The 112,027-nt window shown below is 72.1% G+C and carries 101 protein-coding genes, 3 tRNA genes and 2 pseudogenes (2 of these 106 only partly in view); 58 read left to right on the forward strand and 48 right to left on the reverse strand.

The genetic code is table 11. From position 1 onward, the window contains the following. Positions 1-770, forward strand: the 3' portion of a protein-coding gene (locus ACZ7OY_RS07690) for a saccharopine dehydrogenase family protein (protein ID WP_471910546.1). Its footprint begins 409 nt before the window's first position; 770 of the gene's 1,179 nt are visible here — the last part of the coding sequence; its start codon lies off the left edge, out of view; the stop codon is at positions 768-770. A gap of 13 nt (positions 771-783) precedes the next feature. Here ACZ7OY_RS07690 and mmpA read toward each other — a convergent pair whose 3' ends face one another. Then, a complete protein-coding gene (gene mmpA / locus ACZ7OY_RS07695) occupies positions 784-930 on the reverse strand; it encodes a morphogenic membrane protein MmpA (RefSeq protein ID WP_385525513.1) in 147 nt (48 codons plus the stop codon). A gap of 302 nt (positions 931-1,232) precedes the next feature. On the opposite strand from mmpA, the gene ACZ7OY_RS07700 reads away from it, so the two are divergent. Then, on the forward strand, positions 1,233-1,421 hold the full coding sequence (locus ACZ7OY_RS07700) for a hypothetical protein (protein ID WP_351613153.1): 189 nt from the start codon (positions 1,233-1,235) through the stop codon (positions 1,419-1,421). Here ACZ7OY_RS07700 and ACZ7OY_RS07705 read toward each other — a convergent pair. After that, positions 1,370-2,092: an endonuclease V gene (locus tag ACZ7OY_RS07705; protein WP_471910547.1), complete on the reverse strand. Its 723-nt coding sequence runs from the start codon at positions 2,090-2,092 to the stop codon at positions 1,370-1,372. The two genes, ACZ7OY_RS07700 and ACZ7OY_RS07705, sit on opposite strands and share 52 nt — an antisense overlap. A 62-nt stretch (positions 2,093-2,154) precedes the next feature. On the opposite strand from ACZ7OY_RS07705, the gene ACZ7OY_RS07710 reads away from it, so the two are divergent. Further along, positions 2,155-2,451 (forward strand): YciI family protein, encoded by a 297-nt coding sequence (locus ACZ7OY_RS07710; protein WP_471910548.1) that lies wholly within the window; start codon positions 2,155-2,157, stop codon positions 2,449-2,451. Between the two features lie 12 nt (positions 2,452-2,463). On the opposite strand, the gene ACZ7OY_RS07715 is transcribed toward ACZ7OY_RS07710, so the two are convergent. Continuing rightward, on the reverse strand, positions 2,464-3,603 hold the full coding sequence (locus ACZ7OY_RS07715; protein ID WP_471910549.1) for a WD40/YVTN/BNR-like repeat-containing protein: 1,140 nt from the start codon (positions 3,601-3,603) through the stop codon (positions 2,464-2,466). 350 nt (positions 3,604-3,953) lie between these two features. On the opposite strand from ACZ7OY_RS07715, the gene ssgD reads away from it, so the two are divergent. Further along, positions 3,954-4,370, forward strand: a complete 417-nt coding sequence (ssgD, locus tag ACZ7OY_RS07720) for a spore wall synthesis regulator SsgD (protein WP_351613161.1) — start codon at positions 3,954-3,956, stop codon at positions 4,368-4,370. Here the strand turns inward: ssgD and ACZ7OY_RS07725 are convergent. Then, on the reverse strand, positions 4,367-5,209 hold the full coding sequence (locus tag ACZ7OY_RS07725; RefSeq protein WP_471910550.1) for an isocitrate lyase/PEP mutase family protein: 843 nt from the start codon (positions 5,207-5,209) through the stop codon (positions 4,367-4,369). The genes ssgD and ACZ7OY_RS07725 overlap by 4 nt on opposite strands. 385 nt (positions 5,210-5,594) lie before the next feature. Between ACZ7OY_RS07725 and ACZ7OY_RS07730 the strand changes: the two genes are divergently transcribed. From ACZ7OY_RS07730 to ACZ7OY_RS07745, 4 genes are all read left to right on the forward strand, one after another. Beyond that, positions 5,595-7,208, forward strand: a complete 1,614-nt coding sequence (locus ACZ7OY_RS07730; protein WP_471910551.1) for an ABC-F family ATP-binding cassette domain-containing protein — start codon at positions 5,595-5,597, stop codon at positions 7,206-7,208. Between the two features lie 157 nt (positions 7,209-7,365). Then, positions 7,366-8,142, forward strand: a complete 777-nt coding sequence (ddaH, locus tag ACZ7OY_RS07735; protein ID WP_471910552.1) for a dimethylargininase — start codon at positions 7,366-7,368, stop codon at positions 8,140-8,142. A 192-nt stretch (positions 8,143-8,334) separates the two neighbouring features. After that, on the forward strand, positions 8,335-9,309 hold the full coding sequence (locus ACZ7OY_RS07740; protein WP_471910553.1) for an acyl-ACP desaturase: 975 nt from the start codon (positions 8,335-8,337) through the stop codon (positions 9,307-9,309). 63 nt (positions 9,310-9,372) lie between these two features. Next, a complete protein-coding gene (locus ACZ7OY_RS07745; protein WP_471910554.1) occupies positions 9,373-10,209 on the forward strand; it encodes a hypothetical protein in 837 nt (278 codons plus the stop codon). Between the two features lie 20 nt (positions 10,210-10,229). On the opposite strand, the gene ACZ7OY_RS07750 is transcribed toward ACZ7OY_RS07745, so the two are convergent. Then, a tRNA-Trp gene (locus ACZ7OY_RS07750) sits at positions 10,230-10,305 on the reverse strand. A gap of 148 nt (positions 10,306-10,453) precedes the next feature. On the opposite strand from ACZ7OY_RS07750, the gene ACZ7OY_RS07755 reads away from it, so the two are divergent. Both ACZ7OY_RS07755 and ACZ7OY_RS07760 read left to right on the forward strand, forming a co-directional pair. Then, positions 10,454-11,878 (forward strand): DUF2201 family putative metallopeptidase, encoded by a 1,425-nt coding sequence (locus ACZ7OY_RS07755; RefSeq protein WP_471910555.1) that lies wholly within the window; start codon positions 10,454-10,456, stop codon positions 11,876-11,878. Positions 11,879-11,906: 28 nt separating this feature from the next. Continuing rightward, positions 11,907-13,772 (forward strand): AAA family ATPase, encoded by a 1,866-nt coding sequence (locus ACZ7OY_RS07760; RefSeq protein WP_471910556.1) that lies wholly within the window; start codon positions 11,907-11,909, stop codon positions 13,770-13,772. Here ACZ7OY_RS07760 and ACZ7OY_RS07765 read toward each other — a convergent pair. The 4 genes from ACZ7OY_RS07765 to ACZ7OY_RS07780 all read right to left on the reverse strand — a co-directional run bounded on the left by ACZ7OY_RS07765 (position 13,751) and on the right by ACZ7OY_RS07780 (position 15,633). Beyond that, the gene (locus ACZ7OY_RS07765; protein ID WP_471910557.1) at positions 13,751-15,157 is read right to left on the reverse strand and encodes an SDR family oxidoreductase; all 1,407 of its coding nucleotides are present in this window, start codon (positions 15,155-15,157) and stop codon (positions 13,751-13,753) included. The genes ACZ7OY_RS07760 and ACZ7OY_RS07765 overlap by 22 nt on opposite strands. A gap of 31 nt (positions 15,158-15,188) precedes the next feature. Further along, positions 15,189-15,260: transfer RNA gene (locus tag ACZ7OY_RS07770), tRNA-Asp, on the reverse strand. Positions 15,261-15,269: 9 nt separating this feature from the next. Continuing rightward, a tRNA-Cys gene (locus tag ACZ7OY_RS07775) sits at positions 15,270-15,340 on the reverse strand. A gap of 47 nt (positions 15,341-15,387) precedes the next feature. Further along, positions 15,388-15,633, reverse strand: coding sequence for a WhiB family transcriptional regulator (locus ACZ7OY_RS07780; RefSeq protein ID WP_351611849.1), 246 nt, complete (start codon positions 15,631-15,633; stop codon positions 15,388-15,390). 280 nt (positions 15,634-15,913) lie between these two features. Between ACZ7OY_RS07780 and ACZ7OY_RS07785 the strand changes: the two genes are divergently transcribed. Next, complete coding sequence (locus tag ACZ7OY_RS07785; RefSeq protein ID WP_471910558.1) at positions 15,914-16,705, forward strand: VOC family protein; 792 nt, start codon at positions 15,914-15,916, stop codon at positions 16,703-16,705. A 38-nt stretch (positions 16,706-16,743) separates the two neighbouring features. Here the strand turns inward: ACZ7OY_RS07785 and ACZ7OY_RS07790 are convergent, their stop codons facing one another. Then, positions 16,744-17,781, reverse strand: a complete 1,038-nt coding sequence (locus ACZ7OY_RS07790) for a LacI family DNA-binding transcriptional regulator (RefSeq protein ID WP_471910559.1) — start codon at positions 17,779-17,781, stop codon at positions 16,744-16,746. A 90-nt stretch (positions 17,782-17,871) separates the two neighbouring features. Continuing rightward, on the reverse strand, positions 17,872-18,897 hold the full coding sequence (gene ligD / locus ACZ7OY_RS07795; RefSeq protein ID WP_471910560.1) for a non-homologous end-joining DNA ligase: 1,026 nt from the start codon (positions 18,895-18,897) through the stop codon (positions 17,872-17,874). Positions 18,898-18,970: 73 nt separating this feature from the next. On the opposite strand from ligD, the gene ACZ7OY_RS07800 reads away from it, so the two are divergent. After that, entirely contained in the window at positions 18,971-20,041 is a 1,071-nt protein-coding gene (locus ACZ7OY_RS07800) for an ATP-dependent DNA ligase (RefSeq protein ID WP_471910561.1), read from the forward strand. A gap of 42 nt (positions 20,042-20,083) precedes the next feature. On the opposite strand, the gene ACZ7OY_RS07805 is transcribed toward ACZ7OY_RS07800, so the two are convergent. Continuing rightward, entirely contained in the window at positions 20,084-21,274 is a 1,191-nt protein-coding gene (locus ACZ7OY_RS07805; RefSeq protein ID WP_471910562.1) for a zinc-dependent alcohol dehydrogenase, read from the reverse strand. Positions 21,275-21,512: 238 nt separating this feature from the next. Between ACZ7OY_RS07805 and ACZ7OY_RS07810 the strand changes: the two genes are divergently transcribed. Further along, positions 21,513-22,529 (forward strand): DUF3048 domain-containing protein, encoded by a 1,017-nt coding sequence (locus tag ACZ7OY_RS07810; protein ID WP_471910563.1) that lies wholly within the window; start codon positions 21,513-21,515, stop codon positions 22,527-22,529. Here the strand turns inward: ACZ7OY_RS07810 and ACZ7OY_RS07815 are convergent, their stop codons facing one another. Beyond that, on the reverse strand, positions 22,530-22,994 hold the full coding sequence (locus ACZ7OY_RS07815; RefSeq protein ID WP_471910564.1) for a MarR family winged helix-turn-helix transcriptional regulator: 465 nt from the start codon (positions 22,992-22,994) through the stop codon (positions 22,530-22,532). It abuts the gene before it with no gap. A 228-nt stretch (positions 22,995-23,222) separates the two neighbouring features. On the opposite strand from ACZ7OY_RS07815, the gene pcaH reads away from it, so the two are divergent. From pcaH to pcaDC, 4 genes are read left to right on the forward strand one after another with little or no spacing between them, the layout of a single operon-like run. Next, positions 23,223-23,996 carry a protocatechuate 3,4-dioxygenase subunit beta gene (gene pcaH, locus ACZ7OY_RS07820; RefSeq protein ID WP_471910565.1) on the forward strand — a complete coding sequence of 258 codons (774 nt, stop codon included), beginning with the start codon at positions 23,223-23,225 and terminating at the stop codon, positions 23,994-23,996. A 6-nt stretch (positions 23,997-24,002) separates the two neighbouring features. After that, positions 24,003-24,608, forward strand: coding sequence for a protocatechuate 3,4-dioxygenase subunit alpha (pcaG, locus tag ACZ7OY_RS07825; RefSeq protein ID WP_471910566.1), 606 nt, complete (start codon positions 24,003-24,005; stop codon positions 24,606-24,608). Further along, a complete protein-coding gene (pcaB, locus tag ACZ7OY_RS07830) occupies positions 24,605-25,936 on the forward strand; it encodes a 3-carboxy-cis,cis-muconate cycloisomerase (protein ID WP_471910567.1) in 1,332 nt (443 codons plus the stop codon). Before pcaG ends, pcaB begins: the two co-directional genes overlap by 4 nt. After that, positions 25,933-27,060, forward strand: a complete 1,128-nt coding sequence (gene pcaDC, locus ACZ7OY_RS07835) for a bifunctional 3-oxoadipate enol-lactonase/4-carboxymuconolactone decarboxylase PcaDC (protein ID WP_471910568.1) — start codon at positions 25,933-25,935, stop codon at positions 27,058-27,060. The genes pcaB and pcaDC overlap by 4 nt, the downstream gene beginning before the upstream one ends. 95 nt (positions 27,061-27,155) lie before the next feature. On the opposite strand, the gene ACZ7OY_RS07840 is transcribed toward pcaDC, so the two are convergent. Beyond that, the gene (locus ACZ7OY_RS07840; protein WP_471910569.1) at positions 27,156-29,837 is read right to left on the reverse strand and encodes an ATP-binding protein; all 2,682 of its coding nucleotides are present in this window, start codon (positions 29,835-29,837) and stop codon (positions 27,156-27,158) included. 623 nt (positions 29,838-30,460) lie between these two features. On the opposite strand from ACZ7OY_RS07840, the gene ACZ7OY_RS07845 reads away from it, so the two are divergent. Continuing rightward, positions 30,461-31,531 (forward strand): DUF2510 domain-containing protein, encoded by a 1,071-nt coding sequence (locus ACZ7OY_RS07845; RefSeq protein ID WP_471910570.1) that lies wholly within the window; start codon positions 30,461-30,463, stop codon positions 31,529-31,531. 147 nt (positions 31,532-31,678) lie between these two features. Here the strand turns inward: ACZ7OY_RS07845 and ACZ7OY_RS07850 are convergent, their stop codons facing one another. Beyond that, positions 31,679-32,293, reverse strand: a complete 615-nt coding sequence (locus tag ACZ7OY_RS07850) for a TetR-like C-terminal domain-containing protein (RefSeq protein ID WP_471910571.1) — start codon at positions 32,291-32,293, stop codon at positions 31,679-31,681. A gap of 220 nt (positions 32,294-32,513) precedes the next feature. On the opposite strand from ACZ7OY_RS07850, the gene ACZ7OY_RS07855 reads away from it, so the two are divergent. Together ACZ7OY_RS07855 and ACZ7OY_RS07860 are read left to right on the forward strand one after the other, a co-directional pair. After that, a complete protein-coding gene (locus tag ACZ7OY_RS07855; protein WP_471910572.1) occupies positions 32,514-33,362 on the forward strand; it encodes a phosphatase PAP2 family protein in 849 nt (282 codons plus the stop codon). Beyond that, positions 33,359-34,354, forward strand: a complete 996-nt coding sequence (locus ACZ7OY_RS07860; protein ID WP_471910573.1) for a hypothetical protein — start codon at positions 33,359-33,361, stop codon at positions 34,352-34,354. Before ACZ7OY_RS07855 ends, ACZ7OY_RS07860 begins: the two co-directional genes overlap by 4 nt. A 137-nt stretch (positions 34,355-34,491) precedes the next feature. On the opposite strand, the gene ACZ7OY_RS07865 is transcribed toward ACZ7OY_RS07860, so the two are convergent. Together ACZ7OY_RS07865 and ACZ7OY_RS07870 are read right to left on the reverse strand one after the other, a co-directional pair. Further along, complete coding sequence (locus ACZ7OY_RS07865) at positions 34,492-35,316, reverse strand: LURP-one-related family protein (RefSeq protein WP_471910574.1); 825 nt, start codon at positions 35,314-35,316, stop codon at positions 34,492-34,494. A 76-nt stretch (positions 35,317-35,392) separates the two neighbouring features. Beyond that, complete coding sequence (locus ACZ7OY_RS07870; RefSeq protein WP_471910575.1) at positions 35,393-37,447, reverse strand: phosphocholine-specific phospholipase C; 2,055 nt, start codon at positions 37,445-37,447, stop codon at positions 35,393-35,395. 222 nt (positions 37,448-37,669) lie between these two features. Between ACZ7OY_RS07870 and ACZ7OY_RS07875 the strand changes: the two genes are divergently transcribed. The 5 genes from ACZ7OY_RS07875 (at position 37,670) to ACZ7OY_RS07895 (ending at position 43,751) form a co-directional block, all read left to right on the forward strand. Beyond that, entirely contained in the window at positions 37,670-38,536 is an 867-nt protein-coding gene (locus ACZ7OY_RS07875) for an endo alpha-1,4 polygalactosaminidase (protein ID WP_471910576.1), read from the forward strand. Between the two features lie 365 nt (positions 38,537-38,901). Continuing rightward, the gene (locus ACZ7OY_RS07880) at positions 38,902-39,756 is read left to right on the forward strand and encodes a hypothetical protein (protein ID WP_471910577.1); all 855 of its coding nucleotides are present in this window, start codon (positions 38,902-38,904) and stop codon (positions 39,754-39,756) included. A gap of 150 nt (positions 39,757-39,906) precedes the next feature. Continuing rightward, positions 39,907-40,443, forward strand: coding sequence for a hypothetical protein (locus ACZ7OY_RS07885; protein ID WP_471910578.1), 537 nt, complete (start codon positions 39,907-39,909; stop codon positions 40,441-40,443). Continuing rightward, entirely contained in the window at positions 40,440-42,707 is a 2,268-nt protein-coding gene (locus tag ACZ7OY_RS07890) for a hypothetical protein (RefSeq protein ID WP_471910579.1), read from the forward strand. The genes ACZ7OY_RS07885 and ACZ7OY_RS07890 overlap by 4 nt, the downstream gene beginning before the upstream one ends. 555 nt (positions 42,708-43,262) lie before the next feature. Beyond that, complete coding sequence (locus ACZ7OY_RS07895) at positions 43,263-43,751, forward strand: hypothetical protein (RefSeq protein ID WP_471910580.1); 489 nt, start codon at positions 43,263-43,265, stop codon at positions 43,749-43,751. Between the two features lie 556 nt (positions 43,752-44,307). On the opposite strand, the pseudogene ACZ7OY_RS07900 reads toward ACZ7OY_RS07895, so the two are convergent. Further along, positions 44,308-45,234, reverse strand: a pseudogene (locus ACZ7OY_RS07900) (N-acetylmuramoyl-L-alanine amidase); the annotation flags it as partial. A gap of 129 nt (positions 45,235-45,363) precedes the next feature. Between ACZ7OY_RS07900 and ACZ7OY_RS07905 the strand changes: the two are divergent. Genes ACZ7OY_RS07905 through ACZ7OY_RS07915 form a run of 3 tightly spaced genes read left to right on the forward strand, consistent with a single transcriptional unit; the run spans position 45,364 to position 47,560 of the window. Continuing rightward, positions 45,364-46,431: an aromatic ring-hydroxylating dioxygenase subunit alpha gene (locus tag ACZ7OY_RS07905; RefSeq protein WP_471910581.1), complete on the forward strand. Its 1,068-nt coding sequence runs from the start codon at positions 45,364-45,366 to the stop codon at positions 46,429-46,431. Continuing rightward, positions 46,428-46,610, forward strand: a complete 183-nt coding sequence (locus tag ACZ7OY_RS07910) for a hypothetical protein (protein ID WP_471910582.1) — start codon at positions 46,428-46,430, stop codon at positions 46,608-46,610. The genes ACZ7OY_RS07905 and ACZ7OY_RS07910 overlap by 4 nt, the downstream gene beginning before the upstream one ends. Beyond that, positions 46,607-47,560, forward strand: a complete 954-nt coding sequence (locus ACZ7OY_RS07915) for a PDR/VanB family oxidoreductase (protein WP_471910583.1) — start codon at positions 46,607-46,609, stop codon at positions 47,558-47,560. Before ACZ7OY_RS07910 ends, ACZ7OY_RS07915 begins: the two co-directional genes overlap by 4 nt. A 15-nt stretch (positions 47,561-47,575) precedes the next feature. On the opposite strand, the gene ACZ7OY_RS07920 is transcribed toward ACZ7OY_RS07915, so the two are convergent. Further along, the gene (locus ACZ7OY_RS07920; RefSeq protein ID WP_471910584.1) at positions 47,576-48,214 is read right to left on the reverse strand and encodes a DUF1345 domain-containing protein; all 639 of its coding nucleotides are present in this window, start codon (positions 48,212-48,214) and stop codon (positions 47,576-47,578) included. A gap of 258 nt (positions 48,215-48,472) precedes the next feature. Here ACZ7OY_RS07920 and ACZ7OY_RS07925 point away from each other — a divergent pair, with 258 nt between their 5' ends. After that, positions 48,473-49,138 carry a hypothetical protein gene (locus ACZ7OY_RS07925; RefSeq protein ID WP_471910585.1) on the forward strand — a complete coding sequence of 222 codons (666 nt, stop codon included), beginning with the start codon at positions 48,473-48,475 and terminating at the stop codon, positions 49,136-49,138. Between the two features lie 51 nt (positions 49,139-49,189). Here the strand turns inward: ACZ7OY_RS07925 and ACZ7OY_RS07930 are convergent, their stop codons facing one another. Then, the gene (locus ACZ7OY_RS07930; protein ID WP_471910586.1) at positions 49,190-51,502 is read right to left on the reverse strand and encodes an FdhF/YdeP family oxidoreductase; all 2,313 of its coding nucleotides are present in this window, start codon (positions 51,500-51,502) and stop codon (positions 49,190-49,192) included. Between the two features lie 327 nt (positions 51,503-51,829). On the opposite strand from ACZ7OY_RS07930, the gene ACZ7OY_RS07935 reads away from it, so the two are divergent. Beyond that, positions 51,830-52,309 (forward strand): GreA/GreB family elongation factor, encoded by a 480-nt coding sequence (locus ACZ7OY_RS07935; RefSeq protein ID WP_471910587.1) that lies wholly within the window; start codon positions 51,830-51,832, stop codon positions 52,307-52,309. 19 nt (positions 52,310-52,328) lie between these two features. Here ACZ7OY_RS07935 and ACZ7OY_RS07940 read toward each other — a convergent pair whose 3' ends face one another. The 3 genes from ACZ7OY_RS07940 to ACZ7OY_RS07950 form a co-directional block, all read right to left on the reverse strand. Next, positions 52,329-52,610 (reverse strand): hypothetical protein, encoded by a 282-nt coding sequence (locus ACZ7OY_RS07940; protein WP_471910588.1) that lies wholly within the window; start codon positions 52,608-52,610, stop codon positions 52,329-52,331. 264 nt (positions 52,611-52,874) lie between these two features. Then, positions 52,875-53,804, reverse strand: coding sequence for a Dyp-type peroxidase (locus ACZ7OY_RS07945; RefSeq protein WP_471910589.1), 930 nt, complete (start codon positions 53,802-53,804; stop codon positions 52,875-52,877). Between the two features lie 271 nt (positions 53,805-54,075). Then, on the reverse strand, positions 54,076-54,921 hold the full coding sequence (locus ACZ7OY_RS07950; protein WP_471910590.1) for an IclR family transcriptional regulator domain-containing protein: 846 nt from the start codon (positions 54,919-54,921) through the stop codon (positions 54,076-54,078). A gap of 196 nt (positions 54,922-55,117) precedes the next feature. On the opposite strand from ACZ7OY_RS07950, the gene ACZ7OY_RS07955 reads away from it, so the two are divergent. Genes ACZ7OY_RS07955 through ACZ7OY_RS07970 form a run of 4 tightly spaced genes read left to right on the forward strand, consistent with a single transcriptional unit; the run spans position 55,118 to position 58,480 of the window. Next, positions 55,118-56,089: an ABC transporter substrate-binding protein gene (locus ACZ7OY_RS07955; RefSeq protein WP_471910591.1), complete on the forward strand. Its 972-nt coding sequence runs from the start codon at positions 55,118-55,120 to the stop codon at positions 56,087-56,089. Continuing rightward, complete coding sequence (locus ACZ7OY_RS07960) at positions 56,086-56,859, forward strand: ABC transporter permease (RefSeq protein ID WP_471910592.1); 774 nt, start codon at positions 56,086-56,088, stop codon at positions 56,857-56,859. Before ACZ7OY_RS07955 ends, ACZ7OY_RS07960 begins: the two co-directional genes overlap by 4 nt. Beyond that, a complete protein-coding gene (locus ACZ7OY_RS07965) occupies positions 56,856-57,635 on the forward strand; it encodes an ABC transporter permease (protein ID WP_471910593.1) in 780 nt (259 codons plus the stop codon). Before ACZ7OY_RS07960 ends, ACZ7OY_RS07965 begins: the two co-directional genes overlap by 4 nt. Before the next feature lie 20 nt (positions 57,636-57,655). Continuing rightward, a complete protein-coding gene (locus ACZ7OY_RS07970) occupies positions 57,656-58,480 on the forward strand; it encodes an ABC transporter ATP-binding protein (protein ID WP_471910594.1) in 825 nt (274 codons plus the stop codon). Between the two features lie 42 nt (positions 58,481-58,522). Here the strand turns inward: ACZ7OY_RS07970 and ACZ7OY_RS07975 are convergent, their stop codons facing one another. The 6 genes from ACZ7OY_RS07975 to ACZ7OY_RS08000 form a co-directional block, all read right to left on the reverse strand. Beyond that, positions 58,523-60,139, reverse strand: coding sequence for a glycoside hydrolase family 13 protein (locus ACZ7OY_RS07975; RefSeq protein WP_471910595.1), 1,617 nt, complete (start codon positions 60,137-60,139; stop codon positions 58,523-58,525). Positions 60,140-60,169: 30 nt separating this feature from the next. Next, entirely contained in the window at positions 60,170-61,048 is an 879-nt protein-coding gene (locus tag ACZ7OY_RS07980; protein ID WP_471910596.1) for a carbohydrate ABC transporter permease, read from the reverse strand. Beyond that, complete coding sequence (locus ACZ7OY_RS07985; protein ID WP_471910597.1) at positions 61,045-62,007, reverse strand: carbohydrate ABC transporter permease; 963 nt, start codon at positions 62,005-62,007, stop codon at positions 61,045-61,047. The genes ACZ7OY_RS07980 and ACZ7OY_RS07985 overlap by 4 nt, the downstream gene beginning before the upstream one ends. A 6-nt stretch (positions 62,008-62,013) precedes the next feature. Next, positions 62,014-63,357 (reverse strand): ABC transporter substrate-binding protein, encoded by a 1,344-nt coding sequence (locus ACZ7OY_RS07990; protein ID WP_471910598.1) that lies wholly within the window; start codon positions 63,355-63,357, stop codon positions 62,014-62,016. Positions 63,358-63,512: 155 nt separating this feature from the next. Further along, on the reverse strand, positions 63,513-64,508 hold the full coding sequence (locus tag ACZ7OY_RS07995) for a LacI family DNA-binding transcriptional regulator (RefSeq protein ID WP_384730508.1): 996 nt from the start codon (positions 64,506-64,508) through the stop codon (positions 63,513-63,515). A gap of 145 nt (positions 64,509-64,653) precedes the next feature. Continuing rightward, a complete protein-coding gene (locus ACZ7OY_RS08000) occupies positions 64,654-65,316 on the reverse strand; it encodes an MmyB family transcriptional regulator (protein WP_471910599.1) in 663 nt (220 codons plus the stop codon). Positions 65,317-65,556: 240 nt separating this feature from the next. Here ACZ7OY_RS08000 and ACZ7OY_RS08005 point away from each other — a divergent pair, with 240 nt between their 5' ends. Together ACZ7OY_RS08005 and ACZ7OY_RS08010 are read left to right on the forward strand one after the other, a co-directional pair. Then, entirely contained in the window at positions 65,557-66,213 is a 657-nt protein-coding gene (locus ACZ7OY_RS08005; RefSeq protein WP_471910600.1) for a helix-turn-helix domain-containing protein, read from the forward strand. Between the two features lie 32 nt (positions 66,214-66,245). Beyond that, positions 66,246-66,776, forward strand: a complete 531-nt coding sequence (locus ACZ7OY_RS08010) for a toxin-antitoxin system, toxin component (RefSeq protein WP_471911187.1) — start codon at positions 66,246-66,248, stop codon at positions 66,774-66,776. A 143-nt stretch (positions 66,777-66,919) separates the two neighbouring features. On the opposite strand, the gene ACZ7OY_RS08015 is transcribed toward ACZ7OY_RS08010, so the two are convergent. Next, a complete protein-coding gene (locus tag ACZ7OY_RS08015; RefSeq protein WP_351603687.1) occupies positions 66,920-67,957 on the reverse strand; it encodes an alpha/beta fold hydrolase in 1,038 nt (345 codons plus the stop codon). A gap of 404 nt (positions 67,958-68,361) precedes the next feature. On the opposite strand from ACZ7OY_RS08015, the gene ACZ7OY_RS08020 reads away from it, so the two are divergent. Then, positions 68,362-68,604: a hypothetical protein gene (locus tag ACZ7OY_RS08020; protein ID WP_471910601.1), complete on the forward strand. Its 243-nt coding sequence runs from the start codon at positions 68,362-68,364 to the stop codon at positions 68,602-68,604. A gap of 21 nt (positions 68,605-68,625) precedes the next feature. On the opposite strand, the gene ACZ7OY_RS08025 is transcribed toward ACZ7OY_RS08020, so the two are convergent. Both ACZ7OY_RS08025 and ACZ7OY_RS08030 read right to left on the reverse strand, forming a co-directional pair. Beyond that, a complete protein-coding gene (locus tag ACZ7OY_RS08025; protein ID WP_471910602.1) occupies positions 68,626-69,315 on the reverse strand; it encodes a 4'-phosphopantetheinyl transferase family protein in 690 nt (229 codons plus the stop codon). Further along, positions 69,312-70,172, reverse strand: coding sequence for a metallophosphoesterase family protein (locus ACZ7OY_RS08030; RefSeq protein WP_471910603.1), 861 nt, complete (start codon positions 70,170-70,172; stop codon positions 69,312-69,314). Before ACZ7OY_RS08030 ends, ACZ7OY_RS08025 begins: the two co-directional genes overlap by 4 nt. 450 nt (positions 70,173-70,622) lie before the next feature. Between ACZ7OY_RS08030 and ACZ7OY_RS08035 the strand changes: the two genes are divergently transcribed. Together ACZ7OY_RS08035 and ACZ7OY_RS08040 are read left to right on the forward strand one after the other, a co-directional pair. Then, positions 70,623-71,759 (forward strand): ATP-grasp domain-containing protein, encoded by a 1,137-nt coding sequence (locus tag ACZ7OY_RS08035; RefSeq protein WP_471910604.1) that lies wholly within the window; start codon positions 70,623-70,625, stop codon positions 71,757-71,759. Positions 71,760-71,960: 201 nt separating this feature from the next. Continuing rightward, a complete protein-coding gene (locus ACZ7OY_RS08040; RefSeq protein ID WP_471910605.1) occupies positions 71,961-73,652 on the forward strand; it encodes a carbohydrate binding domain-containing protein in 1,692 nt (563 codons plus the stop codon). A gap of 269 nt (positions 73,653-73,921) precedes the next feature. Here the strand turns inward: ACZ7OY_RS08040 and ACZ7OY_RS08045 are convergent, their stop codons facing one another. After that, on the reverse strand, positions 73,922-75,259 hold the full coding sequence (locus ACZ7OY_RS08045; RefSeq protein WP_471910606.1) for a 6-phospho-beta-glucosidase: 1,338 nt from the start codon (positions 75,257-75,259) through the stop codon (positions 73,922-73,924). Positions 75,260-75,462: 203 nt separating this feature from the next. Here ACZ7OY_RS08045 and ACZ7OY_RS08050 point away from each other — a divergent pair, with 203 nt between their 5' ends. The 3 genes from ACZ7OY_RS08050 (at position 75,463) to ACZ7OY_RS08060 (ending at position 79,413) form a co-directional block, all read left to right on the forward strand. Further along, on the forward strand, positions 75,463-76,374 hold the full coding sequence (locus tag ACZ7OY_RS08050; RefSeq protein WP_471910607.1) for a DUF4981 domain-containing protein: 912 nt from the start codon (positions 75,463-75,465) through the stop codon (positions 76,372-76,374). Positions 76,375-76,504: 130 nt separating this feature from the next. Then, complete coding sequence (locus ACZ7OY_RS08055) at positions 76,505-78,190, forward strand: PHP domain-containing protein (RefSeq protein WP_471910608.1); 1,686 nt, start codon at positions 76,505-76,507, stop codon at positions 78,188-78,190. A gap of 368 nt (positions 78,191-78,558) precedes the next feature. Continuing rightward, positions 78,559-79,413: an IclR family transcriptional regulator gene (locus ACZ7OY_RS08060; protein WP_471910609.1), complete on the forward strand. Its 855-nt coding sequence runs from the start codon at positions 78,559-78,561 to the stop codon at positions 79,411-79,413. Here the strand turns inward: ACZ7OY_RS08060 and ACZ7OY_RS08065 are convergent. Continuing rightward, positions 79,397-80,437 carry a DUF8094 domain-containing protein gene (locus ACZ7OY_RS08065; protein ID WP_471910610.1) on the reverse strand — a complete coding sequence of 347 codons (1,041 nt, stop codon included), beginning with the start codon at positions 80,435-80,437 and terminating at the stop codon, positions 79,397-79,399. The genes ACZ7OY_RS08060 and ACZ7OY_RS08065 overlap by 17 nt on opposite strands. A gap of 153 nt (positions 80,438-80,590) precedes the next feature. Here ACZ7OY_RS08065 and ACZ7OY_RS08070 point away from each other — a divergent pair, with 153 nt between their 5' ends. From ACZ7OY_RS08070 to gnd, 9 genes are all read left to right on the forward strand, one after another. After that, complete coding sequence (locus ACZ7OY_RS08070) at positions 80,591-81,835, forward strand: L,D-transpeptidase (protein WP_471910611.1); 1,245 nt, start codon at positions 80,591-80,593, stop codon at positions 81,833-81,835. A gap of 261 nt (positions 81,836-82,096) precedes the next feature. Continuing rightward, on the forward strand, positions 82,097-83,500 hold the full coding sequence (locus tag ACZ7OY_RS08075) for a glycoside hydrolase family 16 protein (protein WP_471910612.1): 1,404 nt from the start codon (positions 82,097-82,099) through the stop codon (positions 83,498-83,500). Between the two features lie 207 nt (positions 83,501-83,707). Then, positions 83,708-83,929: a hypothetical protein gene (locus ACZ7OY_RS08080; protein WP_351621766.1), complete on the forward strand. Its 222-nt coding sequence runs from the start codon at positions 83,708-83,710 to the stop codon at positions 83,927-83,929. Between the two features lie 108 nt (positions 83,930-84,037). Beyond that, positions 84,038-84,280 (forward strand): hypothetical protein, encoded by a 243-nt coding sequence (locus tag ACZ7OY_RS08085; RefSeq protein ID WP_471910613.1) that lies wholly within the window; start codon positions 84,038-84,040, stop codon positions 84,278-84,280. A gap of 333 nt (positions 84,281-84,613) precedes the next feature. Next, positions 84,614-86,239, forward strand: coding sequence for a transaldolase (tal, locus tag ACZ7OY_RS08090; RefSeq protein WP_471910614.1), 1,626 nt, complete (start codon positions 84,614-84,616; stop codon positions 86,237-86,239). Positions 86,240-86,289: 50 nt separating this feature from the next. After that, positions 86,290-87,855, forward strand: a complete 1,566-nt coding sequence (gene zwf / locus ACZ7OY_RS08095; RefSeq protein ID WP_471911188.1) for a glucose-6-phosphate dehydrogenase — start codon at positions 86,290-86,292, stop codon at positions 87,853-87,855. Beyond that, positions 87,852-88,787, forward strand: a complete 936-nt coding sequence (opcA, locus tag ACZ7OY_RS08100) for a glucose-6-phosphate dehydrogenase assembly protein OpcA (RefSeq protein ID WP_471910615.1) — start codon at positions 87,852-87,854, stop codon at positions 88,785-88,787. The genes zwf and opcA overlap by 4 nt, the downstream gene beginning before the upstream one ends. Further along, complete coding sequence (gene pgi, locus ACZ7OY_RS08105) at positions 88,780-90,426, forward strand: glucose-6-phosphate isomerase (protein WP_471910616.1); 1,647 nt, start codon at positions 88,780-88,782, stop codon at positions 90,424-90,426. Before opcA ends, pgi begins: the two co-directional genes overlap by 8 nt. A gap of 6 nt (positions 90,427-90,432) precedes the next feature. After that, entirely contained in the window at positions 90,433-91,311 is an 879-nt protein-coding gene (gene gnd / locus ACZ7OY_RS08110) for a phosphogluconate dehydrogenase (NAD(+)-dependent, decarboxylating) (protein ID WP_471910617.1), read from the forward strand. Between the two features lie 198 nt (positions 91,312-91,509). Here gnd and ACZ7OY_RS08115 read toward each other — a convergent pair whose 3' ends face one another. Next, on the reverse strand, positions 91,510-93,306 hold the full coding sequence (locus ACZ7OY_RS08115) for a bifunctional sugar phosphate isomerase/epimerase/4-hydroxyphenylpyruvate dioxygenase family protein (RefSeq protein WP_471910618.1): 1,797 nt from the start codon (positions 93,304-93,306) through the stop codon (positions 91,510-91,512). 28 nt (positions 93,307-93,334) lie between these two features. After that, a complete protein-coding gene (locus tag ACZ7OY_RS08120; protein ID WP_471910619.1) occupies positions 93,335-94,246 on the reverse strand; it encodes a shikimate dehydrogenase in 912 nt (303 codons plus the stop codon). Between the two features lie 162 nt (positions 94,247-94,408). Between ACZ7OY_RS08120 and ACZ7OY_RS08125 the strand changes: the two genes are divergently transcribed. Both ACZ7OY_RS08125 and ACZ7OY_RS08130 read left to right on the forward strand, forming a co-directional pair. Beyond that, positions 94,409-95,074, forward strand: coding sequence for a TetR/AcrR family transcriptional regulator (locus tag ACZ7OY_RS08125; RefSeq protein ID WP_471910620.1), 666 nt, complete (start codon positions 94,409-94,411; stop codon positions 95,072-95,074). 223 nt (positions 95,075-95,297) lie between these two features. Then, complete coding sequence (locus ACZ7OY_RS08130; RefSeq protein ID WP_471910621.1) at positions 95,298-96,674, forward strand: MFS transporter; 1,377 nt, start codon at positions 95,298-95,300, stop codon at positions 96,672-96,674. An 86-nt stretch (positions 96,675-96,760) separates the two neighbouring features. Here the strand turns inward: ACZ7OY_RS08130 and ACZ7OY_RS08135 are convergent, their stop codons facing one another. The 4 genes from ACZ7OY_RS08135 to ACZ7OY_RS08150 all read right to left on the reverse strand — a co-directional run bounded on the left by ACZ7OY_RS08135 (position 96,761) and on the right by ACZ7OY_RS08150 (position 98,961). Continuing rightward, complete coding sequence (locus ACZ7OY_RS08135; RefSeq protein WP_471910622.1) at positions 96,761-97,198, reverse strand: PPOX class F420-dependent oxidoreductase; 438 nt, start codon at positions 97,196-97,198, stop codon at positions 96,761-96,763. 187 nt (positions 97,199-97,385) lie between these two features. Next, a complete protein-coding gene (locus ACZ7OY_RS08140; RefSeq protein WP_471910623.1) occupies positions 97,386-97,562 on the reverse strand; it encodes a hypothetical protein in 177 nt (58 codons plus the stop codon). Positions 97,563-97,669: 107 nt separating this feature from the next. After that, complete coding sequence (locus tag ACZ7OY_RS08145; protein WP_471910624.1) at positions 97,670-98,341, reverse strand: hypothetical protein; 672 nt, start codon at positions 98,339-98,341, stop codon at positions 97,670-97,672. Then, entirely contained in the window at positions 98,338-98,961 is a 624-nt protein-coding gene (locus ACZ7OY_RS08150) for an RNA polymerase sigma factor (protein ID WP_471910625.1), read from the reverse strand. The genes ACZ7OY_RS08145 and ACZ7OY_RS08150 overlap by 4 nt, the downstream gene beginning before the upstream one ends. Before the next feature lie 529 nt (positions 98,962-99,490). On the opposite strand from ACZ7OY_RS08150, the gene ACZ7OY_RS08155 reads away from it, so the two are divergent. The 3 genes from ACZ7OY_RS08155 (at position 99,491) to ACZ7OY_RS08165 (ending at position 102,945) form a co-directional block, all read left to right on the forward strand. Beyond that, positions 99,491-100,093, forward strand: a complete 603-nt coding sequence (locus ACZ7OY_RS08155) for a TetR/AcrR family transcriptional regulator (RefSeq protein WP_471910626.1) — start codon at positions 99,491-99,493, stop codon at positions 100,091-100,093. 176 nt (positions 100,094-100,269) lie between these two features. Continuing rightward, the gene (locus ACZ7OY_RS08160; RefSeq protein WP_471911189.1) at positions 100,270-101,649 is read left to right on the forward strand and encodes an MFS transporter; all 1,380 of its coding nucleotides are present in this window, start codon (positions 100,270-100,272) and stop codon (positions 101,647-101,649) included. 66 nt (positions 101,650-101,715) lie between these two features. Continuing rightward, positions 101,716-102,945, forward strand: coding sequence for a serine hydrolase domain-containing protein (locus ACZ7OY_RS08165; protein ID WP_471910627.1), 1,230 nt, complete (start codon positions 101,716-101,718; stop codon positions 102,943-102,945). 124 nt (positions 102,946-103,069) lie between these two features. On the opposite strand, the gene ribA is transcribed toward ACZ7OY_RS08165, so the two are convergent. Further along, positions 103,070-103,729, reverse strand: coding sequence for a GTP cyclohydrolase II (gene ribA, locus ACZ7OY_RS08170; RefSeq protein ID WP_152891040.1), 660 nt, complete (start codon positions 103,727-103,729; stop codon positions 103,070-103,072). Positions 103,730-103,767: 38 nt separating this feature from the next. Here ribA and ACZ7OY_RS08175 point away from each other — a divergent pair, with 38 nt between their 5' ends. Further along, entirely contained in the window at positions 103,768-104,589 is an 822-nt protein-coding gene (locus ACZ7OY_RS08175; protein ID WP_471910628.1) for a creatininase family protein, read from the forward strand. Between the two features lie 209 nt (positions 104,590-104,798). Here the strand turns inward: ACZ7OY_RS08175 and ACZ7OY_RS08180 are convergent. The 5 genes and pseudogenes from ACZ7OY_RS08180 to ACZ7OY_RS08200 all read right to left on the reverse strand — a co-directional run. Further along, positions 104,799-105,956: pseudogene (locus ACZ7OY_RS08180) on the reverse strand (lysylphosphatidylglycerol synthase transmembrane domain-containing protein); the annotation flags it as partial. Continuing rightward, complete coding sequence (locus ACZ7OY_RS08185) at positions 105,953-106,900, reverse strand: methyltransferase domain-containing protein (protein ID WP_471911190.1); 948 nt, start codon at positions 106,898-106,900, stop codon at positions 105,953-105,955. The pseudogene ACZ7OY_RS08180 and the gene ACZ7OY_RS08185, both read right to left, overlap by 4 nt. Positions 106,901-107,064: 164 nt before the next feature. Further along, complete coding sequence (locus ACZ7OY_RS08190) at positions 107,065-108,246, reverse strand: glycosyltransferase family 4 protein (protein ID WP_471910629.1); 1,182 nt, start codon at positions 108,244-108,246, stop codon at positions 107,065-107,067. Further along, positions 108,243-108,641: a 6-pyruvoyl trahydropterin synthase family protein gene (locus ACZ7OY_RS08195; protein WP_152891032.1), complete on the reverse strand. Its 399-nt coding sequence runs from the start codon at positions 108,639-108,641 to the stop codon at positions 108,243-108,245. Before ACZ7OY_RS08195 ends, ACZ7OY_RS08190 begins: the two co-directional genes overlap by 4 nt. 114 nt (positions 108,642-108,755) lie before the next feature. Beyond that, positions 108,756-109,736, reverse strand: coding sequence for a zinc-dependent alcohol dehydrogenase (locus ACZ7OY_RS08200; RefSeq protein WP_471910630.1), 981 nt, complete (start codon positions 109,734-109,736; stop codon positions 108,756-108,758). Positions 109,737-109,843: 107 nt separating this feature from the next. On the opposite strand from ACZ7OY_RS08200, the gene ACZ7OY_RS08205 reads away from it, so the two are divergent. Then, on the forward strand, positions 109,844-110,611 hold the full coding sequence (locus ACZ7OY_RS08205; protein WP_471910631.1) for a CDP-alcohol phosphatidyltransferase family protein: 768 nt from the start codon (positions 109,844-109,846) through the stop codon (positions 110,609-110,611). Positions 110,612-110,767: 156 nt separating this feature from the next. Here ACZ7OY_RS08205 and ACZ7OY_RS08210 read toward each other — a convergent pair whose 3' ends face one another. Beyond that, positions 110,768-111,499, reverse strand: a complete 732-nt coding sequence (locus ACZ7OY_RS08210; RefSeq protein ID WP_471910632.1) for a YcnI family copper-binding membrane protein — start codon at positions 111,497-111,499, stop codon at positions 110,768-110,770. 38 nt (positions 111,500-111,537) lie between these two features. Continuing rightward, on the reverse strand, positions 111,538-112,027 hold the 3' portion of the coding sequence (locus ACZ7OY_RS08215) for a hypothetical protein (RefSeq protein ID WP_471910633.1). The gene runs 143 nt beyond the window's last position; 490 of the gene's 633 nt are visible here — the last part of the coding sequence; the start codon falls outside the window, past its right edge; its stop codon occupies positions 111,538-111,540.

A 112,027-nucleotide genomic window follows, 5' to 3' on the forward strand; every position in this document is an offset into this window, starting at 1 on the left:
CCCGGCTCGTGCACGCCTGCGGTTTCGACTCGATCCCGCACGACCTGGGCGCCCTCTTCACGGTCCGCCGGCTCCCCGAGGGCGTGCCGCTGCGGGTCGACGGCTTCGTGACGGCGCACGCCACCTTCTCCGGCGGCACGTTCGCCTCGGCGCTGAACCAGTTCGCGCGCGGACGGCAGATGGCGGCCGCCGCGCGCGACCGCGGACGGCACGAGCCGCGGCTCGTGGGCCGCCGGGCCTCGGCACCGACGGGCGCGCCGCGTTTCGCCGGGGAGGTCGGCGCCTGGGCGCTGCCCCTGCCGACCATAGACCCGCAGATCGTCCGGCGTTCGGCGAAGGCCCTGGAGTGCTACGGCCCCGACTTCCGCTACCGCCACTACGCGGCCGTACGACGGCTGCCCGTGGCGCTGGGCGGGGTCGCCGCCGTGGGGGCACTGGCCGCGGCCGCCCAGGTCCCGCCCGCGCGGCGCTGGCTGTCCGGCCGCCTCAAGCCCGGGGACGGGCCCAGCGAGCGGACCCGGGCGCAGAGCTGGTTCTCGGTGCGCTTCGTCGGCGAGGGCGGCGGCCGACGGGTGTTCACCGAGGTCGCGGGCGGCGACCCCGGGTACGGCGAGACGGCGAAGATGTTCGCGGAGTCGGCGCTCGCCCTGGCCTTCGACGACCTTCCGCCGACGGCCGGACAGGTCACGACGGCGGTGGCGATGGGCGACGCGCTGACGGAGCGGCTGCGCCGGGCGGGGATCACCTTCCGGGTGGCCGCCGTCCGGTGAGGCAGCGGACCGTTCACAGCGGCCAGGACACCACCGTGTAGATCATCCCGGCTATCCAGGCGACCCCTGCCAGCGCGGCGAGGATCAGGGCGGCCGTCACGGCCCGCTCGACGGGCCGGTTCGGGTCGGCGAGGGGCTTCGGGGAACGCTGCGTCGTCATACGGCCCAGCCTGTCCGCCGCCCCGGCCGGATCACATCCGTACAGGTACTCAGAACGGGTACTCAGAACCGGTACCCGGCGGGAGTACTCGGCGCGGGCACCCGGGGACGGGCGCGGTGACGGGGTCCGGACGGCCGGGTGACGGTGCGTCGGCTGTGCGCTCCGCTGCGGGATTTGAGACTTTCCGGGCACACGACGGGCCCCGCCCGCGCCTGTTGCGGGAAAAGTCTCAACGGGCGGTTCAATGAAACGATCGAAGCCTGGCCCGAAGCACGGCAAAGCAACGGAAGGCGAGGTTCGACGTGAAGTTCCTGCTCGAAGTCACGGTGGACGAAGGAAAGCTGGCGCAGGACCCGGCGGGCGAGCTGGGGCGGATCCTGCGGTACTGGGGCGGCAACCTGCACCACTACGCGCTCGAACCGGGCGACGGCTCGGCCGTCTACGACTCCGAGTACCGCGAGGTGGGCGCCTGGCGGGTCGTCGCCTCCTGAAGCGCCCGCCGGCACAGCGCGTCCGCCCGGCGGGTGGTCTCGGGGAGCCGGTAGGCGGGGGTGAGGGCGAGCGTGTGGGCGCAGGCGTTGTCCAGGCCGACCCGGTGGCCGACGGAGACGAACACCGGCTTGACACCGTCCCTGGTGCGCAGGGCCCGTCCCACCTCCTCCGCGCCCGCCCTGAGCGGCGCGGCCGCTCCGCGCCGGACGCCCGGCTCGTCGTACGCGAAGGTGAAGGGGTTCTTCGCGACGCCGATCGTCGGCAGGCCGGTGAGCACGCCGAGGTGGCTGGCGAGACCGAAGCGGCGGGGGTGGGCGAGGCCGTAGCCGTCGCAGACGACCAGGCCGGGCGGGCAGGGCAGCGCCGCGAGGGCGGCGAGGACCGTCGGGATCTCGCGGAACGCGAGCAGACCGGGCACGTACGGGAAGGAGATCCTGCCGACCGCCGTGGCCTCGGCGACCACGGCGAGTCCGGCCGCGTCGAGGACGACGGCCGCCGCCACCACGAGGTCCCGCTCGTCGTCGTAGGCGACGTCGACCCCGGTGACGTGCCCGGACCCGGGCGGCGGTCCCGGTTCGTCCGTCACCACCCGCCCGCGCAGCTCGTCCTGGACGGTACGGGCCTGTTCCTCGGTCGCGGGCCAGCCCGCGGGGATGGGTACGGTCGTCATGGTGCGACGAGCCTACGACCCCACCCCCGCTCCAACCACATTGCCAGGCTAGGCTGTTGATCATGTTCATACTGGAGCTGACCTACACCGCGCCGCTCGAAGCCGTCGACGCCGTGCTGGACGCCCATGTGGCCTGGCTCGACGAGCAGTACGACAAGGGGCTGTTCCTGGCGTCCGGGCGCAAGAACCCCCGCGACGGCGGGGTGATCCTCGCCGTCGCGGCGGACCGGGCCAGGATCGAGGAGGTAGCCGCGAGCGACCCCTTCGCCGTGGCCGATGTGTGCGCGTACCGCATCACCGAGTTCACGGCGACGAAGACGGCACCCGAGCTGGAGCCGTACCGCGAGACGCTCGGCTGAGGCGCGGCCGGGTCAGTACGCCAGCCGGGCCACCCGCCCCTTCTCCCCCGCGGCCCAGCAGCCGAGGCCGGCGGCCGCGCAGTCCACGGTGTCGTACGAGCCCGTGTCGACCGTCCGCCAGGTGCGGCCGCCGTCCGTCGTCAGGTCCGTGCCGGTGGGACCGACCGCGAGGGCGGCCGTACGGCTGTGCGGCAGCCAGGTGACACCGGAACGGTAGGCGGGCGGGGGCACGGCGGCGGGTCCCCAGGCGCGTCCGCCGCCTGAGGTACGGGCCGCCGCGTCCGGGGAGGCCTGGTCGGCACGGTAGTCGCCGCCGACCGCGAGACCGTGGGTACGGTCGCGGAAGGCGAGCGCGAAGACACCGCGGGCCGGGTCCCCGGCCGGGATCGGGGTGTCGGCCGCCGTCCAGGTCAGACCGCGGTCGGCCGAGTGCAGCACACGCGCGCGTGCGCCCCCGCCGGTGGCCAGCCAGACGTCCCGCGGCCCGGACGCGACCAGACACTGGCCGCTCGCGGCGAAGCCCGCCTCGCCGTCCAGGGCGGCCGGCATGCCGGCGCTCGGCAGGACCCGCCAGGTGCGGCCGCCGTCGCCGGTGGACAGGATGCGGAACCGGCCGTCCACCGGGTCGCTCATCGCCAGGCCGTGCCGCCGGTCGAAGAAGGTGAGGCAGTCGTAGAAGGCCTTGGCGTCGGTGTTGCGGAAGGACTCCGTCCAGCTCGCCCCGCCGTCGTCGGTGCGGTACACCCGCGACGCCTCGCCCTCGCCGATGGCCAGCACCACGGCGCGCCGCGCGTCGAACGCCTCGACGTCCCGGAACTGGAGGTCGGCTGCGCCCGGCGGCGAGACGTTCCGCCAGCTCGCCCCGCCGTCCGTGGTGCGCAGGACCGTGCCGCCGGTCCCGGCCACCCAGGCCGTGTCCCGGTCGACGGCCGACAGCCCGCGCAGCCGGACGTCGGGGGCGCCGGTGTCCTTCGGCTCCCAGTGCGGGGCCGGGTGGGGCCACGCACGGGCCGGCGGCCGAGGCTGCGTGTGCGCCTGCGCCGGTACGGCGGCCGACGCGCCCACCGTCGCCGCCGCCGTCACCGCCGCGGCGAGGAGGCGGGCGGACCGGCGCGACCGGCCGGCAGGCGTCGTGCGTCTCGTCTTCCCCAAGTGCACCGAACGTCTCATGGCGGGGGAAGCTAGCCCACCGCCCTGCCCGCGTCCAGAGCGCCTCCGGTCACCTCAAGTGCCTTGCACGCCACGGGAGTAGCTCCCCGATCGCCCCTCCGACAGCTTCCGCGATCACTCCCGGATTCAAGTCGGTGACCGAGGTCACTCGGCAGTCGGGTGCACGGAAGGGCCGTTTCGTACGTCTCTACCAGTACCCGTCCCGTCCGGTCGTCCCGTCCGGTGAGCCCACCGAAAGTCCGTTCCTCGATCAGTCCCGAGATCCTTCCCGGAGTCCTTCCCGGAGTCCGTCCGGCCGTCCCCGCCGTCCAGCCGTCCTAGGGAGCAAGGCGTTGTCCACCGTCATCGAGCAGTCCGTTGAGGCCCGTCTGGTCGCCGCCGCGCCCCGGGTGCCGAGCATCCCCGCCACGCTGCACTACGACCGGCGCGACCCGTTCGCGATCCACATGACCTTCCCGGCGCCCGCCACCCTCGAAGGCGTCGACGTCTGCTGGACGTTCGCCCGCGACCTGCTCACCGCCGGACTCCACGGCCCGGAGGGCCACGGCGACGTACGGATACGGCCGTACGGGTACGGCCGCACCGTCATGGAGTTCCACGCGCCCGAGGGCACCGCCGTCGTGCACGTCCACTCGGCAGAGATCCGCCGCTTCCTGCACGCCACGAGCGAGCTGGTCGAGATCGGCCAGGAGCACCTCCATCTCGACCTCGACCACGACCTGGCCGAGCTGCTGCGGGACGCGGGCTAGGTCCTGTCCGGCACGCCCGCCAGCAGCGCGTTCAGCCCGCCGTAGCCGGGCCCGCCGGCCGGCACGTCGTAGGTCCCCGTGCCCAGCAGCTCCCGCGCGACCCGGCGGACCTCGGCGTACGCGGCCTCGGCCAGTCCGGAACCGGCGCTCACGCGCGCGACGCCGAGCCCGGCCAGTTCGGCGACCGAAAGGGAGCCGGGGCCGATCAGGATGTTGAGCGGACCGTCCACGCCGTCGACGAGGAGCTTGACGGTCTCCGGGTCGACGGCCCCGGGGACGAAGATCCCGTCGGCGCCCGCGGCGCGGAACGCGGCGGCCCGTTCCAGCGTGCGCTCCACTCCCCCGGCGCCCCGCAGGAAGGTGTCGATCCGGGCGTTGACGAACAGCGGCACGTCCTGCGCGTCGGCGGCGGCGCGGGCGGCGGCGATGCGCTCGGCCTGCTCCGCCACCGGCCGCAGCGGCTCGGGCCCGTCGTACAGCGCGTCCTCGATGTTCACGCCCACGGCGCCCGCCGCGAGCACCGCGCGGACGGTCGCGGCGACGCCCTGCGGATCCGGCGCGTAGCCGCCCTCGATGTCCGCGCTCACCGGCACCCGGACCGCGGACACGACGGCCGCCAGGGCCCCGACGGCCCGTTCGCCGTCGAGGCGGCCGCCGTCGGCCGCGCCCAGGGACCAGGCCAGGCCCGCGCTGGTGGTCGCGACGGCCGCGGCGCCCGCGTCCTCGACGACCCGGGCGCTCGCCGCGTCCCAGGCGTTGGGCAGGACGAGCGGGCGTCCGGGAATGTGCAGGGCTCGGAAGGCGAGGGCGCGCTCACGCAAGGTGCTCGGGTTCGTCATGGGGACCACTCAAGCAGCCGGTCCCCCGGCTCGGCTGGCAGGAATCCGACAGCAACGGGTCCAGGGACCGCAGGAGTCACAGGGCGCAGTCGGGCGGCACGGTCACACGGCGCATCGGACCGCGTCCTGGTCCGATCTAATTCGATTGACGCCCCCCGAGGGTCTTCGTACCGTGGGAGGCGTTCCTGTTGCCGTCGATTGGAGAAGGACGTTGCTCGTCTGAGGTCCTGAGACACCGCCGCACACACCCGAGGGTGTGTGTTTGGTGTGCGACCTCGGCGTCCGAGCCGTCCTCCTGAGTTCCGGCACAGGACTTTCCGGCGATTGCCCCGCGGTGTCTCGATACGCGCTTGCCCTGACCACATCAAGCAACCGCGAGGCCTGTATGTCCGCATCCCTCACCTGTACGTCCCTCTCCTTCGCCTGGCCCGACGGCACTTCCGTGTTCGACGGCCTGGACGTCACCTTCGGCCCCGGCAGAACCGGTCTCGTCGGCGTCAACGGCTCGGGGAAGTCGACCCTGTTGAAGCTGATCGCCCAGGAGCTGGTCCCGGTCGACGGAACCGTCCGGGTCGCGGGAGAGGTCGGCTACCTCCCGCAGAACGTCACGCTCGACACCTCCCTCAAGGTCGACGAGGCCCTCGGTATCGCCGCCCGGCGCGCCGCGCTGCACGCCATCGAGAGGGGCGACGCGTCCGAGCGGCAGTTCGAGATCATCGGCGACGACTGGGACGTCGAGGAACGCGCGCTCGCCACCCTCGGCGAACTCGGTCTCGGCCACATCAGCCTGGACCGCACGATCGGCGAGGTGTCGGGCGGCGAGTCCGTGCTGCTGCGGCTGGCCGCGCTCCTGCTGGACCGGCCGGACGTCCTCCTCCTCGACGAGCCCACCAACAACCTCGACCTGTACGCGCGCAAGCGGCTGTACACGGCCGTCTCCGCCTGGCCGGGCGTCCTGGTCGTGGTCAGCCACGACCGCGAACTCCTGGAGCTGGTCGACCAGATCGCGGACCTGCGCTCCGGCGAGATCGTCTGGTACGGCGGCACCTACTCGGCGTACGAGGAGCTGCTGGCCACCGAGCAGGAGGCCGCCGAGCGCATGGTGCGCGTCGCCGAGGCCGACCTGCGCAAGCAGAAGCGCGAGCTGGTGGACGCGCAGGTCAAGCTGGCACGGCGCAAGAGGTACGGCCAGAAGATGTTCGAGCAGAAACGCGAACCGAAGATCGTCATGGGGGCACGCAGACGCGCGGCGCAGGAGTCCGCGGGCAAGCACCGCATCATGCACGAGGAGCGGCTCGCCGAGGCGCGCGACCGGCTCGACGACGCGGTGGACGCGGTACGGGACGACGACGAGATCCGCGTCGACCTGCCGTACACGGCCGTACCGCCGGGCCGGACCGTGCTCACCCTGCGGGACCTGGAACTCGCGTACGGTGCGAGCGTGGCCGGCGGCCTCGACCTGCACGGTCCGGAGCGGGTGGCGCTGGTCGGGCGCAACGGCGCGGGCAAGACGACGCTGCTGCGCACCATCGCCGGAGAGCTGGCGCCGGTCGCGGGCGAGGCGCAGTCGCATGTCCCGCTGCGCTTCCTGCCGCAGCGGCTCGACGTCCTCGACGGCGAGCTGACCGTCGCCGAGAACGTCGCCCGGTTCGCGCCGGGCGCCTCGAACAACCAGATCCGGGCCCGGCTGGCCCGCTTCCTGTTCCGTGGGGCCCGCGCCGACCAGCAGGCGGCGACGCTCTCCGGCGGCGAGCGTTTCCGGGCGGCCCTGGCCGCGCTGATGCTGGCGGAACCCGCGCCGCAGCTGCTGCTGCTCGACGAGCCGACGAACAACCTCGACATGGCGAGCGTGCGGCAGCTGACGTCGGCCCTGGAGTCCTACGAGGGCGCACTGGTCGTGGCCTCCCACGACCTGTCGTTCCTGGAGTCCCTGGGCATCACGCGCTGGCTGCTGCTGGACGGGGAACTGCGGGAGATCACACCGGAGGAGATCGCGTAGCCGCCCTTCCCGGCCTCCGCCGGCCGGGGCGGCCGTGTCTCAGGAGGGCCACAGCCTGGTTCCGAGGGGTTCTGCGGGCGTCCGTCCGCGCTGCATGATGTCCAGCCTGCGCCGCATCATGGACACCGAGTACACACAGTGGATACGGAGACTCCTCGTGCCCAGCAAGAAGGCCCTCGTCCGCCGCCCCGGTCCGCGCCTCGCCGAAGGTCTGGTGACCCACATCGAGCGGGAACAGCCCGACGTCGATCTCGCGGTCGAGCAGTGGGAGGCGTACGTGGCGGCGCTGCGGGCGCACGACTGGCAGACGGTCGAGGTGGAGCCGGCCGACGACTGCCCCGACTCCGTGTTCGTCGAGGACACGGTGGTCGTGTACCGCAACGTCGCCGTGATCACCCGGCCCGGCGCCGAGGCCCGGCGCGAGGAGACCGCCGGGGTCGAGGAGGCCGTGGCCCGGCTGGGCTGTTCGGTGAACTGGATCTGGGAGCCGGGCACGCTGGACGGCGGCGACGTCCTGAAGATCGACGACACGGTCTACGTCGGCCGGGGCGGGCGCACCAACGCGGCCGGGGTGCAGCAGCTGCGCGCCGCCCTGGAGCCGCTGGGCGCGCGGGTCGTGACCGTGCCCGTGAGCAAGGTGCTGCACCTGAAGTCGGCGGTCACCGCGCTGCCCGACGGGACGGTACTCGGGCACATCCCGAACGTGGACCAGCCCTCGCTGTTCCCCCGTTTCCTCCCGGTGCCGGAGGAGTCCGGTTCGCACGTGGTGCTGCTCGGCGGCGGCAGGCTGCTCATGGCCGCGAGCGCGCCGAAGACGGCGGAACTGCTCACGGACCTGGGTCACGAGGTGGTCGTGGTGGACATCAGCGAGTTCGAGAAGCTCGAAGGCTGCGTGACCTGCCTGTCGGTGCGCCTGCGGGACCTCTACGTCTGAGCCCGCACGACGTCTGAGCCCGGTCGCCTGCGGCAGTCCGGATTTCGCGGAAAAAGGCAGGCTGATCAGCGGACTTTACGGAGAACTTAAGCTACGGCAACGTAACCTACGGCTTCGTAGCCTACGATTCCGTAAGTTCCGGCACCGCTCGCCGGACGGTTCCACCGTGCACCGCGTCCCCTGGAGTTACCCGTGACGATCACCTCCCCTCACCTCGGCAGCTCTGCCGCGTGGACAGACGCCAAGCTCCTGTACGCGCTGGAGGAGGTCGTCGAGACGGAGCTGAACCGTCATCTGAAGGTCGCCAAGGACTGGATGCCCCACGAGTACGTGCCGTTCAGCGACGGCCGTAACTTCCCCGGCATCTTCGAGGACGGCGAGGCCTGGGGCAAGGAGCAGTCCAAGGTCACGGAGATCGGCCGGATCGCCCTGGTGGTGAACCTCCTGACCGAGGACAACCTCCCCAGCTACCACCACGAGATCGCCTCCCTGTTCGGCCGGGACGGCGCCTGGGGCACCTGGGTGCACCGCTGGACGGCCGAGGAGGGTCGGCACGGCATCGTGATGCGGGACTACCTGCTCACCTCGCGCGCGGTGGACCCGGACAAGCTCGAGCAGTTCCGCATGGCGCACATGAGCGAGGGCTTCGAGTCCGACAACCGTCACTCGATGCTGCACTCGGTCGCGTACGTCGCCTTCCAGGAGCTGGCGACCCGCATCTCGCACCGCAACACCGGACACCAGTCCGGCGACCCGGTCTGCGACCGCATGCTGGCCCGCATCGCGACCGACGAGAACCTGCACATGGTCTTCTACCGCAACCTGCTGAAGGCGGCCTTCGAACTCGCCCCCGACCTGACCATGCAGGCCGTGCGGGACGTCGTCGTGGACTTCCGGATGCCCGGTCACGGGATGCCCGGCTTCGAGCGGGCGGCCGCGCAGATGGCCATCGGCGAGGTCTACAACCTGCGTATCCACCACGACGACGTCATCCAGCCCGTCCTGCGTCACCTGAAGGTCCTGGAGATCGACGGCCTGGGCCCCGAGGGTCTGCAGGCGCAGGAGGAGCTCGGCCTGTTCATGGGCGGTCTCGACGCGGAGGCCCTGAAGTTCGACGAGAAGCTCGCGGCCCGCAAGGCGCGTATGGCGGCGCGGGCCGCGGGCTGACCGCGCGCGCGGCGGGCCGAATTCCCAGTGCGGCCCGCCGCGGACCTGCGGCATCATGCCGCCATGCATGACGACACCACCTCGCAGCAGGCGGTCGGCTTCCTGCTGGACCTGGTCGACGACAGGACCGGCAAGCGGGTCCGTCGGCGCATCGGCCTGTCCCGCCCCGACCGGTCCCCGACGGCACAGCGCCGGCTGCTGTCCATGTGGACGTGGCCACCGGTGCCCGCGTCCATGCTGCTGTGGGCCCTGGAAGAGGACGACCCCGAGCTGAACACCGTGGTGTGGCGGCACCTGTCGGCGAACGACGGCATCCGCCGGGCCATCGTCCGCGGTGTGCCGTTCGGCCCCGGCCGTAGGCGGCCGGTGCCCGTCCACCCGACGCTGCGCGGACTGGAACCACCGGTGCCGGAGAGTTTCACCCGCCTCGGCCTGGTCGGCGCCCTGCGCGCGGTCACCTCCATGGAAGCGGGACGTGCGGCCGCCTCCATGGTGGTGGAGCGCCCGGACTGGCAGGAGGTCGCCGACGTGGACCGGGAGCGTCCGCTGTCCGGCTACGCACGCTGGGCCCTGTCCGTACGACCGGACTGCCCGCCCGCGCTGCGCGCCGGGTTCGGCACCCATCGCAAGTTCACCCACCGCGTGCGGCAGGCCGGAATCCTCGGCGGCCCGGCCGAGTACGCGACGCAGCACGGCCCCGCCGCCCGCGTCCTGGGGCTGCTGTCCCTGGGGAACACCCTCTTCCCGGCCCGCCTGGGCGTCGCCCAGGACGCGCTGCGCCCGCTGGTGCACGACCATCTGGGCGACCGCGAGGAGGCCTGGGCGGTACTGGCACAGCTGATGCCCACCTTCCACGGCACCGCCCCCGAGCTGGTGGCGACCGCGGGCGCCATCGCCTGAACCGGCGTCGGGGCGAGGGGGGCGGGGCGGCTGGATTCGAACCAGCGTGCTCTGGTTTTGGAGACCGGTGCGCCTGCCTCTGCGCTACGGCCCCGCCCTTGGCAGCCGAGCGTAATGCCTTCGCCCGTTGTCGGTGCGGGCTGGTACCAATGAGTCACGCGGTCACATGCCTTGCGGCACGGGGACACAGGGCCCATGGCAGGTGGCGCGCTGCACGGGGGAACGGGGGGAACGGGGGCACGAGATGGCGTACGGGGAACGGGGGCTTCGGCGTCCCCCGGTCGTGGACCTGGCCGACCGCAGGGCGCTGGAGCGGTACCGTCCGGCGGATCCTGCGGTGGTCCGGGAGGCACGGCGGCTGAAGGAGGCCGCCCTGCTCGACTTCGGCCTGACCGAGTCGGCGGTGGCGTCCTGGCTGTACGCCAAGTGCCACCACCAGATCCCGACGACCGCGGTGGACACCGCGGCCGTGGTCGCCTCCGGCGACGGCACCTGTCTGCTGCTGTTCAACCCGGACTTTTTCGTCCGACTGGGCCTGGACGGCGTGAAGTTCGTGCTGTTCCACGAGGCGCGCCACCTGGTGCACCGGCATCTGTACGCCGAGCCCGAACTGCGCGACGACCCGGTGTTCGAGCTGGCGGCCGAGGTGTCCATCAACCATGTGGCGCTGGTCCGCCTCGGCCGGACGGCGCTGCCCACCCTGGACGGCCGGCCCACCGGAGTCGACCCGCGCGAGGTGTACGAGGCCTATCGCGCGGACCTGACGGCACACGGCCTTGAGCCGGTCACGTACGAGACGTTCATCGCCACGGACCTGCGGGTCCACGGCGAGCTGAAGCGGATGCGGCATCCGCCGGTCCCGCGGGGGCGGCTGTGCGTGCATCTGGCGCAGGGCGGGGTGCCCGCCGACCCGGAGACCGTCGACGCGGTCGTGTCCTCCGTGCTGCTCAACTCCCTGCTGGCGGCCCGGCGCGGGCACGCGGGCGCGGAGCGTGAACTGCTCGACCTGATGCACCGCACCGAGGACGGCCCGGCGCGGACCGCGCGGATCTGGGGAAGGCTCGGCGCGGGCGTACTGCGCGGCGAGACCGCACGCACGCGGACCGTCCACTGGTGGCAGCGCTGGCTCGTCGACGTCCTCGGCTCCAGGCTGCGCGACGGCGAGCGGCTGGTGTACCCGAAGAAGCGCGGCGCCCTGCTCGCCGCCCTCGGTCAGGATCCGATGCTCGCGCGGCGCGGCCCGGTGCGCGAGAAGGTCCTCGTCATCGCCTACGACACCTCGGGTTCGATGCCGCAGCACGTGGTGACCTGGCTGACCGGACTCGTCGGCCGGATCGACGGGGTCGAGGCGCACTGGCTGTCCTTCGACGCCGTGGTGATGCCCTTCGCCCCGGGAGAGCGGGTGTACGGCGGGGGCGGCACGAGCTTCCAGGCCGTCGCGGACTACGTGGAGGGGCGGACGGCGGTCGACGGACGGCGTCTTGAGGTCCGTCCGGACGCCGTGGTCGTCCTCACCGACGGACACGCCCCCGCGATCACGCCCGCGGAGCCGGAGAAATGGATCTGGCTGATCACCGAGGGCGGCAGCGAGTGGCCCGAGACGCACACACCGGCGATGGCCTGCCATCGCGTACCCACGGAGACACCGCCGCTCCGGGGACCCGGATGACCGGCACACGAACCCACGGGGACAGGAAATGAGCACGCTTGCAGGGCAGTTCGCCGCCGCCGACCACGGCCGCGGCCCCGCCGAGGTCTCCCGCCTCGAAGGATTCATCGACGCGATGATCGAGCTGGGGCAGACCGGCCAGATCTTCGGCGAGCACGGCATCGGCAAGACGGCGACGTTCTTCTCGCATGTCGCCCGCGCCCACCCGGACGCCACGCTGGTGTACGTCCCGGCGGCGAATCTGACACCGGACGACCTGCTGGTCAACGCGCCGGTACGGGACCCGCACACGGGCGAACTGGTGCTGCGCCAGCTGGTGATGAACCAGCTGAAGCCCGGTCGGCCGTTCGTGCTGCTCGTCGACGACTCCCTCCAGGCGGGCGACACGATCCAGGCGCAGCTGATGCAGATCGCCTGCGACTGGACCCTCGGCGAGCACGATCTGCGTGCCCTCGGCTGCATCGGCGTCTTCCTCACCGACAACGAGTCGCTGGCCGAGACCTCGGCCCGGCGCAGCGACCTGGCGCTCCTCGACCGCATGGTCACCCTGCGGATCACGGCGAACGACACCTCCTGGCGACGCCATCTCGCCGCCAAGTACCGTCCGTGGGACCTGCGTCCGGTCTTCTCCCTGTGGGCGTCGCTCCCTCCGGCGCTGCGCGAGCTGTTCTCACCGCGCACGCTCGACCACGTTCTGGCCAACGCCCGCGAGGGTTTCCCGCTGCGCTGGGGCCTGCCCCTGGTCGACGGCGACCGGCTGCGGCTGGCCGAGCCCGGCCCGGACGGCAGACCGGGCCCGAACCGCACGGCCGAGATCCTCGACCAGGTCGCGGCGGCGTTGAACGTGCCCAACCCGTCGCGGATCGCCGACCCGGTACGGCAGGTCGTGCGGGCCGCGCTGCGCAACCGCTGGACGGTGCTGCTCCAGGGGCCGCCGGGGTGCGGCAAGACGGAGCTGGTGCGGGAGACGGTGCGCGCGGGGCTCGGGCGGGAGGCACTGTACTTCTCGCTGCCCGTGACCAACGTCGAGGACCTGTGCGCGCCGGTCCCGGCGGCGGACGGCACCCTGGACAATCTGCTGGCCGCCAAGTTCACCGGCCCGGAGCCCAAGGTGATCGTGTGGGACGAGTACAACCGGCCCAAGGACAAGGCCGCGTTCGCCAAGCTGATGGAGATCACCCAGGAGTGGTCGCTGGCCGGGCGCCGCATCGAGCAGCTGCGGGCGCAGATAGCCGTGCAGAACCCGCCGTACCACCTCGGCCGCAAGCTGCTGGTGTCGCGGAACAACATCGCCCAGGCGTCCCGGTTCACCGCGTCCCTGGAGGTGGAGCCGGACGACATACCGGCCAACGAATGGCTGCTCGCCCGCTACGGCGCGGACGCGGAGACGGTCCTGGAGTGGTGGAAGCACGACATCGACGACGACGGCCGGGCCTGGATCACCAAGCGCACCATGGAGCGACTGATCAAGCTGCACCGCCGCGGACTGCCGCTGGAGATGGCCACGGTCTATCTCGGGGACGGCGAGTACGCGCCCGTACCGCTCACCGCGCTGATCGACCGGTTCCGGGGCCGTCCGGTCACCGGTCTGCGGGAGCTCGCCCGCGACATCGACGCCTGGGAGGCGAGGCTGCGGCGCGCGGCCGAGCACTCGGACGAGGGCGGCGACGACAGCGACATCGTCCATCAGCTGCTGGCCAACGCGGAGTTGTCACAGTTGAAGAAACACCGTGCCGCGGTGTCCCGGCTCGTCCCGCTGCTGCCGGCGAAGCTGCGCGCGACCTATCTGGTGGGCGCGTCGCCGCAGCAACAGCGTTTCTGGACCGAGGTGTTCACGACGATGCGGCGCCCCGGCCGGAGCCCGGGAGGTGGTCACCAGGACGCTTCCCGGTAGTCCTTGAGGAACACCCCGGACATCGGTTCCCCGGACTCGCCCCGCACGATCGGGTCGTAGACGCGGGCCGCGCCGTCCACGATGTCCAGCGGGGTGCGGAACCCGGCTCGGGCCATCCGTGCCTTCTTCGGCGCCGGGTTCTCGTCGGTGATCCATCCGGTGTCGACGGCGCACATGTGCACGCCCTGCTCTGCGAGTTCGGCGGCGCTGGTGCGGGTGAGCATGTTCAGGGCCGCCTTGGCCATGTTGGTGTGCGGATGGCCGGCGGTCTTGTTGCGCACGGCGAACCGGCCCTCGACCGCGGTGACGTTGACGACGTAGCGACGCGGGTGCGGGGAGGCGAGCAGCAGCGGCAGCAGCCGGTCGCACAGCAGGGCCGGGGCGAGGGCGTTGACCAGTTGGGTCTCCAGCACCTCGGCGGGGTCGAGGGCGCCGAGCCGCGCCGACCAGGAGTTCTCCGGGGACGGATCGGGGAGCAGCCCTGCCTCGTCGGCCTCCCGCAGGGCGGCGGGCACAGCGGCCGCCGAGCCCTCCAGCATCCGCATCGGGCGGAAGCCCGGCGCCTGGCGGGCGCCCTCGGGCAGGGCCTCGTACTCGCCGGCGGCGAGCAGCCCGTACGACTCGGGCGGTCGGCGCACGGTCTGTGCCGCGTTGTTGACGAGGATGTCCAGCGGCTCACCCGTTCGGCGCAGGTCCTCGCAGAGTCCCAGCACCTGCCGTGGGTCGCGCAGGTCGACGGCGAGCACGGTCAGCCGGTCGAGCCACTCGGCGCTGCCGGGCGCGGCCCTGAAACGGCGCACGGTGTCGTGCGGGAAGCGGGAGGTGACGAGCACGTCGGCGCCGTCGCGCAGCATCATCAGGGCCAGCTGGAACCCGATCTTGACCCGGCCGCCGGTGAGCAGCACGCGACGGCCGCCGAGGTCGGTGCTCAGGCCGCGGCGGGCCGTGTTGTCCTCGGCGCACCGCGGGCAGAGCCGGTGGTAGAAGGAGTCGACCTGTCGATAGGGCTCCTTGCAGACATAGCAGGTACGCGGTCTGCGGAAGCTGCCGCCGGTACCGGGTACGACCAGGGGCGCGTCCTCGCGCCGGTGCGCCGCGCCGGTCGCGGTGGCCGCCATCGCCGCCGCGTCGGCGGCCGAGACCTCGGTGCTGCGCGACTTGCGGCGCCGCAGCCGTCCGTCGCGGGCGAAGGACGCGGCGACCTGCTCCGCCCGAAGCCTGCGGGCGTCGTCGACGGGCAGCGCCCGCAGCTTGCCCACGGTCCGGTGGAAGGCCGCCAGTTCCGCCTCGGTGAGGGTTTCGGTAAGGGTTTCGACGGCGGCTACGGGGTCCGCCTCGGTGTCCGGCCCCGTCGCCGTCTCTGGCCCGGTGATCCGCTCGTCCATCCGTCCCGCCCGCCCCGTGTCCGCCGTACCGTGGTCCCGGCCGGATTCGAACCGGCGTATCCGCCCTGACAAGGCGGCGAGTCTGCCTCTGCTCTACGGGACCGTGCACGCGCCCGGACGACCGGATTCGAACCGGCGTATCCGCCTGTGCAGGGCGTGCGACTACCTCTGCGCTACGTCCGGACGCGCCATGATCGTAACCGGCCGCGGAACGGTGGGGCATGGGGTTTTCAGTCGGCCGTGCGCCGGAGCTGGAGCCGTTCCTTCTCGGACAGGCCGCCCCAGACCCCGAAGCGCTCGTCGTTGGCGAGGGCGTAGTCGAGGCAGGCGGAGCGCATCTCGCACATGCCGCAGATGCGTTTTGCCTCACGCACCGAGCTGCCCGGCTCGGGAAAGAAGAAGTCCGCCCCGGTCTGCGCGCACAGAGCCCCGGCCTGCCAGGCGAGGTCGGGCGTGGCGATGGTGTCGATCTGCATGGACAGGATCGTGCCGGGCGCCGAAAAACGTTCGATCAACGCCGGATCAACGCGGCGGTCCGACGGCTCCGGCCGCCCGATGATCCCTCTGCGCCCCGCCGTGGCGCACGGCGGCGCGCGGAGGCGGGAGGAACAATCGGAGCATGCGCCGTCACGGAAGGTGATCTCCGTGTCCGTCGTCGTCGTGCCCCGCTCCGCCGGGTCGCTGCGGCAGCGGGTGTCAGTGGGCGGTGCAAGACTCGGCAGTGCAGGCACCGGGACCCCTTCAAGGAGGGCGCAGATGCTCACCACCCGTTTCGTCGACGGCTCCCCGAACTGGATCGACCTCGGCACGTCCGACATCGAGGGCGCCACCGCCTTCTACGCCGCCTTGTTCGGCTGGCAGTTCGTCTCGGCGGGCCCCGAATCCGGTGGCTACGGCTTCTTCCAGCTCGGCGGGAGGACCGCGGCCGGCGGTATGCAGACCACCGCGGAACAGGGCCCGCCGTCCTGGAACGTGTACTTCCAGAGCTCGGACGTCGAGGCCACGGCGAAGACGGCGGAGCAGGCCCACGGCCGTGTGCTGCTCCCGCCGATGGACGTCATGGGCCAGGGCCACATGGCGATCCTCGCGGACCCGGCCGGAGTGTCCTTCGGTCTCTGGCAGCCGGGGCGCATCAAGGGTGTCGACGTGGCCGAGGAACCCGGTTCGCTGTGCTGGGTCGAGCTCTACACGCAGGACATCGCGGCGGGTGCCGCGTTCTATCACAAGGTGCTCGGCCACGAGACCTCCGCCGTGCCGTTCCCCGGCGGCACCTACACCTGTCTGAACCCCGCCGACGGCGGGGAGGACGCCATGTTCGGCGGCGTGGTCCCGCTGGCCGACGACCCGACGGAGGCCGGCACCGGCCCGTACTGGCTGCCGTACTTCGAGGTGGCCGACACGGACGCGGCCGTCGCCAAGGCGCAGGAGCTGGGCGGCACGGTCCGGATGCCCGCCACGGACGTGCCGGACGTGGGCCGGATCGCCAAGCTGGCCGACCCGGCCGGAGCCCGCTTCGCGGTGATCCGGAGCGCGCAGCAGCAGTCGTGAACCAACCCGCGACGCCGGACTGATCAAAACGACAGGCCCTAGGCGGAGGCGCGGCGCACCAGGGTCGTCGGCAGGACCACGGCGGCCGGTGTGTCCGCGCCGGCCGGGCCGGCGGTGCTGCGGTCCAGGCGGCGCAGCAGGAGACGGGCCATCAGACGGCCCATCTCCTCTATGTCCTGGCGGATCGTGGTCAACGGCGGATCGGTCTGCTCGGCGACGGGCAGCATGTCGTCGAAACCGATCACGGCGACGTCCTCGGGCACCCGCCGCCCGCGTTCGCGCAGGACGCGCAGGGCGCCCGCGGCGGTGAGGTCGTTGGCTGCGAACACGCCGTCCAGGTCGGGGCAGCGGTCGAGGAGTTCACGCATCGCGCGTTCACCGCCGGCCGGGGTGAAGTCGCTCTCGACGACCATCCTCGGGTCGGCGTCCGGCATGACGTCCCGGAAGCCGTCGAGCCGGTCCACCGCGGACGTCTGGTCGAGGGCGCCCGCGATGTGCGCGATCCGGGTGCGGCCGAGGCCGACGAGGTGGCGCACGGCCTCCCGGGCGCCACCGCGGTTGTCGCTGTCGACGTAGACCGGACCGGGTGTGCCGTCGCTCCAGCCGGGGCGGCCGCCGAACACGGTCGGCACTCCGGCGCCCTGGATCAGTCCGGGCAGCGCGTCGTCGAGGTGCAGCGAGAACACCAGGGCCCCGTCGACATGGCCGCCGGCGAGGTAGCGGCCGACGCGGGCGTGGTCGTCGCGGCCCTCGGTGAGCAGCAGGACCAGCTGGCTGTCGTGGATCGTCAGCTCCTTGCTGATGCCGCGCAGTTGCAGGGCGAAGAAGGGGTCCGCGAAGACACGGGTCTCCGGCTCGGCGATGACGACGGCGATCGCGTCGTGCCGTTTCGTCACCAGGCTGCGGGCGGCCTGGTTGGGCACGTACCCGAGTTCGTCCACCGCCCGCCTGACCCGCTCGACAAGGGGTTCGCGCACCCCGTCGCCGCCGTTGACCACCCGCGAGACGGTGGCCCGGGAGACGCCGGCCCGTGCGGCCACCGCCTCCAGCGTGGGACGGGCGGTTGTCTCGGTCATGTCGGGACTCCTCACCGTCGATTGCGGATCAGGATAGCCCCGGCCCCGGAGATCGGTGAGAGCGCTCTCGCTACACCCCCGGCCGAGTGGTCACGCCTGGCCCGGCTCCTCGTGCCGGGCTCGGCTCGGCTGCACCCGTTTGGGTTCGCCCGGCATCTTCGGGTATTCCGGCGGATACGGCAGGTCGGCCAGGCCGTGGTCGCGTTCGTCCTTCGCCGCCAGGTCGAGGAGCGCTTCCAGCGAGTACGCGTGATCGTCCATGTCGGCGTGCACGTCACCGAGTTCGGCGAAACGGGCGGGCATCGTCACGAGGTCGAAGTCCCGGGGGTGCGCCTCGCCGACCTCCTCCCAGCGCAGGGGGGCGGAGACGGGGGCGTCCGGACGGGGCCGTACGGAGTAGGCGGAGGCGATCGTGCGGTCCCGGGCCGTCTGATTGTAGTCCAAAAAGATACGTTCGCCCCTTTCCTCCTTCCACCATTTCACCGTCACCCGGTCGGGCATCCGGCGCTCCATCTCCCGTCCGACGGCGATCGCGGCCCGCCGGACCTGGGTGAAGGTCCAGCGGGGTTCGATGGGCACGAAGACGTGCAGTCCCCGGCCGCCGGAGGTCTTGGGCCAGCCGCGCAGACCGCCGTACTCGTCGAGGACGGCCCGCAGTTCGTGGGCGGCGTGGACGGCGTCGTCGTAGTCGGTGCCGGGCTGCGGATCGAGGTCGATACGGAGTTCGTCGGGGTGGTCGACGTCGTCCCGGCGCACCGGCCAGGGGTGGAAGGTGAGCGTGCCGTACTGGGCGGCCCACAGGACGGCGGCCTCCTCGGTGGGGCACATCTCGTCCGCGCTGCGGCCGCTGGGAAAGGTGATGTGGGCCCTCGGGATCCAGTCGGGCATGTTCTTCGGGGCCCGTTTCTGGAAGAAGGACTCGCCGCTCACCCCGTCGGGGTAACGCTCCAGGGTGGTGGGGCGGTTGCGCAGGGCGCGCAGGATGCCGGGCGCGACGGCCCGGTAGTACTGGGCGAGGTCCAGCTTGGTGTAGCCGCGCTCGGGAAAGAAGATCTTGTCGGGGCTGGACAGCCGTACGGTCCGGCCGCCCGCTTCCAGTTCCACCGCGTCACCCATGCGGCCACGGTAGGCCGACCGCAGCCCGCCCGCACACCGGGCGTCAGGGGACGGGTTCGCGCAGAATCGGGGCATGGATCTGCCTGTCATGCCGCCAGTGAAGCCGATGCTCGCCAAATCGGTGGCCAGGATCCCGCCGGACATGCAGTACGAGGCGAAATGGGACGGCTTCCGGGCGATCGTGTTCCGCGACGGCGCCGAGGTCGAACTGGGCAGCCGCACCGGCAAGTCACTGACCAGGTACTTCCCCGAGCTGGTCGCGGCGCTGACGGAGCGGCTGCCCGAGCGGTGCGTGGTCGACGGGGAGATCGTGATCGCCCGGGAGGGACGGCTCGACTTCGACGCGCTCAGTGAGCGCATCCATCCGGCCGCCTCCCGGGTGCGCACGCTCGCCGAGCGGACCCCCGCCTCCTTCGTCGCGTTCGACCTGCTGGCGCTCGCCGACGAGTCGCTGGTCGAGCTGCCGCTGACCGACCGGCGGGCCCTGCTGACCAGGGCACTGGCCGGGGTGACGGCGCCGGTGCACCTGGCGCCCGCGACCACGGACGTCGCCGTGGCCCAGCGGTGGTTCGAGCAGTACGAGGGGGCCGGCCTGGACGGTGTGATCGCCAAGCCGCTGACCCTGCGCTACCTCCAGGACGAGCGGGCCATGTTCAAGATCAAGCACGAGCGGACGGCGGACGTGGTCGTCGCCGGCTACCGGTTCCACAAGAGCGGTCCCGTCGTGGGCTCGCTGCTGCTGGGCCTGTACGACGACCGGGGCACCCTCCAGCACGTCGGCGTGTGCGCGGCCTTCGCGATGAAGCGGCGCGCCGAGCTGGTGGAGGAGCTGGAACCGCTGCGGCTCACGGACGTCGAGGGGCATCCGTGGGCCGCCTGGTCGGACGAGAGCGCCCATGAGACGGCCCGGCTGCCCGGCGCGCCCAGCCGCTGGTCGGGGAAGAAGGACCTGTCCTGGGTGCCGCTGCGGCCGGAGCGGGTGGCCGAGGTGGCGTACGACCACATGGAGAACGGGGCGCGTTTCCGGCACACGGCCCGCTTCCGCCGCTGGCGCCCGGACCGCGCACCGGAGAGCTGCACGTACGCGCAACTGGAGGAACCGGTGCGCTACGACCTCGCGGAGATCCTCGGGTCACCGGCCTGAGCCGGACCGGGGGCGCGTTCCGGCACGCCCCCGGGGTGATCTTCACGGGCGCAGGAGGATCTTGACGGCGCCGTCCTCCTTGCGCTGGAACATCTCGTACGCCTCGGGTGCCTCGCTCAGCGGCAGCCGGTGGGTGGCGAAGTCGTCGACGCCCAGCGGGTCCTCGTCCGTCAGGTACGGCATGATCTCGTCGCTCCACCGGCGGACGTTGGCCTGGCCCATCCTGATCTGGACCTGCTTGTCGAACAGGGTGAGCATCGGCATCGGGTCGGCCGTGCCGCCGTACACGCCCACGATCGAGATGGTGCCGCCTCGGCGCACGAGCTCGATGGCCGTGTGCAGGGCGGCGAGCCGGTCCACGGCGAAGTGCTCGGCGAGCGGGCCGCCGATTCTGATGGGCAGCATCGTCGTGGCCTGTTGGGCCAGCCGGGCGACCGCGCTGCCGTGGGCCTCCGTGCCGACGGCGTCGATGACGGCGTCGGGGCCCCGGCCGGCGGTCCGGTCGCGGATCGCGGTGAGCAGTTCCTTCTCGCTGTCGAACTCCCTGAGGTCGAAGGTCTCCACGCCCCGCTCGCGTGCCCGCATCAGCCGCCGCGTGACCAGGTCCACGCCGAACACCCGTCCGGCGCCGCGCACCTGGGCCACCCGGCAGGCCATCTCACCGACGGGCCCGAGGCCGAGCACCGCGATGTCGGCGCCCGGCTTGAGTCCCGCGTAGGAGACCGCCTGCCAGGCGGTGGGCAGGACGTCGGACAGATAGACGAAGCGGTCGTCGGGCGGCCCCTCCGGGATCTTGATCGGTCCGAACTGCGCCTGCGGCACCCTCAGGTACTCGGCCTGGGCGCCCGGCACCGCGCCGTAGAGGCGGGTGTAGCCGAACAGGGCCGCACCCATGCCCTCGCCGGTGACCTGGGTGGTCTCGCACTGGGTCGGCAGTCCCTCCAGACACATCCAGCAGTTGCCGCAGGCGATCTGGAACGGCACCACCACCCGGTCGCCGGCCATCAGGTCCGGCACCCCCGCGCCGACCTCCTCGACGATGCCGATGGGCTCGTGGCCGAGGATGTCGCCCGGGGTCATGAACGGCGTGAGCACCTCGTAGAGATGCAGGTCGGAGCCGCACAGACCGCTGGAGGTGATGCGGATGACGGCGTCCGTCGGTTCCTGGATCGTCGGGTCGGGCACATCCTCCACGCGTATGTCGCGTCTGCCCTGCCAAGTCACTGCCCTCATCGTGCCGCGCTCCCTCCGTCGCCGGGGTGTGTCCGCCACAGCGGTGACCTCCCGGGTACCCGTGGGCCCACGGCCGAACCGTGACCGCGCCCGCGTGCGCCGTCGGGCCCCGGCCGGACCGAGACCGGACCGGCGTGCGTCGTGCGGATCGATCGGCGCGGTCGACGCGCGCAACCCGTGCCGAGCGGGTAGAGGCATCAGAAAGCCGATAAGCACACAAGCGTGGACACAGAACGGGGTGGCGACATTGGGCAGGGGACGAAGAACACGCACGCGGGGCGCCGCGACGACCGCGGCGCTGCTGGTCACCGCGGTGGTGGCCGCGTGGACGGCGGGCTGCAGCTCGCACCACCCGGGCGGCGACGAGCGGGGCCGTCCCCGGCCCTCGGCGCACAGCACGGCCGCCACGCCCGCTCCCTCCAGCCCGCCGACCCGGACGAGCAGCGGGTCGGTGCTCGCCGTGAAGATCGACAACGTGCCCGCGGCCCGGCCGCAGAAGGGGCTGGACTCCGCGGACGTCGTGTACGTCGAACAGGTCGAGGGCGGGCTGAGCCGGCTGATGGCCGTGTACGCCACCAGGCTGCCGGACGTGATCGGCCCGGTGCGCAGCGCCCGCGAGTCCGATCTGGAGCTGCTGGGCCAGTTCGACCGGCCGACGCTCGCCTTCTCCGGCGCACAGGGGAAGCTGCTGCCGCTGATCGACGACGCGCCGCTGCGCCCGGAGCCGCCCGGCCGGGTGTCCGACGCCTACTTCCGGGGCAGCGACCACCTCGCACCCCACAACCTCTATCTCCGGCCGTCCAGGCTGATGCCCTCGGCGCCGGGCCCCGCGGCGCTGACCACCGGCTTCCGCTACGGCGCCGCACCCGAGGGCGGGCAGCCGCGCACCACGCGCACCGTCCGCTACCCCGCCGCCCGCGTCACCTTCACCTGGTCCGCGGACCGGCACCGTTGGCTGGTCACCCAGGACGGGACCCCGACGGTGACCGCCGCGGGCCGGCGGCTGGCGCCCGCGACGGTCGTCGTGCAGTACGTGAAGATCCGCAGGTCCGGCTACCACGACGTGCTCGGCAACTACACGCCGTACACCGAGACGGTGGGGTCGGGGAAGGCGGAGGTGCTGCGCGACGGGCGCAGCTACGACGTCCGCTGGGAACGGGCGACGGCCGCCGCGGGCACGACGTTCACGGCCCAGGACGGCTCACCGGTGAACTTCGCGCGGGGCCAGGTGTGGGTGGTGCTGGCCAAGGCGTGATCAATCCCGGCCGGCCAGGGGCTCCGCCGGGTTGCGCAGCTCCTCGGCCGCGTCCGAGACCCGGCGGATCAGCTCGAAGAACTGTGTCTGCTCCGCGGCGGAGAGCGGGGCGAGGAAGACCTGGTTCATCCGGGCCGTGCGCACGGCCAGCCTGCGGTGGGTGCGCAGGCCGTCGTCCGTGAGGCGCAGCAGGAAGCGGCGGCCGTCCTGCGGGTCGCGGACCTTGTCCAGCAACCCGCGCCGGCCGAGCCGGCTGATCACCTCGGCGATGGTGGACCGGTCCAGCCCCACCCGCTCCCCCACGGTGCGCTGGTCGAGGCCCGGCTCGGCGACCAGCGTGTTGAGCACGGCGAACTGCGGAGAGGTGATCTCCTCGGAGACCATCGTGTTCCACAGCAGGTGGTGGGCCTGCTGAAGCCGCCGGGCCAGGTGCCCGGGGTGGGTGGTGAGGTCCACCGCGGCCATATGCGCTCCCGTGGTCGTAGTCAGCGGTCGGAATGCAGCGGGATTCATCGGTGCACTGAACAATACGTGACCGCAGCGGACACCGCCCTAGAGAAGGACAGGTGTTGACCACGCATTTCGCGCGGGTCTTGACGCCCGAGCCCACCGGTGGCAGCGTGAGGGAACTCCCAACGAAATAATCAGTGCGCTGACTATCTGGCTGACTATCCAGGAACCGCTAGGACCCCCATGGCTCTCACCCAGCAGGACATCGACCAGGAGATCGCGACCGAACGCGCCGCCTACGGGAAGCGGATCGCCGACGGCGCGCCCGTGGAGCACCAGCCGCGACGGGACTACGCGCCGTACCGCTCCTCGGTGCTGCGGCACCCGAAGCAGCCACCGGTCGCCATCGACGTGGCCCAGGACCCGGAGCTGGTGGAGCTGTCCTCCCCCGCCTTCGGCGAGCGCGACATCACCGAGATCGACAACGACCTGACCCGGCACCACCGCGGTGAGCCGATCGGCGAGCGGATCACCGTCTCCGGCCGGCTGCTGGACCGCGACGGGCGTCCGGTGCGCGGCCAGCTGCTGGAGATCTGGCAGGCGAACTCGGCCGGGCGCTACGCCCACCGGCGCGAGCAGCACGACGCCCCGCTGGACCCGAACTTCACCGGGGTCGGCCGCACCCTCACCGACGACTCCGGCTTCTACCGCTTCACCACGATCCAGCCGGGCCCGTACCCGTGGCGCAACCACGTCAACGCCTGGCGTCCGGCGCACATCCACTTCTCGGTGTTCGGCTCGGCGTTCACCCAGCGGCTGGTGACGCAGATGTACTTCCCGAACGACCCGCTCTTCCCCTACGACCCGATCCTGCAGTCCGTGACGGACGACGCCGCCCGGCAGCGGCTGATCGCCACGTACGACCACAGCCTGTCCGTGCCGGAGTTCTCGCTCGGCTACCACTGGGACCTGGTCCTCGACGGACCGAACGCCACCTGGCTCGAAGAAGGGCGCTGACCGGCCATGACGAAGATCGACACCAGCAGGCCGGAGAGCGTGCTGCCCACCCCGTCGCACACCGTCGGCCCGTTCTACGGCTACGCGCTGCCGTTCCCGGGTGGCGGCGACATCGCCCCGCTGGGCCACCCGGACACCATCACCGTCCAAGGGTATGTGTACGACGGTGAGGGCAACCCGCTGCCCGACGCCCTGGTGGAGCTGTGGGGACCCGGTCCGGACGGCCGGATGCCGACGACGGACGGCTCGATGCGGCGCGACCCCGCGACCGGCGGCCACCTGGGCCGCAACGGCGTGCAGTTCACCGGCTGGGGCCGGATCCAGACCGATGCCGACGGGCACTGGTACGCGCGCACACTGCGCCCCGGCGCACGTGGGCGCAGCGCACCGTATCTCAGTGTGTGCGTCTTCGCGCGGGGGCTGCTCGTCCACCTGTTCACCCGGATCTACCTGCCCGGTGATCAGGCGGCACTCGCCTCGGACCCGTTGCTGGAGCGGCTGGTCGAGGAGCGCCGCGACACGCTGATCGCCCGGGACGGGGGCGACGGCACGTACCGTTTCGACATCCGCCTTCAGGGCGAAGGCGAGACGGTCTTCCTGGAGTTCCAGTGACAGCTGCCGAACCCGACACCGGCCTGCTCGGACCCGGCTGGGCGGGCTCCCCCGCCGCGGCCGCGACCGGTGACCGCGCCTTTCTGCGGGCGCTGCTGGACGCGGAGGCCGCGCTGACCCGGGCACAGGCAGCACTGGGCCTGGCCCCGGCCGCGGCGGCGACGGCGGTGACCGAGGCGGCCGCGGGCGCCGCCTTCGACGTGCACGGGCTGGCACTGCGCGCCCGGACCGGCGGGAACCCGGTGATCCCGCTGGTCGCCGACCTGACGAAGGCGGTCGGCCCGGAGCACGGTCCCTACGTCCACCGGGGCGCGACCAGCCAGGACATCATGGACACGGCGACGATGCTGGTGGCCGTGCGCACGCTCGGCCCGGTCCTCGCCGATCTCGCCCGTACGGAGCGGGCGCTGGCCGCGCTGGCCGCCGCGCACCGGGACACCGCGATGCCTGGGCGGACGCTCACCCAGCACGCCGTGCCGACCACGTTCGGGCTGAAGGCGGCCGGCTGGCGGTCGCTGGTGCTCGACGCGCGCGACCGGCTGACCGCCGTACGCGACTCGCTGCCCGCCCAGCTCGGCGGCGCGGCCGGGACCCTCGCGGCCTTCTCCGTGTACGGCGCCGCCGACCCGCTCGCCCTGCCCGCCGCCTACGCCCGCGAACTCGAGCTCAGGGAACCGCTGTTGCCCTGGCACACGCTGCGCACCCCGATCGCCGACCTGGCCGGGGCCCTGGCCTTCACCGCCGGGGCGCTGGGCAAGACGGCCGTGGACGTGCTGACCCTGACCCGCACCGAGATCGGCGAGGTCACGGAGGGCGGCGGCGGAGGTTCCTCGGCCATGCCGCACAAGGCCAACCCCGTACGGTCGACGCTGATCGCCGCGGCGGCGCGCCGGGCACCCCAGCTCGCGGCCACGCTCTACGGGGCACTGGTCGCCGAGGACGAACGGCCGGCCGGTGCCTGGCACGCGGAGTGGGAACCGCTGCGGGAGCTGCTGCGGCTGGCCGGGGGCGCCGCCCGGGACGCCGCCGAACTCGCCGAGGGACTACGGGTGCACCCGGACGTCATGCGTGAACACCTCGACCTCACCCACGGGTTGATCGTCTCCGAGCGGCTGTCGGCCGAGCTGGCCCAGGTGCTCGGCCGGGCCCGCGCCAAGGAGCTGCTCACCGACCTCGCCCGGCGCACCCGCACCGAAGGCCGCCAGCTGGCCGAACTCCTCTCTGAAGAGCCGGAGTTGAAAGGGGTCGAGCTCACCGGAGCCGCCGATCCCACCCGTTACACCGGCTGCGCCGGAGCACTCACCGACCGTTGTCTGGAGCGACGTTGACCCCCACACTCCTCAACCACCTCGCCGAGGGGCCCGCTTCGGCTCCCCCGCTGCTGCTGGGGCCGTCCCTCGGCACGTCGTACGCCCTGTGGGACAAGGTGGCGCCCGAGCTGTCGGCCGGCCACCGGGTGGTCCGCTTCGACCTGCCCGGGCACGGCGGCAGCGCGCCGGACCTGATCGGCCCCGGCGCCACCGTCGGGGACCTCGCGGCTCTGGTGCTCGCGCTCGCCGACTCGCTGGGCATCGAGCGGTTCGGGTACGCGGGGGTGTCGCTCGGCGGCGCGGTGGGCCTGCACCTCGCCCTGCACCACCCCGAACGGGTCTCGTCGCTGGCCGTGATCTGCTCCTCGGCGCACTTCAACGGCGCCCGGCCGTGGCAGGAGCGGGCCGCGCTGGTACGGCGCGAGGGGCTGGCCGGGCTCGCCGAGAACGCGGACGCCCGCTGGTTCACCCCCGGGTTCAGTGTGCCCCGGCTGGTCCGGGACCACCGGGAGGCCGACCCGGGGGCGTACGCCGCCTGCTGCGACGCGCTGGCCGCGTTCGACCTGCGGGACCGGCTCGGCGAGATCTCCGTACGCACCCTGCTGATCGCCGGCCGCCAGGACCCGGCGACCCCGCCCGCGCATCTGCGGGAGATCGCCGACGCGGTGCCGCACGCCACCCTCGTCGAACTGCCCGGCGCCTCGCACCTGGCGCCCGCGCAGTGCCCGGAGGCCGTGCTGACGGCGCTGCGGGCGCACCTCGGCGGAACCGCCCGGCGGGGGATGGAGGTGCGGCGCGAGGTCCTCGGCGACGCGCACGTGGACCGCGCGCAGGCCCGGCAGACGCCGTTCACGGCCCGCTTCCAGGACTTCATCTCGCGCTATGCGTGGGGCGAGATCTGGACCGACCCGACGCTCGACCGCCGCGAACGCAGCATGATCACGCTGACGGCGCTGGTGGCGCACGGCCACTACGAGGAGCTGGCCATGCACCTCCGGGCGGCACGCCGCAACGGGCTCAGCCCCGAGGAGATCGGCGCGGTGCTGTTGCAGACGGCCGTGTACTGCGGGGTCCCGGCCGCGAACTCGGCGTTCGCCACGGCCCAGCGGGTGCTGGCCGAGGAGGAACAGGACGGCGAGTGATCCGGCCGTCGGTAGTCCGGGGGCAGGGCGGAGGGTGACCCTGGCGGTCGTGGTCCCGGCGCTACCCGCCGGGCCCCTTCGGCCGGGCCTCGGGCTCAGCTTGGTCCGCGGGTCGTGTCCAGGGCCTCGCGCGCCTGGCGCACCAGGCCGTCGGCACCGCACGAACGGGCCAGTGCCAGGCCCCGGTTGAGGTCGGCGACCGAGCGGGCGACGATGCCGTACTCGACGCGGGCGGCCGCGTGTTCGTACTGGCAGGGCGAGGACTCCAGGTAGGTGACCGCCTGGCCGGCCAGCCGGACCGCGCGCTGCCCGGTCTCCAGGGCGGCGGCGCAGCGCAGGGCCTCGCCGATGGCGGTGTCCGTGCCGAAGCGTTCGGCCTGACGGCGCGCGTCGGCGGCGAGCCGTCCGGCCCGGACGGGATCCTCGACGGCCAGCGCCCTGGCCAGGTCCACCGTCCACGGGGCGAGCACCGGGTTGTGGCCGCCGCGGGCGGCGGCCGCCTTCTCGGCCGCTTCCAGTTCGTTGACCCCGTCCTCGATGCGGCCGGCGGCCAGCAGCAGGCGGCCGCGTACGGAGCGGGGGTCGGGCAGCACGATGGTCGACGGGTAGGGCGGGGCGAAGCCGTACCGCTCGGCGACCGCCCAGGCCTCGTCGACATGGCCGCGGGCCAGCAGCGTGTCGACCAGCCCGCAGGACGCCGACCAGTACAGGGGCAGACCGCGGCCGACCCGCTCGGCCAGCCGCAACGACTCGCGCAGGATGGCCTCCGCGTCCCTGAGGCGGCCCTGTCTGCGGTAGGCGAGCCCGACGAACGCGTTGGCCAGAGCGAGGTGGCCGCCGCTCCAGCCGGCCGTGGTGTAGACGCGCAGCGCCTCGGCGAACAGGCTCTCGGCCCGGTCGAGGCGGTCGGCATAGGCGTACGAGCTGCCCAGCATCATCAGCAGCTCGACGCCCCACTCGCTGTCCGTCCAGCCGAGGCCCGGCGCGAGGCGGCCGTTGACGAGGGCCCGGTCGGCGCACTCCAGGACCTCCTCGGCGTTCCCGCCGTGCGCCATGAGGTCGAAGGCGCGCAGGATCAGCACGGCGCGCTCGGAGTTGTCACGGCCGGCGCAGGTGCGGGCGAGCTCGGCGAGCCGCTCGGACCGGCCCGGCGAGGTCGTCTCGCCGAAGATGCCCTCCCACATGTACTGCACGGCCTGCAACCGCATCCGCGCGGGTCCGGCCCCCTGCCGGGCGGCCTCCGCCTCGACGGTGCGGACCGCCTCCTCCAGCTGGTCGTTGTGCAGCAGAGCCTGGGAGAGGCGGAAGACGGCGTCGACGCGTTCGGCGCCGTCGAGGCCCTGCATGCCGAGCGCGGTCCGCAGATGGCCGATGGTCCGGGCGGGCGCGGTCAACAGGGAGGCGCAGCCCAGTTCGTACAGCACCCGGGCGTGCACCTCGGGGCGGGGCGGTTCCAGCAGGGCTCGTTCGAGACAGGCTCGGGCCGCGTCCGGGGCGCCGACGGCGAGATGTTCCCGGGCGGCCTCCCGCAGCTGCTCGACGAGTTCCTCGTCGTCGTCAGGATGGACCTGGAGCAGATGGCGGGCCGCGGCGGCCACTCCCCGGCCCGAGTCGGTGACGACCTGGGCGGCGATGCCGTGCATGGCGGTACGCAGCGCGTCCGGGATCGAGTTGTAGACGGCGGAGGCGATCAGCGGGTGGAGGAACTGGAGTTCACCCTCCGCCACCGGGCCCGCGCTGGGGTCCGGTTCGGTCAGGAAGCGGGCGCTGCACAGCAGTTCGGCACAGCGCACGGCGTCGTCGTGGCGCATCGCGGCGAGCCGGGCCACGAGCTCCACCGAGATACCGCTGCCGAGGATGGCGGCGGCCCAGGCGAACCGGGTGGCGTCGATGCCGAGTTGCTCCAGGCGGGCCACGAGGCCACCGCCGCGTGCCGAGCGGTTCAGGGCGCGCAGCTCGCCGGCCGAGGAGTCGGTCGGCTGCAACTCGGTGTCCTGCACCTTGGCGAGGAGCTCGATCGTCTCGTAGGGGTTGCCGGCGGTGACGGCCCACACCTCCCGGCAGAACGAGGCGTCGGCGTGCGGGCCGAGCGTGGCCCGGGTGAGGCCGGCCACCGCGTCCGGGGTCAGGGCGCTCAGGGTGGTGACCGGAGCGCCCGTCGCGGCGGCGACGCTGTCCAGGTGCCGGGCGCTCTCGCCGCTGACCCCGCCGGGCCTGCGGGCCACGACGACCAGGACGGCGAGGTCGTCGAGGCGTTCGGCGAAGACGCTGAGCCAGCCCAGGGTCTCCTGGTCCGCCCAGTGGGCGTCGTCGATCAGCAGGACGAGCGGCCAGTCCCGCCCGGCCAGCCGGCGCACGGCGGCGACGAGTCCGTCGCGGACGCCCTGCGGGTCGGCGCGGAGCTCGCCGGGCTCCGTGATGCCGAGGGCGGGACCCACGATGTCGTACCAGTCGCCGAGGTACTCGCGGGCCTCCTCCGGCAGCAGCGACACCAGGGCGGGCTGGAGCAACTGCCGTACGACGTTGAAGGGGACGGACCTCAGGGTCTCGCCGCCGCGCGCGGACCAGACGGTGCAGCCACGGGCCTCGGCGATGCGGCGCGTCTCGGCCAGCAGCGCGGTCTTGCCGAGTCCCGCCTCACCCCTGAGCACCACCAGGCTCCCCGCGGAGGACCGGTCGGCGCACAGGATCTCCACCGCGCGAGCGATGGCGGCGACTTCCCCGTCGCGCTCCCACAGGGAAGCCGAGGCGGCCGACGTGGGCCTGGCCTCCGTCATCCCGCTACCTCCCGAAGTCGCCCGAACGACATACAGACCTCAACCGTAGCCGCCCCGCCCGCGAACCGGAGGCCGGTCCGCGCACCTCTTGCCGCCAAGGGTGATGGCAGGTGCGCCGGGACGACGCGGGGTCCCGTGCGGGACTGCTTCCGAGCGTCAACAGTGTTGCTTTCGCGACAAATTGACGGTGCATCCAAGCCGACGGGGGCCGGGGGCCGGGGCCCCGGTGGCGGCAGGCGGCGGAGCGATCGGGGGTGGGTGAGGGGTGGCGGTGCGGTGGCGGTCGGGTGGCGGTCCGGGGGTCGCGATGCGGTGACGATGCGGTGGCGGTCCGGTGGCGCGCCGAGGGGAGTGGTCCGGTGGCGCGCTGGGGGCGGGCGGTCCAGTCGCACGCACTGGGGACGGGTGGTCCGGTGACGGGCCGAGGAGGGGGCGGCGCGCGCTGGGGGCGGGTGGTCCAGTGGCGTACCGAGGGGTGGTCCGGTGACGCGTCGCGGGGTGGTCCGGTGACGTGTCGAGGGAGGGTGGTCCGGGCCGCGTCGGGGACCGGCGGAGAGGGGTTGCGGAGGCCGGGACGGGATCCCTCTCATCCCTCTTTCACCGACGCCTCATACGGTGGGGTCATGACGCAGGTGACTCCTCCCGGGTGGTACCCCGACCCCGGGCAGAAAAGTGATGGTCCCCCCACCGAGCGCTGGTGGGACGGCAAGACGTGGACGGACCAGACCCGCCCGGCGGGAGAGGCCGCCGGCTGGGGTCCGCCGATGCAGGTGTCGCCGGAAGGTACGCAGCCGTACGTCTCGCCCGGCCCCTCCTATCCCGCACAGCCGGGATACCCCGGCTACCCCGGTTACCCCGGACATCCCGGCTACCCCGCACAGCCGCCGGCGGACGGCCGACGGCGCGGGCTGCGGACCGGCATAGCCGTCGGCGTCGCGGTGGCGGTGCTCGCCAGCATCGTCATCGGCGTGTACGCGCTCACCAAGGACGACGGTGGCGGCGGCACGAACGACGCACGTCAGGGCCAGGGCGCCCCCGGCGGCCCGAACGGCTCCGGCGGGCAGGGTGGCCCCTTCGGCGAGTCCGGCGGCCAGGGCGGCTCCGACGGCGGCTCGGGCGACGGCGGCCAGTCCCCCGCGCCCGACCAGTCCGAGGCACCGAAGATCAAGAGCGGTTCGGTCACCGACGCGGTGAGCGGGATCAGCATCCCGATCCCGGACGACTGGTACGGCCAGGAGCTCAACGTCGGCGCGCAGGTCACGTCGAACAACTCGTACGACTGCCCCGGCGACACCTCGCAGAAGTGCACCAAGGGCGGCGCCTACTCGGCCCCCGCCCTGGTCCTGGGCACCAAGGGCTCGACCGCGGAGGCGGTCGCCAAGGCGGACATCGCCACGAACGCCGAGGAGTCCTACGGCGGCACCACCTACGGCAAGATCACCTCGCACCAGGTGCTGGCCTCCAAGGCGGTGACGGTGGCCGGACAGAAGGGCTATCTGGTCCGCTGGAAGGCGGTCACGAGCAAGGGTGCCGACGGCTACGTCGAGTCGCTGGCGTTCCCCTCTCCGGCGAACCCCGCACGGATCGTCGTGGTCCGCTTCGGTGTCGACACGGACCAGAAGGTGTCGGTCATCGACGAGATCACCAAGGGCATCAAGGTGTCGACCGGCAGCGGCAGCGGTCAGAACGTCTGACCGGCCCCGGAAAGCCTGTCGGCCGGGTGGAGCTCCTCTCCGCTCAAGAGGAACCCCACCCGGCCGGGGGGTGCGCGCCGCCCCCGTCCCCACGGTGCGGCGCGAGCAGGTCACCGTCCGGTCATCCCGGGGACGGCGGCCTGAGTATCAGGTGAGGCCCAGCGCCGGCAGCACGGCGGCCTCCACGAACCCGACGAGGTAGTCCCCGTCGGCGTACTCGCCCACCAGCACGGGCCGCACCCGCAGGACGCCGAACATCATGGCGGGCACGTAGGCCAGCGCCGGATTTCCGGCCGCGACCTCGCCGCGCTCGACCGCCCGCCGGAGGATGTGCTCCAGCTCGGCGATCTCCGGCTCCACCAGTGCCTCACGCAGCGCCTTCTGGAGTTCGAGGTCCTGCATGACGGCGTGGCCGAGCGCCTGGAGCAGGCTGGTGTCCTTGCCCGCCCAGTCGCCCGCGGCCCGCGCCACCGCGCGCAGGTCGCCTGCGAGCGTTCCGGTGTCGACGCCGACGAAGCGCGCCTGCCGGCGAGAGCGCAGCGCCGCCGCCACGAAGTGGGGCTTCGTCCCCCACTGCCGGTAGAGCGTGGACTTGCTGCACCGGGTGCTCACGGCGACGCCCTCCATGGTGAGGGACTCGTAGCCGCATTCACGGATCTGATCCAGGACGGCGTCGAAGAACTCCTGCTCACGTTCGCGGGTGAGCTTGGAGCGGCGCGAGGCGACGACCGTCTCCGGTCCCTCCGCGGCCTGCGACGTCATCGGCATTTCCCCTCACTGCTGTCCGACAGGCCCGACGGGGCCCCTCTCCAGTGTGTCGCATGCAATCGATACGCCAGTGTACCGGTACACCAACGTATCGGTACACTACCGTATCGGTACGACACCGTGTCGCTGCCATATGCATATACGTGTACGCGGAGAAACGAGCGCCGAGCTCGCCGCCGCGCGCACGCACCACCGTCAGCAAGGGGGCCGGGGGATGAACCGAACCGAGCCTGAAGAAGCGGAGCCCGACGCGACAGCGCGGCCACCGCTCGTCCGTGAGTTCCTGCTCGTCGCGGGACTCTTCCTCGTCTACAAGTTCGGCAGGCAGCTGGCGACCGGCCACACCGGTGAGGCCTTCCGCGACGCCCGGCACGTGTGGGACCTGGAGCGGGCGATCCACCTGCCCGGCGAGGGCCTCGTCCAGGCCCCGCTGCTGCACCGGGAAACCCTGGCGCACCTCGCGAACACCTACTACGCGACCGTCCACTTCCCCGCCACCGTGGGCTTCCTGATCTGGCTGTATCTGCGCCGCCCCGCCCACTACGTCTGGGCCCGCCGGGTCCTGGCCGCGCTCACCGCGGCCGCCCTGGTCCTGCATCTCACGTTCCCGCTCGCCCCGCCGCGGATGCTCGCGGCGACGGGACTGGTCGACACCGCCCGGGTGTACGGGCCGTCCGTGTACGGCCCTCCGTCGAGCGACCACCTCTCGAACCAGTACGCCGCGATGCCCTCGCTGCACTTCGGCTGGGCGCTGATGGTGGCGATCGGCCTGATCGCCGCGACCCGCTCACGATGGCGTCTGCTCTGGCTGCTGCATCCGCTGCTGACCCTGCTGGTGATCGTCGGCACGGCGAACCACTACTGGCTGGACGCGATCACGGCCGGCGCCATGCTCTGCCTGGCGCTCGCGGTGATCCGCCCGCCGCGCCGGACGGCCACGACCGCGGGACACGTCCACGAGGACCACGTACCGGCACAGGACCGCGCACCGGCACAGGGCCGCGCACCGGCGAAGGACCGGGTACCGGCGAAGGCGCTCGTGTCGGCGGGGGCCGTCCGATGACCGCCACCCTGGTCTCCGTCGTCCTCTCGCTGTTCTCCGCCGTCGCCTACGCGGCCGCGGCCGTCGGCCAGGAACGCCTCGCCTCCCGCACCTCCGGCTCGGGCTCCGGCACGCTGCGCCTGCTGGCCAGCGGCGCCTGGTGGAGTTCCGTCGGGCTCAACGCCGGCGCTGCTCTACTGCACGTGGTGGCCCTCAAGTACGGCCCGCTCACCGTGGTGCAGCCGCTCGGCGCGCTGACCCTGGTCGCGGCGGTGCCGTTGGGTGCCCGGCTCGCGGGCCGCCGGGTCAGCGCGAACGAGTGGCGCGGCACCGCGTACACCCTCGCCGGGCTGGCCGCGATCCTCGCCATGGCCTCGGGGTCCGCACCCGACGAGGTCCTGAGCCTGCCCGAGGCACTGGCGGTCGCCGGGGCGACGGCGGCACTCATCGGGCTGCTGTCCCGTCCGGGCGCACGGCCGGGGCTGCGGCACGCGACCGCGTCCGGCTTCGCCTCCGGGGTCGCCTCGGCGCTCACCCAGACGGTGACGGTGGCCGCGACCGACCGTTCGGGCCGGGTGCTGAGCCTGCAGGTGATCGGGGTGGCGCTGCTCGTCGCGGCCTTCGCCGCCGGCGGGCTGCTGCTGGCGCAGACCGCCTACCGGGGAGGTCTGGGCGCGCCGCTGGCGGTGGTGACGCTGGCCAACCCGGTGGCCGCCGCGGCGATCGGCCTCGCCCTGCTGGGCGAACACCTTCGGGGCGGGGCGCCGGGGGTACTGCTCGCGCTGGCCGGCGCGGGCCTGGCCGCGTTCGGTGTCGTCCTGCTGTCGCGCACGGCACCGGAGCGGCCCGCACCGGACGGCACACCCGACCCGTTCCACGCGGACGACCCGGCCGGGACGGTCGACGAGGAGCATCCCGTGGCCGCGGTGCTGGCGCTGGAACCGAGGACCGCTTCGGTCGAACCGGCGCTGCTCCCCCGCCCGCCGGGGCCGGGGCATCTGACCCCGCTGTGAGCACGTGAACACGTGAGCACGCACGGGGGAAGCCGGGAATCGGGGAGCCCGGCGCAGGACACACGAAATCCCGCGCACCGCATCACTGCGGTGCGCGGGATTTTCCGCTTCCGTGCGTAATTCCCCCGCCGTCGGCGTCAGCCGAGGCCCCTGGAGTCCTGCTTCAGGGCCGTGTCGACCGTCAGGGCCGTCGCGACCACCAGGCTCAGCAGCGGCTCGGGCAGCTGATAGTGGATCTGGAGGACGTAGTTGTCCGCGGTCGTGAAGAGGGTCTTGGCCAGGCCCTCCCAGGTCTTGGTGATCCGGGCGACCTCGTTCTCCGAGTGGTCGACGATCGCGAAGTTCCAGGCGCGCCAGTTCTCCGCCTTGATGGCACCGATCTTCTGACCGTTGACATTGATGGCGAAGTTGATCTTGCCGATCATGTTCTGCTGGACGATCTCACCGACCGGCTGACCGTCCGGACGCTGCACGACCACCCGGGACTTGAATATCTTGGCCGGGCGGGTGAGCAGCAGGACGGGCTGCCCGTAGGCGTCCCGGATCTCCAGCTTGTGGGTGAGGTACTGGTCGAGGCTGGAGACGAAGCGCAGGATCTTCCGGAACACGCCCTGGCCGACCTCGACGACCGAGCCGAGCGCGTTGCCGTTCTGATCCATGACCTTGTACTCGTTGGTCAGCTCGATCAGCTTGGCCTTCTGGTTCACCACCAGGACCGGCTCGGAGAACAGCGTGCCGCCGCCGGGACCGCTCGGGGCGACCCCGGCTTCCTGCTGCACCTGCTGCTGTACGCGCGGGTCGGCCTGCTGCGGGATGTGCGGCGCGGCGGGGGCCTGTCCGCCCTGCTTCTGGTCGGGGGCGGTCTGCTCGGTCCACTGCGCGCCGTCCCAGTAACGGAGGGTCTGAGACGCTCCGTGCGGATCGGGGTACCAGCCTGCAGGTGTGTTCGAATGCGTGGTCACCGGGGCACACTACCCTGCGCGTACGGGGACCTGACCAGTCCCCGGGAAGGGCTGTCCCCGGTGACCGCGCACCCGGTCATCCGGTGGCGAGGGCGGGATCGCTGACACCGGGTCGGCCATTCTCCACATGTCCGGCGAATCGCCGCAGATAGGCCGTGTCGGTGGCGGACGAGACCGTGAGGTCGTACCAACGTCCGCTCGCGGTCAGGTCGACCGGGTGCCGGACCGTGGCACCGGGACGCACCTTGAAGGTGCGCACGCGGCCGCCGTAGCCGTTGGCCAGCCTCAGCTCCACCGCGGCCGAACCCTTGTTGGTGAGGGTCAGCTCGACGGCGTCGCCGTGGTGGCGGGCGATGACCTCGGGGCCCGCCGCGGCCGTGCCCGACCCCTTGAAGGTGCGCAGGAAGCCGTTCGGGCCGTGCACCGTCAGGTCGTACGAGCCCGCGGAGTACGCGGTGTTCCAGGTGTCGGACACGGACTTGCCGGCTTCGGTGGTGTAGGTCCAGGGGCCGTCCGTCCGGTTGCCCGAGGTGACGAGGAAGGCCGCGCCGGCCTGGGCGCCGGAGGCGAAGGTGAGCGTGAACGTCCCGGCGTCCGGGTCGGCCGAACCGTCCACCAGCGGGGCGTACTTGAGCGGCCGGGTCGGCCGCGAGCCGCATTCCTGCCGGGGCAGCACGGGACCGGCGGGCGGGGTGGGCACGTAGTCGGGGTGGCGGTCGCCGTCCGGCGGCCGGTAGCCGTCGGTGTCCGGCAGGACGACCGGCCGGGTGTCGGCACGGGAGAAGTCGAACGCCGAGGTGAGGTCGCCGCAGACCGCACGCCGCCAGGGCGAGATGTTCGGCTCGTGCACACCGAAGCGGCGCTCCACGAACCGGATGATAGAGGTGTGGTCGAACGTCTCGGAGCAGGCGTAACCGCCCTTGCTCCAGGGCGAGACGACGAGCATCGGCACCCGCTGGCCCAGGCCGTAGGGGCCGGCGACATGGCCGCTGTCGCCCTTGAAGACGTCCGGGCCGGTGTCGACGGTGGACTTGCCCTGCGCGGCCGAGGCCGGCGGGAAGGGCGGTACCAGGTGGTCGAAGAAGCCGTCGTTCTCGTCGTACGTGATGAACAGGGCCGTGCGCGCCCAGACGGCCGGGTCGGCGGTCAGGGCGTCCAGGACCTGGGCGACGTACCAGGCGCCGTAGTTGGCGGGCCAGTTGGGGTGCTCGGTGAACGCCTCGGGGGCGACGATCCAGGAGACCTGCGGCAGCGTGCCGCCGGTGACGTCGGCCCTGAGCCGGTCGAAGAAACCCTCGCCCTTGCGGGCGTCGGTGCCGGTGCGGGCCTTGTCGTAGAGGGGCTCGCCGGGCTTGGCGTTGCGGTACTGGTCGAAGTAGAGAAGGGAGTTGTCGCCGTAGTTGCCGCGGTAGGCGTCGGGGATCCAGCCCCAGCTGCCGGCCGCGTCGAGGCCGTCGCCGACATCCTGGTAGATCTTCCAGGAGACGCCCGCCTGCTCCAGGCGTTCGGGATAGGTCGTCCAGCTGTAGCCGGCCTCGTCGTTGCCGAGGACCGGACCGCCGCCGCGGCCGTCGTTGCCGGTGTAACCGGTCCACATGTAGTAGCGGTTGGGGTCGGTGGAGCCGATGAAGGAGCAGTGGTAGGCGTCGCAGATGGTGAAGGCGTCGGCGAGCGCGTAGTGGAACGGGATGTCGTCGCGGGTCAGATACGCCATCGTCGTCGCCGACTTGGCCGGCACCCACTTGTCGTATCTGCCGCCGTCGAAGGCCGCGTGTCCGTCGTTCCAGCCGTGCGGCAGGTCCCGGAGGAAGGCCATGCCCAGGTCGTCGGCATCGGGGTGGAAGGGCAGGACGTCCTTGGTCCCGTCGGACTGGCGCCACACCGTCCGGCCGGGCGTGGGCGAGGCCGGGCGCGGGTCGCCGAAGCCGCGCACACCGCGCAGGGAGCCGAAGTAGTGGTCGAAGGATCGGTTCTCCTGCATCAGCACGACGATGTGCTCGACATCCTCGATGGACCCCGTGCGATGGTGGGCCGGGAGCGCGGAGGCCCGCGCGATGCTGCTCGACAGGGCCGTGAACGCCGTTGTGGCGCCCGCGAGTTGGAGGAAGCGGCGCCGGTTGACCTCGGACATGGTTGAGGTACCCCTCTCGTCGTGACGCACACGGCTGGCGGGAACGTGACGGGACTTGCGCGCAAGGAGTTTTCCAAGGGCGCCGAACGACAGGGAAGGGTGCGATGGCGGGGATGTGAAAGTCACCGGTACGTGCGGGTGTGCCACGGGCTGCGGGCCCGGAACGTGACAACCACCCTGTTCCTGGTATCAGTTGAACCCGGCCCTGACCTGGACGGAGCGATGAGAAACAGCACGGTATCGACCTGCGTGACACTTCTGGCCACGCTGGTGGCGGGGACGCTGACCGGATGTTCCGGGCCGCCTCCCGGCAAACCCTCCGCCGGGCCCTCCGCCGAGTCCTCCGCCGGGTTCTCCGGCAGGCCCTCCGCCGGCTCTTCCCCCGGCGAGCGCTGGCAGCCGCGCCCGGGGGTGTCCTGGCAGTGGCAGCTCGACGGCAAGGCCGACCCGACGGCCGCCGACGTGCCCGTCTACGACATCGACGGCTTCGAGAACTCCGCCGCGGACGTGGCCCGGCTGCACCGCGACGGCCGCAAGGTCATCTGTTACGTCAACGTCGGCGCCTGGGAAGACTTCCGCCCCGACCGCGGCGACTTCCCGCGGGCCCTGCTGGGCGCGTCCAACGGCTGGGAGGGCGAACGCTGGCTGGACATCCGGCAGCTCTCCGCCCTGCGGCCGATCATGGAGCGCCGCTTCGACATGTGCCGCGACAAGGGCTTCGACGCGGTGGAACCGGACCTGGTGGAGGGCTACGGCAACCACACCGGATTCCCGCTCACCGCGGACGACCAGCTCGCCTACAACCGGATGATCGCGGAAATCGCGCACGACCGGGGCCTGTCGGTGGGCCTCAAGAACGATCTTCCACAGATTCCCCGCCTGCTGCCCGACTTCGACTTCGCCGTCAACGAGGAATGCGCGCAGTACGGCGAGTGCGCCGAACTCACTCCGTTCATCAAGGCGGGCAAGGCGGTCTTCCACGTGGAGTACGAGGTGCCGACCAGCAGTTTCTGCCCGGAGTCCCGCAAGCTGAAGCTGTCGTCGATGCTGAAGAAGCGGGAACTCGGGGTGTGGCGCCGGGCCTGCTGACCCGGGCCACCCGGTCCGGGTGGCCCGAGCGCCCCGAGCGGCCCGAGTTGGCCGGTCCAGGACGGTCGGGCAGGGACCGTCGGCCCCCCTTCCATTCCCGTTCACGCCTCATTTCCATTCGCTTCCCTTTTCCGCTCGCGCCCCCCATTCGCATTCGCGTAGTGATTCACATCAGCCGGACGATTCACATGCGTCCGGCGATCCGCATTAGCATTCTCATTCGCCCCACACGCCCCACCGATTCACCGTCGCCCCTTATTGACGAAATGAAACACCTCTCCCCTTCCGGGCACTTCATCCTTTAAACTCACCGATATCACGTCATGAAGCGCGCTGGGGGCGCGCTTTTGGGGGAGTTGATCGTCGTGCGCCGTAGACCGTTTCTCGCCGCCCTGCTGGGCTGCGCCGCTCTTCTCTTTTCGCTCGCCATATCGGCGGCACCGGCCGGCGCCGCCGACCCGGCGGCGCCGTACGTCGAGCTGGCACCCGCTTCCGGCCAGGTGGTGCCCGGGGGCACCCCGCTGGCCGTGGACGCGCTGTTCCACAACACACTGGACACCGACATCACGGACAGCTTCATCGTCGCCGTCGGGCTGCGACTGGCGCCGCCCGCAACGGCATTGACGCCCGATCAGGTCACCGTGGAGTGGTACGACTCGGCCGCGTCCGTGTGGCGCGCGGTGGAGCTGACGCCGAGCGAGACCGCGCTCACCGGGTACCTCAGCACGGACGCCGGCCTGCCTTCGGTGGGCTCGCTCCCGGCGGGCGGCACCGCCCGGATCGCCCTGCGTGTCTCGCTGGCCGCCGCGGTACCGGCCGGAACCACCCTCCAGTTCGTCGCCCAGGGACTCATCCAGCCTTTCCCGGAGATCGATCCGGTGCTCCTGATGGACGGCAAGGCGTCCTATTCCGTCGTCGCGAAGACGACGCCCAGCACCTCGGCGAGCACCACACCGAGCGGGTCGGCGACACCGAGCGGCAGCGCATCCGCCTCCGCCTCCGCCACCCCGTCAGCCTCCGCCTCCGCCACCACGTCCGCGGCACCCACGTTCTCCGACGCGCCCGCTCCCTCGCCTTTGTCCGGCGGTACGGAGGGCGACCAGCTCGCCGACACCGGCACGCCCGGCCTGACCGCCGTGGCCGGCGCGGCCACGCTCGTGTGCGCGGCCGGCACCGCCCTCGCGCTGACCCTGCGCCTGCGCCGCGACCGACGGGGCTGACGGGGCTGGCCTGCGCGGCCCGGGGCCGTCCGACGCCTGGGCGCCGGTCACTCCGGCGACGGGTCGTGGGCCATGGGACACGGCCCGTCGCGCACTCCGCATGACAGGGCGCCCACGCGCCCTGAAGGTCCGTCCCCACGGGAGGAACTCATGCACCACCGCACCGGGCAGGACGTCCTGCGCGACGTGACACGTCGCCTGGCCCCGGCCGAACTGACGAAACTGGACGAGACCTGCCGGGCCTACACCGCCCGGCCCTACCCGCCGCAGCCGATGCACCGGCCCGCCGCCGATCCACTGGGCGCCGGTATCGAGACGACCGTCCTGCTGCCGATCCTCGTGCCGGTCGTGGCGCAGGTCCTCGCCGACCTCGCCTCGGGGAGTATCCGGGCACACGGCAGCCGGCTGGCCCGACGCTGGCGGCGGTACCGCTCACGCCACGCCGCGGCCGAGGAGCGACGCGAGGCGCTGCACAACTCCGTGCCCGAACTCGGCGGCGTGACACGGCAGGAGCTCACGGACTGGGCGCTGGCCCAGGGCCGCGCCGCCGGTCTGGCGCACGCCCAGGCCGAGACGTGCGCCCACATCATCGTCGTGGCCGTGATCCCGCCGGCCGAGGCCCCGGCCGCACCGTCCCCCGACGGACCGGACGACGCTCAGACACCCACGAGCCCACCCGCGTCATGACCACCACGCCGGACGCCACGCCGGACGCCGGCCCTCCCCCCACCACCCCTTCACCCGCCACCTCTCCCGGCGCCGACCCGCGCGCCGTCGCCCGCGCGCTCGTGTCCAGCCCGCTGCCCCTGCCGACCACCACCCGGCTGGCGCTGCTGGTCCTCGTCGCGGGCGCCGGAGCCTCGTTCGGCGCCTGGTGGTGGCTGGTGCTGGGGCAGGACAACTGGCCGGCCGCCCAGCTCGCCTGTCTGCCCGCCGCCGGGGCGTCCCCCGACGCGGTGCTCGCCCGGTTCACCGGCTGCGTCGACGACGTCCGGCTGGCCCAGGCCGCCGTGGTCCTGAGCGGGCCGCTCGCCCTGCTGGTCCTCGCCCTGCTCCACCGGGCCGCCAAGGTCCGGCTGGAGCTGTGGTGGTGGAAGGCGAGGCCCGCCGAAAAAGACTCCTCGCTCCGCGACCGGCTCACCGCGGCCCTGGCCGACCCGGACGGGCCCCGGCCGGCGCTGTGGGTGCGCGAGCGGCGCATCGGGGTCCAGGCCCGCGCGTCGGGCACCCGGCGCAGGCCGTGGATCGTGGCCGACTCCCACGTCTCCAACCTCCCCGACCGGCAGATCGAGGCGATGTTCCGGCACGAGCTGACCCATCTGCGCCTGCGGGACGTGGGCCGGGTACGGCTGGCCACCGCGGCCTGGTGGGTCCTGCTCACGGCCGTCGTCCTGCCGGTCGGCGTCGCACTGCTGGTCAAGCCCGCCCTGCTCGGCACCGGGCTGCTGGTACGGATGGCGGTCGTCCTGCTGACCGTACGGCTCACCCTGTACGCGGTGCTGCGCGTGCGGGAGTACGACGCCGATCTCGGCGCCGACGCGGATCCCCGTGCGCCGCAGGGCGCGGCCGCCGACCACATCGGCTCCGACCGGTCGCCGGACCTGCGCCGACGGCTGCGGCGGGCCGTGGGTCTCGCCAGCCATCCCACCCCCGCGGCCCGCCTCGACGTGCTCGCCGACCCGGCGCGGTCCTGGGGCGTCTCGCCCTTCGAGTCGCTGGCCACGGGCCTGGCCGCGGGCCTGCTCTTCACCGATCTCGCCCTGCTGGTCGCCGCCCTGATGCCGACGCGGACCCAGCTCGCGTACACCGTGACAGGACTGCTGACCGGCTGGTTGATCGCCGCCGTGGCGACCGTGGCGTGGTGGCGGGCCACCGCGGTGGGCCACCGGGACGCGACCGGCCGGCGCGCGGCCCAGGCAGGGGCGTTGCTCGGCCTCGGCCTGCTCGCCGGGAGTCAGTTGTCCGGGCGGGCGGCCGGTGACTGGGTGCGCGACACCAGGACCGCCGACGGACTGGCCACCGAGCTCTCCCTGGCCGGCGTTCCGGCGGCGCAGGTGCTGGCGCTCGCGGCGGCCCTGGTGATCGGCGGCGCGCTGTTCGCGCTGTGGACCACGAGCCTCGCCCGTGCCGCGCAGGCCGCGGTGAGCGGGCCGCGCTCGGCCGCTCTGTGCACGGCGGTCGTGGTGCTGTCCGGGCTCCTGCTCGCCGTACCGCTGGGCAGTTGGTTCCTGTTCGCCCGGCTGACCGCGGCCCGTGCCGAGGCGGACATCCGCTGGAGCGTGGTCGACTCGCCCTGGTGGGTGACGGGCGTCGCGGTGAGCGTCATCGGCGCGCTGATCCCCCTCGTCCGGCCGGTCCTGCGCCCGGGCGGCCGGACGCGGGCCACCGGGACAGCCGCGGCCCCCGGGCAGCACCGCGAGGCAGCCCTCGCCGTACGCCGGTCGCGCCCCGTTCCGGTGCTCGCTCTCGTGCTCTCGGGCGCGCTCGTCATGGCGGGGGCCGGGTGGGCGGCGTTCGGCGGCCGGTTCGCCCAGCCGTCGGCGGTGCAGTCGTCCGCGCCGCGGAGCACGCCGGGGGCCGCGCCCTCGACGGCCGCGCCGGGCACCAGTCCCTCGGTGGCCCCCACCACGGCCAGCGACTCACCGGACGCCTCCGGTGACCCGACCGTGCCCTTGGACCGACTCCCCGTTCTCCCGCCCAAGGCGGAGCAGACGAAGCAGTTCCGCTCGGACCCCGCCAATGTGTGCTTCGTGCTGACCGTCGGCGGAACCGGCATCTGGACCGACCCGGAGAACCGGCGCGAAACGGCAGAGCTGCTGGGTGGCCTCGACGACACCGTGCTGCGGGCCGCGTCCGCCGTCCTGCTGCGCGATCCGACCGGCCCCGTGGACAACGAGGCGGTGATCGCCTCGTACCTCCGCTGCGACCTCTACTACCGCTACCACCGCTGACCCACGGCCCGGGCGGCGGCTCCGCCCGGCCTCGACCCACCTGCCCCAGCTGCCCGGCCTGCCCAGGAGGCACGCGTGAACCGGACGCCCGCTTCGAGGTTCCCTGTCGGCCGACGCCGGTACCCCGCCGCCGTACCGCTCGTGGTGACGGTGCTGGCCACCGCCCTGACCGCGTGCGGCGGCACGTCCGACGGGTCGGGCACGGTCGTACCGTCCCAACCCATCGCGTCCGCACCCTCCGACACCGGCGCCTCTCCCACCGCTCCGGGTTCAGCCTCCGGGACGCCCGCAACCTCGGCCCCCGCCTCCGCCTCCGCTTCTGCGGCATCGCACGCTCCCGGCGGGTCGGGGAACGGATCGGGAGGCACCGGCGGAACCAGCGGGGCCGGCGGCACGAACGGGTCCGGCGGCTCGGGCGGCTCGGGCGGTTCCGGCACGTCCGGCGGGTCCGGTGGGTCGGGCCGTCCACCCACCCGAACCGCGACCCCCAAGCCCCCGTCGCCCCCTCCCCTGACGACAGCCCTTCTGACGACCGCTCAACTGCCTTCCGGCTACGTGAAGACGGTGCTCCAGAACGATCCGCCCACCCGCTCCGACCACGTCGGCTGTCTCAACACGCTCAACGCCCTGGAGTCCTACCGCACCACCCGCGCGGGCACCGTCGAGGCCAGGGTCACCTTCGCCCAGAGCCAGAGCGGTCCCTTCCTCCAGGAAGTACTGCGCCGCTCGCCCGGCCGGGGCGCGCGCGACGAGCTGGGGCACGCGGCGAACGCGCTGTCCGGGTGCGCCACGTTCAGCATCGGCTGGAGCGACGGGATGACCGGCACGGAACACGTGTCGGTGCTCGGCCCGGCGGGGATCGGCGACGTCTCGTGGCATGCCACGATCACCGTGACCACCGAGACGTTCACCGTGCAGGAGAACCTGGTCCTGGTGGTCGTCGGTACGACCCTGGTGATCCTCAGCGAGGCCGCCAGCCCCACGGCCCCCGCCCGCTCCCGCACCCTGTCCCTGGCCCGCACCGCGGCGGCCCGGCTGCGCTGAGGCCTGGCGGGGCACCCGACATCACACCCGACCCGTCTGACAGTGACGAACACCCGGTTGCGCGAGAACAGCAATCCGAAACGGCCCACCGGAGAATCCGGCGGACCGTTACGAAAGAGCGAGACTAGGACTTACCGTCACTCCGCTTGGATATCCACAATCTGACCGTCTTCCCGATCCTCCACAGCAAGGTGATGGTGAAGAGAGCGAAGACGGACAGGCGGAACACTTCGTCAGCGAATATCCGGCTGGGGTGATCCAGCAGCTGCACCCCGATGACCAGCCATCGCCAGAAGTGGGCGACTCGCCCCATCAGCCGAAATGGCTGTATCGCCGGGACTGGGTGCGCCACGTCCTGAACCATGGTCCACGAAGGGCGTGGTTGTGCATGCGCTCCCCCTCGAAGCCGGCAATGGAGCGCAGCGTGGGGGGATCTGCGTCGAGCATCGAAGCGGTGACTGTCCACTTGGGCATGGCGGCAACCTTCCGCGAGAAGGGGACCCGGCCATCGCGCGGATGACCGGGCCCGTGGAAGAAGGATGAGAGGGCTGGAGCGCTACTTCAGGTACACCAGTGCGTCGGTGGTGATGGTCGGGCGTCCCGTGGTGGCGACGACGACGATCTTGATGGTGTGGCCGGCACTGGCGGGCCAGGTCTTGGTCCACGCCACGTCGCGGTACTTGGTGGTGCTGGACGCCAGGTCGACGGTGGCCGTCCTGACGCCGTCGACGTAGACGTACGCCTGGCCGGACGTGCCGGCGCGGGAGACCACCCAGGCGGCCGAGCGGCCGGTGAACGTCCAGCTGATCGAGGCGTTCTTGGTGCTGGAGGTGTAGGACTTGCCGCCCAGGTAGCTGGTGGAGGACTTGGCGGTCCAGGTGCCGGTCCGGGTGGCGGAGGTCTCCTGGAGGATGACCGGGGTGGCCGAGGTGGTCGCGGTGGCGGTGTTGCCGGCCTGGTCGTAGCCGGTCATCGACCAGGTGGTGGCGGTGCCGGAGTTCGAGGTCAGTGCGGCGGTGTAGGTGGTGGGGCCGTAGGTGTGCGCGGACGGGCTCGTCAGACGCACCTCCTTCAGCGCCGCGGCGTCGGTGGCCTTCCAGCCCAGAGTGACGGGAACGGCGGTGGTGTTGACGGTGCCGGTGGTCAGCGTCACCGCAGGCTTCGTGGTGAAGGCGGGTGCGGTGGTGTCGGCGACGACGGTGGCGTTGGGGGTCACCGCGGTGCGGCCCGAGATGTGCACCGCTCGTACGGCGACGGTGTGGGTGCCCGCGGTCAGGGTCAGCGAGGCGGAGGTGGCGGTGGGGCCGGGGGTGGCCGCGACCTTGCCGTCGACGATCACCTCGTACCGCTTGACGAGCGATGCCGGCGAGGTGATGGCCCAGTTCACCGTGAGCGGGCCCTTGGTGTAGGCGGTCGTGCCGGAGACTCCGGCCTGGCCGAAGGTCTTGAGGGCGAGTCCGGTGACGGGGCCGCCGGCGAGGGTGGGGCATATCCGGGCAGCGCTCCGAATCGGCCTTTTGTATCGGCCCTTCCGTCGGACGGAAGCCGTATTGCGTCCCCGTGACGCCCTTCCCGACGATGCCCCCACCACCCAGTGACGGGAGCCGCAGCCATGCCGCACATCACCGCCTTCGCCAGGAACCAGTGGTACGTCGCCGCCTACAGTCACGAGGTGGGGCGCGCGGAGCTGCTCGGGCGGACGGTTCTCGGGGAACCGCTGGTCCTGTACCGGACGGAGGCGGACGGGACGCCGGTGGCACTGCACGACCGCTGTGTGCACCGGCGCTTCCCGCTGTCGGAGAGCCGGCTGGACGGCGACCGGATCGTGTGCGGCTACCACGGCTTCACGTACGACACCACGGGCACCTGCGTGTACGTGCCGGGACAGCGGCGCATCCCGCGCACGGCCCGCGTCGCCTCCTACCCGGTGGCCGAGCTGGACTCGCTGGTGTGGGTGTGGATCGGCGACCCGGCGTCGGCCGACCCGCAGACGATTCCGCGCGCCCGCCATCTCGACTCCCCCGGCTGGACCACGGTCCGGGGCATGGAACCGATCGACGCCGACTACGGGCTGCTGGTCGACAACCTCCTCGACCTCTCCCACGAGACGTATCTGCACGGCGGCTACATCGGCACGCCCGAGGTCGCCGAGACACCGATCAGCACCGAGGTGGACGAGGGTGCGGGGGTGGTGCGGGTGAGCCGGCACATGGACGACGCCGAGTGCCCGCCGTTCTACGCCCGGTCGACCGGTATCGAGGGCCGGATCACCCGCTGGCAGGACATCGAGTACCACGCGCCGTGCCTGTATCTGCTGCACAGCCGGATCGCCCCGGCCGGAGTGCTGCCCGAGGCGGACGGCAGCGACCCGCACGGCTTCCACACCGAGATCACGTACGCGATCACGCCGGCGTCCGACGGCAGGGTGTACGACTTCTGGGCGGTCTCGCGGGACTGGGCGACGGACGACGAGGAGGTCACCGAGTTCCTGCGGAGCAACAACCACACCGTCGTCATGCAGGACGTCGACGCGCTCCACCTGCTCCAGCGCACGCTCGGCACCGAGCGCACCGGTTACCAGGAGCTGAGCATCAACATCGACACCGGTGGTCTGGCCGCCCGCCGCATCCTCGCCCGGCTGGTCGAGGAGGGCGACAAGCCGGCGGAACGGGCCCGGTGAGCGGCCTCCCGCCGCGGGAACCGCGCGAGATCTACCGGGTCGACTGGCTGCCGGGGACCGACGTGCTGCACGGCACCTGCCACTGCGGGGCCGAGCACCGCGCACAGGACCCGGTCGAGATGTGGGAGTGGATGCTCGGCCACCCCGAGGGACACCAGCCCCGAGGGGACCGTTCATGACCGACCCTGAAGTCGAACTCGTCGTCGACCGCGCGGAGTTCGCGGCCGAAGACGTACTCGCCCTGACCCTGCGCCACCCCCGGGGCGACCTGCTCCCCGACTGGGAGCCCGGCGCCCACATCGACCTGCTGCTCGGCCCGGACCTGGAGCGGCAGTACTCGCTGTGCGGCGATCCGGCGGACCGTAGCGCGTGGCGGATCGCGGTGCTGCGGGAGCCGGACGGGCGGGGCGGATCCGCCCACGTGCACGAGCGGTTGAGGCAGGGCGACCCGGTGCGGGTGCGCGGGCCGCGCAACCACTTCGCCCTGCGGCCGGCCGCCCGGTACCTCTTCGTCGCGGGCGGCATCGGGATCACCCCGATCCTGCCGATGGTGGCGGCCGCCCAGGCCCGGGGCGCGCGCTGGTCGCTGCTGTACGGCGGGCGCAGCCGCAGATCCATGGCGTTCGCCGGGGAGTTGGCCGGGTACGGGGAGCAGGTCACCGTCGTGCCCGAGGACGAGTGCGGTCTGCTCGACCTCGGCCCGGCCCTCGACGCGCTGGCCGACGACACCCTGGTCTACTGCTGCGGACCGGGCGCGCTGCTCGACGCCGTCGAGGCGCGGTGTCCGTCCGGTGTCCTGCACGTCGAGCGGTTCCGGCCGGAACCGCGGCGAACGGGCCAGGAGGGCGCGTCCGAGGGCGAGTTCGCGTTCGAGGTCGAGCTGGCGCTGAGCGGTCGTACGGTGACCGTCGCCCCGGGCGTCTCCGTGCTGGAGGCCGTGCGTGCCGCCGGTGTCGAGGTGCTCTACTCCTGCACCGAGGGAACCTGCGGCACCTGCGAGACGGACGTGCTCGAAGGCACCCCGGAGCACCGGGACTCCGTGCTGACGGACCAGGAGCGGGCGGCGGGCGCGACCATGATGATCTGCGTCTCCCGCTGCCGGGGGAATCGGCTGGTGCTGGAGCTGTGATCCGGCCCGGCGGGCTCAGCGGGTGACGATCCCGACGAAGAGATTGATGGCGCTGGCGAGAATGCTGGTGCCGAAGACGTACGACAGCAGGCAGTGCCGCAGCGCCATGGCGCGGATCCTGGTGCTCGACACGCTGGTGTCCGAGACCTGGTACGTCATGCCCAGGTTGTAGCTGAAGTAGAAGAAGTCCCGGTACGCCGGCGGCTCGCGGGAGTTGAAGTCGATCCCGCCCGTGGACTGCGGGTAGTAGAGGTAGGCGTACCGGGTCGCGTACATCAGGTGCAGGGCCGACCAGGCGGCGAACACGCCGAGGAGCGCGGTCACGGCGTGCGCGGGGTCGGAGTTGCCGAGCAGCAGCACGACGATGCCGATCAGTCCGCACACCGCGGATCCGATCACGGCCAGTTCCTCGGCGACGGGCCGCAGATCCTCGCGCCGGGCGTGCCGGTGCGTGGCGGTGGCGTCCATCGGCCACAGCAGGATCCAGCCCGTCACCACGAAGAAGGCCTCGGTCGCGGCGATGCCGGCCAGGACGCCCAGCGGTACGTCGGTCGGCAGGGCGACGGCGGCACCCACCACGGCCCCGACGAGCCCGGCGCAGGCCAGCCGTGGGATGGCGGAGAGCGGCAGCCACATACGCATAGTTCCGGACATTAACGGACACTCTCGGTTCCGGCGTCCATGACGTCTCGGCGATCCGTCCGCCCGCTCCGGGCGAGCGCTTCCGACGCGGTCCCGGGCCAGGGCTTCCGCCGCGGTCCCGGGCCAGGGCTTGTCCGGCGGATCAGGCCGGACAAGCTCTAGCCCGCATGGGCCATCGGGCGCGCGCTCCCCGGCGGCTGACGGCAGGGTGTTGGTGCGGGCCAGAACCGCCCACCAGGGACGACCAGCACCTCAAGGCCGGGAGGATCCATGCGGGAGAAGCCGCTGAGTAAGATCGGCGAAGAGCTGTTGCGCCTGCGCCACGGTTTGTCGCGCACCTCGGAGCACCGCTCGCCGGCCGTCGGTTTCGGTATCGACAGAGAGCTGGCGAGCGGCTTCCTGGACGACAACCTCTCGCCGCAGCAGCAGGTGCAACTGGCCCACGAGGTGGCCGGAATGCTGCCCTTCCACTGGTCGCAGACCAACACCTACGCGTCGGTCATGTCGCAGATCATGAACCATGTCGGCAGCCAGCAGAAGCTGATGCGCTGGCTGGACGGTTTCCCCGGCCTCCCCCGGCTGACGGCCAGGCTGTACGTCGTGATGGGTCTGCTCGACGAGTTCAGCGACAGGCCCGCCGTGGTGACCGCGCTCCGCGAGTTCCGCGAACAGACGCCGGTCCCGCCCGGCCTCCAGGGCTGTCTGCTGCCGGAGACGGACGACGAGACGCTCGCCGGGCTCGCCTTCCGGATCGAGGAGCATCTCGCCGACCAGGAGATGGACAAGGCCGTGGAGATCGCCCTGGCCACGACCGACTTCCTGAGGCGCGTCGCGCCGCGCGCCACGGAACTCGACCCCTCGGTCGACGACATGGGCGAGCTGATGACGCACAGCCACCAGGACATCCAGGACGCGGCCGCCGAGGCTGGCTCCTGAGGCGCCCGCCTCGAAGCGGCGGTCCGACGGCCCTTGGCCCGACTCCCTTCGTCAGGCGGCCCTGGTGATGGTGACCTTGACGTGTTTCATCAGCGGCTGGTCGCTCTGGGTGCTGTAGTCGCCGATCGCGCACAGCACGTTCATCTCCGGCATGTAGCCGGCCGCGCAGCCGCGCGGGATGTCGTACGGAATGGCGAGGTATCCGTCGAGGTGCCGGTGGCTGCCGTCCTTGGCGGTGCTGGTGATGTCGACCGGGTCGAACTCGTGGACACCGCGCTCGCGCATGTCGTCCTCGTTCATGAAGACGAGCGTGCGGAGCCCCTTGACGCCCCGGTAGCGGTCGTCGTCGGAGTAGATGGTCGTGTTCCACTGGTCGTGGGAGCGCATGGTCCCCAGCGCCAGGGTGCCCGGGGCCGGGACGACGTCGGGCAGCGGGGCGGCGGAGAACTCCGCGCGGCCCGAGGGGGTCAGGAAGACCAGTTCGCGGGCGGGCTGCCGGATGCGGAAGCCGAGCGGCAGACGCACCCTGCGGTTGCAGTCCTCGAAGCCGTCCAGGGCCTGGGCCATCGTGTCGCGGATGCGGTCGTAGTCGTCGACGTACCACTCCCACGGGGTGTCGCTGCCGGGGAGGGCGGCGCGGGCCAGGCCGGCGATGACGGCGGGCTCGGACAGCAGGTGCGGCGAGGCGGGACGCTTCATGCCGAGGGAGAGATGGACCATGCTCATCGAGTCCTCGACCGAGGTGCTCTGGATGCCGCCGCGCTGCTCGTCCTTCTCGGTGCGGCCCAGACAGGGCAGGATGAGCGCCCGGCGGCCGTGGACGAGGTGGCTGCGGTTGAGCTTGGTGCTCACCTGGACGGTCAGTTCGCACCGCCGCAGGGCTTCGTAGGTGTACGGGGTGTCGGGCGCGGCGAGGGCGAAGTTGCCGCCCATGCCGACGAACACCTTGACGTCACCTCGGTGCATGGCGTGGATGGTGGCGACGGTGTCGAGCCCGTGCTCGCGGGGCGGATCGATCTTGCAGACCTCCGCCAGGCGGTCCAGGAACTCCTCGCTGGGCCGGTGGTCGATGCCGCAGGTGCGGTTGCCCTGGACGTTGCTGTGCCCGCGCACCGGTGACGGTCCCGCTCCCTCGCGCCCCAGATTGCCGCGCAGCAGAAGGAGGTTGACGATCTCGCGGACGGTGTCGACGCCGTGTTCGTGCTGGCTGACGCCCAGGCACCAGCTGATGATGCTGCGGTCGGCGTCACCGTAGACGCGTGCCGCTTCCAGGACGGAGGCGCGGTCGAGACCGGACTGCCGCTCGATCTCCTCCCAGGTGGTCGCCTCGCACACCGCGCGGTACTCGTCGAAGCCGGCCGTGTGGCGGTCGATGAACTCCTGGTCCACCGCCTTCGGATCGTGCCTGGCCTCTTCGAGCACGGCCTTGGCCATGCCGCGCAGCAGCGCCATGTCGCCGCCGATGCGGGGCTGCAGGTTGAGGGTGCTGGTCCTGGTCGTCTTCATCAGGGCCATGTCCATGAAGTCGTGCGGCACGATGGTGCGGGTGGCGGCCGCCTCGACCAGCGGGTTGATGTGCACGATCTGGGCGCCTCGGTGGTACGCCTCGGCGAGCGCGGTGAGCATCCTGGGCGCGTTGGAGGCCGCGTTGACGCCCATGATGAACAGGGCGTCGGTGGTCTCCCAGTCCTGGAGGTCGACCGTGCCCTTGCCGGTGCCCAGGGACGCCTGAAGGGCGCGGCCGCTGGCCTCGTGGCACATGTTGGAGCAGTCCGGCAGGTTGTTCGTGCCCAGTTCGCGAGCGAACAGCTGGTAGAGGAACGTGGCTTCGTTGCCGAGGCGGCCCGAGGTGTAGAACGACGCCTGGTTCGGATCGTCCAGTTCCCGCAGGATCCGGCCCGCCAGCTCGAACGCGTCGCGCCAGGTGATCGGGACGTAGTGGTCGGACTCGGGGTCGTACACCATGGGTTCGGTCAGCCGGCCCTGGTCCTCCAGGGCGAAGTCGCTCCAGCCGGAGAGTTCCGTGACCGTGTGCTCGGCGAAGAACTCACGGCCCACCCGTTTGCGGGTCATCTCCCAGGTGACGTGCTTGATGCCGTTCTCGCAGATGTCCAGGTGCAGGCCCTTGGTGTCGTCGGGCCAGGCACACCCGGGACAGTCGAAGCCGGTGTTCTCGTGGTTCATCCGCATGATCGCCCGCGGCCCGTCCACGAGTGCGCGCTCGCGCGTCAGCACCCGCGTCACGCTCTTGGCCGCGCCCCAGCCCGCGGCCGGGTGGTGGTACGGGTGGAAGCTCGGTTCTTCCGCGGGAACGGGGCCGACACGGGGCTGCGGTCGCCCCTGGTCCTCATGGGAGGCATTCAAGGCAGTCATCCCCTTCGCCCATCGATGCCAGGTCCGGTGATCGCCCGGTCAGATGGTCGTCGCTGCTTTCCCAGGCTATTCCGGGGGCTCAACGGGCGCCACGGGAGGACTTGCGGCGAGCCCGGCGGCCCGCTGCGGCGGTGCGGCCGGGCGGGGCGGACGCGCAGGGATCACACGTCCCCGGCACCTCCGTTAGGATGCGCAGAAATGGGATCTTTCCCGCTTTTCGCACCACCTCGACCGCCCGCACGGCAACGCCTCGCACCGCAACGCCTCGCACCGGACCTCAACGCCCCGCCCCGCCCCGCCTCGCCCCGAGGAGCAGGAATGACCAGCGAACCCGCGCCGATCAGCGACGCCGGCCGGCGCGCCCTCGAACAGGAGCTCGCCGACGTCCGCGCGGAACGCGAGACGGTCGCGGCGACCCTGCGGGACCCCGACACGGTCGGCGACCGCGCGGACGAGGCAGACGAGTTGCAGCGCGCCAACGAACTCGACCGCCTCGACGCCCGTATCTCGGAGATCACCACGCGGCTCGGCCAGGCGGCCGAGGCGGGCCGCCCCTCCACCGACCGGGTCGGTGTGGGCAGCACGGTCACCGTGCGCTTCACCGACGGCACGACGGAGACCTTCCAGATCGGCGAGCGGGCCGAGGCCTCGGACCAGACCCTGGTCACGGCCGACAGTCCGCTCGGGCGGGCGCTCCTCGGCCGCCGCGCGGGCGACTCGGTGCACTACGACACGCCCGAGCGCAGGGTGACGGCGGTGGTGGTGTCCCTCGGGACGCCTCCCGAGGGACGGGGATGATCTGCGGACCGCTGCGGACTCAGTCCTGGTAGCCGGTCGGCGGGAAGGGGGCACGCGTCCTGCGGGTGACCGTGCCCGTCGGGAGCTCGCCCGTGCTCGCCCGGCGGTCGACCTCGGCCTGCACCTCCAGATACGCGGCCTGCGGGCTCAGCGGGGTCGCGGTGGGCAGGGCCATCTCCCGGCGATCGCGGTCCGCGCGCAGTTCGAGGGCGTCGAGGTCGGGCCGCAGCGGCATGCCCCTGCTGCGGCTGTAGTCGGTGACGCCTTCGACCGCTTGGTTGGACTTGTGGTGGTGTCCCATGTGTCCGTCCTCCTCCGGTGCGCGCCCGAGCGATCACCCGTGGGCAGGGACACCCCTGGACACGGGCCGAACGCATGGTCGCCTCCCCGCGGAGTACCGCTTCCGCGAGACGGGAACAGCGCTTCCGTTCCCTTGTCGCGCACCATGGAACGAGAGTAGTCGCGCAATCGCGACGGCACGCGGCAGGCGCCTGACGGAGCACGTGGCGGGCGCCTCGCGGAAGGCGCCGCCTCTGGCGGAGCGTGACCCGCCCACGGCATCGGGTCACGGCCGGGCGGGCAGGTCGTCGAGGAAGGTGACGGTCGGCACGTGGAACAGGGATCCGGTGACCGCGGTCGAGAAGTCGAGGATGCGGTCGTGCGTGGCCCGGCCGTCGCCGAGGAACATGTTCCGCAGCATCTGCTCGGTCACGTCCGGTGTCCGCGCGTAGCCGATGAAGTACGTGCCGAACTCTCCCTCGCCGACCTTGCCGAAGGGCATGTTCTCGCGCACGATCTTGCGCTCGGTGCCGTCCTCGTCGGTGACGGTGGTGAGGGCCACGTGGGAGTCGGCGGGTTTGACGTCGTCCGGGAGTTCGACGTTGGCCGTCTTCGTGCGTCCGATGGCCCGCTCCTGCTCCTGTGCCGGCAGGGCGTTCCAGGCGGTCAGGTCGTGCAGGTACTTCTGCACGATCACATAGCTGCCCCCGGCGAAACGAGGGTCCTCGTCGCCGATGAAGACCGCGTCGTGCGCGCGCCGCCCTTCGGGGTTCTCGCTGCCGTCCACGAAGCCGAGCAGGTCCCGCTCGTCGAAGTACCTGAAGGCCTGGACCTCGTCGACCACCGTGACCGCGTCGCGCAGCCGTTCCCCGATCAGCCGGGTCAGTTCGAAGCACAGGTCCATACTGCGGGCGCGCAGGTGGAAGAGGAGGTCGCCGGGGGTGGCCGGGGCGCGGTGGCGTTCGCCGGTCAACTCCACGAACGGGTGCAGGCCTTGTGGCCGGGGTCCGGCGAAGAGCCGGTCCCAGGCCGCCGACCCGATGCCGACCACGCAGTCGAGTCCGTCGTCGGGCGCGCGGTAGGCGACCGAGCGGCGCAGGCCCGACAGGTCCTCCAGCAGTCCACGGACCAGGTCCTCGCGCCCCGGCGTGACGGTGGCCACGAGCACCACGGCGGACCTGGCGGGCGGGGCGATCACACGCTGCGGCTCAACCACGGGCGGCCTCCTGACCGGATGCGGGACGGTCCGTCGCAGGCGCGACGGCCGGACGCTCCTCCCATCCTGCTGTGTCCCGGCCGGGGCAGCGCGAGGACCGCCGCCGGCCGCACCGCCGAACGGCCGTGCCGGGACCTCGCCCCGGGCCCGTCCCGGCGGGCGCGGCGCGGCCCGTGCCGGGTCCGGCCGTACGGGCGGCACGCCGGTTTCACGGGCGCCCGCGGGCCCGTACGCTGCGGGCGGGCGCGGGCCCGGCGGCCGCGCTCCCGGTTCACCCGGCGGGCGTCGGCGGCGGGCCGGACGGACGCGGTCCACGGGGCCCGTCGGCGGCGGCCGGTGCCGGGTCCGTGATCCGCAGGTCCGCCTCGATCCACGCCACGGTCGCCAGCAGCGGCGGCAGCAGGTCGCGGCGGACGGCGGCGACGGTGGTGCGGCCGGCGTGCACGGCGATGTTCACACCCGCGACGACGGCACCGTCCCGGCCGCGCACCGGGACGGCAACGGACCGCAGCCCCTCCTCCAGTTCCTGGTCGACGACGGCGTAGCCCTGCCGTCGCACGCGCCGCAGTTCGGCGCGCAGGGCGTCGGGGTCGGCGATCGTGCGCGCGGTCAGCGGGCGCGGGCAGGCCCGGACGAGCCGGGCGTCGAGATCCCCGTCCGGGACGTGGGCGAGGATCGCCCGGCCCACGGAGGTCACCAGCGCCGGGAACCGGGTGCCCACGGTGATCGACTCCGACATGATGCGGCGGGTCGGGACCCGGGCGACGTACACGATGTCGTCGCCGTCGAGGAGGCACAGCGAGGACGACTCCTTCACGTCCGCGACGAGTTGCTCCAGGTGCGGGCGGGCGATCTGCGGCAGCGTCAGGCCGGCCAGGTAGGCGTAGCCGAGTTCCAGCACCCGGGGGGTGAGCCGGAAGAGGCGGCCGTCGTTGTGGACGTAGCCGAGGTCGACGAGGGTGAGCAGCAGGCGCCGGACGGCCGCACGGGGCAGTCCGCAGGCGCGGGCCACCTCGCTGAGGGTGCGGGCGGGCTGCTCCGCGTCGAAGGAGCGGATGACGGCCAGGCCCCGCTCGAAGGACCGTACGAAATGCGATGCGCGGGCTGTCGTGGGCATCGTCGCCTCCCGGTGGTCGCACGGACACGGTTCCCCACACGCTGGGGGCGCGATTCAATAACTGTCAACAATTTTGTCAGCCAAGGGCATTGACCCGGCCGGACGGCCGGACCTACGTTCCCGCTTGAGCCATTGAGCACTACTGTGCGCCCTGCGCACAGCCTGTCGGAACACCGTTGTCTGCACAGGAGGAGCCATGCGTCGTCTGCTCGCCGGTCTCGCGGCCGGTACCTTCCTGCTCGCCACCGCGGCCTGCGGCTCGTCCGGGGACTCCGGTACGTCGGACAAGTCCAGCTCGTCCGGCGGCACCACCACGGTCAAGCTGGGCCTCATCCCCATCGTCGACGTGGCGCCCGTCTACCTCGGCGTGAAGAAGGGCTTCTACGCCGAACACGGCCTGAAACTGTCCCTGACGACCGCTCAGGGCGGTGCGGCGATCGTGCCGGGCGTGGTCAGCGGCCAGTTCCAGTTCGGGTTCTCCAACATGACCTCGCTGATGATCGCCCAGTCCAACAACGTCCCGGTGCAGGCCATCGCCAACGGCATCGCCTCGACGGGCGTGCAGGGCAAGGACTTCGGGGCCATCACCGTGAAGAAGGGCAGCCCCCTGAAGTCCGCGAAGGACCTGGAGGGCAAGAAGGTCGCCATCAACACCCTGAAGAACATCAACGAGACCGCGGTGCGCGAGTCGGTCCGCAAGGCGGGCGGCGACCCGGACAAGGTGAAGTTCGTCGAACTCGCCTTCGACCAGATGCCCGCCGCCCTCGACAGCGGCCAGATCGACGCCGCGATGGTCGTCGAACCGGCGCTCGCCACCGTCAAGAGCCAGGGCGGCGTGGAGATCGCCTCGCCCCTGGTCGACGTCGCCCCGAACCTCACCGTCGCCATGTACTTCACCTCGACGCAGTACGCGCAGCAGAACCCTGAGGTGGTCAAGAAGTTCCAGGAGGCCACCGCCGAGTCCCTGGCCTACGCCGACTCCCACCCGGACGAGGTCCGGGACGTCGTGACCACCTACACCAAGATCCCGGCCTCGGTGCTGTCCCAGGTCACCCTGCCGAAGTGGCCGGCCTCCGCCGACCGCGCGTCCATCGAGGCGTTGGAGAAGCTGGGGCAGCAGGACGGCCTGTTCAAGACGGCCCCCGACCTGGACAAGCTGCTGCCGTGAAGGGGCTGAACGCACTCCTCGGTGCGGCCGGGCTCGCCGCCTTCCTCGCCCTCGGGGAGGCGGTGCCGCGGCTCGGTCTGGTCAAGGCCGCCTACTTCCCGCCCACCAGCCGCATCGCGGGCGCGTTCGCCGACGAACTCGCCGACGCAGCCTTCTGGAGCGCCCTCGGCGACACCCTCACCGGCTGGGCGCTGGGCCTGGGGACGGCGGCGGGCGCGGGCATCGTGGTCGGGGTCCTCGTCTCGGTCGTCCCCCACCTGCGCGAGGCGACGGCCTCGACGATCGAGTTCCTGCGCCCGATACCGTCCGTCGCGCTGATCCCGCTCGCCGTCCTGCTCTACGGCACCGAACTGCGCTCGGTGCTGCTGCTGGTGGTGTACGCCTCCTTCTGGCAGGTGCTGATCCAGGTCCTCTACGGGGTCCAGGACGTCGACCCGGTCGCCGAGGAGACGGCACGCTCGTACGGCCTGGGCACCTGGGCGCGGATCCGGCACGTGCTGTGGCCGACCGCGCTGCCGTACGTCATCACCGGCGTACGGCTGGCCGCGGCAGTCGCGCTGATCCTCGCCATCACGGCCGAACTGGTCATCGGCGCACCGGGGTTGGGGTCGCGCATCGCGGTGGCGCAGACCTCGCAGGCGGTGCCCGAGATGTACGCGCTGATCGTGGTCACCGGACTGCTGGGGCTGCTGATCAACGTCGGGGCGCGGGCGGTGGAGCGCCGGGCGCTGGCCTGGCACCAGTCGGTGCGCGGGGAGGTGGCGGTGTGAGGCCCCTTCTGCTCAGGCTGGGGTTCGTGCTCGGCCTGCCGGCCGTGCTCGTGGCGCTGTGGTGGGTGGCCTCCGACGGCAGTACGAACGTGTACTGGCCGCCGCTGCGGACCATCCTGAAGACGTTCCCGGACGTGTGGACGGCCGACCGGCTGCGCTCGGACGTCCTGCCCAGCGTGGCGCGGCTGGCCGCCGGGTATGCGACGGCGGCCGTCATCGGGGTCGCGCTGGGCACGGTCGTCGGCTCCTACCGGCGGGTGCGCGCGGTGTGCGAACCGGTCCTGGAGTTCCTGCGCGCCGTGCCGCCGCCCGTGCTCGTGCCGGTCATCATGCTGTTCGCGGGGATCGGCGACACCATGAAGATCGTGGTGATCGCGAGCGGCTGTGTGTGGCCGGTGCTGCTCAACACGGTCGAGGGCGTACGGGCGGTGGACCCGGTGATGGCGGAGACGGCCCGCTCCTACGGCATCGCCGGACCCGCCCGGCTGCGACACCTGGTGCTGCGTTCGGCGAGTCCGCAGATCTTCGCGGGCCTGCGGCAGGCGCTGTCCATCGGCATCATCCTGATGGTCATCAGCGAGATGTTCGCGGCCAGCAACGGACTCGGCTTCACCATCGTGCAGTTCCAACGGGGGTTCGCCATCCCCGACATGTGGACCGGGATCCTGGTGCTCGGTCTGCTCGGCTTCGTGCTGTCCGCGGTCTTCCAGGCGGTCGAGCGGCGGGTGCTCGCCTGGTACCACGGACTGCGCGCCGCCACCCGGCGGTCCCCGTGAACTCCGTGAAAGGTCGGTCCATGCTCGACGTACGCGGCTTGCAGAAGGTCTACGAGGGGTCCGGGCGCCGGGTCGAGGCGGTGCGCGATCTGACCTTCACCGTGGAGGCCGGTGAACTCGTCTGTCTGGTCGGCCCGTCGGGGTGCGGCAAGACGACCCTGCTGAAGTGCATCGGCGGGCTGCTCACGCCCACGGCGGGCGAAGTGCTGTTGGCGGGGCGGAAGGTGACCGGGCCGCCGCCCGGGATGGCGTTCGTCTTCCAAGAGTACGGGCGCAGCCTGTTCCCGTGGATGCGGGTCGCCCAGAACGTGGAACTCCCGCTGAAGCAGAAGAACTTGAGCAGGGAGCGGCGCAGGGAGCTGGTGGCCGACGCGCTGGCCTCGGTGGGTCTCGCGGACGCCGCCGGGGCCTATCCGTGGCAGCTGTCGGGGGGTATGCAGCAGCGGGTCGCGATCGCCCGCGCGCTGGCCTACGAGCCCGACGTGCTGCTGATGGACGAGCCGTTCGCGGCCGTGGACGCCCAGACCCGCGCCGATCTGGAGGACCTGGTGCGGGGGCTGTGGCGGGAGCGCGGGATCACCGTCCTGTTCGTCACCCACGACATCGACGAGGCGGTCTATCTGGGCGAGCGGGTGGTGGTGCTGTCCGCCTCCCCCACCGTCGTCCAGGAGCAGCTGAAGGTCGATCTGCCGGTCGAGCGCGACCAGCTGAACACCCGGGTGGCCCCGCGCTTCGCCGAGCTGCGCACCCATGTCTATGCGCAGATCCAGGCGGCGAAACGCGGGGTCCCCCATCAGCCGGGAGGTCCGGACAAGGTCGGCACGGATACGCCTCCACCTCACTGAACCGGCCCGCCGGGCGGCACCCCGGCACGGTGGTGCGGCGGTTCAGCGGCGCAGCCAGGCCGCCGTGTCCTGCGGGAGCCGGCCCCGGTCGTCCAACGGGGAGCTGGTGAGCAGGAGTTCGGTGTGGGCGGGCAGTTCGGCCGGGTCGGCGCCCAGGTTCACGACACAGGTCGCGCCGTCCGACCGGGCGAAGGCGAGGACGCTCTCGGGAGCGTCCAGCCAGGTCAGCGGGCCGTCACCGAGGACCGGACGCAGGGCGATGGCCCGCCGGTAGAGGGTCAGCATGGAGCGCGGGTCGTCCTGCTGCCGGTCGACCGCGTACGAGGCCCAGCCCACGGGCTGCGGCAGCCAGGGCTCGGCGTCGGCGGCGGACCCGAAGCCCGCGTGCGGCGCGTGGGCCGCCCAGGGCAGCGGTACCCGGCAGCCGTCTCGGCCCGGGTCGGCCCCGCCGGAGCGGGAGTGCATCGGGTCCTGGATCCGGTCGACCGGGATGTCGGCCTCCGGCAGCCCCAGTTCCTCGCCCTGGTAGAGGTAGACCGCGCCGGGCAGGGCGAGCGACAGCAGGGCGGCGGCGCGGGCCCGGCGCACGCCCAGCGACAGGACGGTGGGGGTGCCGAAGGCCTTGGCGGCGAAGTCGAAGCCGGTGTCCTCGCGGCCGTACCGGGTGACCGTGCGGGTGACGTCGTGGTTGCACAGCACCCAGGTGGCGGGGGCGCCGACGGGCGCGTGCTCGGCCAGGGTGGTGTCGATCGACGTCCGCAGCCGGCCGGCCTCCCAGGGGCAGGACAGGAAGGAGAAGTTGAAGGCGGTGTGCAGCTCGTCGGAGCGCAGATAGCGGGCGAAGCGTTCCGTGTCGGGCAGCCAGACCTCGCCCACGAAGACCCCGTCGTAGGCGTCGGCGACCGTGCGCCAGGAGCGGTAGACGTCGTGGAGTTCGTCGCGGTCGACGTAGGGCAGCGGGCCGGCGCCGCCGTCGACGTCGGGCAGCTGCGGGTCCTTGGCGAGCAGGGCGGCGGAGTCGATGCGCACGCCCGAGACACCCCGCTCGAACCAGAAGCGCAGGATGTCCTCGTGCTCCTGGCGGACCACCGGATGGTCCCAGTTGAGGTCGGGCTGCTCGGGCGTGAACAGGTGCAGGTACCAGTCGCCGTCGGGCAGCCGGGTCCACACCGGCTCGGTGGAGCCGACGAACTGGGACGGCCAGTTGTTGGGCGGCAGCGCGCCGTCCGGGCCGCGTCCGGGGCGGAAGTGGAACAGCTCGCGCTCGGGGCTGCCCGGGCCCGCGGCCAATGCGGCCTGGAACCAGGGGTGCTGGTCGGAGACGTGGTTGGGCACGATGTCGACGATGGTGCGGATGCCCAGCTCGCGCGCCTCGGCGATGAGTTTCTCGGCCTCGGCGAGCGTGCCGAAGGCGGGGTCGACGGCGCGGTAGTCGGCGACGTCGTAGCCGCCGTCCTTCATGGGCGAGAGGTACCAGGGGTTGAACCACAGCGCGTCTACGCCGAGTTCGGCGAGGTACGGCAGCCGGGCACGGACCCCCGCGAGGTCACCGGTGCCGTCGCCGTCGCCGTCGGCGAAGCTGCGGACGTACACCTGGTAGATGACGGCACGGCGCCACCAGTCGGTGTCCCGGTTGCGGGCAGGGAGGGGCTGTCCCACGGTGCATGCCTTTCTGTCGGGGGGAGGGCGTCAGCCCTTGGTGCTGCCCGCGCTGATGCCGGCGATGATGTGCCGCTGGAAGACGAGGAACAGGGCGACCATCGGGATGCTGGCGATCACCATCGCGGCGATCAGCACGGTCAGCTGGATGTTCTGCGACAGCTGGACGAGCGCCACGCTGATCGGCTGCTTGTCGGTGTCGGAGAAGACCATCAGCGGCCACAGGAAGTCCTGCCAGACGGCGACCAGCGCGAAGATCGACACCACGCCCAGCACCGGCCGGGACATCGGCAGCACGATCGACCACAGGGTGCGCAGCCGGCCCGCGCCGTCGATCTCGGCGGCCTCCAGCACATCGCGCGGCAGCTGGTCGAAGAAGCGCTTGAGCAGGTACAGGTTGAAGGCGTTGGCGACGGCCGGCAGCCAGATGCCGAGCGGGTCGTTGAGCAGGCTGGTGTGGATCAGCGGCAGGTCGGCCACGGTCAGGTACTTCGGCACGACCAGCGCCTGGGCCGGAACCATGAGGGTGGCGAGGATGCCGCCGAGGATCACCTTGCCGAACGCGGGCCGCAGCCGGGACAGGGCGTAGGCGGCGGCCGTGCACAGCACCAGCTGGAACAGCCAGGCGCCGGCCGCCTGGACCACGGTGTTCCACAGGTGCTGCGGGAGCTGCATCAGGTCCCAGGCGTCGGTGTAGCCGCTGAGGTGCCAGTGTTTCGGGACCAGGGTCGGCGGGGTCTGCGCCACCTCGTCCGGTGACTTCGCCGCGCCGGTCACCATCCAGTAGACGGGGAACAGGAAGGCGAGCGTGAACAGCACGACGACGCCGGTGAACACGCTCCAGTAGACGGCCCGGCCGCGGGGGCGGGCCAGGGTCGCCGGGGAGACCAGGGTACGGACGTCGTTCATGCGCCCTCCTCGCCGGAACGGGTGAGCCGCAGATAGAGGGCGGAGAACACGCCCAGGACCAGCAGCAGCATGACGCTCAGGGCGCAGGCGCCGCCGAAGTCGTTGTAGAGGAATGCGTACTTATAGATCAGGTACAGCACGGTCACCGTGGCGTTCTCCGGTCCGCCGCCGGTGATGACGAACGGTTCGGTGAACACCTGCATGGTGGCGATGATCTGAAGGAGCATCAGCATCAGGATGGCGAACCTGGTCTGCGGGATCGTCACATGGCGGATGCGCTGGAGCAGGTTGGCGCCGTCGAGTTCGGCGGCCTCGTACAGCTCGCCCGGGATCGACTGCAGCGCGGCCAGGTAGATCAGGACGGTGCCGCCCATGTTGGCCCAGGTGGCGACGAGGACGAGGGAGACCAGGGCGGTGTCGGCGCCGTTGGACCAGTTCGAGGTCGGCAGGTGTAGAAACCGCAGCGCCTCGTTCGCGAGGCCGGTGCCGGGGTCGTAGAACCACTTCCACAGCAGGGCGCTGACCACCGGCGGGATCATCACCGGCAGATAGACCGCGACCCGGAAGAACGCCTTCGCGTGCCGCAGTTCGTTGAGGACGAGCGCGAGGACGAAGGGGACGGCGAAGCCGATCAGCAGGGCGAGCAGGGTGAAGGTCAGCGTGTTGCGCCAGGCGGCGGTGAACTCGGGGTCGTGCAGCACGCGGGTGAAGTTGGCGGTGCCGACCCACTCCGGCGGGGAGCCGGGCGTGTACTTCTGGAAGGCGATCACGACGGCGCGGATCGCCGGGTACCACGAGAAGAGGGCGAAGCAGACGAGCCCGCCGGCGAGGAACGCGTAGGCGCGGGCCTGGTCGGCGAGGCGGCGCCGCCTCCGGTCCCGGACCGGGGGCGGCGTCTGCACCGGGCGGACGGCGATCGCCTCGGGGGCGGTCCGCCGTGCTGCCGTGGTCTTGGTCATGTCCGGTCAGCCTCGGGCCAGGATGCCGTCGATCTTGCCCGAGGCGTCCTTGAGGAGCTGGTCGATGTCCGCGTCCTTCTTGGTGAGGACCGCCGAGACGACACCGTCGAGGACGGAGTAGATCTGCTGGGCGTCCGGCGGCTCGATCTTCATCTTCAGGCTCTGGTTGCCGTCGAGGAAGGCCTGGTAGTTCTCCACCGGCACATTGGCGTTGGCCTTCTTGACCTGCTGGTCCTTGGCGTCGGCGGCACCGGTGAACAGGCGCGGCTCGGGCAGGCCGACCGGGGCGTCGTTCTTCTTGGCGCGTGCGTAGTCGCCGAGGAAGCCGGATCCGGGGGTGAGGAACATGTGGTCCAGCCACTTCAGGCCGGCCCGGATCTGGGCGGGCGAATCCTTCTTGCTGAACATGTAGCCGTCGCCGCCGATGAGGGTGCCCTGGCCGCCGGGCATGGGGGCGAGGGCCAGGTCCTTGTAGTTCCCGCCCTTCTCCTTCACCAGGATCGGGATGTTGTCGGGCGCGGAGAGGTACATGCCGAGCTTGCCGGAGCCCATCAGCTGCTGGACGTCGTTGATGACCAGCAGCTGCTTGCTGCCCATCGAGTTGTCGCTCCAGCGCATGTCGTGCAGGTTCTGCAGGACGGCGTGGCCCTGCGGGGTGTCCACGGTCGCCTTCTTGCCGGAGGCGTCGACCACGTCGCCGCCCTGGGAGTAGAGCTCGGCGGTGAAGTGCCAGCCGCCCTGGTTCTGGGCGCTGTAGTCGGCGTACCCGACCGTGCCGCCGCCGAGCGCGGCGATCTTCTTGGCGTCCGCGCGCACGTCCGCCCAGGTCGCCGGGGGCGTGTCGGGGTCGAGGCCGGCCTTCTCGAAGAGCTTGCGGTTGTAGATGAGCCCCATGGAGTAGCCGGTGCGCGGGACGCCGTAGATCTTCCCGTCGACGGTGTAGATGTCGCGCAGCTGCTGCTGGATGGTGTCGTAGCTCTTCAGTTCCTTGACGTACGGCGTGAGGTCGGCGGCCTGGTTGATGTCGACGACGTGCTTGGCGTCGGTGAAGTACGTGTAGAACACGTCCTCCATCTGGCCGCCGGCGAGTTTGGCGTCGAACGTCTTCGGGTCCTGGCAGGGGAACGCGTCGTGAGTGACGACGTCGATGTCGGGGTTCTTCTTCTCGAAGGCGGCGACGTCCGCCTCGAAGAACGACCGGTCGACCTTGGCGCTCTTGGGCGGCATGCAGTTGACCGTGATGCGGGTCTTGCCGCTTGCCGAGTCGTCGTCGTTCGACCCGCAGGCGGTGAGGGCAAGGGAGCAGACGCTGAGCGCGACGAAGGTACGACGGAACCCGGTGCGTGTCATCGGTGGACCCCTCTTGGCAGAAGCAGGAAGCCCCACGGCGATGTGCGACGCACATCGCCGTGCTGGCGCCGCACACTCAAGCACCGGCGACAGCCGTCCGCAAGATGTCGCGCAGAATCTGTAATTATTTGACAGCGTTGTGGTTCTGCTTGATCTCAGTCCCGGGGCGCTTGCGCGGTCGACCCCCGTACGACCAGCTCCGGCTCGAACAGCAGCTCCTCGGCCGGTACGGAGCTGCCGCCGATCTGTGTGTTCAGCAGCTCCACCGCGGCCCGGCCCATCGCCTCGATGGGCTGCCGGACGGTGGTCAGGGGCGGCTCGGTGCAGTTCATGAAGGCCGAGTCGTCGTAGCCGACCACGGAGATCTGCGAGGGCACGTGCAGGCCCTTGCGACGCGCGGCCCGCACCGCGCCGAGCGCAAGGGGGTCGCTGGCGCAGACGATGCCGGTCACCCCGCGTTCGATGAGCCGGGCCGCCGCGGCCTGACCGCCTTCCAGGGAGAACATGGCGCGTGCGACGCGGTCGTCGGGCAGGTCGCCGAGAGCGCGGGCGGCGGCCAGCTTGCGGGCCGAGGGGACGTGGTCCTCCGGCCCGAGCACCAGCCCGATCCGCTCGTGGCCCAGCGAGGCCAGATGCCGCCAGGCCTGCTCCATGGCCACGGCGTCGTCGCAGGAGACGGCCGGGAAGCCCAGGTGCTCGATGGCCGCGTTGACCAGCACCACCGGGATGTTGCGGTCGGCGAGCAGCCGGTAGTGGTCGTGGGGTGCGTCGGCCTGCGCGTACAGGCCGCCGGCGAAGACCACACCGGAGACCTGCTGCTGCAGCAGCAGCGAGACGTAGTCGGCCTCGGAGACCCCGCCCTTGGTCTGGGTGCACAGCACGGGTGTCAGACCGAGCTGGGCCAGCGCGCCGCCGATCACCTCCGCGAACGCCGGGAAGATCGGGTTCTGCAGCTCGGGCAGCACCAGGCCGACGAGCCGGGCACGCTCCCCGCGCAGCTGGGTGGGCCGCTCGTAGCCGAGCACGTCCAGGGCGGACAGCACGGCCTGCCGGGTGGGCTCGGACACCCCGGGCTTGCCGTTGAGCACCCGGCTGACCGTGGCCTCGCTGACCCCGACCTTCTTCGCCACTTCAGCAAGTCGTCGCGTCATGAGCGCAAGAATAGCGCAAGCCACGCAAGCCGCTTGCGTACGCGAGCCCCGCCCTCGGCCCCGGCGTCACGCGCGAAGGCGGCGGACGCCGGGGAAGCTCACTGACCGAAGCGCCGTCGGCGACCTGAACGCCGGCGGTGCCCGGTCAGGACTCGGGGGACGGCACCACGGTGAGATGGGCCGCGGTGCGGCGGGCACGCCCGGGTGCCGCGGCGGGGCGGCGGCTCTCCCGCAGGACCATGGTCAGGCGGCTGTACCCCATGCCGTGGAGGCTCTTGGGGGTCTCGCCGACGATCCGGCAGTCGGTGGCGCCCCAGCGGGGGTCGGGGTGCAGCAGCGGGCGGACCGCGCCGTCGTGCTCCAGCGCGCCCTCGCCCACCGCGCGGATCCAGTGCGGCAGGCCCTGCCGGTAGGCGGCGTCCATGATCGGATCCTGGGCGATGTCCCGGCGGATCGCCTGGAGCGCGAGGTCGTGGCCGTGCCGCTGCACCGCGGCGTCGAAGTGCGCCAGCATCGGCAGGCACCAGCTCGACTCGTGGTCGCCGAGGACCGTGCCCGCGTCCGGGTGGAACAGCACGAACCGGAGGAAGTTGTCGCCCGGCATCGCCGTCGGATGCGGGCCGACCTCGGCGAAAAGTGACTCGAAAGCGGTGTTGGCCAGGACCACGTCCCACGCGTGGTCGACGACGAGGGAGGGAAAAGGGGTCGACTCCAGAAGCACGGCGTAGTCCTGGAGGTACGCCCGCGCCTCGGGACTCTCGGGGACGGGCCGCGGTGCCGACCGCTGCCCTCCTGCCTGATACGCCATCGGGAGGTCACCCCTCTTGCCTCTGCGGCCTTCACGCGGCGCCCTGATCCTGCTGCCCGGACGCAATGCGTGTCAACTATCGTGGCATTTCATGCTCGTTGACGGCTGAAATTGGCCACAGTTGTGGCGAGACCTGGATGTGAGTTCGAGCGACCGGCTAATCTCCGGGCAGTTCACGGCGACGGCCGGGAGGGGCGCGAAGCCTGTGAAGGGTCTGTGAGAGACGTAGGAGAACTGTCGGTGGCGGATGGCTTCGAGGTTCCGGACGCCGCGGCGACGTCTGTGCTGACGGCCGTCGTCGCCCGTGTCACCGCGCTCGCCGACCGCCTCGGCGTGGCGCCCGCGGAGGTCTTCCACACCGGCCGACTGTCGGTGGCCTCCGGCGTTCCCGAGGCCGTGGTCAAGGCGCTGCTGAGCGGCCGGCCCGCGGGCGAACCGGATGTGCAGGCGCGGTTCCTGCAACGCCTGGACCTGCTGCGCCGCACCCGCCTCAAGCCCAACGGCCGCAGATACACCCAGCAGGAGATAGCCGACGGCGCGGGCATGTCACGACAGCAGGCGGGCGCCCTCATCAACGGCGACCGGCGCCCCACGATGGAGCACTGCGACGCCCTCCAGCGCTTCTTCCGCGTGCACGCGGGCTTCCTCACGGCCGAGGACCCCGAGGCCCTCGCGGGCGCGCTCCAGCACACCGAGCAGGACCTCCTGCAACAGCTCGCCGACCGGGAGCGCAAGGCCGCGGCCGCCGCCGAGGACCCGCTGGAGCGGATGTTGCAGGACCACGGCGTCCGCGGCATCGCCTGGCGGGCCGCGCAACTGCCCTCCGACCAGCACCGCGACAAGGTCGCCGAATGGCTGGACATGCTCCTGGAGAGCGTCAAGCGGCCCGAGTCGTGATCCGGGGGAGAACTGTGGGCATCGCCAGGGACATGCGCCGGCTGTGCGGCGAACTGGTCGCGGAGCTGTCGCCCAGCGCGCCGTTGGCGCCCGCCGACCTGTACACCGCGCTGTGCGAGGCGATGAGCAGACGGCGCGGCCGTCCCGTGCGCTTCCGTACGGCCGCCTTCCCGGCCGGGACGGCGAGCGGGCTGTGGGTGGACATGAACGACCAGGACCTCGTGGTCGTCGAGGAACGCACCGCCCCCGACCACCAGTTGGTGATCCTGGGCCACGAACTGTGGCACATGCAGGCCGGTCACCACGGCCGCCACGTCGACGGCGCGGTGGTCGCGGCGCGGCTGCTCGGCGACGGCGCCGATCTCCAGGCGGTGGTCCGCAGCGTCGCCGCGCGCACCCGCTTCGACCAGGCCGAGGAGCGGGACGCCGAGGCCTTCGGTCTGCTGCTCGCCAGCAAGTGCCGTACCTGGCTGGCTGGTTCGGCGCTGCGCGGTCCGGTGCCGCGGGACCATCTGGCCGGCCGGATCGAGGCGTCGCTCGGGTATCTGGGACCCCAGGGCTGAAACGACTCGGTGCACGGCGGCTCGGCCCGGTGGACAGCGGCCAGCTCAGTGCACGGCGGCTCGACTCGGTGCACGGCGGCCAGCTCAGTGCGCGGCGGCTCGGCTCGGTGCCGTGCGGCTCCGCTCCGGGTCGAGCGGCTGCCTCAGGTCGCGCTGCGCTCGCTCGCCTCGCGCAGGGTGCGGGCCCTCGCGTGGGCGGCCTCGGGTCCGTCCGGGTGCGGGACTGGCCGCCCCTCGACCAGCAGTTCCCGCCAGCGGTCCCGGCTCCAGTGCGCCGGGTCGGTCGTCCGGGTGAAGTCCTCGACGAGCGCGAGGAAGCGCGCCGGGTCGGTGTGGAACGGGAAGTGACCGGCGCCCTCGAAGACCTCCAGCCGGCTGCCCGGCATCGCCCGGTGGGCGCCGTGGGCGTGCCGGACCGGCACCACGCTGTCCCGGTCGCCCCACAGCAGCATCGTCGGCATGCCCTCGGTCAGATAGCAGCGGTCGAGCATGGTCACCACCTGGCCGCGCCAGTCGACGACCGCGCGCAGGGTGCGGATGAAGGCGTTGCGCGCGGTGTCGTCGGGCAGGCTGTCCACCACGGTGAGCAGGTCGGGGGCGTCCTGGGCCAGATCGGTGTCCAGCAGCTTCATCAGCTGGAGCGCGAACCCCAGGTTCAGACGCATCCCGGGCAGCCGCAGCGCCGAGAGCATCAGATCGGCGCCGGGCAGCGAGACCAGTCGCAGCAAGGGGTTGACCTCGCGGCCCACACCGCCGGCGCTGACCAGGATGAGCCGTTCGGTGCGCTCGGGGAACTGGTAGGCGAACTGCATCGCCACTCCCCCGCCGAACGAGTGGCCGACCAGGGTGGCCGACTCGATGCCGAGGGTGGTCAGCAGATCGCGTACGCCGTTGGCGTAGGCGGCGACCGAGTAGTCGGCGCGCGGCTTGTCGGAGGCTCCGTGACCGAGCAGGTCGGGGGCGAGCACGGTGTGGGTACGGGCGAGGTCGGGGATCAGCCCGGCCCAGGTGGCGGAGGAGTCTCCGATGCCGTGGATGAGGACCAGCACGGGGCCCTCACCGGCCATGCGGAAGGCCCGCCGGTAACCATGTACCACCCGGTACCGCAACTCCAGCTCCGTGTCGCCCACCGAGCGCAGTCGTGCGGTGCCCGCCGGGCGCGGCCGGGACGCTTCAGCCATCCGCCCACCTCCTCGTTCTTCCGGCGGCCCACCGCTGGCGGGCCGCTCCGCCGGAAACCCCCGGTCCACCGCGACCAAGCCCTCCCAGGCCCCTCATCCCAGCGTAGGGCGGTCGATCGTCCTGGCATTTCGGGGAGGTTTCCCTGCCGCTACGGCCCCGGCGGCACCCCTGCGCAGCACGCCCCGCCGGCTCGCCGGGAGACCCGCTTCGGGTCGATGGCCCGGAAGGTGCGGACAGGGGACCGACGGAGTGGGGTCGGCGGTCCGGAAGAGGTGGGGCGACGGCCCGGCAGCGGCCGGATTGTCAGTGGTGGGCGGCAAGCTGGTGGAGCGCCGCTGCTCGGGCGGGCGCACGCGCCTCGGGGGCGCGGGAGAGACGAAGCCGACACGGGGAGAGCCGACCGATGCGCACTGCCGTACCGACCGACCGCGAGCGTACCGCCGTACAGGCCTATCTGCGGCTGCTGCACACCGTGCGGGCGGCCTTCGACGACACGGGGGCCGGGCCGTCGGGCGGGCGGCCCGCCGTGGTGCCGCCCGGCGTTCTCGCGGAGGCCGAGCGGGCCCTGGCCGCGGCGGGACTCGCGGGCAACGAGGAGGAGTTCTTCCGGCTGCTGCACACCTGGTCCTGGTCCCCACAGCCATGACCGCGCCCCGCCGTCCGGAGCTCAGGCGTGCGGTACCGCCACGGCCGTGGCCACGATCCCCTTGTCGACGGTCCACCGGCCCTCGAAGAACCGCACGCGCCGGCCGTCCAAAACGGGTCCGGGGACGAGGAGTTCGGCGTGCAGTGTGCCGTGCGGCCGCTCGCCCGGCTCGACCCGCAGGTCGATGTCGGCCTCGGTGAACTCCAGCCACTGTCCGGTGAGGGGGAACCACGCCTTGTAGACGGACTCCTTGGCGCTGAACAGCAGCCGGTCCCAGTGGATCTCGGGACGGTCCTCGGCCAGTCGGCGCAGGCGTTCGGCCTCCGCGGGCAGCGACACCACGGACAGGACGCCCTCCGGCAGCGGCTGGTGCGGCTCGGCGTCGATCCCGAGGGAGGCCAGGTCTTCGGCGCGGACCAGGGCGGCGGCGCAGTAGCCGTCACAGTGCGTCATGCTGCCGGTCAGCCCGGCCGGCCACTGCGGTGCCCCGCGCTCGCCGGGCAGCACCGGCTGGGGCGGCACCCCGAGCTTGTCCATCGCACGGCGGGCGCAGGAGCGCACGGCGGCGAACTCGCGGCGGCGCTTGGCGACGGCCTGTGCCACGACCGCCGCCTCCTCGGGGTACAGCGCGGCCTCCACGGGCCCGTCCGGGTCGTCGTCGGCGTACGCCTCCACGACGACCACCGACCGCGGCAGCAGTTCCTCGATCACGCGGTCACGTCCTCCTCCGGCAGGATGCGGCGCAGCCGTCCCGGCGGCTGCGGGCGCTTGCGCCACTCGCGCGGGTATCCCACGGAGACCTCCTCGAAGCGGACGCCCTCGTGCCGGGTGGTCCGCGGGATGTGCAGGTGGCCGTAGACCATCGTCTCCACGCGGAAACGGCGGTGCCAGTCGGCGGTCAGCGCGGTGCCGCACCACATGGCGAACTCGGGGTGCCACAGGACGTCCGTGGGGTGCCGGTCCAGCGGGTAGTGGTTGACGAGGACCGTGGGCAGGTCCGGCGGGATCTCCTCGAGCCGGCGCGCGGTCTCGGCGACCCGGGCCCGGCACCACGCCTCCCGGCTCGGATAGGGGTCGGGGTGCAGCATGAACTCGTCGTTGCAGACGATGCCGGTGCCGTGCGCGTACGCCAGCCCCTCCTCCTTGGTGGTGCAGCCGGCGGGCAGGAAGGAGTAGTCGTACAGCAGGAACAGGGGGGCGACGACGACCGGGCCGCCGGGGCCGTTCCAGACGGGGTAGGGGTCCTCGGGGGTGACCACGCCCAGGTCGCGGCACATCTCGACCAGGTGTTCGTAGCGGGCGACCCCGCGCAGGGTGACGGAGTCCTTGGGGTGGGTCCACAACTCGTGGTTGCCCGGCGCCCAGACGACCTTCTCGAAGCGCCCCGCGAGGGTCTTCAGAGCCCAGCGGATGTCGGAGAAGGTCTCCGAGACGTCACCGGCCACGAGGAGCCAGTCGGCTTCCGACTCGGGGCGCATGCGCTCGACCAGGGCGCGGTTCTCGGCGTATCCGATGTGCAGATCGCTGATGGCCAGCAGTTGTCCGGTACCGCCGACCGTCGACGTCACCTCTCGCCTCCCTGTCGCCCCGCGCCCGCGCCCGCGGTTGCGGTCGCGCCCAATCGACCGCTCCACGAGATCACATCCGCCCCGGGGTGGCAAGAGCGGCCCGCGGCGGCCGAAAGGGCGGACGAAAAAGGCCGGAAGGGTGGACGGGGAAGGCCGGAAAGAGGGGACAGGGAGGGCGGAAAGAGTGGACGGGGAAGGCCGGAAAAGGTGAACAGGGAAGGGCGAAATCCGGGAGCGGCAAAGGGATACCGGATCGCGCCACCCGGATCCACATGATCGGAAAATCCGTAACACGCGCGTTGCACGCGGGAGCCTCGCCAAGCCGTATGATCGCCCCAACACCTCCGCTACGACCTCCCCTTCGAACAGGGCGGTTTGGTGTCCCTCCAATCTCCCTTCCCGGGCACGGGCCGCTCCGCCCTGCCCGAAATGCCCTGAAAGGCGGCCTGCATGCTCTCTCGCGTACGCGTCTGGCTCAACCGCACGTACGCGGAGAACGTGTTCTTCATGGATCAGCTGCGGCGAAATCCCAGCGATCGGGCGGTCGAGATCCATGCCACGCACGGTGACGCCGACTCACCTGTGCTGGCCGCGGCCGACACCGCCGACCTCGAACCGGAAGGCCTGTCCCCGGCGGCGTACGTCGAGTACGCCCTGGACCAGTGCCGGCGCCGCGGCATCGACGTGTTCGTGCCCCGGCTGCACCAGGCGGCCGTCGTGGCGCACCGCGCCGATTTCGAGGCGGCCGGTACGGCGCTGCTCGCGCCGACCCCCGAGGCCGTCGCCGTCTTCGAGGACAAGGTCGTCGCCTACGAGGCGGTCCAGGCCATCGGCGTGCCGGTGCCGCCGTGGTGGCGGGTGCGCACGGCGGACGAACTCGTCTCGGCCGTTGAGGAGTTGGAGGATGCCGGGCACAAGGCGTGCTTCAAGCCGGCGTCCGGCGCGGGCGGTGTGGGCTTCCGGATCGTCACCCGGGCGCCGTTCTCGCTCGTACACCTGAGCGGGTTCCCCGGCCCGTACGTCCCGCTCGACCTGGTCGAGGACGCGCTGCGGCGGTCCGACGAGCCGGTCGACTGGCTGGTGATGCCGCGTCTGGAGCAGCCGGAGGTCTCCGTCGACTGCCTCACCGGCACCGACAACCACGTCCGGATGGCCGTGGGCCGCACCAAGAACGGCCGCCGCCGGGGCTTCACCCTGCACGAGCAGTGGCTGGAGCCGGCCCGGCGGATCGCCGAGGGCTTCGGGCTGCACCACCTGTCCAACATCCAGTTCCGGATGTTCGGCGACCAGCCGGTCCTCATGGACGTCAACACCCGTCCCGCCGGCGGGCTGCACCAGCTCTCCCTGTGCGGGATCAACGCGCCCTGGGCGGCCGTCCAGCTGGCGCTCGGGGAGGACCCGGGCGACGTCGTACCGCCGTTCCTGGGGCAGGACTACACGGTGGTCTCGGGCCCGCGCCAGCTGCGGCCGGTGACGCTGCCGCAGCAGCGGCTGGAGGAGACCGAGCCGCTGCTGCCGGCCGTCCCCACGCAGGCGATCGCCCCGGCCCAGCCGGTCGTCCTGGCCCAGCCGGTCGAGCAGGTCTAGCCGGCCGACCGCGCAGGCGCCAACAGGCGCCAACAGGCGTTCTTCGCCCATAACTTGATACCGGTCTGGACCAATCATGACGCAGCACCTTGACACCATGATTGGTCCATACCAACTTGGTTGCGCACCGCACTGCACCGCACTGCACGTCCCCGCACTTATGTGCACTCCCGAACACCCCCATTTCTTCAGGGAGACCGTGTGCGCACCTCATTCCTCGTACGTTCCAGACGGCGTCTGCTCGCACTGCTCGGCACCGCGGCGCTCGCCGTAGCCGGGGCGGTCGCCCTTCCCGGCACCGCCCAGGCGGCCAACGTCCTGACCAACCCCGGCTTCGAAACGGGCAGCCTCTCCCCCTGGTCCTGCACCGGCAACCTCGGCTCCGTCGTCTCCTCCCCCGTGCACGGCGGCTCCAAGGCCCTCGCGGGGGCGCCGAGTTCGAGCGACAACGCCCAGTGCACCCAGACCGTCTCCGTCCAGCCGAACACCGCCTACACGCTCAGCGGCTGGGTGCGCGGCAGCTACGTCTACCTCGGCGTCGACGGCGGAGCCTCGACCTGGACGACGTCCCCGTCGGCGTACAGCCAGTTGACGGTGTCCTTCACCACCGGTGCCTCCCAGACCAGCGCCAAGATCTATGTGCACGGCTGGTACGCGCAGGGCACCTACTACGCGGACGACATCAGCCTGGACGGACCGGGCGGCGGCGGTGGCGGCGGCGACACCCAGGCGCCCACCGCGCCGACGGGTCTGACCTCCACCGGCAAGACCTCCTCCAGCGTCTCGCTGTCCTGGGGCGCCTCGACGGACAACACCGGTGTCACGGCGTACGACGTCTACAGCGGCTCCAACCAGGTGCTGAGCGTCTCCGGTACGTCCGCCACGGTCGGCGGGCTGGCCGCCAGCACCGCCTACACGTTCACCGTCAAGGCGCGGGACGCGGCCGGGAACACCTCGGCGGCCTCCAACGCGGTGACCGTCACCACCAGCGCGGGCAGCGGCGGCGGCACCGGCTTCAAGCAGGCCGCCCCGTACCTCTACCTCGGCTGGGGCGACCCGCCGAGCGCGACCTCGGTGATGAGCTCGACCGGGATCAAGTGGTTCACGATGGCGTTCATGCTGGACTCCGGCGGCTGCAACCCCGCCTGGGACAGCAGCCGTCCGCTGACCGGCGGCACCGACCAGACCGTCATCAACCAGATCCGCTCCGCGGGCGGTGACGTCGTCCCCTCCTTCGGCGGCTGGCAGGGCAGCAAGCTCGGTGCCAACTGCTCCTCCGCGAGCGCGCTCGCCGGGGCCCTGCAGAAGGTGATCGACGCCTACTCCCTCAAGGCGATCGACATGGACATCGAGAACACGGACGAGTTCGAGAACGAGGCCGTCCAGGCGAAGATCCTCACCGCGCTGAAGACCGTCAAGGCGAACAACCCCGGTCTGAAGACGATCGTCACCTTCGGCACCTCGACCACCGGCCCGACCTACTACGGCAACCGTCTGATCGAGCAGGCGAACTCGCTCGGCGCCAACATCGACGTCTTCACCATCATGCCCTTCGACTTCGGCGGCGGCTCCGACATGTACGGCAACACCGTCAACGCCACCGAAGGACTCAAGGCCAAGCTGAAGTCCACCTTCGGGTGGGACGACGCCACCGCCTACGCCCACATCGGCATCTCCGGCATGAACGGCCTGTCCGACCAGCAGGAGAACACCACCCCGGCGATCTGGACGTCGATCCGGGACTGGGCCAACTCCCACCACATCGCCCGTCTCGCCTACTGGGCGGTCAACCGCGACCGGCCGTGCGCGGGTGGCGGCGTGGTCAGCAACTGCTCCGGGATCAACCAGAACAACTGGCAGTTCACGTCCATCACGGCCGGTTTCACCGGCTGAGCGGACCCCGGCCGCCCACCCCCCACAGAAGGGTTCCCCCCGGCGCTTCGGACCGGGGGGAACTTTTTTCCGCTCAAGGTGTATCAGGCAACGGGCAGCAGGCTCTTCATAGTGAAAGAGCACGGGGGAACACGGGGGAACACAGGGAAACCCGAAGGCTCGGGGGAGCACGGGGATCCTACGGGGGAACGGGGGCTCGGGTCGGTCGGCCGCTGTCACGGGGGGCGACCGGCCGACCCGAAGGGGACGGCCCGGCAGGGCGGTCTTCGCTACCTCAAGTACGCCAGGCCTGGATGCACTTCGGCATAGTCCTCCATCAGCCTGCGGGCCACGTTCACCGAGTCGACGAGCGGGTGCAGCGCGAAGGCCTTCACCGCCGTCGCGCGGGAGCCGGACCCGGCCGCCGCCAGCACCACGCGCTCGACCCCCTTCACGGCACAGACCAGGCCGGTGGCGTGCTCGGGCAGCGGGGCGACGCCCACGGGGTGGGCGCCGTTGGCGTCGACCAGACACGGCACCTCGATGACGGCGTCGGCGTCCAGCGCGTGCAGGGTGCCCTGGTTGCGGACGTTGAGGATCAGCGTGGTGCGCTCGTCGCGCGCGACGGCCCTCATCAGGGCGAGCGCCACCTGCTCGTACCCGCCGGACAGATCGTCCGCCTCGCGCTCGCCGGCCCCGGCCGTCTCCCGGTTCTCCGCCATGTACGTGGCCTCGCGCTCGGCCCGGGTACGGTCCCAGGCCGCCAGCGCCGACACGTCCGCGCGTGCGGCCTGCGCGTAGAAACGGGCCTGCTGGCCGAGCAGGAAGGCACCGCGGGTCTGCTCCGCCTCCCGGTAGGCGTGTACGGCCTCGCGGTTGAAGTAGTAGTAGTGCAGGTACTCGTTGGGGATCGCGCCCAGGGAGCGGAGCCAGTCGGCGCCGAAGAGCCTGCCCTCCTCGAACGAGCCGAGCAGGCCGGGATCGGCGAGCAGACGCGGCAGTTCGTCGCGGCCGGCGACACGCAGACCGCGTACCCAGCCCAGGTGGTTGAGGCCGACGTAGTCGATCCAGGCCTCGCGCGGGTCGGCGCCGAGCACCCGGGCGATACGGCGACCGAGACCGACCGGGGAGTCGCAGATGCCGATGACCCGGTCGCCCAGCAGGCGCGACATGGCCTCGGTGACGAGGCCCGCGGGGTTGGTGAAGTTGATGACCCAGGCGTCCGGGGCCAGCCGGGCCACCCGGCGGGCGATGTCGACGGCGACGGGCACCGTGCGCAGGCCGTACGCGATCCCGCCCGCGCCGACCGTCTCCTGGCCGAGGACACCGTGCGCGAGCGCCACCCGCTCGTCGTCCGCGCGGCCCTGGAGACCGCCGACGCGAATCGCGGAGAACACGAAGTCGGCACCCCGCAGGGCCTCGTCGAGGTCGGTCGTGGCGATCACCTCGGGCGCGTCCGGGATCCCGGCGGCCTGCTCGGCCAGCACCCGGGTGACGGCGGTGAGCCGTGCCGGGTCGAGGTCGTGCAGCACGACCCGGGTGACCCGGCCCTCGGCCCGGTCGCCGAGCAGCGCCCCGTACACCAGCGGCACCCGGAATCCGCCGCCGCCCAGAATCGTCAGCTTCACGCTGCTTCCGCCCTTCCTGTCGGAACCACCTGCGCACCGGCCCCCGCCGCGGGAGTCGAGGGGCACGACGTGAACGCTAACCGCCGTCCCCTGCCGCCGCCGCACGCCACCCGGTCCGCGGCCACTGGGCTGCCATCGAGGCCACCCCGGGTCTTCAGGGCAGGTTCATCCGGGAGTCCCGGGACCACGGAAGGGTGCGTCGCGTGAGCGACGGAAGACCGGTCGGGCAGGGCGGCACCGGCCTCTACGACAGTGCTGTCGTCCCGCCCGGTCGCCCCCGGGCGTACGACGACCCCCGCAGGACCCGGCACAACGGCAGGTTCGCCGCCCGTGCGGTGCTGCTTCCCCCGCGTACGGCGATCCCGGCGCCGTCCGCGCACGGGTCCGGCCACGAGGACCTCGCGGCAACGGTGCGGGAGACGGCGGCACCGGTGTGGATCAGGTGCTACCGGCACGAGGGCGTGGTCCTCGGCAACCGACAGCGCACCCGGGACCTCGCATGGCTGGCGGGCACCTGGGAACTGGCGCTGGCCGACGGCCGGACGCTGACCGGACCGGCCTCGCTGCCCGCGCTGCGGCCGGGCGAGACGGCTGCCGTGCCCCTGCCGTTCGCGCTGCCGCGCGACGGCGGCGAGGCCTGGCTGACGCTGCGGTTGACCACCGCCGAGGACCGGCCGGGGGCGCCGCGCGGCAGCGAGGTGTGCGCCCCACGGCTGCGCCTGTTCGCGGCCGAGCCGGAGCCGGAGCCCCGGCCGGACGCCGGGCCGTGGCGGCCGGTGCCGCGCCGCAGAGCGCTGCGGGCCGGCGGCGACGGTCCGCTCGCCCCTCGCCTGCCGAGGGCCTCCGCCGTACGGGCCCTGCTGCGGGCGTCCGCCCGGCACGGCGAGCCGGACGGATCGGTGACCCGCCGGGCGGCGGTGCGGCTCGAATCGCTGATGCGCAGGCTGGTGCCGGCCGACCGGGACGGCGTACGGGTCGCCGCGGTCGCGGAGTACGCCGGGACGGCCGAACTGGGCCACCGGCGGTCCGCGCGGGCCGGTGCCGGACGGCGCGGTCTGCTGAGGGCCACAGCGCTGCTCGGCGCCGCACGACGCGCCCGTCCGCCCCGCCCGTGACGCGCCGCCCGTGACGCGCCGCCGCTGACGCGCCACCCGTGACGCGCCGCCCGTGACGCGCCGACCCGCGTCCCGGCACCCGCCGCACGACCGCCCACCCCCCGCATCTCACGAGGAGCCCGAGAGCACCATGACCGAGCAGAAGCTGCCCGTCTGGGCGGATCCGGCCGTCTCCCCCGCCGACCTCGACGCCCAGGGCGTGTCCAGACGGCGACTCCTGCGCAGCGCGGGTCTGTTCGGCGCCGCGTTCGCGCTCGGCGGGGCGGGCGTACCGGCCGCCGCCGCATCGGCATCGGCATCGGCCGGCCACCGGGCACCCGGCGGCGACGACCCGTGTCTCGCCTATCTGGTCGGCGACCACCACGTGCACTCCGTGTACAGCCACGACGCGAAGTACACGTTCTCCCAACAGGCCCGGGCCGCAGCCGCGTTCGGGCTGGACTGGATGGTCTTCAACGAGCACGCCAACTTCGGGCACGCCCGCTACGGCGCCGCGCTGGAGCACCAGGAGATCGTCAAGGCCCGTGCCGCGAACCCGCGTCAGCTCATCTTCCAGGGCCTGGAGTGGTACATCCCGGCCGCCGAGCACTGCACGGTGTTCGCGGCCCCCGGCCCGAACGAGGTGGACCTGCTCACCCGCTTCGAACTCGCCTACGACGGCAAGCTCCTGAACTACACCGAGGGCGCGGCCGGGGCGGCGGACACCGCCCGCAACGAGGCGCACGCGGTCGCGGCCGTCAAGTGGCTGGCCGAGCAGCGGCGCACAGGGTACGTGGACGACGTTCTCGTCCTCGCCAACCATCCGCTGCGCCTGGGTATCGACTCCCCGCACGAGCTGCGCAACTGGCGTGACGCGGCCCCCGAGATCATGATCGGGATGGAGGGTGCGCCCGGCGCCCAGGGCGCGGCGCTCCCGGGCCTGCGCGGCAGCACCTCCATCCGGGGCGAGTACGAGAACAAGCCCTCCGCGCAGTCGCACGCGGGCTACCCGGCGGACGCCTACCTCACGTACGGCGGCTTCGACTGGGCGACCGCGACCGTGGGCGGCCTGTGGGACTCGATGCTGGCCGAGGGGCGGCTGTTCTCGATCACCACGAACTCCGACAACCACCGGACCGTCTTCGACACCTGGAAGAACGGCGACTGGCCGGCCGGGCAGAACTTCGACACCACTGGCCGGCTGCCCGATCCGGTGAACACCGACACCCCGCAGCCGGGCAGCGACTTCTGGCCGGGAGAGTTCAGCCGCACGCACGTGGGCGTGACCCGCTACGGCTACCGGGCCGTGATGGCGGGCCTGCGCGCCGGCCGGGTCTGGCTCGACCACGGGCATCTGCTGGACGGCCTCGACGTGCGGGTGAGGCGGGACGGCCACGTCGGACGGGGCGTCACCCTCGGCGGGCGGCTGCGGGTGCGCGCGGGCGAGCGGATCACGCTGTACGTGACGGTGACGACCGCCTCCCGCGCCAACCCCCAGGGGATCCTGCCCCAGTTGGCGCACGTCGACGTGGTACGGGGCGCGGTGCGCGGCCCGGTGACCGACCGGGACGTCTGGCGGGCGCCGGACACCAGGGTCGTGCACACGGCGGACGTGTCGGGCCGCAGAGGGACGTACACCCTGCGCGTTCCGCTCAGGGCGGGCGACGAGTCCTTCTACGTCAGGCTGCGCGGCAGCGACGGCAACCGCAACGGGGCCGGCTACCTGGGCGCGTCCGTCGACCCGCACGGGCCGGTCCCGCACCCCCCGGGCGACGGAGACCCGTGGGCCGACACCTGGTTCTACTCGAACCCGGTCTTCGTGGACGTCGTGCGCTGAACCGCCCCGGCGGGAGCCAGGGCGGAGGACCAGGCGGGAGACCAGGCGGGAGCCAGGGCGGAAGACCAGGCGGGACGTCGCTGGTTGTCGCCGGTTCGCGCCGGTTGTCGCCCGCTGTGCGGGTGGGTCAGACTGGCCCCCACGCACAACCGCCCCGCCGGGCCCGGCCGCGCTTCCCGGCAGGCCCGGAACCCTGTTCCCGTCGACGCCCCGGAGCCGTGGATGCGCCCACCGCACACCGGCCCGGGCCGCCCACCGCACCGGCCGGGCGGCGCCTCCCGCGTGTTCCCCGCCCCGGCCGGGCGGCCGGTCCGGCACGCTCCGCTTCGGCGGGCGGACCGCCCGGGGCCGGGCGGTGACGGCCGGCCGTGACCGGTGCCCGGTCCGCGCCGGACCGCCTGCTCGCGGTGCTGGCCGCGTTCGACCACGAGCACCCGGCGCTGTCCCTCACCGACATCAGCAGGCGCGCCGGCCTGACGCTGACCACGGCACACCGGCTGGTGGGGGCGCTCGCCGAGTGGGGCGCGCTGGAACGGGACGCGTCCGGCGTCTACCACATCGGGCTCAGGCTCTGGGAGGTCGCGGCCCTCGCGCCGCGCGGGCTCGCCCTGCGCCAGGTCGCCCTGCCGTACCTGGAGGACCTGTACGAGGCGACGCACGAGAACGTGCAGCTCGCGGTGCGGGACGGGGCGGAGGTCGTCTACATCGAGTGGCTGTCCGGGCACTCCTCGGTCGGGGTGCACATCCGGGTCGGCGCGCGCTGGCCGCTGCACGCCACCGGTGTCGGGCTCGCGCTGCTGGCCCATGGCGGGCCGGAGCTCCAGGAGCGCTACTGCGCGGGCCCGTTGGCCTCCTTCACGCCGTACACCGTCACGGATCCGGCTCGTCTGCGGCGCGAGCTGGCCGAAGTGCGCCGTACCGGAGTGGCGGTGAGCAGCCGTCAGGTCACTGTCGACGCGCTGTCGGTGGCGGCCGCGGTGCGCGGACCCGACGGCGACGTGGTCGCCGCCGTGTCCGTGGTCGTACCCGAATCCCAGTCCCAGGTACCGGCGTTGACACCGGCGGTACGCCTGGCGGCCCGCGGCATCTCGCGGGCCCTGGGCTGGCGCCCGGAGGACCGGCAGCGGCCCTCGCCGCCCGCCTCCGCCGTACCGGCCCCGACGGCAGCGGCGGCCTGGGATCCGGGCGGCCCGGGACCCGCGGCGGTCACTGGGCGTAGGTGAGCTGGTCCCGGTAGCCGGTGACGCGGATCTTCTTCCCGGACGGCGGGACCACGGCCATGGCCATCACGGAATCGATGCGGGTGAGGTTCAGGACCGTGGTCCGTCCTTCGAAATAGATCTTGGAGACGACGGGCAGGTCGTTGAGATGCAGGTCGTTGCCCCCGCACTCGGCCTTGCCCCAGTTCTCGTACTGGTAGCCGAAGTCGTAGAGGACCAGCGCGCCGCCGTCCCCGGTCTTCACCCCGAACGCCGTGTCGGCGCCGCCGGTGCCCGCCTTGTACTCGCCGTCCACGCAGTGGTCCTTGAAGGCCGCGCGGTTGGTGTGAGCCTTCTTCCACGCCTTGACGGAGTCCGTCTCGGCGAACGTGCCCGCCGCGTGCTTGCCGCCGGTCACATAGAAGTCCTGCGAGAGTCCGACCAGGTCGCCCGGCTTCACCGCACCCACCGTGTCGGTCGCCGCGACCGGGGTGGCCAACCCGTCGCCGTCCTCGGCGACGGCCGGCAGCCCCGCGGTGATCTCGCCGACGGCGACCGCCTTCCAGGCCTTGCCGCTCTTGGCCGAGTCCTCGGCGACCTGCTTGAAGGCCAGCAGTCGGCGGCGGCCCTCGGCGATGCCCTTGCCGGTGACACGGGTGTCCACCATGAAGAAGTCTGCGGACCCCTTCGGGGGGATGTAGAAGCGGGCGCCCTCGGCCGGATAGGAGAACGGCTCCTCGGATTCCGCCTGCTCCTTCTTCGTCCACGCCGGGTACTGGTGGAAGGACGCCTTGCTCTGCGAGAGCAGCGCGCCGCTCTCCACGGTCGCGGTCTTCTCTCCGTCCTGCGTGGCGTTCGCCGCGTTGTTGACCTCGACGTAGGTGCGCAGCACACCCTTCGCGTCCGCGAGTGAGATCACTCCGCCCGTGTCCCCTTCGCCCTTGTCCGCGGACGATCCGCCGGAGCCTCCCGAGCCCGAGCAGGCGGTGAGGGCCACGGCGCCGAGGGCGGCGCAGACGGGCAGCAGACGGTTACGGCGCAGACTCATGGTTCCCCTGTCGTGGTCCGGACGCGACCACGACAGGTTAGCGAGTGCACATCCTCACCGAAATCTCAGGTGCCGGAAGGGAATTCAAAGGGCGTACCCAGGTGGCGGTCGCAGGATGCACACGCATACGTGGACATCTCAGGAAGGCCAGCCGTGGGCGTCTCGCACATATCGAACCGGTCCGGGCAGTTGCCGCAGGAGTGGACCCGGCGCGGGGTTCTCGGGGCCCTCGGCGCGGTGTCGGGCGGTGTGCTGACCGGGTGCAGCAGCGCGTCGGCGGACGCCTCGGCGGGGGCGACGACAGCCGCGACCTCGACCGTGAAGGCCGCCGCGACGAGGCAGCCGGCCGTCTCGGTCACGCCCGCCGACGGCACCAGGAAGGCCGCGTTCACCAGCCCGGTCGAGGTCACCGTGACCGACGGGACCCTCACCGCCGTGACGGTCACCGGCAACGACGGCTCCACCCTGGAGGGTTCGCTCGACGACGCGAAGACCCGGTGGACCTCGGCGCGGAACCCGTACTCGGGCACCAAGTACACGGTCTCGGCGCAGGTGGCGGGCGCCACCGCGCAGAGCGCGACCTTCACCACGAAGTCGCCCGGCGAGACGTTCGTCGGCTACTACACGCCGGAGGCGGACTCCACCTCGGGCGTCGGCATGCCCGTGTCCCTGACGTTCACCCACGCGGTCGCGGACCGGGCCGCCGTGGAGCGGGCCGTCACGGTGACCGCCGAACCCGCCGTCGAGGTGGTCGGCCACTGGTTCGGCGACACCCGGCTCGACTTCCGGCCGGAGACGTACTGGGCACCCGGCACGAAGATCACGCTCAGTCTGCGGCTCAAGGACGTCGAGGGCACGGACGGCGTCTACGGCGTCCAGTCGAAGGACGTCGTCTTCCACATCGGCCGCGAGCAGATCACCACGGTCGACCTCGCCGCGAAGCGGATGACGGTGAAGCGGGACGGAGCGACCCTCGCTTCCTATCCCGTCTCGGGCGGCAGCGCCGAGCACACCACCTGGTCCGGGGTCATGGTGATCAGCGAGCGGTTCCGGCAGACCCGCATGGAGTCCTCGACGGTCGGTCTCGGTGACGAGTACGACATCGCGGATGTCCCGCACGCCCAGCGCCTGACCACGTCCGGCACCTTCATCCACGGCAACTACTGGGCCGCCACCTCGGTGTTCGGCAGCAGCAACACCAGTCACGGCTGCGTCGGGCTGCACGACACCAAGGGCGCGGCCGATCCGGCCGTCGCGGGATACAAGTTCTACGAGAGCTCGATGCTCGGCGACGTCGTGATCGTGAAGAACTCAGGCGAGAAGACCGTCGATCCGGCCAACGGCCTCAACGGCTGGAACCTCTCCTGGGCGGACTGGAAGGCCGGGAGCGCGCTCTGACACCGGTACGCGGTGGCGGCCCGCGGTCACCCGCGTCGGAACAGTGACTTCGGCACCCCCCAACTGCCCTGCCGCCATGACACATTCACGCCTTCATAGGGTTAACTCACCTGCGCCGTAAGGATTTTCTCGGTTTCACCTCTTGACGACGGACGTGCCAGGGAGCACATTGGCCGCACTTTGAGAGCGCTCTCAAGAACCCTGGGAGCGCTCCCGATTCCCCGACACCCGCGTACCCCACTCCGTACCGAGAGGCCCCTCATGAGCCAAACTTCCGGCATGCCCGGGAGGCGGCGCCCCGTCCGGCGCGCCCTCGTCGCCGTCCTCGGCACCCTCGGCCTGGCGGCGATGGCCGCCACCGCCGCGACCCTGCCCGCCAACGCCTCCGCGCCCGGCGCCCCCTCGGGCTGGACCCAGGTCTTCCTGGACGACTTCAACGGAACCGCAGGAACCGGCGTCAACACCGCCAACTGGCAGTACGACACCGGCACTTCGTATCCGGGCGGCGCCGCCAACTGGGGCACGGGCGAGGTCGAGACGATGACGTCGAGCACCAGCAACGTCTCGCTCGACGGCAGCGGCAACCTGCGCATCACCCCGCTGCGCGACTCCGCCGGACGCTGGACCTCGGGCCGCATCGAGACCACGCGGACCGACTTCCAGCCCCCGACCGGCGGCAAGCTGCGCGTCGAGGCCCGCATCCAGATGCCCAACGTCACCGGCACCGCGGCCGAGGGCTACTGGCCCGCGTTCTGGGCGCTCGGCTCGCCCTACCGGGGCAACTACCAGAACTGGCCGTCCGTCGGCGAGCTGGACATCATGGAGAACGTCCAGGGCCTGAACAAGGTCTGGGCCACGATGCACTGCGGCACCAACCCGGGCGGCCCGTGCAACGAGACCACCGGTATCGGCAACTCCGTCGCCTGTCCGAACACGACCTGCCAGTCCGGCTTCCACACCTACACCATGGAGTGGGACCGCTCGGCGAGCCCCGAGGCGATCCGCTTCTACGTCGACGGCGTCAACTACCACACCGTCACGGCCAGTCAGGTCGACGCGACGACGTGGGCCAACGCGACCAACCACGGTTACTTCGTCATCCTGAACGTGGCGATGGGCGGCGGCTTCCCCGACGCGTTCGGCGGCGGGCTCGACAACGACACGCAGCCCGGCCACCCGATGGTCGTGGACTATGTGCAGGTGCTCCAGTCGACGGGCGGTGGGAGCGGTACCACGCCTCCGCCCACCGGCAACCGTGACGCCTACAGCGCCGTCCAGGCCGAGTCCTACGACAGCCAGTCCGGTGTCGTCCCCGAGACCACGACCGACACCGGCGGCGGCCAGGACATCGGTTCGCTCGCCAACGGCGACTGGGCGCTGTACAAGGGCGTCAACTTCGGCTCGACGGCGGCCACGCAGTTCAGCGCCAGGGTCGCGAGCGGTGCCGCCGGGGGCGTCAGCGGTCTGGTCGAGGTGCGCCTGGACAGCCGTACCAGCACTCCCGTCGGCAGCTTCGCGCTGGCCAACACGGGCGGCTGGCAGTCCTGGCGGACGGTGCCGGCGAACATCGGCGCGGTCACCGGCACCCACGACGTGTACCTGACCTTCACCAGCGGCCAGCCCGCCGACTTCGTGAACGTCAACTGGTTCAACTTCGGGCACTGAGATTCCCTGACCGACCGCCGACGGCGCCGGGCGACCCGACCCGCACCAGCCGGGTCCCGAGCCCGGCGTCGTCGGCGTGCGCGCCACCCCGGGACGCCCGCTCCGGAACGCTCCGCTCCCCGGGCGAGCGTTCCGTTCCCGGTTCGGTTCGGCAACGAATCGGACGGCCGCAGCGAAGGGACGGCGCGAAGGCGCATACTGGGGGGGATGACAAAGCCTGCTGCACCGAAGCGTCGTTTGCCCACCAGCCCCTTCAAGGCCCCGGTCCCCCCGCCGCCGAAGCACTTCGCCGTGGGCGACAAGGTCACGCACGACATATACGGACTCGGCCGGGTGATCGGCATCGAGGACGGCATCGCGGCCCTCGTGGACTTCGGCTCCGCGCAGATGCGGATCCTGAGCCCGTACGCCAAGATGACCAAGCTCTAGAGCCTGTCGTCGCGACAGGCAGCGTCCGCCCGAGGAGGCGGACGGTGCCGGTCGCGACATACCGGGCCTGCTCAGCGGCCCGCACCGAAACGGAGATCTCCCATCGACGTGACCTCGCTGTTCTCGGCCCTGGAAGGGCAGCCCCGCCGCTCCGCCGAAGCACTGCCGCCGCCGGCGACGGACCCCTTCCAGGCCCCGGATTTCGGGGCGGCCGAGGCCTTCCCCGAGGCCTTGCCCGAGGCATTCCCCGAGGCCTTCCCGCCCGAGGACGCACCAGCCCCCGCCAGGACCCCGCGCCCCTCGCGGCGCGCACCCCGCACCCCGCGCGCACCGCGCCCCAGGGCCGCGTAGGGCCTGCCCGGCAGATCGTGCCGCGGCAGCACCACACATAGACGGCCGCGCCCGGGACCCACTCCCCCCGGCCGCGCCCGACCACGCACCCGCATCGCCGTCGAACTCTCCGACGTACGCGCCCGGGTGAAGGCCGACGCATCCTGCGCACCGGCTTCGACAGCTCTGACATCGCATGGTCAGGGCGTTTCCGCGGTACCCGCTCCTCCTCGGTCGCGCCGCCGCCCTTCCGCGTTCACCGCAAGCTGACGCACCCCGCCTTCCCTCATAAAAGTCAGACTTTTAAGATTGAACACGTCAGGTGACCGACTGTGCTCGATCTTTCAAAAGGTGATGACTCACGTTCCCGCGGACCTGGAGCCACCCCGGCCGTGCCCGCCTGCGTCCCGCCCCGGCACGGCAGGCGGCGCACACCGCCCGGCCGGACCGGCGCGGTCGGCGGCGCACACCGCCCGGGGCCGGCCCGTCGCGGTTGGCCGGGCGTCGCCGCCCGCGAGACGCTGGAGGCCGAGAGGATCGGCACCCGGGGTGCCGAGGCCGTGCGCGCAGTGGTTCGAGGAGCGGTCACGCGCCTGCCGCGAGCGTGTCCTTCCGCCGTCCGTGCGGGCCCGCGTCGCAATCGAGGGCGGGATCGGTCCGACGTGGTACCGGTTCACAGAGGACGCAGGACGCATCACCTCCCTCGCACATCCCGGCACCCGCGCCGGCACCCGGACTCGTTTCGCCGCCCCTGGCCTCACCCCGACAACGCCACCGCGAAAACCCGGGAATCCCCGGGCGCCGCGCGCGGTTGATCCGACGGCAGGAAAGAAGATGATCAGAGTGAATGAAGCGACCGCGACCGCGGGAGCACTTGAGCGCCTCACCGACGAAGGCGTCTCGATCTGGCTGGACGACCTCTCACGCAGTCGGATCACCTCCGGCAACCTCGCCGGACTCGTCGAGAAGAAGCACGTGGTGGGCGTGACCACCAACCCCTCGATCTTCCAGGCCGCCATCGGCTCCGGCGAGGGCTACCAGGAGCAGCTCGCCGAGCTGGCGGTGCGGGGCGTCACGGTGGACGAGGCCGTACGGATGATGACGACCGCGGACGTGCGGTCGGCCGCCGACATCCTGCGCCCGGTGTACGAGGCGACCGGCGGCCGTGACGGCCGGGTCTCCATCGAGGTCGACCCCCGGCTCGCCCACGACACGCGGGCCACCGTCGCCGAGGCCCGGCAGCTGGCCTGGCTGGTGGACCGCCCCAACGTCATGATCAAGATCCCGGCGACCAAGGCGGGCCTCCCCGCGATCACCGAGGTCCTCGGCCTGGGCATCAGCGTCAACGTCACGCTGATCTTCTCCCTGGAGCGCTACCGCGAGGTCATGGACGCCTACCTCGCGGGCCTGGAGAGGGCACGGACGCGCGGCCTGGACCTGTCCGCGATCCACTCGGTCGCCTCGTTCTTCGTCTCCCGCGTCGACAGCGAGATCGACAAGCGGCTGACGGTGCTCGGCACGGCCGGGGCCCTGGCGCTGAAGGGAAGGGCCGCGCTGGCCAACGCGCGGCTCGCCTACGAGGCGTACGAGGACCTCTTCGGCGGCGAGCGCTTCGGCGCCCTGACGGCCGCGGGCGCCAACCGGCAGCGCCCGCTGTGGGCCTCCACCGGGGTGAAGGACCCGGCGTACAAGGACACGCTGTACGTGGACGAACTGGTCGCGCCCGGCACGGTCAACACCATGCCGCAGGCCACCCTCGACGCCACCGCCGACCACGGCGACATCCACGGCGACACGGTGACCGGTGGCTACGACCGGGCCCGCGCCGACCTCGCCGCCGTCGAGGGGCTCGGGATCTCCTACGACGAGGTGGTGGCGCAGTTGGAGGACGAGGGCGTCGCCAAGTTCCGGGCGGCCTGGCAGGAACTGCTGGACGCCGTGACGAAGTCACTGAACAGCAAGGGAGTTGACGCACGATGACCAGCAAGCCCGACCAGGGGACGACGCCGGAGCAGGCGCAGGTCCCGGTCATGCCGGCACCGGAGGAGGTGCACGTCCCGGTCATGCCGGCGTCGGAGTGGGTGAACCCGCTGCGGGACGGCCGCGACCGCCGCCTCCCGCGGATCGCCGGGCCGTCCGGCCTCGTCATCTTCGGTGTCACCGGCGACCTGTCCCGCAAGAAGCTGATGCCGGCCATCTACGACCTGGCCAACCGCGGTCTGCTGCCGCCGGGTTTCTCGCTCGTCGGCTTCGCCCGCCGCGACTGGGAGGACCAGGACTTCGCGCAGGTCGTGCACGACGCGGTGCGCGAGCACTCCCGTACGGAGTTCCGCGAGGAGGTCTGGCAGCAGCTCGCCGAGGGCATGCGGTTCGTGCCCGGCGACTTCGACGACGACACCGCCTTCAAGCAACTGCGCGAGGCCGTCGAGGAGCTGGACGCCTCCCGGGGCACCGGCGGCAACTTCGCCTTCTATCTCTCCGTACCGCCCAAGTTCTTCCCGAAGGTCGTCCGGCAGCTGAAGAAGCACGGCCTGGCGAACGCGCCGGAGGGCGCCTGGCGGCGCGCGGTCATCGAGAAGCCGTTCGGCCACGACCTGGCCAGCGCCCGTGAGCTCAACCGGGTCGTGCACGACGTGTTCGACCCGGAACAGGTGTTCCGCATCGACCACTACCTCGGCAAGGAGACCGTCCAGAACATTCTGGCGCTGCGTTTCCCCAACCAGATGTACGAGCCGATCTGGAACCGGTCGTACGTCGACCATGTGCAGATCACCATGGCGGAGGACATCGGCATCGGCGGCCGTGCCGGCTACTACGACGGCATCGGCTCGGCCCGTGACGTCATCCAGAACCATCTGCTCCAGCTGATGGCGCTGACCGCGATGGAGGAGCCCATCGCCTTCGACGCCGAGTCGCTGCTCACCGAGAAGCTCAAGGTGCTGAAGTCGGTGCGGCTGCCGGAGGACCTGGACGCGCACACCGTCCGGGGGCAGTACGCGCAGAGCTGGCAGGGCGGCGAGAAGGTGCCCGGCTATCTCCAGGAGGAGGGCATCGACCCCGGGTCGACGACCGACACCTACGCGGCGGTCAAGCTGGAGATCGACAACCGCCGTTGGGCGGGCGTCCCGTTCTATCTGCGTACCGGCAAGCGGCTGGGCCGCCGGGTGACCGAGATCGCGGTGGTGTTCAAGCGCGCCCCGCACTCCCCGTTCGACTCCACCGCCACCGAGGAGCTCGGCCAGAACGCGATCGTCATCCGGGTCCAGCCCGACGAGGGCATGACGGTGCGGTTCGGCTCGAAGGTCCCGGGTACCTCGATGGAGATCCGGGACGTGACGATGGACTTCGCGTACGGCGAGTCGTTCACGGAGTCCAGCCCGGAGGCGTACGAGCGGCTCATCCTGGACGTGCTGCTCGGCGACGCCAATCTGTTCCCCCGTCACCAGGAAGTGGAAGAGTCCTGGAAGATCCTCGACCCGATCGAGGAGTACTGGACGGCGCACGGCCGACCGGCCCAGTACCCGTCGGGCAGCTGGGGACCCGAGGAAGCCGACGAGATGCTCGCACGAGACGGACGGAGCTGGCGCAGGCCATGAAGATCGACCTGACCGACACCACGGCAAGCAAGATCAACAAGGCGTTGGTGCAGGGCCGCCACGCCATCGGCACACCCGCCGTGGGCATGGTCCTGACGATGGTGATCGTCACCGACGAGGAGAACGCCTACGACTCGATCAAGGCCGCCGAGGAGGCCTCGCACGAGCACCCCTCGCGGACCCTGGTCGTCATCAAGCGACACGCCCGTACCCCCCGCGACCGCACCGCCTCCCGCCTGGATGCCGAGGTGCGGGTGGGCGCGGACGCGGGCACCGGCGAGACGGTCGTGCTGCGCACCTACGGCGAGGTGTCCGACCACGCCGACTCGGTGGTGCTGCCGCTGCTGCTGCCGGACGCGCCGGTCGTGGTGTGGTGGCCGGTGGACGCGCCCGACGTGCCCGCCAAGGACCCGCTGGGCGCGCTCGCCCAGCGCCGCATCACCGACATGTACGCCGTCGACCAGCCCCTGAAGGCGCTGGACGCACGGGCGAAGTCGTACGCGCCCGGCGACACCGACCTCGCCTGGACCCGGCTGACGCCCTGGCGTTCGATGCTGGCCGCGGCCCTGGACCAGGCCCGGGCGGAGATCTCCTCGGCGACCGTGGAGAGCGAGGCCGACAACCCCAGCGCCGAACTGCTCGCCCGCTGGCTGGAGGCCCGGCTGAAGGTCGGCGTGAACCGGGTGGTCACCCCGGGCCCGGTGGTCACGGCGGTGCGGCTCGGCGTCGCGGGCGGCGAGATCGTCATCGACCGGCCCGAGGGCCCGCTGGCCACGCTGTCCCTGCCGGGCCAGCCGCCGCGCACCCTCGCGCTGAAGGTCCGCCCCACCTCCGAACTCATCGCCGAGGAGCTTCGCCGCCTCGACGCCGACGAGATGTACGCCGTCGCCCTGCGCGGCGAAGTCACCAAGGAGACCCCTGCCCATGTCTGACTCCCCCAGGCTCACCCGGCGCCCGCAGTGGATCGCGCTGGCCGACCACCGCGCCGAGTGGCAGCCGGGCACGCACCTGCGTGAGCTGTTCGCGTCCGACCCGGGGCGCGCGGAACGCTACGTGGTGCAGGTCGGCGATCTGCGGATCGACTACTCCAAGCACCTCGTCACCGACGAGACCCTCGCCCTCCTCCAGGAACTGGCCGCCGCCACCGACGTGTTCGGGCTGCGGGACGCGATGTTCCGCGGCGAGAAGATCAACACCACCGAGGACCGGGCGGTCCTGCACACCGCGCTGCGCGCTCCCCGGGACGCGGTGGTCGAGGTCGACGGCGAGAACGTGGTGCCCGGTGTGCACGCCGTCCTCGACCGGATGGCCGCCTTCGCCGACCGGATCCGCTCGGGCGAGTGGACCGGTCACACCGGCCGGCGCATCAAGAACGTCGTCAACGTCGGCATCGGCGGCTCCGACCTCGGCCCGGCGATGGCGTACGAGGTGCTGCGCGCCTTCACCGACCGCGCGCTGACCGTCCGTTTCGTGTCCAACGTGGACGGCGCCGACCTGCACGAGGCCGTGCGCGACCTCGACCCGGCGGAGACGCTGTTCATCGTCGCGTCGAAGACGTTCACCACGATCGAGACCATCACCAACGCCACCTCGGCCCGCGACTGGCTGCTGAAGGGGCTGGGCGGCGAGGAGAAGGCGGTCGCCAGGCACTTCGTGGCCCTGTCCACGAACGCCGGGAAGGTCACCGAGTTCGGCATCGACCCGGACAACATGTTCGAGTTCTGGGACTGGGTCGGCGGCCGCTACTCCTTCGACTCCGCGATCGGCCTGTCGCTGATGATCGCCATCGGACCGGACCGCTTCCGCGAGATGCTCGACGGCTTCCACCTGGTCGACGAGCACTTCCGCACCGCCCCCGCCGAGGCCAACGCCCCGCTGCTGCTGGGCCTGCTGGGCATCTGGTACGGCAACTTCCACGACGCCCAGTCGCACGCGGTGCTGCCCTACTCGCACTACCTCTCCAAGTTCACCGCCTACCTCCAGCAGTTGGACATGGAGTCCAACGGCAAGTCGGTGGACCGCGAGGGCAACCCGGTGGACTGGCAGACCGGCCCGGTGGTCTGGGGCACCCCCGGCACCAACGGCCAGCACGCCTACTACCAGTTGATCCACCAGGGCACCAAGCTCATCCCGGCCGACTTCATCGGCTTCGCCCGTCCCGTGGACGAGCTGGGCGAAAAGCTCAAGGCCCAGCACGACCTGTTGATGGCCAACTTCTTCGCCCAGACCCAGGCGCTGGCCTTCGGCAAGACGCCGGAGGAGGTCCGCGCGGAGGGTGTCCCCGAGGAACTGGTCGCGCACAAGACGTTCCACGGCAACCACCCCACCACCACGATCCTGGCGCGCGAGCTGACCCCCTCGGTCCTCGGCCAGCTCGTCGCCCTCTACGAGCACAAGGTGTTCGTCCAGGGCGCGGTGTGGAACATCGACTCCTTCGACCAGTGGGGCGTCGAGCTCGGCAAGGTCCTCGCCAAGCGGATCGAACCGGCCCTGACCGACGGCACCGCCGTGCCCGGTCTGGACCCCTCCACCACCGCCCTCGTCGCCGCCTACCGCACTCTCAGGAAGTGAACTGACATGCAGCTCGGTCTCATCGGTCTCGGCAAGATGGGCGGCAACATGCGCGAGCGGATCCGCCGCGCCGGCCACACCGTCATCGGCTACGACCGCAACCCCGACGTCTCCGACGTGAGCAGCCTGGCCGACCTGGTCGACCAGCTCGAAGCCCCGCGCGTGGTCTGGGTGATGGTCCCGGCAGGTCCGGCCACGCAGTCGATCGTCGACGAGCTCAAGGGCCTGCTCTCGCGCGGCGACACCGTCGTCGACGGCGGCAACTCCCGCTGGACGGACGACGAGAAGCACGCCGCGGAGCTCGGCACGAAGGGCATCGGCTTCGTCGACGCGGGCGTCTCCGGCGGCGTGTGGGGCCTGGAGAACGGCTACGCGCTGATGGTCGGCGGCGAGAAGGAACACGTCGACCGGCTCCAGCCGATCTTCGAAGCGCTCAAGCCGGAGGGCCCGTACGGCTACGTCCACGCCGGCATGGTCGGCGCGGGCCACTTCTCCAAGATGGTCCACAACGGCATCGAGTACGCGATGATGCAGGCCTACGCCGAGGGCTGGGAGCTGCTGGAGAAGGTCGACTCCGTGACGGACGTCCGCGAGGTCTTCCGCTCCTGGCAGCAGGGCACGGTCATCCGCTCCTGGCTGCTCGACCTCGCGGTCAACGCACTCGACGAGGACGAACACCTCGACAAGCTGCGGGGGTTCGCACAGGACTCCGGCGAGGGCCGCTGGACGGTGGAGGCCGCCATCGACAACGCGGTGCCGCTGCCCGCGATCACCGCGTCCCTCTTCGCCCGCTTCGCCTCCCGCCAGGAGGACTCGCCGCAGATGAAGATGATCGCCGCGCTGCGCAACCAGTTCGGCGGCCACGCGGTCGAGTCGACGAAGTAGCCCCGGCCGTGGCGCAGTGCCGCACCCGGCGCTAGCGGATGCCCGCGGGCCCCGGTCCGTTCGGTGAACGGACCGGGCCCGTACCGTAGTTGGTCGACACCCGGCGGTCGGCACGTCGGAGTCCCCGCTGATGGAGACCGGTCGACCTGACCCGGGCCGACCTGGCCACCACGGTGTTCGCCGGGGTGAGCCGGACCGTCAGCCGCCGGTGAGCCGTCGTGCCGCGTGCTGCGCGGCCAGGCGTACGGGGGCGTTCTGGGCGCCGTAGCCGCGGTAACCGCCGTCGCGCTGGACCAGTTCGAAGAAGACGCGCCCGACGGTGTGGGTGTAGCAGTGGCGGAACACGCCGTGCTCGTCGCGGTCGTAGAGGATACCCAGCTCGCGATAGGTGTCGAGGTCCTCGTCGGACAGGTCGTGCCGGGCGGCGAGGTCCTCGTGGTAGTTCGCGGGGACGGGCAGCAGGCGGCCGCCGGCCGCGCGGAAGCGGCGGGCGCTGGCGACCAGGTCGGGGGTGGCCAGCGCGATGTGCTGGGCGCGGACCTCGTCCTGTGCGGGGGCGGGGCCGACGGCGAGGGCGATACGGACGCTGCCGTCGGGGTTGGTGACGGCGCGGCTGCGGAAGAGGCCGTAGGGGTCGGCGACGTCCACGCTGTCCTGTGCCCGGAGGCCGAGGACGCTGCGGTGGAAGAGGGCCGCCTCGTCGAAGTGGTGCCAGGGCTGGGTGAGGGCGAGGTGATCGACGCGGGTGACGCCGATACTCGTCGCCCGCTCTCCGGTGTCCGCGAAGTCGGCCCGCCAGTCGGGGAGTTCGGGACGGCCGGCGGCGCAGAAGAACAGTTCCGTGCCGTCGGGGGCGGCGACCGCGTCGAGCGGGGCGTCGTGCGGGCCGCGGCGGCGGGGCAGCACGGGCGCGAGCAGGGCCTCGGCGCGCCGGGCGGCACCGGCCGGGTCGGGCGACTCCAGGCCGATCGCGGCGAGCACGGTGCCGTCGCGGCGGACGGCCGGCCCGGTGTTGACCAGGAGGCGGGCCTCGCCCTGCTGCCACAGGTCGACGGGTTTGCCGCGGTGCCGGGCGGTGCGGGCGAAGCCGAGGGCGCCGAGCAGCACCGCGACCGGTTCGGCGTCCGGGGTGAGCAGTTCGGCGAACGCGACCCCGGTGGGCACGACCGGTGCGGGCGGGGTGCTCAGCCCGACGGTCTCCTTCAGGACCCGCAGGGAGCGCTGGGCGTCCACCGCCGTGGGGCCCGCGTCGGCCTGCCGGAACACGTCGTTGAAGACCTCCAGCGAGAGCGGGCCGTCGTAGCCGGTGCGCAGTACGTGCCGGACGAGTCCGGCGACGTCGAAGCCGCCCTGGCCGGGGAAGCAGCGGTAGTGGCGGCTCCACTGGAGGACGTCCATGGCCAGGAGCGGGGCGTCGGCGAGCTGGAGGAAGAAGATCTTCTCGCCGGGGATGCTCTCGATGCCCTTCGGGTCGGAGCCCCGGGACAGGATGTGGAAGCTGTCCAGACAGGTCCCGAGGGCCGGATGCGCGGCCGCCTCGACGATCCGCCAGGCGTGGTCGTACGTACTGACGTGCCGACCCCAGGCGAGCGCCTCGTAGGCGACGCGGACGCCGAAGTCCTGGGCGAGGTCGGCGAGTCGGCCGAGCTGGGCGGCGGCGAGGTCGTCGTCGTCCGCGGCGCGGGGCGAGACGCTGGAGCAGACGAGGACCGTGTCGGTGCCGAGCCTGACCATCAGCTCGAACTTGTGCCGGGCGCGGCGCAGATTGCGGGCGAACTCGTCCTCCGGCACGCCCTCGATGTCGCGCATCGGCTGGTAGAGGTCGACGGTGAGGCCGAGGTCGGCGCAGCGGGTGCGGATCTCCTCGGGGGTGAGGGGGCTGGCGAGCAGGTCGTTCTCGAAGATCTCGACGCCGTCGAAGCCGGCGCGGGCGGCGGCCGTGAGCTTCTCGGTGAGGGATCCGCTGAGGGAGACGGTGGCTATGGACGTACGCACGGCGGTACCTCTCTCGGCTCTGTGCTGTCTACTTCGGGGTCCGCACGACGCCCGTGTCCGCTCGGGCTCCGGCCAGTTCCGCGATGTCCGCGAGCATCCGCGCGCTGTCGGGTTCCCGTCCGGTGAACAGCCGGAAGGCGTCCACGGCCTGGAAGGCCGCCATCCCGGCCCCGTCGAGGGTCTGGCAGCCGAGCGCGCGGGCGGTGCGCAGCAGCTCGGTGTCCACCGGGCGGTAGACCACCTCGGCCACCCAGAGGCCGGGGCGCAGGAGCGCGGCGGGGAAGGGCAGACCGGGGTGGGCTGCCATGCCGGTGGGGGTTGCGTGCACGACGCCGTCGGCCCGGGCGAGCAGGTCCGGCAGTCGGTCCGGGCCGGCGGAGTCGGCCCGGCCGGGGCCGAAGTGGCGTTCGAGGGAGTCGGCGAGCGCGGCCGACCGCTCGGGCAGGGCGTCGACGACCGTGACCCGTCCGGCGCCGAGGGTGAGGGCGGCGTGCGCGACGGCGGCGCCCGCGCCCCCGGCGCCCAGCTGTACGACCCGCTCCAGCGGGACGTCGGGCAGTCCGCGCGCGAAGGACGCGGCGAAGCCGGTGACGTCGGTGTTGTGGCCGACCGCGCGGCCGTCCTCGAAGACGACGGTGTTGACCGCGCCGAGCGCCTCGGCCTGCGGGGCGAGCACGTCGAGGTGGGGGATGACGAGCTGCTTGCAGGGGTGGGTGATGTTGAGCCCGTCGAAGCCCAGGTCGCGGGCCGCGCGCAGCAGCTCGCCCACCGCCTCGGGGGGCACGCCCAGGGTGTCGATGTCGATCAGCCGGTACAGGTAGCGCAGTCCCTGCCGGTCGGCCTCGCGCTCGTGCAGGGCGGGGCTGAGCGAGGGGCCGATGCCGGAACCGATCAGTCCGACGAGATACGAGTCCTTCGAGTCCTTGGAATCCTTGGTCACGGCGGACCTCCTGAACGGCTGCGGGTCACCAGAAGCTGACGCTAATGTACGAACTAGTACGTTACCTATATCAGTCGGGGGAGATCCCGGGAAGACCCCTGAGGCGGCCCCGGGGACTGCTTCTAGAATCACCGGCACTGGCCCTACGCCCGAAGGAACCCGATGACCAGCGTCGACGAACCGGCACGACCCAGCGGGCGCATCCGTGACGCCGCCCGCACCCAGGCCGAGATCCTCGACGTCGCCACCCAGGAGTTCGCGCGGGCCGGCTACGACGGAGCCCGTGTCGACGAGATCGCCGCCCGCACCCGTACCACCAAGCGGATGATCTACTACTACTTCGGCGGCAAGGACCAGCTGTTCACGGCCGTGCTGGAGCGTGCCTACGGGGTGATCCGGGAGGCCGAGCAGAAGCTGGACGTCGAGCACCTGGACCCGGTGGCGGCCATCCGGCGGCTGGCCGAGCTCACCCTCGACCACCATGAGCAGCACCCGGACTTCATCCGCCTGGTCAGCATCGAGAACATCCACGGGGCCGAGCACATCGCGGCCTCGGAGCGGCTCGCGAAGATCGGCTCACCGGCCCTGGACGTGATCCGCCGCATCCTGACCTCGGGGCAGGAGTCCGGCCTGTTCACGGCCGACGTGGACGCCGTCGACCTGCACGCCGTGATCAGCTCCTTCTGCTTCTTCCGGGTCGCCAACCGGCACACCTTCGGCGCCCTGTTCGGCCGCGACCTGGTCGACCCGGCCCGGCGCGAGCACTACCGGGCGATGCTCGGCGACATGGTGATCGCCTACCTGACGGCGGACCGCACGACGGACTGAGCGCCGGGCGACCGGCCGAGTCGGCCGACCGAGTTCCTTCGACACGACCCCTTGACACCCGGGAAACGCGGGCGCAGCATCCGTAGCCAACCGCTACTAACTATCCAGTGGGTTAATTAACCGGGTAGCGCCCGGTGCAGCCGACCCGTCACCCCAGGGAACCGGCACTTCTCCCCCGTCGCCCACTCCACCCACGGTGGAGCCCCCCCCGAAGGAGCAAGCCGTGTCCGTCCCCGTCGCGCCCAGCGACCCCACCGCGCCCGCCGGCCAGCCGACGAAGGCGGCGGCAGCCGCCTGGATCGGCAGCGCCCTGGAGTACTACGACTTCTTCATCTACGGCAGCGCGGCAGCGCTGATCTTCCCGAAGGTCTTCTTCGACGAGTCCGACCCGGCGACCGCGACCCTCCTGTCCCTGGCCACCTTCGGCGTCGCCTACGCCGCCCGGCCGGTCGGCGCGCTCTTCCTCGGCCACTTCGGCGACCGGCTCGGCCGCAAGAAGATCATGGTCTTCACCCTGCTGCTGATGGGCCTGTCGACCTTCCTCATCGGCTGTCTGCCCACCCGCGCCCAGGTCGGCACCCTCGCCCCCGTCCTGCTGGTGCTGTGCCGGGTGCTCCAGGGGATCTCGGCGGCGGGCGAGCAGGCCAGCGCCAGTTCGATGACACTGGAACACGCGCCGCCGGGGCGGCGGGGCTTCTTCACCAGTTTCACCCTCGGCGGCACCCAGGGCGGACAGCTGATCGCCACCCTCGTCTTCATCGCGGTCGCCACGCTGCCCGAGGACCAACTGCTGTCCTGGGGCTGGCGGCTGCCGTTCTGGCTGAGCGTCGCGGTCGCCGTCGTCGGCTTCGTCATCCGGCGCCGGCTCGAGGAGACACCGGCCTTCACCCGGCAGGCGGCCGAGGAGGGCGTCGCGAAGCTGCCGCTGGCGGTGCTGATGCGCGAGCACCGGGCGGACGTGCTGCGGGTGATCGCGGGCGCGCTGATCGCCTCGGTCAGCACGATCTTCACGGTGTGGGCACTGGCGTACGCGACCAGCGACGCGGTCGGGATCAGCCGCTCCGCCATGCTGTGGGTGGGCGCGCTCGCCAACCTCGTCGCGCTGGCCGCGATCCCGCTGTGGGCCACGCTCTCGGACCGGATCGGCCGCCGCCCGGTGTACCTCTTCGGCGCCGTCGGCAGCGCGGTGACGATGTTCCTCTACCTGTGGGCGATCTCCACGGGCTCCTACCCGCTGATCATGCTGCTGGGCGTCCTCGCCTTCGGAGTCGTCTACAGCGCCGCGAACGGCGTGTGGCCCTCCTTCTACGGCGAGATGTTCTCCACCCGGGTCCGCCTGTCCGGCATGGCGATCGGCACCCAGATCGGCTTCGCCGTGGCCGGGTTCGCGGTCACCTTCGCCGCGCAGATCGCCGGACCGGACGGTGACGACTGGTCCTCGGTGGGCCTGTTCACCGCCGCCCTCTGCGTCCCGCCGGTGATCGCCGCCCTGACGGCCCGCGAGACCCACCGGGTACCGGCGGAACTCCTCGGCACACGCGCGACGGCACGGACGCCGCAGCCGGAGACGGACGCCCATCCGGAGTCGATGACGGCCTGACGGCCGCGGGCGGGGTGGGACCACGACCTCCGTGGCCCCACCCCTTCCGCATGCCGAAGCTCGGGTACGCCGCGATTCGTGCGGGCCTACGCCCGGGGAATCCCGTAGGCCCGCTCGACCCGCAGCCGCAGCACGAGCCGGCCGTCGCGGACCATGGCGGCCCGGTAGTCGTCCCAGTCGGGGTGCTCGCCCTGGACGTCACGATAGAGACGGACGAGCTCCTCCACCGTGTCGTCGTGGGGGTCCTTCGCCACGGGCGACAGCTCGGCCGCGCCCTCGGCGACCGTGTACGCCCACCGGTCGGCGCTGGTCACGTGGTACGAGGCGCGCGGGTCCCGGCGCAGATTACGGGTCTTGGCCCGGTCGTCGGTGAGGGAGACCCGAACGATCCGCTCGTCGGGGTAGTAGGCGTGGCTGACGTTCGACAGCTGGGGGCGGCCGTCGCGCTTGAGGGTGACCAGCACCCCGCCGTGGCCCTCGGAGAGCAGCTTCAGAAGTGCGTCCTGCGTCGCGTCCTGAGTCATGACATGAACAACGGAACTCTCCGGTGCAGGAATTCCCGGACCCGGCGAGCCCGCCGCCCTCGACGGAAACAGCAAGCGGCAGCCGCTGCGCAGGGCGGCGCTCCGCAGAATCCGGGACGATGCGCCGACGCCGCCCTGCAGGCAGCCGAGGCCGACAGCCATCCGCACAGCTCCGACGACGGCAGTCTCACAGCAAGCGCTGCTGCACCCAGAGGAAGACGAGGCCGATGAGACCGGTACCGAGGCCGTAACACGCACCGCGCAGGATGTGCGTGAGCGCGGTGCGCCGACGGCGCGCGAGCCAGGCCAGGGCAGCAGCCGGTCGTTTCCTGCCTGCCGGGCGCGAGTGAGGGCTGGGGTTCACGGGAGACGTCCCTTTCCGTTGGCGTCGTGGCGGGGAGTCCGCCTGGCCGGTGGCCTCGGAACCGGTGGCCGGGAACGGGCTCCCCGCTTGCTTGTGCCGGGTCCGGTTCAGCGGCCCGCAGTGAACTCCTCCAGGCTGTCGACCAGTTGCCGGTCGGGCCGGGCAACGATGACGGAGGCGCCGGGCATACGCGCGGCAAGGCGGCCGACCTCGTCTTCCAGGCGACCCGTGGGCGCGAGGGCGCGGGATCCGTTGGTGCGGACGTAGCGGGCGAAGATCTCCAGACCTTCGAGGAAGGCGGCATCGGGCGGCGCGGTATCAGCCATGGAGTGGGTGAGCTGGTGGAACCAGTGCCAGGAGCGTTTGGACTCACCGACGGCCAGGTGGTGAAGATGAAGGCAGTAGGCAGCGGCACGGCTGCCGGCACCGGCGGCGAGCTGCCACCAGAACTGGGCGGACTCCGGGTGCCCGGTCAGGTAGAGGAGACAGGCGAAGACAAGGGCGCCGTCGACGTCCATGTGGTCCTCGGTCAGCGGACCGTGGTCGGGGTCTTCGGCGATCTTGGCAACATGGCCGGCGGCAGCCGGCTCGTTGAGGACCCACCGGCACACCACGCCCAACCGCTGGCCGGCCTGCGCGGCGCGGGCTATTTCCGCGGTGGGTGTGCGCCGGGACGCGTCGGCCGAGAGACGGCGTAAGCCCGCGGCGACATCGAAGCGGCGCGCGTCGGCGACCGGCAGCCGGGCCTCGGCGAGCAGGGTGTCGAGGATGGTGGTCACGGTCCTTCTCCCTTCTGCTTGGGCTTCCTGCGCTCGTCGGGCAGCCCGAGTTTGATGCGCAGACGCTCCTTGCCGCGGCGCAGGTGGTGGCCGACGGTGCGCTCGTCGATCCCGACGTACCAGGCGACCTTCGCGGTGGGGTAGCCGAGGATGTAGCGCAGCACGATGACCTCGAACTGGCGGTTGGGCAGTTCGGCGATCGCCTCGTAGAGGCCGCTGCTGGACTCCATCTTCTGAAGCTTGTCGCGCGCGGTGGTCAGGGCCTTGCTCATCGCCTGGGCGATGGGCCCGTTGATGACGAAGGCCGGCGCGCGGCCTTCCCGCTCGAGGCGGTCGTGCACGGCCCGTCGCACGATGGCCCAGGCGCCCTGCTCGAGGTTGCCCGCGCCCAGCAGCTCCGTCCAGCCGGCGTGGATCTGCAGGAACACCTCGTGTATGACCTCTTCGGCCGCCTCGCGGGTGCCGAAGTGGACTTCCGCGTAGGCGTGGAACACCTCCTGGTGACCGAGGTAGAACGCCTCGAAGTCCAGCGGCAGGTCCAGCGGCAGATACATGGACTGTGACAGTCCGGCCCCCTGTGCGGGATCCGGGACTCCGTCCACGGCGTCGTCACGACTCACGCGGGCCTCCCGGCGACAAGGCACATGAACAGGCTCTTCCTCTCCATCGAGGGTCGGCTGGGACCGGCGCCAACTCGTGTGCGCCGTAGGCCCGTTGGGCCTGAGATCTACCTAAGTGATTCCGGGGGCGAATCACTCACGGCCACCCCGGAAAATTGCCGAGGATCCCAGCCGGTCGGCACTGTGCAGTCTTCAACAAGCAGCGCTAGTTACGCTACGTAGCCTTCCGACCAGGCCTGACCCGAACGGGTGACGCCGCGAACAGGCATGCCCATCCTGGCCGTGTTCTGCGTCACACCAGGCCTTCCGTCGGCGCACACCCGTACGCAAGCTCTACATGACCCCCCTCGGAGGTAACCCCAAAACATCACCGAAAGTGATCACCGGCAGGGGGAGGCGCTGCCGTGAGGCGCTGCACAGGGCCGGGACGCCCGAAGGCCAGGTTCGAGGTGTCCATCACAGAGCCCTGTTCGTAGCACGACGCGATGAGCTGAAAGAAGGTTCGCTCTGGTAGACAGTGTCTATGCCTATGACGGAGCCTCCCACGGGACTGCGGGACCGCCTGGTCGACGTCGGTGTCGAGCTCGTCGCCGCCGAAGGCGCCCAGGCGCTCACCCTGCGCGAGATCGCCCGCCGGGCCGGTGTCTCGCACGGCGCCCCGCGCCGCCACTTCCTCACCCATCTGGAGCTGCTGTCGGCCATCGCGCGCCGCGGCTTCGCCGAGCTCGCGGACAGGGCGAGGACGGCCCTCGGGCAGGCCGACGGAACCGGGAAGGAGCCGGTCGCCGCCGCGCGGGCGCAGCTGACGGAGCTCGGCCGGGCCTACCTGGAGTTCGCCCTCGGCAACCCGGGGATGTACGAGCTGATGTTCCGTCACGATCTGCTGGAGAGCGGGCATCTGGGGTTGCGGGACACCAGCCTGCCGCTCTTCGGTGTGCTGGTGGATCTGGTCGGCCGGGTCCGGCCGGAGGCGCACGCACCGACGGTGGCGGGCGCCCTGTGGGCGAACCTGCACGGCGTCGCCCAGCTGTGGAGCTGGGGCAGCGTCCAACTCGCCGCCGGGTCACAGGACTTCACACCGGTGTTGCGGGCCGCGCTCGACGCGCACCTCGGACCGGAGGCTCCCGCGTGAAACCGTTCCGGCCCTCGGACTCGCGTCCCCCGAACTCCGCGCCCTCGGACTCGCCTCCCCCGAACTCCGCGCCCCCGAACTCCGCGCCCCCGAACTCCGCGCCCCCGGAAGCCGCTTCCCCGACCGCTCTTCCGCCGACCCCCGTCGGCGGCCGCCGTCTCGCCTTCGCCGGCAGTGTGGCGGGCGCCGCGATCGTCGCCCTGGACGGCACCGTCCTCACCGTCACGCAGCCCACGCTGCAACGGCAGTTGGGCGCCTCCTTCGCGCAGGTCCAGTGGACCGGCACCGGATATCTCATCGCCGTCGCCGGTCTGCTGGTGTTCGCCGGGCGGCTCGGCGACCGCTACGGGCACCGGCGTGCCTTCGGCCTCGGGATGCTCGGGTTCGGGGCCGTGTCGGCCGCCATCGGACTGGCGCCGGGCATCGGCTGGGTGATCGGACTGCGGGTCGCCCAGGGGGTGTTCGGCGCGCTGTTGCAGCCCGCCACCCTGGGGATGCTGCGGGCCGCGTTCCCGCCCGACCGGCTCCGGCTGCCCATCGCCGTACGCACGGCCGCGATCGCGCTGGCGGCCGCAGCGGGACCCGTCGCCGGCGGGGCGCTGGTGACCGCCCTGGGCTGGCGGGCGGTGTTCTTCGTGAACGTACCGCCCGCGCTGCTGTTCGGCATGCTCGCGCTCACCGGCCGCGACCGGACGCGACCGGCATCCGCACCTCCGCCCGCACCGAGCCCGTCGCCCGCTCCGGCCGCTCCGCGGCGACTCGACCTGTCCGGCGCCCTGTTGCTCGCGGTCTGTCTCGCCTGTCTGGTCCACTCCCTCGTCGCGCTGCCGGAGTCCGGCTGGACGACGGCCGCCGGTCTGGGCCTGGCCGCGTCCGCCGTCGCCGCGTTCGCCTTCGTCCGCCATGAGCGCAGGGTCCCGGACCCCCTGGTACCGCCGGCTGTCGTCGGCACGCCGGCCGTCGCGGCGGCCCTCGGCGTTCTGGTGACCGCCTCGGCCGCACTGCACGGCACGTTGTTCGCCTGCGTCTACCTCCTCCAGGACGAACTGGGTCTCGACCCGTTCCACAGCGCCCTGGTCGGCCTGCCGCTGGCCGCGCTCATGGTGGCCGCCGCGCCCGCCTGTGCCGTGCTGCTGCGCCGCCGCGGTGCCAGGGCCACGACCATGCCGGCGGCGGTCGTCCTCGCCTCGGGGATCCTGCTGCTGTGGCGGGCCACCGGCACGCCCGCACTGTGCACCGGGTTCGCGCTGCTGGGCGCCGGGTTCGGCACGGTGATGGTGGCGGGCACCCATGTCGTCGTACGGCAGGCGCCGGCCGAGTCGGCCGGGGTGGCGGGCGGGCTTCAGCAGACCGCGATGAACGTCGGCCCGGTGCTCGGCGCGGCTGTGGCGAGCACGTGCATGGCGCTCGGCGGGAACCGCGCGCCGCTGCCCGTCCTCGCGGTCGTGGCCGTGGCGGCGGCCGTGGTGGCCCGGGCCCTGCCCGTGTGTTCCGTCACGACACCGGCCGAACATCGCACCGACAGGCCCGGTTCAGGTATTCCTGCGCGACCATGATGAGCGAGGTGGTCGAGGCCGGGTATGCCCGACGGCACCTCGTACGCGCGCGACCGGAGGAGAACGATGGCACAGCTGCGACAAGAGGTCGACCCGGGTGAGGTCGGACTGGATCCCAAGGCACTGGACCGGCTCGACCGGCACTTCGCCCAGCAGGTCGAGGCGGGCCGACTGCCGGGCTATCTCGTGGCGGTCTCCCGCGGCGGCCGCGTCGCCCACCTCACCACGTACGGTCACCGCGACCTCGCCGCCGGTCTGCCGGTCGAGTCCGACACGCTGTACCGGATCTACTCGATGACCAAGCCGGTCACCACCGTTGCCGCGCTGCTGCTGATGGAGGAGGGCCGGCTCTCGCTCGACGACCCGGTCGCCCGTCATCTGCCCGCCTTCGCCGACCCGCAGGTGTACGTCGACGGTTCCGGCGACCAGATGCGCACCCGGCCCGCCGACGGACCGATCCTGATCCGCCATCTGCTCACCCACACGGCGGGTCTGACCTTCGCCTTCTACCACTCCCACCCGGTGGACGCCCTCTACCGGGCGGCCGGCCTGGAGTCGTCGGTGCCGTCGGGCGCGGACCTGGCGCAGACCATCGACGTCTACGCGAGCCTGCCGTTGCAGTTCGAACCGGGCACCGAGTGGAACTACTCGGTCGCCACCAACGTGCTGGGCCGGGTCATCGAGGTGGTGTCCGGGCAGCCGCTCGACGTCTTCCTCGCCGAGCGGGTCTTCGGCCCGCTCGGAATGACGGACGCCGGGTTCTGTGTCCCCGTGGACCAGGCGGGCCGGCTGGCGGAGCTGTACGGCGAGACCGGCGACGGCGGTATCGAGCCGATCGCCGGACTGCCGCTGCACGGACGGCCCCGGTTCCTGTCCGGCAGCGGGGGCATGGTGGCGAGTGCGTACGACGTGCACCGGTTCACCGAACTGCTGCGCCGCCGCGGGGAGGTCGACGGCACCCGGCTGCTCTCCGCCGACACCGTGGACTTCATGACGAGCAATCAGCTTCCCGGCGGTGTCGACATGCGGACCTTCGGCAGCCGTCCGGCCCACGACGAGCCCGGCAACGAGGGCGTCGGCTTCGGCCTGGGCGTCTCCGTGGTCATCGACCCGGCCCGGACCAAGGCCTCGACCGGTCTCGGCATGTACGGCTGGAGCGGGGTGGCCACGACGACGTTCTGGGTCGACCCCAGCCGCGATCTGAGCGTGCAGTTCCTGACCCAGGTGCGCCCGCGGTCCTCGCACGCGCTCTACCAGGACCTGAAGCGGCTGGTGCACGAGGCCGCCGCGCACTGACGACGCGGCTTCGCCCGGCGGGCGGCCCCGGCATGGGATGAGCCGGGGCCGTTGCCGACACCGTCGCCGGCGCTCGCCGCCGCTGTCGCGGCCGTCGGCGCCTCGGGACACCGCACGGAGCGGGTCAGGACCAGTGCGCCACCGCGTCGAGGTGCGGCAGCACGTGGTCGAGACGCTCCCGCTTGGTCCTGAGATAGGTGATGTTGTTCTCGCACGGCGGGATCAGCAGCGGCACCGTCTCGGCGACCTGGATGCCGTGCCGTACCAGGTCCTCGCGCTTGCGCGGGTTGTTCGACATCAGACGGACGGAACGCACGCCGAGGTCGTTCAGGATCCCGGCGGCCACTCCGTAGTCCCGGGCGTCCACCGGCAGGCCGAGCGCGAGGTTCGCCTCGACCGTGTCGAGCCCCTCCGCCTGGAGGGCCATCGCGCGCAGCTTGCCGAGCAGGCCGATGCCGCGGCCCTCGTGGCCCCTCAAGTAGACGACTATGCCGCTGCCTTCGGCGACCACGGCGCGCAGCGCGGCGGCGAGCTGGTCGCCGCACTCGCAGTGCTGGGAGCCGAACGCGTCGCCGGTCAGGCACTCCGAGTGCAGCCGGGTGAGCACGCCCTCGGCACCGATGTCGCCGTAGACCAGGGCCACTTGCTCGTCGCCGCGGTCGTGGTCCATGTAACCGATCGCCTGGAATTTCCCGTACACGGTGGGCAGTGGGGCATTCACAACGCGTTCCACGCCCGTGCGCTGTGGGGACTTCTTGCCGAGTACGCCGATGTTGTCTGTCATGATCTGATTCCTAAGCAGAGACGAAAGGCCGTGAAGAAATGAGTGGTTCGGGCGCGCGTACGGCGGCATACGGTCCGGTGCCGACGGACACTACGGAAGACGTACGGACGCGGGGGGCGGGCGGCTCAACACAGGTCGCCGTCCTTCCCGTCGGCAGCTTCGAGCAGCACGGTCCGTACCTGCCGCTGGCGACCGACACCCTGATCGCCTGTGCCGTGGCCCGGGACATCGCCGAGGCGTACCCGGTGCACCTCCTTCCGCCGGTGACGATCTCCTGTTCGCACGAGCACGCCGCCTGGCCGGGGACCGTCAGCATCTCCGCGGCCACCCTGCACGCGGTGGTGCGGGACATCGCCGAGTCGCTGCGCCGGTCGGGCGTCGAGGTCCTGGTGGTGGTCAACGGCCACGGCGGCAACTACGTGCTGGGCAACGTCGTCCAGGAAGCCTCCGCGCGCGGTGAGCGGATGGCGCTGTTCCCGGCCGCGGAGGACTGGGAGGCGGCCCGGGAGCGGGCCGGGGTGGAGACCTCGCTGCTGACCGACATGCACGCGGGAGAAATCGAGACCTCCGTCCTGCTGCACGCTCATCCCGAATTGATCCGTCCTGGTTACGAGTCCGCCGATTTCGTCGCGGACGACCGTCGTCATCTCCTCACCACGGGAATGTCCGCCTATACCGATTCCGGTGTGATCGGGCGTCCGTCCCTCGGTTCCGCGGAAAAGGGAAAGGCGCTGCTGGCCGCTCTCACCGATTCGTTCGGCGCGTATTTCTCGCTGCTCACCGGACGCGATGCCGACGGCTCGGGCGAGGACTCGGACGACGGCTCGGGCGCCGATTCGGGGGCGGCCGACGGGCGGTAGGGCCCGTCGGGTGCGCGGCCGGCGGCCGGGTCCGGTACGACGGGCCCGGCCGGCCCGTCCGGTACGACGGTGCCGGCGGTCGCGCCGACTGCGGCCGGGCCGCCCGCCCGCACCCCCTGGTACCAGCGCACGACCAGCACCAGCGCGCCGGGCAGGGCGGCGACGAAGCTGAGCACCCCGTACACGACGGCGACGGCCAGCCCGTTGCTCGCGCCGAGCCCGGCAGCGCCGAACGCCCAGACGGTGACGCCCTCGCGGGGACCGAAGCCGCCGACGTTCAGCGGCAGGCCCATGGCGACCAGGGCGAGCACGGCCAGCGGCAGCAGCACCAGGACGGAGGCGCCCGACCCGGTCACCCGGGCGGCCAGCACGAACATCGTCAGGTGGCCCGCCAGCACGACCGCCGAGGACAGCGCGACACCCGGCCCGTTGCGCCGGGACAGCAGTCCTTCCCGGGCCTCGGCGAGCGTCGCGCGCAGCGCCCGCCCGCGACGCGACTGCGCGGGAGCGCGGTTCATCCGCAGGGCGGCGAAGACGGCCAGCACACCCAGCAGGCCGAGGCCGACGAGGGGCGCGAGGTGGCGGGCATCGTCCCTGACCGGGGACGGCAGCGCCAGCAGGACCGTTACGCCTGCCACGGTGAGCGCGACCTGTCCCGCGACCCGCTCCAGCACCACCGCCCGCACCCCGCGCCCGATGTCACCGGCGCTCCGTCCGTGGTGGACGGCCCGGTGGACGTCGCCGAGGACGCCGCCGGGCAGGGCCGCGTTCAGGAACAGCGCGCGGTAGTAGTCGGCGATGGCCGGGCCGAGCGGCAGCTCGATGCGCAGGCCACGGGCGACCAGCGCCCAGCGCCAGGCGCTGAACACCGTGGTGACCGCGCCGATGCCGACCGACAGCAGCAGGGTGACCGCGTCGATCCGCCGCAGTCCGTCCAGGAAGACACCGGTGCCCAGCCGCCACAGCAGGACGGCCAGGATGGCGACTCCGACGGCGGTGCCCAGATGGGTGCGCAGCGCCCGGGAGTCGAACCGGGCGAGGACCGCCCGGGAACGCTTCGCGGAGACGGCGGGCGCGGAGACGGCGGACACGTCGGCGTCCGCCGCGGGGGCGGCGACGCGCTCGGCCCGTACGGGGTCGGCGGACCCGGGCTGCTCGCCGCCCACGGCCGCCCCGGCACGTACGGACTGCTCGCCGCGTACCGCCGAGTCGGTCCGGTCGGCCGCGTCACAGCCCTCGGACCCGATCGCCCCGTTGCGGGCCCGGGACCCGGCCACGGCGGCCCGGGCCGTCGCACGGCCCGCTCCGGTCCGCGGCACCGGCCGTGCCATCGCGGGCACGACCGCGCCCGCCGTCTCCGCGGTCATGACGCCGCTCCGCCCGTCGGCCTGGCCAGTGCCAGCAGGTCGCTGTGGTGGACGACGACGTTCAGCTCGCCGGCCGCGCAGGTGGCGAGCCGGTCCGCGAGGTAGGCCTCGGCGCGTTCGGCCAGTTCGGGGCACTCCTCGACGGCGGCGCCGACCCAGCCGCGCAGCCACTGGGCGGTCAGCGCGCGCTCGTCGGGGCCGAGCCGCCAGGCGCTCGGGTGCAGCTTCACCGTCGCGCCGTGCGCGGAGAAGGCCTCGCAGGCGGCCGTGACGGCGTCGGGACCCAGCAGCCCGTCGCGCCGCTGGTGGGCGTTGAAGGCCGCGGTGATCTCCGCGTCCAGCGGGTCGGCGGGGGTGAGTTCGACGCGTCCGGCGACGGAGAGCGTCAGCAGCGCCGGGCATCCGGCGCCCGCGCAGGCCGCGGCGAGGGTGTCGACCTCCTCGCGGGTGAGCACGTCCAGCAGGGCCGAGGCCGTCACCAGCGAGGCGCCGGCCAGGGCGTCCGGGGTCAGCCGGGCGACGTCGCCGCGCCGCGTCTCGACGGTGACCCGGCTGCCGTCGGCGGCCGACCGCGGGGAGGCCACGGCGGCGAAGTGCAGCAGGTAGGGGTCGCGGTCGTGCAGGACCCAGTGCTGGGCGCCGTCGAGGCGGGGGGCGAGCCAGCGGCCCATCGAGCCGGTGCCGCAGCCCAGGTCGTGGATGACGGACCCGGCCCGGCCGGGCAGGTTGGCGAGCCGCACGCGCAGCGGGTCCAGCAGGTCCAGCGACCGCGCCGCGGCGTCGGCGCCCTCGCGCAGCTCCAGCCACTCGGGGGCGTAGCGCGGCGGTTCGTCGGGGCCGCTCTCCCGCAGCCGTACGGTGGCCCGCTCCTCGGACCGGCCGACCGGCCCGGCGCCCGCGATCACGGCGTCCGTCTCGATCTCCGTGTTCGGCGCGATCACCATGTCCGTCGCGATCACCGTGTCCGTCGCGACCGTCACGTCCGTTGCGTCCACCACAGCTCCCGTACCGTTCGCTTCCACCGTGTCCGCGGCCTCCCGTGGTCCGGGCTGCGGCGGGATGACCTGCACGCGCCGCGCCAGGTCCGCCGGTGTGGCCGTCGTCTTCCTCATGCCGCCCTCCGGGGTTCGCTCGGGAGCCGGCCCAGTACACCGGCGAGGGTCTTGGCGGTCGCCGCCCAGCCGCCGAGGGAGGCCCGGCGGCCGCGGGCCGCGGCCTTGAGACGGCGCCGTACGTCCGCCTCGCCGAACCAGCCGCGCAGTTCGGCGGCGAGCGCGGCGGGATCCTCCGGCGGGACGAGGATGCCGGGGACACCGCCGTCGGGGGCGCGGCCCACGGCCTCCGGGAGGCCGCCGACGTCGGTCGCCAGCACCGGGATGCCACGGGCGAGAGCCTCGGTGACCGCCATGCCGTACGTCTCGGCGTAGGAGGTGAGGACCATCAGGTCGGCGGCCGCGTAGCTGGCGTCGAGTTCGGCACCGGCCTGCGGTCCGGCGAGGTGGAGCCGGTCCTCCAGGCCGTGCTCGCGGATCAGGTTCCGCAGATGGGCGACATACTCGGGGTCCTGGCCGAGCCCGCCGACGCACACGCAGCTCCACGGCAGGTCGGCCGCCGCGGCGAGCGCCTCGACCAGCCGGTGCTGCCCCTTGCGCGGGGTGACCGCGGCGACGCACAGCAGCCGGGAGACGCCGTCGGTGCCGGAGGCGAGGGGGGCGATGTCGGCGCCGGGGGCGGCGACATGGACCCGGTCGGGGGCGAGGCCGTGGTGCGAGACCAGACGGCGGACCGCCCAGTCGCTGGTGGCGACGACCGCGGACACCGCCCGCAGGACCGTGCGCTCGCGGGCGTCCAGATCGGCGGCCACCTCGGCGGCCAGACCGGTCTCGTCACCGAGCGGCAGGTGTACGAGGACGGCGAGCCGCAGCCGTTCGGCCTCCGGGACGATGATCTCGGGGACACCGCAGGCGACGATCCCGTCCAGCAGGACCACCGCTCCGTCGGGCAGCTGGCTGAGCGTGCGGGCCAGTTCGGTACGGGCGGCGGCGCCGGGGCGGGGCCAGTTGCCGGGCACAGCGTGCTGGTGGACCTGCCAGCCGAAACCGGGCAGGTCCAGGCTGACCCGCCGGTCGTAGGCGTTGCCGCCGCTGGGCGCGGCGGGGTCGTCGACACCGCCCGGCAGCACGAAGTGCACGGAGCGCAGGGACATGGGGATGATCTCGCCGTTCTTCCCGGCCACGGTCTGTGCGGGCACGTAGGCGAGGGGCGTGTGCCCGACGGTCGTGTCGGTCACAGGGCACGCTCGTAACTCGCCCACGCGACGTGCGACTCGTGCAGGGTGACGGAGATGCCCGTCAGGCCCCGGGCGCCCTCGCCGAGCGCGCCCAGGTGGACCCGCTCGGCCAGCCGGTCGGCGACGACCTTGGCCAGGAACTCCGTCGAGGTGTTGATCCCCGCGAAGTCCGGCTCGTTGTCCAGGTTTCTGAAGTTCAGCTCGCTGGTGATGGCACCGAGTTCCTGGGTCGCCAGGCCGATGTCGACGACGATGTTGTCGTCGTCCAGCTCCTCGCGCCGGAAGGTGGCGTCCACCAGGAACGTAGCTCCGTGCAGGCGCTGCGCGGGTCCGAAGACCTCACCGCGGAAGCTGTGGGCGATCATGATGTGATCGCGGACGGTGACACTGAACAACGGACGACCCTCCAGGTGCGGCGCGTCTGGTCCCCGGCCGAAGCGCGCCGGGGATGCCGTGTAGTACGGCTCTTCGCTTCCCCGTGTTCAGCCGTCTCTCACTCTTTTCTCAGGTCAGGCGCTCTTGTCGTACCGGACGCGGTGGCAGAGCGCCGGAATCTCCCCCGAGGCGAGCCTCGGCATCACCTCCGGGAGGTCCTCGAAGGCGGACTCGCCGGTGACCAGCGCGTCCAGCGCCGGGTCGGCGAGGAGGTCCAGGGCGAGGGCGAGCCGGTCGGCGTAACTGCGGTTCGCGCGGGCCGGGGAGACGGTGCCGACCTGGCTGCCGCGGATGGCGAGCCGGCGGGAGTGGAACGCCTCGCCGAGCGGCAGGGCGACCCTGCGGTCCCCGTACCAGCTCAGCTCGATGACCGTGCCCTCGGCGCGCAGCAGCTCCAGGGACCGGGCGAGGCCCTGTTCGGTGGCGCTGGCGTGCACGACGAGGTCGCACTCGCCGAGGGCGCGTTCGGGGGTGGCGAAGCCGACGCCGAGCGCCTCGGCCACCGAGGCGCGCGCCGGGTCGGCGTCGACGAGTTGCACGCGCACGCCCGGGAAGCGGGCGAGCAGGGCGGCCACCGAGCAGCCGACCATGCCGCCGCCGACCACGGCGATCCGGTCGCCGACCAGGGGGGCCGCGTCCCAGAGCGCGTTCACGGCCGTCTCCACCGTGCCGGCGAGCACCGCCCGCTCGGCGGGCACGTTGTCCGGCACCACGGTCACGGCGCTCACCGGAACGACGTAACGCGTCTGGTGCGGATAGAGGCAGAAGACCGTACGGCCGGTCAGCTCAGCCGGTCCCTCCTCCACCACGCCGACGTTGAGGTAGCCGTACTTGACCGGTCCGGGGAAGTCGCCCTCCTGGAACGGCGCCCTCATGACGGCGTGCTGACTGGCCGGGACACCGCCGCGGAAGACCAGCGTCTCCGTGCCGCGGCTGATCCCGGACCACAGCGACCGCACCACCACCTCGTCCACGGCGGGCTCCGCGAGGGTGAGTTCACGGACCTCGCCGTGACCCGGTGAGCGGAGCCAGAAGGCGCGGGCGGAACGGTTCATCGGCATCCTCCTGAACGATCGACACGTTGTTCACGTACCGAGATGTGCACAGGCCGCGCACAGTACGCGGCGTTGATCGACTCTGTCACTCGGCCGGAGGATGTGCGGTGGCCCTGAACAACACTTACGACGCAAGGCTGGTCCAGCAGGAGACCGCTGTGGGAGCGGGCGTACAGATCCTGTTGCTGGCCCTGCTCGGCACGGCGATCGGGATGGGGCCGGCGGGCTGGCTGACCGGCCTGACGTTCGCGATCGCGACCTGGGCGGTGCTCTCCCGCGCCCTGCACCGCTCCGGACTGCGTTCCTTCGGCCCCGCCAACCGGGTCACCCTCGGCCGCGCGACCCTGGTCGGCGGAGTGACCGCGCTGGTCGCCGACTCCTTCGAGAGCACGCCGCCGGTCACCCTCCTGGTCGGCCTGACCGCCGTGGCCCTGATCCTGGACGGCGTCGACGGCAAGGTGGCCCGGCGCACCGGCACGTCGACCGCGCTGGGCGCTCGCTTCGACATGGAGGTCGACGCGTTCCTGATCCTGGTGCTCAGCGTCTACGTCTCCATGGAGGTCGGCCCCTGGGTGCTGCTCATCGGCGGTATGCGCTACGCCTTCGTCGCCGCCGCCCGGGTGTGGCCGTGGCTGAACAACGCGCTGCCGCCGAGCACCGCCCGCAAGACGGTCGCCGCGCTCCAGGGCGTCCTGTTGCTACTGGCGGGCTCCGGACTCCTGCCGTACGCGGCCGACTTCGCGGTGGCGCTGCTGGCGCTGGCGCTGCTGGTGTGGTCGTTCGGCCGGGACGTGCTGTGGCTGTGGGCGACCTCGCGTCGGCCCGAGCAGACCGCCCACGCCGAGCAGAAGGTGCTGGAACTGGCCGCGCACTGACCGTACGACCCCCGTCCGCCCGTCCGCCCGTCCGTCGGCACATCCGGACGAACGGACGGCCGAAGGGCCCGGACCACCAGTGGTGGCCCGGGCCCTTCGGCGTTGGACGCCAGGTGTCGGACGCCAGGCGTCAGGCGTCAGGCGTGACCGGGCGTGCTACGAGCGGGCGGAGCGCGTCCGGACGAACGCGAAGGCCGCCGCGGCCAGCCCGAGCGCGCCGACGACCAGACCGGCGATGCCCAGACCGCGCGCGGTGGAGTCACTGCCGGAGGCGGCCTCGGAGGTGCTGTCGGGGGCCGTCGCCGCGGGGGTCTTCGCGGCCGGGGCCGCCCCGCTGTCGCCGCCCGCCGTGAGCTTGACCACCGGTGCCGGGTTCTCCGGCTCGTCCGCGCCCTCCTCGGCCTGCTCGATCCAGCGGACGACCTTGCCGTCGGAGTAGGTCTGGAGCGCCTTGAACGTCAGCGCGTCGGTGTCGTCGGGCAGCTGCCCGAAAGCGACGTCGAAGTCCTCGAACCCCCCGGCCCCGATCTTCCCGCCGGTCCAGGTGATCTCGGAGACGGCCTCGGTGATGGTGCCGTCGTCGGTCTTGACCGGCGTCTTGAGCTTGGTGGTGGTCACCTTCGGCGTCCAGCCGTCGTGCGGGCGGACCAGCACGCCGAGGACGGGGTGGTCGGTCGGCAGGTACACCTGCACCTTCGTGGTGCTGACGGAGTCGTCCTCGTTGGGGACACGGAAGGTCAGGAGGCCGTCGGTGGCGCCCTTGGCGTAGCTCTCGGGGTGGACGGTGACGTGCGCGGAGGCGGCACCGGCCGCGGCCAGGACTCCGGCGGCGGCGAGCACGGCGCCGAGACCGGCGCGGCGCAGGGTGGTGGTGCGGATCGTGGACATGGGTGAGTGGATCTCCGTACGGGAGTGAAGTGACGGGGTCAGACGGTGTACGGGATCCGGGTGGGCGGCCCCCGGCGGCTCACCGCGTGCCGGAGCAGCAGCGTCCGCGGTGGTACCGCGTCCGGCTGCGCACGGTGGGCGACGGGCAGAAGGAACGGCGCCGGGAGATTGCCCCACCAGGCCGCGAGTCCGGGCAGCAGGGCGACCGCCCGCCGCAGCAACGACCACAGGGCGGCCTCCCCGCGCCGCAGCCACCAGGAGGCGACGAGCGCGGCGAGCACATGCGCGAGGACCGCGTGCGGGGTCATGGCGTGCGGGTGGGTGGCTGTGGGGCCGGGCATCCGGCCGGCCATGTGCATATGGGCCATGTGCACATGGGTCGTCTGCGCACGGGTCATCCGCATGACCGGCTCGGCCGTGGTGGTGGTCCGGGAGAACGAGGCGTGCAGTCCGGCCTGGACGGCGAGCATGGCCGCGGTGATGCCCGACAGGGACCGTTCCCGGCCGCCGAGCAGCCATCCGGCCGCG

The organism is Streptomyces sp. NPDC107559 (assembly GCF_055657365.1).

What these genes read in the sequence shown, in the direction of transcription:
- mmpA (WP_385525513.1), bottom strand. Translation starts at nt 930, where the DNA reads ATGACGACGCAGCGTTCCCCGAAGCCCCTCGCCGACCCGAACCGGCCC.
- ACZ7OY_RS07705 (WP_471910547.1), bottom strand. Translation starts at nt 2,092, where the DNA reads ATGACGACCGTACCCATCCCCGCGGGCTGGCCCGCGACCGAGGAACAG.
- ACZ7OY_RS07710 (WP_471910548.1), top strand. Translation starts at nt 2,155, where the DNA reads ATGTTCATACTGGAGCTGACCTACACCGCGCCGCTCGAAGCCGTCGAC.
- ACZ7OY_RS07725 (WP_471910550.1), bottom strand. Translation starts at nt 5,209, where the DNA reads ATGACGAACCCGAGCACCTTGCGTGAGCGCGCCCTCGCCTTCCGAGCC.
- ACZ7OY_RS07730 (WP_471910551.1), top strand. Translation starts at nt 5,595, where the DNA reads ATGTCCGCATCCCTCACCTGTACGTCCCTCTCCTTCGCCTGGCCCGAC.
- ACZ7OY_RS07745 (WP_471910554.1), top strand. Translation starts at nt 9,373, where the DNA reads ATGCATGACGACACCACCTCGCAGCAGGCGGTCGGCTTCCTGCTGGAC.
- ACZ7OY_RS07755 (WP_471910555.1), top strand. Translation starts at nt 10,454, where the DNA reads ATGGCGTACGGGGAACGGGGGCTTCGGCGTCCCCCGGTCGTGGACCTG.
- ACZ7OY_RS07760 (WP_471910556.1), top strand. Translation starts at nt 11,907, where the DNA reads ATGAGCACGCTTGCAGGGCAGTTCGCCGCCGCCGACCACGGCCGCGGC.
- ACZ7OY_RS07765 (WP_471910557.1), bottom strand. Translation starts at nt 15,157, where the DNA reads ATGGACGAGCGGATCACCGGGCCAGAGACGGCGACGGGGCCGGACACC.
- ACZ7OY_RS07780 (WP_351611849.1), bottom strand. Translation starts at nt 15,633, where the DNA reads ATGCAGATCGACACCATCGCCACGCCCGACCTCGCCTGGCAGGCCGGG.
- ACZ7OY_RS07785 (WP_471910558.1), top strand. Translation starts at nt 15,914, where the DNA reads ATGCTCACCACCCGTTTCGTCGACGGCTCCCCGAACTGGATCGACCTC.
- ACZ7OY_RS07790 (WP_471910559.1), bottom strand. Translation starts at nt 17,781, where the DNA reads ATGACCGAGACAACCGCCCGTCCCACGCTGGAGGCGGTGGCCGCACGG.
- ligD (WP_471910560.1), bottom strand. Translation starts at nt 18,897, where the DNA reads ATGGGTGACGCGGTGGAACTGGAAGCGGGCGGCCGGACCGTACGGCTG.
- ACZ7OY_RS07800 (WP_471910561.1), top strand. Translation starts at nt 18,971, where the DNA reads ATGGATCTGCCTGTCATGCCGCCAGTGAAGCCGATGCTCGCCAAATCG.
- ACZ7OY_RS07805 (WP_471910562.1), bottom strand. Translation starts at nt 21,274, where the DNA reads ATGAGGGCAGTGACTTGGCAGGGCAGACGCGACATACGCGTGGAGGAT.
- ACZ7OY_RS07815 (WP_471910564.1), bottom strand. Translation starts at nt 22,994, where the DNA reads ATGGCCGCGGTGGACCTCACCACCCACCCCGGGCACCTGGCCCGGCGG.
- pcaH (WP_471910565.1), top strand. Translation starts at nt 23,223, where the DNA reads ATGGCTCTCACCCAGCAGGACATCGACCAGGAGATCGCGACCGAACGC.
- pcaG (WP_471910566.1), top strand. Translation starts at nt 24,003, where the DNA reads ATGACGAAGATCGACACCAGCAGGCCGGAGAGCGTGCTGCCCACCCCG.
- ACZ7OY_RS07840 (WP_471910569.1), bottom strand. Translation starts at nt 29,837, where the DNA reads ATGACGGAGGCCAGGCCCACGTCGGCCGCCTCGGCTTCCCTGTGGGAG.
- ACZ7OY_RS07845 (WP_471910570.1), top strand. Translation starts at nt 30,461, where the DNA reads ATGACGCAGGTGACTCCTCCCGGGTGGTACCCCGACCCCGGGCAGAAA.
- ACZ7OY_RS07850 (WP_471910571.1), bottom strand. Translation starts at nt 32,293, where the DNA reads ATGACGTCGCAGGCCGCGGAGGGACCGGAGACGGTCGTCGCCTCGCGC.
- ACZ7OY_RS07855 (WP_471910572.1), top strand. Translation starts at nt 32,514, where the DNA reads ATGAACCGAACCGAGCCTGAAGAAGCGGAGCCCGACGCGACAGCGCGG.
- ACZ7OY_RS07860 (WP_471910573.1), top strand. Translation starts at nt 33,359, where the DNA reads ATGACCGCCACCCTGGTCTCCGTCGTCCTCTCGCTGTTCTCCGCCGTC.
- ACZ7OY_RS07870 (WP_471910575.1), bottom strand. Translation starts at nt 37,447, where the DNA reads ATGTCCGAGGTCAACCGGCGCCGCTTCCTCCAACTCGCGGGCGCCACA.
- ACZ7OY_RS07875 (WP_471910576.1), top strand. Translation starts at nt 37,670, where the DNA reads ATGAGAAACAGCACGGTATCGACCTGCGTGACACTTCTGGCCACGCTG.
- ACZ7OY_RS07885 (WP_471910578.1), top strand. Translation starts at nt 39,907, where the DNA reads ATGCACCACCGCACCGGGCAGGACGTCCTGCGCGACGTGACACGTCGC.
- ACZ7OY_RS07890 (WP_471910579.1), top strand. Translation starts at nt 40,440, where the DNA reads ATGACCACCACGCCGGACGCCACGCCGGACGCCGGCCCTCCCCCCACC.
- ACZ7OY_RS07905 (WP_471910581.1), top strand. Translation starts at nt 45,364, where the DNA reads ATGCCGCACATCACCGCCTTCGCCAGGAACCAGTGGTACGTCGCCGCC.
- ACZ7OY_RS07915 (WP_471910583.1), top strand. Translation starts at nt 46,607, where the DNA reads ATGACCGACCCTGAAGTCGAACTCGTCGTCGACCGCGCGGAGTTCGCG.
- ACZ7OY_RS07920 (WP_471910584.1), bottom strand. Translation starts at nt 48,214, where the DNA reads ATGTCCGGAACTATGCGTATGTGGCTGCCGCTCTCCGCCATCCCACGG.
- ACZ7OY_RS07925 (WP_471910585.1), top strand. Translation starts at nt 48,473, where the DNA reads ATGCGGGAGAAGCCGCTGAGTAAGATCGGCGAAGAGCTGTTGCGCCTG.
- ACZ7OY_RS07935 (WP_471910587.1), top strand. Translation starts at nt 51,830, where the DNA reads ATGACCAGCGAACCCGCGCCGATCAGCGACGCCGGCCGGCGCGCCCTC.
- ACZ7OY_RS07940 (WP_471910588.1), bottom strand. Translation starts at nt 52,610, where the DNA reads ATGGGACACCACCACAAGTCCAACCAAGCGGTCGAAGGCGTCACCGAC.
- ACZ7OY_RS07950 (WP_471910590.1), bottom strand. Translation starts at nt 54,921, where the DNA reads ATGCCCACGACAGCCCGCGCATCGCATTTCGTACGGTCCTTCGAGCGG.
- ACZ7OY_RS07955 (WP_471910591.1), top strand. Translation starts at nt 55,118, where the DNA reads ATGCGTCGTCTGCTCGCCGGTCTCGCGGCCGGTACCTTCCTGCTCGCC.
- ACZ7OY_RS07970 (WP_471910594.1), top strand. Translation starts at nt 57,656, where the DNA reads ATGCTCGACGTACGCGGCTTGCAGAAGGTCTACGAGGGGTCCGGGCGC.
- ACZ7OY_RS07980 (WP_471910596.1), bottom strand. Translation starts at nt 61,048, where the DNA reads ATGAACGACGTCCGTACCCTGGTCTCCCCGGCGACCCTGGCCCGCCCC.
- ACZ7OY_RS07985 (WP_471910597.1), bottom strand. Translation starts at nt 62,007, where the DNA reads ATGACCAAGACCACGGCAGCACGGCGGACCGCCCCCGAGGCGATCGCC.
- ACZ7OY_RS07990 (WP_471910598.1), bottom strand. Translation starts at nt 63,357, where the DNA reads ATGACACGCACCGGGTTCCGTCGTACCTTCGTCGCGCTCAGCGTCTGC.
- ACZ7OY_RS07995 (WP_384730508.1), bottom strand. Translation starts at nt 64,508, where the DNA reads ATGACGCGACGACTTGCTGAAGTGGCGAAGAAGGTCGGGGTCAGCGAG.
- ACZ7OY_RS08000 (WP_471910599.1), bottom strand. Translation starts at nt 65,316, where the DNA reads ATGGCGTATCAGGCAGGAGGGCAGCGGTCGGCACCGCGGCCCGTCCCC.
- ACZ7OY_RS08010 (WP_471911187.1), top strand. Translation starts at nt 66,246, where the DNA reads ATGCGCCGGCTGTGCGGCGAACTGGTCGCGGAGCTGTCGCCCAGCGCG.
- ACZ7OY_RS08015 (WP_351603687.1), bottom strand. Translation starts at nt 67,957, where the DNA reads ATGGCTGAAGCGTCCCGGCCGCGCCCGGCGGGCACCGCACGACTGCGC.
- ACZ7OY_RS08020 (WP_471910601.1), top strand. Translation starts at nt 68,362, where the DNA reads ATGCGCACTGCCGTACCGACCGACCGCGAGCGTACCGCCGTACAGGCC.
- ACZ7OY_RS08035 (WP_471910604.1), top strand. Translation starts at nt 70,623, where the DNA reads ATGCTCTCTCGCGTACGCGTCTGGCTCAACCGCACGTACGCGGAGAAC.
- ACZ7OY_RS08055 (WP_471910608.1), top strand. Translation starts at nt 76,505, where the DNA reads ATGACCGAGCAGAAGCTGCCCGTCTGGGCGGATCCGGCCGTCTCCCCC.
- ACZ7OY_RS08065 (WP_471910610.1), bottom strand. Translation starts at nt 80,437, where the DNA reads ATGAGTCTGCGCCGTAACCGTCTGCTGCCCGTCTGCGCCGCCCTCGGC.
- ACZ7OY_RS08075 (WP_471910612.1), top strand. Translation starts at nt 82,097, where the DNA reads ATGAGCCAAACTTCCGGCATGCCCGGGAGGCGGCGCCCCGTCCGGCGC.
- ACZ7OY_RS08080 (WP_351621766.1), top strand. Translation starts at nt 83,708, where the DNA reads ATGACAAAGCCTGCTGCACCGAAGCGTCGTTTGCCCACCAGCCCCTTC.
- tal (WP_471910614.1), top strand. Translation starts at nt 84,614, where the DNA reads ATGACTCACGTTCCCGCGGACCTGGAGCCACCCCGGCCGTGCCCGCCT.
- zwf (WP_471911188.1), top strand. Translation starts at nt 86,290, where the DNA reads ATGCCGGCACCGGAGGAGGTGCACGTCCCGGTCATGCCGGCGTCGGAG.
- opcA (WP_471910615.1), top strand. Translation starts at nt 87,852, where the DNA reads ATGAAGATCGACCTGACCGACACCACGGCAAGCAAGATCAACAAGGCG.
- pgi (WP_471910616.1), top strand. Translation starts at nt 88,780, where the DNA reads ATGTCTGACTCCCCCAGGCTCACCCGGCGCCCGCAGTGGATCGCGCTG.
- gnd (WP_471910617.1), top strand. Translation starts at nt 90,433, where the DNA reads ATGCAGCTCGGTCTCATCGGTCTCGGCAAGATGGGCGGCAACATGCGC.
- ACZ7OY_RS08125 (WP_471910620.1), top strand. Translation starts at nt 94,409, where the DNA reads ATGACCAGCGTCGACGAACCGGCACGACCCAGCGGGCGCATCCGTGAC.
- ACZ7OY_RS08135 (WP_471910622.1), bottom strand. Translation starts at nt 97,198, where the DNA reads ATGACTCAGGACGCGACGCAGGACGCACTTCTGAAGCTGCTCTCCGAG.
- ACZ7OY_RS08155 (WP_471910626.1), top strand. Translation starts at nt 99,491, where the DNA reads ATGACGGAGCCTCCCACGGGACTGCGGGACCGCCTGGTCGACGTCGGT.
- ACZ7OY_RS08165 (WP_471910627.1), top strand. Translation starts at nt 101,716, where the DNA reads ATGGCACAGCTGCGACAAGAGGTCGACCCGGGTGAGGTCGGACTGGAT.
- ribA (WP_152891040.1), bottom strand. Translation starts at nt 103,729, where the DNA reads ATGACAGACAACATCGGCGTACTCGGCAAGAAGTCCCCACAGCGCACG.
- ACZ7OY_RS08175 (WP_471910628.1), top strand. Translation starts at nt 103,768, where the DNA reads ATGAGTGGTTCGGGCGCGCGTACGGCGGCATACGGTCCGGTGCCGACG.
- ACZ7OY_RS08185 (WP_471911190.1), bottom strand. Translation starts at nt 106,900, where the DNA reads ATGGTGATCGCGCCGAACACGGAGATCGAGACGGACGCCGTGATCGCG.
- ACZ7OY_RS08200 (WP_471910630.1), bottom strand. Translation starts at nt 109,736, where the DNA reads ATGAACCGTTCCGCCCGCGCCTTCTGGCTCCGCTCACCGGGTCACGGC.
- ACZ7OY_RS08210 (WP_471910632.1), bottom strand. Translation starts at nt 111,499, where the DNA reads ATGTCCACGATCCGCACCACCACCCTGCGCCGCGCCGGTCTCGGCGCC.